Genomic DNA, 115,343 nt, shown 5'->3' on the forward strand with positions numbered 1-115,343 from the left:
CTGGGTAGCTACGTGTGGAAGGGATAAGTGCTGAAAGCATCTAAGCATGAAGCCCCCCTCAAGATGAGACTTCCCATCTATTCGATAGAGTAAGATCCCTCAGAGACGATGAGGTAGATAGGTTCGAGGTGGAAGCATGGTGACATGTGTAGCTGACGAATACTAATCGATCGAGGACTTAACTATATCTATTAAATGTTTGACTTGTTATAAAAATTCTTATCTAGTTTTGAAAGTATATTAAAAAAATACTTGACAATATAGAATATACATAGTATAATATTCCTTGTCACTGAAACAGTACAAGTCTGGTGGCGATAGCGGAAAGGTCACACCTGTTCCCATGCCGAACACAGTAGTTAAGCTTTCCAGCGCCCATGGTAGTTGGGGCTTACGCCCCTGCGAGAGTAGGACGTTGCCAGGCAATTTTCTTCCATTCCACAGTAGCTCAGTGGTAGAGCAATCGGCTGTTAACCGATCGGTCGTAGGTTCGAGTCCTACCTGTGGAGCCAAATGGAGAGCTGTCCGAGTGGTCGAAGGAGCACGATTGGAAATCGTGTGTGCGGCCAACGCCGTACCGAGGGTTCGAATCCCTCGCTCTCCGCCACTTTTAACAATATAGATTGGCCCGTTGGTCAAGCGGTTAAGACACCGCCCTTTCACGGCGGTAACACGGGTTCGAATCCCGTACGGGTCACCAATTCTAATAGGAAGGCATGTTAAGAACGCAACGTCCTGTTGCAACACATGCACTAGAACATCCTATGCGTCGGAGGATTAGCTCAGCTGGGAGAGCACTTGCCTTACAAGCAAGGGGTCGCAGGTTCGAGCCCTGCATCCTCCACCATTAACAAAAAAAGAATACATTCCTTATTATTATCGCGGGGTGGAGCAGTCTGGTAGCTCGTCGGGCTCATAACCCGAAGGTCACAAGTTCAAATCTTGTCCCCGCAACCAAATTTTCTTACTATGTTGAATAAAATTCTACATTAGAAAATCATTGTAGTACCCAATGGGTACAACTAAAAGGTCCGGTAGTTCAGTTGGTTAGAATGCCTGCCTGTCACGCAGGAGGTCGCGGGTTCGAGTCCCGTCCGGACCGCCACTTTAAAACTTATCAAATCATGGCTCGGTAGCTCAGTCGGTAGAGCAACGGACTGAAAATCCGTGTGTCGGCGGTTCGATTCCGTCCCGAGCCACCATTCATTAATAAGAATTCTCTTTATTATTTAATAAGATAAATTAATTATGGAGGGATAGCGAAGTTGGCCAAACGCGGCGGACTGTAAATCCGCTCCCATCGGGTTCGTAGGTTCGAGTCCTACTCCCTCCACCATTTATTCTTATTGATTCACCACAATTTTATTGTAGGGGTATAGTTTAACGGTAGAACAGAGGTCTCCAAAACCTCCAGTGTGGGTTCGATTCCTACTACCCCTGTATTATGGCGATCATGGCGAAGTGGTTAACGCACCGGATTGTGGTTCCGGCACGCGTGGGTTCGATCCCCACTGGTCGCCCCATTTTAGTTTAATGGGCTATAGCCAAGCGGTAAGGCAACGGTTTTTGGTACCGTCATGCGCTGGTTCGAATCCAGCTAGCCCAGCCATTTATATATGCGGAAGTAGTTCAGTGGTAGAACATCACCTTGCCAAGGTGGGGGTCGCGGGTTCGAATCCCGTCTTCCGCTCCATTATTTTATAACATTTTTAGTTTTAACTGCATATACTATTAATATCGAGGCGGTATAGCCAAGTGGTAAGGCAGAGGTCTGCAAAACCTTTATCACCGGTTCAAATCCGGTTACCGCCTCCATTTCTATTTAGCCGGTGTGGCGGAATTGGCAGACGCGCGGGACTCAAAAGCCTGTGATTGTAATTTCAGCTTCATATTGGTAGAAATTATTAATTTGCCGAAGTGGTGGAATTGGTATACACGCAGCACTCAAAATGCTGTGCTCTCTGAGCATGTGGGTTCGACTCCCACCTTCGGTATCTATCAAAAAAGACATTCAACGTTTATGTTGAATGTCTTTTTTTTATTGCCTTTTTACGGGACTGAATTAAGCTAAAATCGTGCGCTGTGAATCCCATTCATTGGAGGTAGTAAAATGCCTAGAAGAAGAAATGAATTGTTAGCAAATGAATTAAGTTTATTGAAGTCTAAAGTTACTGATGAGGAAGCATGGAAAGAATTTGAGAGAAATTGCAATCTAAGAAACCATAGACCAGATACTAAACTATTCTACAAAAATAAATTGTCTGCTACTAAAACCACGTTATCTGAAATGAACATTAATAAAGAAGTTGTGGAACTTACACAAAAGGACATTGAGAACATGATCCTATTCTTAAAAGGAAAGATTAAAATTGTAAGCATAAACAGTAGGATTAGAGGGTTAAAAACATTATTTAACTATTTATACAAGTCGAAGATGGTTGTTCCTAACCCTATGAGAAATATAAAACAACTAAGAGATCGAAGTTATTGCTAAATATATGAAAGAGCAGATCGCAAGTCCACTATTATAACTAGTAATTTATCTTTTGTGCAATGGCAGAAGATCTTTCATGACGCTGTTTTAACAGCTGCTTTAACGGATCGCTTAACACATAAGTCACACGTTTTAAACATGAACGGTGCTTCGTACCGAATGAGAGAGACAGAGGAATGGATTAAAAATAACGAAAAACAGGTGGTTCAAAATTAAATTGCGATGTGGTTCAATTTGCACTTGCGAAATACATACTTTATTTAAAACTCCAAGAACATATGTCTAACTATATAAATAAATAGTGCTTACTTTTTACCTTTTTTCTTTGAATGTTCGGCTTCAAATTCTGCACTCAATTCAGGAAGCTAATGTGGCACAAGGCGGGTCTGGTACAGCATATGAATTTATTATGGACATTTCTGGTGAAGACATGAATGAAGTTTCCTCTTTTTCTGAGGATATTTTAGAACCCAGGCTGGAAGATTTACCGCAAGTCAGTGATGTCATATTGGAAGGTATTACAAAGTATGAGGTAAATATTTTTTTTGATGAAAATGAAATGGAACAAAATAACTTAGATATTATAGAAACGGTTGATTTAATTGGGCAGATTAATGATGAAACAGTACTGGGAGAATTAACGGATGATGGGGAGAGTACACCTTTACTTTGGAACACGAATTTTAATAGTTTGGAAGATGTAGAAAATATACAAATTCCTTCAGAAACTGGAGAAATTTCATTACAGGATATTGCTGATATCTCATTAGAAACTTTGGAAACCACATCAAATAGTTGGAAGAACGGGGCGAAGGATTTTGTTTTAGTACAGATAGCACGATCATCGAGTGCCTCACAATTGGAGATGACCAATGCAGTCAGAGATGAATTAGCAGAAATACAAAAAGAAACTGCAGCTGAAGGAATTACACTAAATGAAATTGTGGCACATTCGGACTTTGTAGAAGATTCTATGGATGATGTTACCATCAACATTATAATTGGCGGTATTATTGCCATTGCTGTATTAGTGTTATTTTTACGCAATATTAGAGCTACAGTTATTGTTGGGTTATCAATACCTACATCCGTATTAATTACATTCACTGCAATATGGCTTTTTGATTATAGTCTTAATATGTTAACACTTATTGGTCTAGGGTTAGGAGTTGGAATGATGATTGATTCATCGATTGTGGTTTTTGAATCAATTTATAGTAAAAAAGAAAAAGGGTTATCTAATCTTCAAGCGGTTTTAGAGGGGACGAAGGAAGTTGCAGGAGCTATTATTGCTTCAATATTAACAACTATAGTTGTATTTTTACCAATTGGATTAGTTGGTGGAGATGAAGGTAGAATGATGATTATACTATCAGTTGTCGTATCAATTAGTCTCATTAGTTCACTATTAGTTGCATTCACATTAATTCCTGCACTAGCTGAGAAGTATATGACCTTACGAAAACCAAAGTATTCAAAAGAAAAATCTAATATTATTTATAACTGGTATCAAACAATTTTATCGTGGATATTAAGAAAAAAACGTCGTAGTTTCTTAGTAGTGATACTATACCTAGGATTATTTATTTCTTCATTTTTACTAGTTACAAAAATTCCAATGTCCATCATGCCTGACATGTTTAATCGTTATACAGAAATTGTAGTTGAGTTGGAAAATGGGATTTCCAATGAAGAAAAGGAGGATCTTGCTGATTCAATCAATGAACAACTTGAAACAATACACGATGTTGAAGCAAATTATGTGCTTGACCAAGGAGATACCTTTGTTACCGTCGTTAATATGACAAATGGAGATAAAATACAACAATCACAAGAAGAAGTATCAGAAGAAATATTAAGGTCATTACGTTCATTACGTTCATTAAGAGAACACGAACCAATTAGAAATGTACAATTAGCTCTAGAGGGTGGAAGTGGATATCCTATCCAAATAAATACAAATGGTGAGGAGTTTGAAGAGTTAGAAACGATTGCCAGTGAAATTTCTAACGAGCTTGAATCCGCAAGTGGAATTGTAGAAATAACAAATTCTATGGAGAATGTTTCTCATATAAAGGAGATAGCTTTAAATGAGGAACAATTAGATGATTCTACTGTTACGCAATTGCAAGTCAAGGAAGAAATAGAAAAGTCTTTACTCCAAATGCCAGTTGGAGAAATGCTAGTAGACGATGAAGAAGTTGAAATACATGCTTCCTTGAATCAGAATGAAAATTCGGAAGCTTACTTGCTGGATTTGGAAATACCAACTTTAGATGGAAAGGAAGAATTATCTAACTTTATTGAGTTAAAGAACAATAGTGTACCTGAAACCATAACACATAGCCAAGGAGAAAGATATATTTCTGTCTTAGCTGATATCGAAGGGAGAGACCTCGGAGCAATAAACAGGGAAGTGCAAGAGATACTAAGTAATTATGATGCTCCAGATGGTTATTCCGTTTCTGTAAAAGGCGAATTAGAGCAACAAGAGGATTTAATGAACGATATGATTTTTGTGTTAGTGATTTCTTTATTCTTAGTTTATTTTGTCATGGCTGTGCAGTTTAACCATCTTGGTCATCCGCTTATTGTTTTATTTATTATTCCAATAACATTTACTGGGGTTATCATTGGATTATTTATTACACAAAAGGAGCTTAATGTTATGTCTGGAATAGGAGTGATTATGCTTGTAGGTATTGTTTTAAATAATTCCATTTTACTCGTAGATCGTACCAATCAACTACGTAAAGCAGGTCATCCAATAAATGATGCACTTGTTGCTGCTGGTAAAAATCGTATGCGTCCTATATTTATGACGACGATAACAACAGTTGGTGGTATGTTGCCTTTAGCATTAGCTTCCGGAATGTCAGCAGATTATCAAGCTCCACTTGCAACAGTAATCATATCTGGGCTATTATTTGCAACATTAATAACATTGATATTAATACCATCCATCTATAAGTTAATATCAAAAGAAAAATAATTATGTAATATCTTTCACTAAAATAACTAAATGTTTAAAATTCTGGATATAAATTATTTTTGGTTTCTCGATATAATTGAAAGGATTATGGAACTTTCAATAAAATCATTGCCTATTTTGAATGATAAAATAATTAAATGAATGTTATCAACTAACAAGAAGAAAACGGGGCTGCGATAACTTAAAATATCTTGGTGCCCACTGTTTTAAAACATCACCGTGATAAAAAGGAGATTATTTTGTGAGAAAACATTATATAATTTTAATCCCTCTTATTCTTTTTATTTTCATGCAAGGATGTGGGCTTTCTGGTGAAAATCATTCGCAAACAGCGAATGTTGATAATATTAAAACAATAGTTATAAACCATGACAGCACTAATTTATTTTTAAGAAGTGCTGATCAACAGAATATGGAAGCTTCCTACAGTAAACAAGATATAACCATGGATGAAGAGGATGAACAAATAACTTTGGGTATCAAAAAGGATTTGATTAATATAGGTCCCAAGTTAAATATGAATGATAAATTTGAAGTGACAATCCCTGATGAATTTGAAGGGAATCTCGTTATCAATGGAAGTTCAGGAAATGTTTCTTCAGACCAACTTTCAACAAATAACCTGGATATAGAAACTAAAAGTGGAAATATTTCGATTAGTTTTGAAGATTTTCATAGTGACGTTCATGCGGTTACAACAAGTGGAAATATTGATTTACTTTTAAACGAAGAATACCCTGATATTCAATTGAAATCTAAAACTGTAAGTGGGGATGAAATGATCAATATCCCTATTTCAGCTGATGAATCACAAGATGAAAAAGAAATAGAGGATACTGCTGGTAAAGGAAGTAGTGAAATTAATGTTACAACAATATCAGGTAATATCACAGTCAGATAGAACAAAAATGGAATTCAACTAAGGGTGAATTTAGTGGAAAACGAATATTATAAAAGTGTTTCATAATAAAAATGGATTAGATTTGGGGTGTCTTTTCGAATTTTATTGCTTGTGAAATAGGCTTTTGGATAGTTATTATCTTAGGGTTATTCACAAGATATGTCCTCAAGAAAAATAAGCTTGGATTATTTTTCTTAGCCTTAACACCCGTAATTGATTTAATTTTATTAATTATTACCGGTGTTGATTTATACCGAGGGGCTACCGCAACTACTGCACATGCGATTGCTGCAGTTTATATAGGCGTTTCTATTGTATTTGGGAAAAGTATGATTAAATGGGCTGACGAGAGATTTCGCTACTACGTAACAAAAGAAGGTCCAAAACCAATTAAACTGTATGGAATAGAATATTCAAAGCATTATTTAAAGAGGTGGGGAAAACACGTTTTTTCCTATTTAATTGGTGCTGGTATTTTGGCAGGGGTCATTTTGTTAATAAATGACTCCTCTCGAACAGAAGCATTACTTAGGGTCTTACAAATATGGACACTTGCATTAGGTATTGACCTTGTTATCTCTGTTTCATACTTTAATTGGCCAAGAAAGAAGGACGACTAATTAATAAGGAAGGCAGCAACATTAAAAAGTACATTGTGATTCTTTTTCAAATATGATTCTATCATTGTATGTAGTAGAAGTGTGAAAAAATAACGTCATGAAAAGTCAATAATTAGCCAGAAGTTCGGCAATTTCTTGATAATAATCTACATACTCATGCAGTCAACTTTGAGTTTTAATATGGAAATAAGTTCGTAGAGATGGAGAAACAATTATTCCTTTATTTCATTTGATTTATTAATACCGTTTATCAACGATTCAATCAATATTAATTCTATTTTAGTAAGGTTATCCATTTGTTTTCCTATTCATCTACGTCTCGAACCTTTAACTGTATTCATATCAGGTAAGAAAAACTCATCTACAGATACATTTAATAACGATAAAAGGCTATAAAGTACCTGTATACTAGGGTGCTGTCCCTTATTCTCAATATTCGTTAAATAGCGTGGGTCAATCTCTATCAATGCTCCCACTTCTTCACGGGTTAATCCTTTCTAACAGAAAGCTTTGAAGCTCTAGGGGGTGTACCTAGAACATTAGTAACAGACAATATGAAAACAGTTATGGATGAACCAAGAACAAAATATAGCAAAGGAAAGATAAATGGACGATTTTATCAATTCGCAAAGGATATGGGGATGGAGATCAAACCTTGCCTAGCAGGTAGATCTAAGACGAAAGCCAAGGTAGAAGCTCCAATGAAAATCATTGATGAAATACATGCTTATCAAGGGAAGTTCAATTACGAGGAGCTCCATCAATTTGTGCAAAACCTATGTAATAGAATCAATAATAGCTATCATCAAGGAACAGGGAAAATACCGATACTAGTTTTAAAAACAGAATTAATTGTCCAGCATTCGATAAGTCTGACTAAATTCAATTATAAACCAGAGCATTATACCGAGACATTAGTCAGAGGACGCCGATACACAGAAACGATTGAAGAACTGGCTAAGAAAAATTTAGTGGCAATTAATGAGGTGTATAAAAATGAATAACAGCTACACGAAACTAGTAAATAATTTAGAGTACTTGAAGTTAAAACAAATGATTGTACATCTTGATGAAACGATTGATTTTATGACAAAGAATCAATTATCTTTTACGGAAACATTAATTAAGCTTACGGACTATGAAATTGATATGAAAGAAACAAATATGGTTAGATCAATGGTCAAGGTGGGGACTTTCCCACATTTAAAGGAAGTAAAAGATTTTGATTTTGAATTCCAACCATCTATAAACCAACAGCAAATATTAGACTTTACAACATTACGCTTCATTGAGTTACAAGAAAAGAACAAGTACTTACTTCATTAAATGTAATGATTTAATAATGAACCTCAAAAAAGCACACCTTGAAAACCGTCTAGAAACCAGATTGAAACATTATTCTAAGTATAAACAATTGATTATCGATGAAATTGGTTACTTACCTATTGATGCGGAAGACGCTAAGTTATTTTTTCAACTCATTGCCATTTATACATCAACATACTCACGGACGTAATCATATTTGGGAACGGAATATACATTCGTTCGACAACGTGTTTGAGGAAGCTGTTGAAGGTTGGATTTCTCTTCTTCCTCAAACACTCTTTTTTGATTTCGTTGTCCTCCATGAAACTTGAAAAGTAACTTTTAGTAATAGAAATAAATTTAATATTAATAATGATTTAAATTATAATTATTTTATCACTTAATAGGTGATGTTTTAAAACAGGAAGTATGTTGACAATAATGTATGATAGATATATCATGAGTATATGATATTTTTAATTATATATTCACAAGAATGAAATACTTGGGATTGTCTTTAGGAAAATGAGGCTATCTCCAAATGTAGAGGAAGGAAAATATATGGCAAGAGGTTTTACCCATCATGAGAAAGAAGTCATTAATGAGGCATTGTTAAAACAGGGAAAAGAGCATTTTATCCGTTATGGTTTTAAAAAGACAAATATAAGTGAACTGTCAAAGTTAGCTGGGATAGCTCAAGGTACTTTTTATAAATTTTATGATTCAAAAGAAGCCCTATTTTTTGATATATTAAATAAGGAAGAAGCTAAAGTTAAAGACTTATTACTGAATGAAAATATAACGAGAGGCGAAATAACTCGTGCGTCCTTTAAAAAGTTCTTGATGAAAGCGTTGGACCTAATTGATAATAATCCTTTCATTCAGATGATATTTATAGGTGGAGAATATGACAATATCTTCAAAAGACTGTCACCTGATCAGATGCAAAATCATATTGACCGGGATGAGAAACAATTTATTCCCCTTGTGGAAATGTGGCAAGAAAGTGGTAGGTTAGTGCAGGAGGAACCAGATGTTATCGTTGGGACTTTGCGTGCATTCTTTTTGTTATTATTACATAAGGAAGATATAGGTGAGGAGATTCATGATCAAACAATGGAATTTATGGCCACATGTCTATCTAATAGTTTAATAATTGAAGGTTGATAATACTCTAGCAACAGTTAACAATATGTATAATCAGGGGAATATAACCAATTAATGTGGTTATCAAATATAGTACTTCAGTTGGAATTACTTTTATTATATCGTGAAAAATTTGTTTTTTAATGAAAATAATATCATATTTTAACGCAGAAAAAATATAATTTATAAATTCTAGGTCTAACTCCACCGGTCTCAGCTTTTTATTACTGCCAGATCACCTAGTTTAGCGCTAGTTAAATATTGCAATAACTAAAAGGTTGATCATCAAGATAACTGAGAGATGAATTTCCAGAACTGAAGTAAAAATTGAGGACAACACCTATGAGTTCGAGATTACTTTTGTGCCAGTAGGAACTGTGACAGAAGAAACAATCCGTAACTACATTGCTAATCAGCTCCATGAACATAAAGATGAAATATTCTATATTGAAAAAAGAGTTCAGTCAATCTTAGAGTATATTTCAGCATAGGGACTATAAGTAGTCATCTACTTGTAGAACAACTAGTCGCCGGCACTTATGTCTAACTCCAGCTTCTTTAATAGGTGGACATTTAAATAGGATGGTGATTGGAAAAATAAAAAAGGTGTTGTATATGCTAAATACGTATAAATTAACGCAATTAAAATCAAAAACTTCACTCTTTAAAAACTATATGTATATTATTAGTGATAAAAAGACTAAAAATGCGGCTATCATTGATCCGGCATGGGAAGGGGAGGATATTTATGATGTCCTTGATGCTCTCGGTGTAAAATTAACAACTATTTTATTAACTCATTCCCATTATGATCATGTAAATATGGTTAACCCCATTCTTGAGAAATATTCACCTCAGGTATACATGTCTCAAAGAGAGATAGAATTTTATAATTTTAGATGTGATAATTTACATCCTCTTCAAGATATGCAAAATCTTAAACTAGGTGATACTGAAATATTATGTCTATTAACCCCTGGCCATACCGCTGGAGGAATGTGTTTCTTGTTATCGGATCATATTATAACAGGGGATACAGTTTTTATTGAAGGATGTGGCATATGTAATGCTGACGGTGGATCAGCAGAAGATATGTTTAATAGCTTCCAAAAGCTGCGAAATATGGTTCCTTTAGATGTCCGAGTATGTCCAGGTCATTCTTATGGAAAGGAACCCGGGTTAACGTTTAAGGAAGTCCTAAAATACAATCTTTATTTTCAGATTAGTAAGAAAGAACATTTTGTTCAGTTTAGGATGCGTAAGTATCAAACTGGATTGTTTGAGTTTAAGTAGGGGGGATAATATGGAACAACGTGTTGTTTTTATGTTCTCAGGTCAAGGTTCACATTACTACCATATGGGCGAACAAATGTTCAATCACGATAATACTTTTCGTGAAGTGATGATCGAGCTTGATGGAATTGTTAAGAAGCTGATTGGTGAATCTATTATAAAAAAAATATATCAGAACAATATGAGAATGATGGATTCGTTCGATCGTCTCATTTATACCCATCCAGCGATTTTTATGATTGAATATTCTTTAACTCAAATGTTGATAGAGAAAGGAATAAAGCCAGAATGTGTTTTGGGAGTTAGCTTGGGGGAATATTCCTCTGCTACCATAGCTGGAATATTAAACGTCGATGAAGCGTTAGAATCAATTATCGTACAAGCTAATGCGATTGAAAAAACTTGCCCTGCCGGCAAGATGTTGGCAGTGCTGGGTCCTTACAGTATTTTTGAAGACCCAATGGTGAATCAAAATAGTGAACTAGCTTCAATTAATTATGACTCTCATTTTGTCATTTCTGGTGAAAGTAGAAAGCTTGATAAAATCGAGCAGTATTTACAAAATAAAGGAATATATATTCATAGATTACCTGTTTTGTTCGGCTTCCATTCATCAGCTATTGATCCTATTTCTCAACAATACAGAAACTACTTAGACAACAAATCTATCCAATTACCACAGATTGATTTTATTTCGGGTTTATATGGCGAAAAAATGGAACAAATCAATACTGATTATTTGTGGGACGTCATTAGAAAACCAATGAAATTTTCCGAGGCTATTCGCCTTCTTGAAGATAAGGCCCACCATTTATATTTAGATGTCGGTCCCTCAGGTACGTTATCGAATTTTGCTAAACATCATATTAATAGCCATTCACACTCAAATACTTATAGTATTATGACTCCTTTCAAAAGAGAATTACATAATTTAGATTTTTTGGAAAATAAAATAAAACAAGAGAGGATGGGGAAGAGATGAAAGCACTTATTTTTCCGGGCCAAGGTTCGCAGAAAAAGGGCATGGGTGCCAGTTTGTTTGAACAGTTTAAAGGCAAGGTAACATTAGCTGATCGGATATTAGGTTATTCTATTGAAGAGCTTTGTATAGAGGATCCACAAAATGTACTAGGGCAAACTCAATATACACAACCTGCTCTTTACATTATAAATGCCTTTCATTATTTTAATAAAGTTGATGATTTAGGGCGATTACCTGATTTTGTCGCGGGTCATAGTTTAGGAGAATATAACGCTTTATTAGCCGCCGGAGCTTTTGATTTTGAAACAGGGTTAAAACTTGTGAGAAAAAGAGGCGAACTGATGAGTCGAATCTCTGGAGGAGGTATGGCTGCAATAGTAGGACTAAACGCGGAACGTGTGGAGCAACTTTTTCTAGAAAACTATATACAAAATATTGATATCGCTAACTATAATACTCCTTCTCAAACGGTTATTGCTGGACCACTTGAAGATATTGCTCGAGTAAAACCCATTTTTGAAGATGCTGGCGGAATATATATTACTTTAAAAGTAAGCGGTGCTTTTCATTCAAGATATATGAATAAAGTTAAAGAAGAATTTTCTGAATACTTGGATGATTTTGAATTCAACGATCTAAATATACCCGTCATTTCAAACATCTATGCTCAACCCTATCGTAAAAATGAAATCAAAGCAAACTTAATTGATCAAGTTGATCATCCTGTAAAATGGACGAACAGCATCCGATATCTTCTTGGACATGACAATATTGAGATTGAAGAGGTAGGGCCAGGTCAAGTGCTTTCTAATCTGGTTAAGGGAATCAAGAAGGAAGCAAAGCCGTTAATAATACCAGACAAAACAAAACCAAAGCTAGAAAGAGAATCACAAAAACAACAGGCTATTATTATCGCATCCTCCTTGGGAAGTGAAAGTTTTAAAAATGACTACAACATTAAGTATGCTTATGTTACGGGAGCAATGTACCGCGGTATAGCGTCTAAGGAATTAGTTGTCCAAATGGGTAAAACAGGGTTGATGGGATATTTTGGAGCCGGTGGATTGAAAAAGTCTGAGATAGAAGATGCTATTTTATATATAAAACATGAATTAAAGAATGGACAAGCTTATGGCATCAATCTTTTATCAACACCAGATAACCCCCAAAAAGAACAAGATATCGTGGATTTATTGCTTAAATATAACGTTAAAAATGTAGAGGCTGCAGCTTATATTAGTATCGGACTTCAACTAGTCAGATATAGAGCTCATGGATTAGTTAGAAATAGAGATGGAAAAGTTTTATCTACTAATAGGATATTAGCTAAGGTATCTCGTCCTGAAGTAGCAGAAGAATTTTTGAGTCCTGCCCCAGAGAGAATTGTAGAAAAATTACTTCAGCAAAATGCCATCACAAAGCATCAAGCTGCTATGTTGAAGGAAGTTCCTATGGCAGATGATATTTGTGCGGAAGCGGATTCAGGTGGGCATACAGACCATGGGGTGGCATTTGTTTTACTACCAGGTATGTTACGTTTACGAGATAAAATGATGGAAAAGTATCAATATACAAAGAAAGTAAGGGTCGGGGCTGCTGGAGGAATTGGAACAGCGGAAGCCGCCGCTGCAGCCTTTATATTAGGGGCGGACTTTATTGTAACAGGTTCGATTAACCAATGTACGGTGGAATCAGGTGCGAGTGACGAAGTAAAAGATATGCTAAATAGTATGGATATTCAAGATACGGCGTCTGCACCCGCAGGTGATATGTTTGAAATAGGTGCACGTATTCAAGTGTTAAGAAAGGGGCTATTTTTTCCAGCAAGAGCAAACAAACTGTATGACCTGTATCGTCGACATCAATCATTGGAGGAAATTGACGAAAATACGAAGATACAAATCCAAGAAAAATATTTTAAAAGAAGTTTTGAAAGTATATTTATAGAAGCTAAGAAAAAGATGCGTCCTGAGGTTATCGCCAAGGCAGAACATAATCCCAAAAGTAAAATGGCTCTGATTTTTAAATGGTATTTCAATCATACTTCACAACTTGCCTTAAATGGTGATCCAGACCAGAGAGTAGATTATCAAATACACACGGGGCCAGCGTTAGGTGATTTTAACAGATGGGTGAAAGGAACTCCATTGGAAGATTGGAAAAACCGTAATGTTGACATTATAGCCGAAAAAATTATGGAAGATACGGCGGACATACTGAATAAACGGTTTAAACTCTTGAACGAGACAGGTAAGAGAGGGGTTAGTCTTAATGCATAAAAATACAGGAGATATTGCAATAGTTGGTATGGCTTGTCATTTTCCTGATGCGATTAACTATAATCAATTTTGGAATAATATACAGAACGGGGTCCAGTCTGTAAAGGATATCCCTCAGAAAAAATGGGATAACGAGCAATTTTATTCAGATGATATAAATACTCCAAACAAGATGAATATTCGTAAAATGGCTACAATAGAAGGGGGTGATTTATTCGATCATAATTTCTTTAATATTTCCCCAAGAGAAGCCAAGAATATGGATCCGCAACAAAGAATATTATTGGAAGAATCGTGGCATTGCATAGAAGATTCAGGAATTTCACTAGAATTGTTGCAGAAAGCAGTTACTTCGGTGTTCGTTGGTGTCATTAATACTGAATATCGTCATATAGTTACCGAAAATGGGGCAGACATTGACAGTTACATGAATCTAGGGACGTTTGAATCTGTATTGGCCAATCGCATTTCTCACATATTCAATTTTAGTGGAGCAAGTATGCCAGTAAACTCAGCTTGTGCCGCTTCTCTAGTAGCTGTTCATGATGCAATGCGATCATTACGGTTAGGAGACAGTGATTATTCTTTAGTAGGAGGAGTTAATGTAGCATTAGATCCTGGTAGATATATTTCCTATAGTAAGGCTAGAATGTTAAGTCCAGATGGGAAATGCAAAACTTTTGATAAAGATGCTAATGGTTTTGTACCAGGTGAAGGTGTTGGGGTTCTTCTCTTGCAACGCTTAGAGGATGCGCAATCAGAAGGCAATTATATATATGGAGTTTTAAAAGGATCTAATGTAAATCATTCAGGAAAAACAGCATCAATCACAGCTCCAAGTGTTGCGGCTCAGAAAAAGCTAATATCGGGAGCATATGCAGATGCAAAGATCAGTCCTGATACCGTCTCATATATCGAAACACATGGAACAGGAACTACATTGGGAGACCCGATTGAGATGGAAGCACTGATCCAATTGTTCCAGCAATATACGAATCGAAAACAATATTGTAATGTAGGGTCAGTTAAAACAAACATTGGACACTTAGAGTCTGCATCAGGAATAGCAGGGCTTATCAAAGTATTAATGATGATGCGTTATAGAAAAATAGCTCCTACGTTAAATTGCAATCAATTAAATCCGATTATTAACTTTGAATCTTCGCCATTTTGTTTGGCAAATGAGCTAGTTGATTGGCAACCTACCCAAGAACAGCTCCCCCTTCGGGCAGGAGTGAGTTCGTTCGGTTTTTCAGGGGTCAATTGCCATGTGCTTGTTGAAGAATATACACATCATGAAACTCCTAAAGTTACAGAAAAAGACGATGAAATATTTATATTATCAGCTAAAACGGCTAAGAGCTTGGAAGGGCAAATCGAAGAATGGCAATCATTTGTTGAAGAAGATATCTTTAAAAATAATTATTTAAAAGATATTTGTGCTACCTTACAAACAGGAAGAGGTGCTTATCCATACCGATATGGGGTTCAAATTAGTAGCAAGGATGAGTTAAAGTCTTATTTAAAAAACGTGACCTTTTCGAATGTAGAAGATAAACCATGGAACTTGTGCATTGGGGAAGCAGACTTAACGGGGTATTCAGAAGAGATTGAAAAACTTATTAATGGTAACCATATGTTTAATAAACACTTGACCCATGTCTTATCACTGGTAGATAACAAAGAATTCTGGAATAAACATTGGGGTAATGAATATCGTTCACAATATTCGTTTGCAGTATATTATGCGTATGTACAAACGTTGATGGAACTCGGTTTTATACCTGATTTGATCTCATCGAAGCAAAGTGGTATATGGGTTAGTCTGGCCATAAGCAATATTTTGAAATTAGAGGATGTTTTGGATGTATTAAGCGGTAAAAAGGGAGAAGAAAAGGTGGCATTTTATCGGCCAACTATGCCTTTTTATGATTCGGTCCATAAGAAAGTTATTTTGCCATGGTATTTTAACGAGGATTACTTACTACAACTGCAATCAAGGCTATTTGAAGATGAAAACTTATATCTTAATTATGTACCAACATATATTGAAAAAGCACGGCTACTCTTAACAAGTCAGTTTACTTTCAAAAGATACATTGAAGAATGGAATGAATTAACGAAAAAAGAATTGGGACTAGATATTATCCTATTTTTATATGATGATTCGTTACTTGATGTTACATCTAAGGAAAAAGGTATTAAAAGATTATTGTTGATGATTATCATGAGTTCCTTAAATAAGTTGAATCTTAAATGGGGTTTATCAGAAAAAAAGCAATTTGAACATGATGCTTTTTATGAATTACTCCATTTGATTATTGATGGAGTGTTGACAAAACAGAGATTTCTTCAATTTCTTATGGGATCAAATACACATGACAAAGAGATTGCCGAATCACTAAACCAGCGCCAAAATAATCTGAATAGAGAACGTGAATACCCATTGGCTAAAGCATTAAATCAGAATATTACGGAAGTTGGTAATGTTTCTAAATGGTTATTAAGCGCAATTAATGAAACAAACATTCACGTTGTTAAAGAAGATATGAACAATATTGTACTGAAAAGCCATAATAATGATAGAACCTATGATTCGGTTAGCTATGGGATTAGCTTGGATATGAAATCTACATTGCTTCAACTTTGGCAGAAAGGGGTTAACATAGAATGGAATATACTCTATGAACAAGAGACTTTCCGTAAAGTACCATTACCTGTCTATAACTATACACGTCGATCATTCTGGCCATCTAATGAAAATAAATCTGTTCCTCAACCAATTAATACAGTTACTCCAAATGAGGAGCATTCAGTTATGACATATCATCAAACAGTATGGAAGGAAACTGATTTAAAGGCCGAGATGTCCCCTGACAAGTTTAAAGGCACGTTGCTTTTATTTGATGATCAGACTGAATTGTTTGATATGTTAGATAACCAACTAAAAAGCAATTCAGAAGCACAAACTATTCTTGTTCAACCAGGAACTAAATTTATGGATAAAGGAAGTAATAAATATGAAATAAACCCAATACAACAAGAAGATTACACGAAATTATTTAATCAACTAAAACAAAGGAATCTCATTCCTTTCACATTTGTTCACCATACGTCTCATACTAAATCCTTTGCTGAAGAAAATATATTACGCCAACAACTTTATTATGGATTTTATTCATTATATTACATGACACAAGCATTTATGAAGTGCAAACTAGATAAAATCACACTATTGACTTTGGCAGCAAAGAATACTTCTCATCCACAACCTCAGCATGAAGCTTTAAGCAGTTATATTAAAACAATTCAACAAGAAAATCCATCATATACATGTAAATATGTGCAGATTGATAGTTCATATGAACAACCAGATTGGAGTAAAGTTATTTGGAACGAATTATTCATTGCCGGAGATACGGCCAATGATATTCAATACACAAGCAATAAGCGGTATATAAAAAGGCTTGAAGAAGTGGAAGTTGACAATCAACGAACCTCACAAATTCAACTTCACACGGATGGAGCATATATCATTACAGGAGGTCTAGGTGGGCTGGGATTAATCATTGCCGAGCATTTGGCCAAACAGTCTAGTGTATCTTTAGTACTAACTGGACGCTCTCCTTTAGATAAAGCAAAGGAAAATCAGATTAATAAAATAAAAAAACTTTGTACTAATGTCACCTATATTCAGGTAGATGTTTCGGATAAATCCGATGTAAGTATGTTAATAAAACAAGTAAAAAAACAATTTAATTGTATTCGCGGTATCATACATTCTGCTGGTGTACATAAAAGTGGAATAATTATGCATAAGACTATTGATGAAATAGAAGAGGTACTTGCACCAAAAGTCTGGGGTACCTTTTACCTTGATGAATATACAAAAGATGAGCCATTAGATTTTTTTGTCATGTTTTCTTCTATAGTTAGTGTCGTAGGTGAGGTTGGTTTAAGTGATTATGCATATGCTAACAGCTTTATGGATCACTATACAAAATGGCGTGAAATGCACCGGCAAAAACAGCAACGATCAGGGAAAACACTATCAATTAGTTGGCCAATATGGGAGAAAGGTGGAATTCAATTATCAAAGGTTATAAATAAACAATTTTTCGAGCAAACAGGTCTTAACCCTCTCCCTGCACAAAAGGGCATTCAGTTTTTTAATAATCTAACATTTAACGTAGCAACTCTTTCTCATTGCTTAGTAGGCTATGGTGATAAAAATAAGGTTCAATATTTTTTAGATAAACATTTTGGTCAAGAAAAAGTACTCGTTCAAGAAGAACAACAAGAACAAAATGAACTGGTAGATTTAGAGTTGTTGTATGAAAAAACTGCATATTTATTCAAGACAATCATTGCGGAAGAATTGGGGGGAGCAGTCGAAGAAATAGATTTGGAAGTAACTTTTGAGGAATATGGCATCGACTCGATTATGATTCACCATTTTAATGCGAGATTAGAAAGTGAATTTGGTTCCATTTCAAAAACTCTGTTTTTTGAGTATCGATGCTTGAAAGATCTGATTGATTATTTTGTGCAAAATAATGTGCAATTACTCGTTACTCACTTTGGTTTAAACTTAGAAGATTCTTCAGTAAATATTGAACAACAACAGTTAGTAGTTAATTCTAAGCTTCAGAATGACAAGGCGTCTGAAGCGCAAATACAAAAAGCTGAGTATGATGAAAAAACAAATATACCTATTAAAAGGAAATATCAAATTGATGATATTGCAATTGTAGGTGTAGCTGGACGTTATCCAGGTGCTAATAACCTGGATGAATTTTGGGATAATCTTGTTACAGGGAAAGGCTGTGTTACTGAGATTCCTATTAGTCGTTGGGACTACCGAGACTATTATGATCCTAACCCTGATAAAGCAGATGAGGGGAAAATTTACTGTAAGTGGGGGGGATTCCTTGAAAACATTGATTTTTTTGATCCCTTGCTTTTTAATATTTCACCTCGTGAAGCAGAGAGTATGGATCCACAAGAGCGCTTATGGCTACAAACTGTATGGTCCACATTAGAGGATGCAGGATATACTCGGGATCAACTCCGAAAATATGTTGCCCACAAAGACCAAGCAGATATAGGTGTTTTCGTTGGTGTAACCACCAATTCTTATCAGTTGATTGGTCTAGAGTCATGGCGAGATGGAGATAATCGTCTTCCGCATTCCTTGCCATGGTCACTAGCAAATCGTGTGTCATATATTTTTAACTTCAATGGACCAAGCATGCCTGTTGATACTGCATGTTCATCGTCACTTACTGCCATTCATCTAGCATGTGAAAGTTTACGTAAAGGAGAAGCTTCAGTTGCAGTGGCTGGAGGAGTAAATTTATTGCTTCATCCTATGGAATATGCCTTTAGGTGCCAAAAGAGAATGCTTTCCCCAACAGGTAGATGTCATAGCTTTGGGGAAGAGGGAGACGGCTATGTGCCAGGTGAAGGGGTAGGTGCTATCTTGTTAAAACCACTTCATGATGCAGTTGCAGATGGTGATCAAATTTATGCAGTAATTAAGGGAACTGCGATTAATCATGGCGGTAGAACAAATGGGTATACTGTTCCAAACCCAAAGGCTCAAGCAGATGTTATTACTCAGGCATTAAAGAAATCGAATGTAGATCCACAGGAGATTAGTTATATAGAGGCACATGGGACAGGGACATCATTAGGTGATCCTATTGAAATCAATGGTTTAACACAGGCATTCAATTCTTATAGGGGGCTCAAACAATATTGTTCCGTGGGTTCGGTAAAATCCAATATTGGTCATTTGGAAGCAGCAGCAGGAATATCGGGTCTAACAAAAATTTTGCTACAAATGAAATATAAACAGTTAGTTCCATCTCTTCATGCAGAAAAAATTAATCCGAATATAAATTTACAAGATACGCCTTTTTATGTACAAAAACATTTCACCAAGTGGAAGCAACCTGTCATAACACAAGGCAATGAAAACAAAATTTGTCCACGTATAGCTGGAATCAGTTCTTTTGGAGCGGGAGGAGCCAATGCCCATGTTATTTTGGAAGAATATAGTGTGCCGGATTCAAACCTATTGAACAAGGATAATAAGCCTTCATCATACGTTATTGCTCTATCTTCTCAAAACGAGGATCGATTAAAGGAAAACGTGAAAAGTCTTTATCAATTTCTTGCTAGAGATTTAGAAAATGTCCCACATGCAATCGATAAGGAAAATTTGATTCATCGTATTGAGCAAGACTTATTAGATATTATTGCGGAAATACTTAAGATGAGCAAAGAATCTTTTCCTGAATCAGATTTTGGTGATTATTTTGTTGATCCTCTTCACTTAAAGCAATTGGCAGACCGTATAAATGAAGAATTTGAATTTGAAATATCACCGTCACTTTTTTCTGAATTTAATGTGCTGACGGATCTTGCGGAGTATTTATACAATGAGTATAAAAATAAGCTTCAATCATATTACAGAGATAGCTCTTTGCATAATAAAAAAGTAAAAATAGCAGATCGTTTAAGCTTATCTGATGTCGCTTACACATTACAGGTTGGCAGGGAAGAAATGGATGAACGCTTTGCTGTTGTTGTTTCCGATATGGAAGATTTAATGGGAACTTTATATGACTTTTATAATGGTCATACCCTGCCCAATGTATATACGGGGAATGTTCAGCGGGATAAAGACCGTTTTAGTCTTTTTACTAAAGGTAGAGCAGGACAAGAATTTTTAAAAATGCTTGTCCAAGATAATGAATGGGATCAATTGGCTCCGTTGTGGGCTTCTGGAGTTAATATCAACTGGAACCTACTTTATTCTAAACATCAACCAAAGCGAGTATCCTTACCAAGCTATCCTTTTGCGCAAGAGAGCTATTGGTTAAGAAACCAAAAGTCACACAGTCCTAATCAAGTACAAAAATTACACCCGTTATTGGATCAAAATTTGTCCAATTTTTATGAACAGAGATTTAGTACTCAATTGCAAAAAGATAAATTTTATGTTTCGGATCATTTAATTATGGGGGAAAATGTATTTCCTGCCGCTGCCATGTTGGAAATGGCTCGAGCAGCAGGAGAGTTTGCAGGAGATAGAAAAGTGCATAAGATTACAAAAGTTGTTTGGCCAGAGCGGATAACTGTCGGGCAAGAAGACCAAAACATTTATATAGGATTACGTACTAATGAAGGTGGTGCGGACTTTACAATTACTTCATCGGAGCGTAACAATTCGGATCACCTTCATTCAGAAGGAAGAGTAGAATTTTCAGAAGGAAACGGATTATCAACCGAAATTATTGACTTAAAAGCAATCAGCAACAGATGCACGCAAAAAATTTCTAAACAACTGTACTACAATCGTTTAAAAGAAATCGGACTACAGTATGGGCCGTGCTTCCAAGCGATTCAATCGGTATCTTATGGGAAAAACGAAGTCATTGCACACCTATTTTTACCAGAAGAACTCTCTAATAATCCCGAAACAAGTCTTGAAAGTTTCTTGTTGCATCCTTCTTTAGTGGATGGGGCTTTACAATCATCTTTAGTATTAATTAATGAAGCAATGATAGATCATACAGTACTGCCTTTTGCTATCGGTGAAATGACGATCATCCGACCATTAAAAGAGGAGTGTTTTGCTTATGCAACCCTGCATGAAAAACAGCCAGGAAATGGTATATACAGAATGAATGTAAATATTACTGATCAGCAGGGACAGATATTAGTAAAAGTAAAAGATTTTACACTTAGAATATCTCGTCAAGGTGTAAATAAACGTGAAGAAGTATTGAAATTGTTCCAAAGTCTAGAACGGAATGAAATAGATATCGCTGATGTTGAACGTTTAGTGGGGGGATACTATGAAAAATCATATACATTTGAATAGACGAGAGATATTAGAAAAAATAAAAAAACGTCAACTTACCCCAGAAGAGGGGATAGAGCTGTACGAATGGTTGCACGTTGACACTCAAAATCACGTCATCTCTAATAGTGATCAAACAATATATTATCGTACGGAATGGAAAAAGTCAGAAATTCAATTCTCAGTAAAAAAGAAACATACAGAGGAACTAACCCTCATTTTCGATAGAAACACTGATTTATTTGAACAATGGAAAAAAGAAAATGTGGTACGTGATAATCAGGTTATTCTAATTACTCCATCTGAAAGTTATAGGGCTGTAAATAGAACTCATTATCACATAAATCCGAATGATAAAAAGGATTATCATAAATTATTAGCAGAATTAAGTAGTAATAACAAACAGCCAACTCAAATTATTTATAATTGGTCTATACATGAACCGTTATTTGATAAGACTAAGGAATTTTATCCAGTCTTTTATCTATCACAAGTATTAATAGAACAGAAATTGAACAATGAAGTGATTTTACTTTATTTTTATTCAAATGAACAGGGGCAAAATCCTCAATGTGCAGCAATCAGTGGTTTTGCTCAAACAGTACGCCTAGAATATCCTCTACTTAAAATTAAAACGATTGAATTAAGTGAAAGTTCCTATGGGATGGCTACACAATTGTACACCAAGGCAAGCAACGAGCTTCGGGCCGAAGATGATTCCATAATCATCCGTTATAAAGGAAATTACCGTTATATAAGGATTCTAAAAGAATTTCAAATCGAGAAGGAACAATCCAATACTTCAGCATTAAAAGAAAATGGTGTTTATCTTATAACCGGTGGTGCCGGGGGATTGGGAATGACTTTTGCCAAGTATATAGCAAAGAAAATAAAAGGAAAGTTGGTTTTGGTAGGCCGTTCTTTACTGACTCAAGAATTAAAACAAAAAATTCAAGTTATAGAGTCTTTTGGTGCAGAAGTCATGTATATTCAGGCTGATATATCTAGGTCGGAAGATATGACGAAGGTCGTTCATCAAACAAATCTACGGTTTGGAAACATTAATGGTGTTATCCACAGTGCCGGTGTTATTCAGGATTCCTTTTTATTGAAAAAAGACGTTCAACAAGTCAAGGAAGTACTATCTCCAAAATTACAAGGAACATGGAATCTTGATGAAGCGACAAAGAATCATGAATTGGACTTTTTTGTTCTGTTTTCATCTATTACTGCTTTGATTGGTAACATAGGACAAAGCGATTACGCTTACGCAAACCATTTAATGGATCATTTTGTTTATATGCGTTCCCAGATGAAGAGGCCGGGTAAATCACTATCTATCAATTGGCCGTTTTGGAAAGAGGGTGGTATGAGTATCGATCAAGAATTAATAGAGGATATATACAACAGAATGGGAATCGCCCCTCTTAAGGAAGATTCTGGACTAAAAGCATTTGAATATGCTTTACAATCATCTGCAACACAAGTATTAGTTGTTGAGGGTGATAATCAAAAGATGAAAAAGTCTTTGGAAGTGAATTCTTTGCATACAAATACACGAGAAAGAGAACAGATGTCTATAGAAAACATCGTATCTAAAGATGAGTTTAAAGAGGATTTGATTCTCTACATTAAAAATCTACTATCAGAGGAAACAAAGTTTCCAGTAAGTAAAATAAACGCTCAAGCTCCATTGGAAGAATACGGGATTGATTCTGTTATGGTACTACGCTTAACAAGGGAATTAGAAGATCAATTTGGTGATTTATCAAAAACATTGTTTTTTGAATATCAAACCATCGAGGAATTAGCTACTTATTTTCAAAGCGATCATCACGAACAATTGGTTGAAATGTTCGGAGTTAGAACAAAGGAGTCTGAGCAATCTGAAAAAAGTCAGTCTCAGTATCAACTAGTGTCACAAAATCAGATAAGTAGCACAACAGATGAGATACCAAACAACAGCAACTTATTATATCAGCATCGTTCCACCCATCAGAATATGAGTCAAATTGATGATGAAATAGCTATAATTGGCGTAAGTGGACGTTACCCAATGGCAAATGACATAGAGGAATTATGGAGGAATTTAAAAAGTGGAAAGGACTGTATTTCAGAGATACCTAAGGAGCGGTGGGATTTTAGGAAGTACTACGATCCAGATAAACATAAAAAAGGAAAATCCTATTCGAAGTGGGGAGGCTTTATTGACAATGTAGACAAATTTGATCCATTGTTTTTCAATATATCTCCTCGCGAATCGGAATCGATGGATCCACAGGTACGTTTGTTTATGGAAACAGTTTGGAAAACAATAGAGGATGCTGGCTATACGAAGGATTCGTTACATAATGTGGGTGTTTATGTGGGTGTTTTGTACGGACACTATCAATTGTACGGAGTAGACGAGAGACGGAGTAATATGAACTTTGTTCCAGACTCATCGTTTTCCTCTATAGCCAATCGCATTTCCTATCATTTCAATTTTCATGGGCCAAGTATGGCAGTAGATACAATGTGCTCTTCTTCATTAACAGCTGTTCATCTTGCCTGTGAAAGTATTCTCAAAGGGGAATGTGAAACTGCAATCGCAGGTGGTGTCAATCTTACAATACATCCAAATAAGTATCTTCAGCTAAGTAATGGTAGCTTTGCTTCTACAGATGGACGTTGTCGTAGCTTTGGAGCAAACGGTGACGGATATGTACCGGGTGAAGGTGTTGGCTCAATCCTATTGAAACCAGTTAGCAAAGCTATAGAAGATGGGGATTATATATATGCCGTTATCAAAGGAACGACTGTAAACCATGGTGGGAAAACTAATGGCTATACCGTGCCTAACCCTAATGCTCAAGCACGTTTGATAGCGAATGCATTAGAAAAGTCTAACATTGATCCTAGAACAATAAGTTATATTGAGGCCCATGGTACAGGAACAGCATTAGGAGATCCAATTGAGATAACAGGATTAACAAAAGCTTTTGAAGAACAGACAATGGACAAAGGGTTTTGCTCAATAGGTTCTGCTAAATCTAATATCGGGCATTTAGAGGCGGCAGCTGGGATTGCTGGGATCACTAAAGTTCTATTGCAAATGAAATACAAGCAACTGGTACCTTCAATACATTCACAAGAACTAAATCCAAATATAGATCTGGATGCCTCTCCTTTTTATATACAGCATCAATTGGAAGAATGGAGACGTCCAACTATAGAAGAAAATGGCGTTTCAATAACTTTCCCAAGAAGATCTGGTATTAGTTCCTTTGGGGCTGGAGGATCTAATGCGCACATTATTATAGAGGCACACCAAAATCAACATCGTTTATTAACACAAGAAGCTGAGCAGGAACCATATCTAATGGTGTTATCAGCAAAAAATGAGGCTAGACTTCGTCAGTATTGCCAAATATATGCTGAATTTCTAAAAGAAACTTCTAGTTCCCTTCATGATATAGCTTACACTCTACAAGTAGGAAGAGAGGCTATGGAAGAAAGAGTGGCTATGGTTGTCTCTAGTAAGAAGGAATTTGCAGAAAAACTATCACGCTTTTCTCAAGGTCAAGAGGATATTGAACAAATGTATCGTGGGAATGTAAAGGATCAGTTAGAAAAGGAAAACCTCATTGACGGGGATGAGGGCGATGCATTTATCCGTTTGATTATAAAAAATCAAAATTTTGTTAAACTAGCACAGCTTTGGGTAACAGGTGAAGTGATTGATTGGGGACTGTTGTATTGGGGGAAAAATCCTTACCGTGTTTCTCTACCTACTTATCCTTTTGCTAGTGAGAGCTATTGGGTTCCTGAAGTAGAGGATGACGAGGAGAAACCTTTAACGGTGCAAGGAGAAGTAGCAAAATTACATGAATTGTTGGATGTAAACGAATCTACTTTATATGAACTACGCTTTAAAAAAGTTATGAAAAGAAAAGATTCACTAGTAACTGACAATCTCATCCATGGAAATCGAGTGGTTCCGAGTGTTGTCTTTCTGGAAATGGCCAAAGAGGCTGGTCAACTCGCAAATAGTAATAAACAGGTAACACAGATTCTTAATGTAGAGTTTTCCAGGCCTCTTGTTTTAAACAAAGAAAAACAAGATATATGGGTCAATTTATATACAGACGATCAGCAAGTTTATTTTGAGATTACGACTATGGATGATGACCAAAAAATCGTATGTGCTCAAGGGGAATTAATATACGAGAATACACTGGAAAATCAGAGCATTTCTATCATAAATAATAGTATTGAAGGTATAAAAGATAAGTTGATGAATCATTTAATAGATAAGGAATTTTACTCCTTATTGGACAATTACAATTTTCATTACGGACCAACCTTTCAGGTCATAAAGGAATATGGATATAACCAAAAGGAAGCATATGCTTATTTGGAGTTACCAGAGATAGTTGAAGAAAATATTTCAGCCTATACAATGTATCCGCCATTTATGGATGGGGCTTTACAAACATTATATGCATGGTTAACAAAGGAGATATCTTTCGCTAGTTATTCATACGAGTTGGATTCCTTAGGAAAAATTAACATTCTTGCTCCATTATCTAAAACATGTCACGTACACGCTGTTTTACTAGAAGAGGAAAGCGGTGAAAGCCTCAAAGTGTTTGATTTGTTTCTGTATAATAATACTGGTCAACTTGTAATCAGTATAGAGCATGTAAAATTAGTTGCTAATCAGGGAATCATTCATCAATCTCAAGACAAAGAAGGGTACATTGAAACAGGACAGCATATGTTAGTTAAACAATGGAGAGAAAGTAGCGAAAAGCAAAAACGAACGGAAAAGCATATAGAATCAGTACTAATCGTTGTTAACGAAAAGACACGGATGCTAGGGGAGCAGTTAATGGAGCAGTGGTCTGTCAACGGCACGATCTTAGATTATGCAGAATTAGACATTTGTGTTGAAGAGCCAGCAATATTGAAGCAAAACTTTCAAGCTGTTATTGATTTTTCTGATTTATATGGTTCTACTGGGAATTCAGATAAGAGAAGCACGGAAAAATTGGTACTATTACAAAATATTATAAAAAGCAATCAGCGACATCCACTTATCATTTTACATGTCACAGGGGGGTTACAAACCTTCCGTACCCAACATTCGACACTGGCTGGAGCGGAGTTAGCGGGAGTTGTTAAGATGTTAGGGGCTGAATATAGCAAATTACAAGCACGAACTATAGACGCTGATTTTTCCGTAACAGACATTGAATCCTGGTTAGAAATGCTTACTAATGAAATAACTATTGTGGATTCAGAAAGTGAAATCTGTTATCGTGACGGAAATAGATATATCCCTTACATGGCTATGGCCGGAACTGATCATCAAAAATTGAAAAAGACTAAAATAGACAAAAATAAAGTGTATGTGATTACAGGTGGTACACGTGGTATAGGGATGGAGATGGCAAAACACTTCGTCTCAAAAGGTGCACGCAAATTAGTATTAATGGGGATACAACAAATCCCGCCACGGAATGAATGGAAAAACATATTACAGAATCAACATGTTGATCAAAGTTTGAGCAATAAATTAAATACAATTTTGAATTTGGAAAGCCAAGGAGCGAATGTCTACTTATATTCCGGCTCGTTAACAGAGGAGAGCAAATTAAAAACATATTTCAATGAAATTAGGCAACATGGAGAGGAAATAGGTGGGGTTGTTCACTGTGCAGGAATCGCGATTAACAATGATCTAGCCTTTATTAATAAGAAAGTTGAAGACATTGATCAAGTTTTCGAACCTAAAGTAAGAGGATTACAAACATTGCATCGAATTTTTGTTGATGATCCACTTGATTTCTTTATTCTCTCTTCTTCTGTCTCAGCACTTATTCCTGTATTAGGTGTAGGAGTCAGTGATTATGCCGCTGCGAATTCATTTATGGACTATTTTGCGGCTTATCAGCATAGTCAAGGTCACAATTATTATTTATCGATTAATTGGCCAAGTTGGAAAGAAGTCGGTATGGGAGAAGTCACGGGTCCAGTGTATCAAAATATGGGATTGCTCGCTCATTCAACAGTAGATGGACTAACCATGTTAGACCATGCAATGGAATTAAACCAGGAAACATGTATGCCTTGCTTGGTTAATCAAAACCAATTCAAGATGCAAAATTTACTGTTTTTTCAAGGGATTAAGAATAATGACAATCCAGTCTATTCAGTACAAAAAAACAAAGAAGAGAATCATTCTATAAAATCGACAGATATTTCTACTTTTCAAAAATGGCTGACAGAACTTTTTTCTAAAGAATTGCGTATTCCTAAAGAAAAGTTAGAAGAAAATACAGACTTTGGTGAATTTGGGTTAGATTCTATACTACTGGTAGATATCATTAATACAGTTGAGAAGCGACTAGGTACAACTTTAGATCCCTCAGTGTTCTTAGAGTACCCAACGTTGAACAGACTGAGTACATTTTTAACAAGTAAATACTCAATTGAGATGGATGAAGAAAAGAGAAAACAGAGACCAGGAGATGAGGACCAAGCGAGTAAACACTTAATGGCTTCGAGCTCTCATCAAGATATTGAGCTAGATTTTAGCAATCAAGCTCGAAAAACGTTACCCCCCTATACTCAACGTTCAGATTCCCTTTTCAACCTGTCCAACGAAAAGAAATCTGTTCTTCCGAAAATAGCAGTTATCGGTATAGGTTGTCACTTCCCTGGAGCCAGTAATAAAGAAGCTTTTTGGGAAAATCTAGCATATGGCAAAAGCGGTATAGTAGAGGTACCATCAACACGTTGGGATGTTGAACAGTTCTATTCCCCACATCATGAAACAGGAAAAAGTATAAGTAAATGGGGTGGATTTATTGATGGGATAGAGCTTTTTGATCCAGAATTTTTTGGTATTAGTCAAGAAAATGCAGCTCAAATTGATCCTCTAGTTCGTCAGTTTTTAGAAGTAAGCACCGAGACAATAAGAGATGCCGGATATGAACAAAGTGAACTGTCCAATCGACGAATTGGTGTCTTTGTAGGATCAAGGGTAAGTGACTATTCATCCCGTATTACCCACTTAAAAAAGAATAGTATTATTGGGATGGGTCAGAACTTTATCGGGGCTTATGCTTCTCAATATTTCAATTTCAAAGGCCCGAATATGGTCATTGATACAGCCTGTTCTTCATCATTGGTCAGCATACATTTAGCTTGCCAAAGTTTGCTTTCTGGTGAATCAGAAATGGCTTTAGCAGGCGGAGTGGACATTTTACTCGATGAAAATCCTTATCTTGTTCTCAGTGAAGGTCGGGCTCTATCCCCCGATGGAAAATGTCATACTTTTGATGCCAAAGCTAATGGTTTTGTTCCAGGCGAGGGAAGTGGTGCTGTATTACTAAAGCCTTTTGAAAAGGCTTTAGAAGATGGTGATCAGATTTATGGTGTCATTGATTCAACAGCTGTTAACAATGATGGCCGTACAATGGGAGTCACAACACCAAGCGAAGAAGGGCAACGTGCAGTTATATTAGAAGCATTGCGTAAAGGAAAAATCAATCCCAACACTATTAGTTATATTGAAACACACGGTACTGGTACGATGATCGGCGATCCAATTGAACTAAAGGGTTTGACTAAAGTATTTCGTGAATTTACTGATGAAAGACAATTCTGTGGGGTGGGTAGTGTAAAAACAAATATTGGACATCTTTTAAGTGCAGCTGGTATTGCAAGTTTTATTAAAGTTATACTTTCACTGCATCATAAAAAGCTTCCACCAACCTTAAATTGTGAAACGCCTAATCCACGGTTTGAGTTTTCTGAATCACCCTTTTATCCCAATAATGAGTACAAAGATTGGGATGCACTCAACGGTATACGGCGTACAGGCATCAGTTCCTTTGGATTTGGCGGAACAAATGCGCATGTAATTGTTAGTGAACTAGGCCAACAGCTTGTAGAGCAGCATCAACAAAAAAGACAGCCGTTATTGCCCATACAATTTAAACGAAAGCGATATTGGTTGGATAAACAATCTGATATTAAGCAAGAAGAAGAGGGGCAGCTTCCTTCATTATTCGAATTTGATATTATTTAAAAAGGAAGTGATCACATGGAGCAATCTAATAAGATTCAATGTTATATTGATGTTAAAAATGAGAATTTTGTTCTACGGGATCATCGGGTTCATCAAGTCCGGATTATGCCCGGAGTAACATTTTTGGATCTCATATATAAGCTTTTACAGGCAAAAGGATTCAATCTTGAACAGGTCGAGTTACGACACATTCTCTTTAAAGAAGCGGTTGCAACTACCGAATTTTATGACAAAAAAGTATATATTAGCATTTATCATGATGAAACAACTCCTTTTTGGACAGTGGTTGCCAAAAGTAGAAAAGTAAAAAATGGCCGCGAGTTAGAGGATGAATGGGTAGAAAATCTTCAGTGTGAACTTCACTTGATAGAAGCTAAAAAAGAACAACCAATTGATATTGAAGAATTAAAACGGTCTGCCATTGAAGTGGCTGATTTAGATAGCGTGTACTCATTGGCTCGTCAATTGGATATCAATCATTATGAGTTTATGAAGGGGATAGGGACTTTATATAAGGGAGAACAATTTGTCCTTGCTGAAGTTTCTTTAAGTCCTTTGTCAATGAAGTATATGGAACAGTTTTATTTACATCCAGCTTTCCTAGATTGTTCAACTTTAATTCCTTTCTTTCATGATGATAACATTAAAATTTCAGAGCCATTTATACCTTTATTTATCAAGAAATTTCGGGCGGTCAATTCTTTAGGAGAAAGATGTTATATCTATATTAATGATCCGGCTAGAAGCCGTTTGTCGAATGACATGATGACTGCTCATTATGCGATATATAACGAAGAAGGGGATATGGTTGCTTTATTTGAAGGTTTTTCAGCAAAAAGAATTCGTTCAAAAGAATTTATAACCAAATATTTAGATCATAAGAGAGAAGGTCATATGATCTATAAAGATAAACGTGATGAGGTTGATGCAATTTCTACATCTCTCAAAGATAAAGATTCCGAGCAAGTGATGATTGAAAATGATTTGCGTAAAATGATCGCCACCGTTCGGGATTGCAGTATAGATGATGTTGATCCGAAAATAGCATTCTATGACCAAGGCTTGGATTCTACCGAACTATTAGATTTGGTTATGAAAATTGAAGAAAAAATAAATTGTCAACTATATCCTACCCTCCTTTTTGAATACACGAATATTAAAACATTATCAGATTATCTGATGGAGGAGTACGGAGAGCAATATAAGTCTTATTTAGAAAATAACTTTGAAAATGCAAGTGCTAAACAAGTACACGAAACACAAAGTATCAAGCAAAGGAAGAAACCATCACAAGGTCGAACCTTACAATCAAAAGGAAGTCCTACTCAGTATGAGCGCTCAACGGATATCGCAGTAATTGGTTTATCAGGTAGATATCCCCAATCCCCAGATCTGGGCTCTTTTTGGGACAATATTTCAACAGGACAGAACTGTATCACAGAAGTGCCTGCAGATCATTGGAATGTAGAACCGGACTTTGATCCTAATCCATCTAATAAAAATAAGAGTTATAGTAAGTGGGGCGGTTTTTTGTCTGATGTCGATAAATTTGACCCTGTCTTCTTTAGGATCGCTCCCAGTGAAGCAGAAAAGCTAGATCCCCAATTAAGGATTATGCTGGAGACTGCATGGCATACTGTGGAAGATGCAGGTTATACTCCTGATAAACTCTCCAAGAAAGATGTCGGGGTTTATGTAGGGGTCATGAATAATGACTTTACTTGGGTAGCCTCCGAGAACTATATCAAAACTGGAGAATTTAGCTCTCCAGGTAATTACAATCATGAAATAGCTAATCGTATTTCGTATTGCTTAAATTTTAGTGGGCCGAGTTTAACCCTTGAAACAGCCTGTTCTTCTTCCTTGACAGCTATTCATATGGCCAGACAAGCAATCATTAGTGGAGAATGTACAACAGCATTAGCTGGAGGTGTAAATTTAAGTTTGCATCAGAGTAAATATTTGATGCTAAGTGGACTTAAAATATTATCTCCTGACGGAATGGAAAGAACATTTGATGAGGAAGCGAATGGCTATGTGCCAGCTGAAGGAGTGGGTATGGTTTTATTAAAGTCGTTACCACAAGCCATTGCTGATGGTGATCATATATATGGTGTCATCAAGAGTTCATCTGTTAATCATTCTGGATCAGAAGCAGGGCAGCATGTTCCCAATGTAAAGTCTTTGGCACGTTTGGCACAAGGCTGTATTGAGAAATCGGGTGTGAACCCAGAACATATAGGATATATTGAATCACATGGGACAGGTACTTCAGTGGGTGATACATTGGAATTGAAAGCATTAGAGACTGCTATTCGGACTTTTACCAATAAAAAGAGTTTCTGTGCGCTAGGTTCTAAGGCTAACTTTGGTCACCTAGAATCTGCATCGGGAATTTGTTCCTTAACCAAGGTGCTACTCAGTTTGAAGCATGGCAAGATACCAAAGTGTGCCAACGTAAACCGTGTGAATTCTGCTATTTCATTAGATGACTTTCCTTTTTATATTCCTCAAGAGACTGAGGAATGGGAGAGTGATAACCACCCAAGAGTAGCAGCAATTAATTCCTTTGGTATCGGAGGGGCTAATTCTTTTATGGTAGTAGAGGAATTTGTGGGAGAAACAAATCATGTCGAACAAAATGATAACATGGAACAGCATTTGGTAGTTCTATCTGCACGTAAAGAAACTAATTTGAAGCAATATGCGCAATCGATTCTTGAATTTTTGGATCAAGAAAGAGAAAACTTGAGGGGAAGCAATGCTAACTACTTTTTGTCTAGCATGGCGTACACTTTGCAAACAGGACGCCAGCCTTTCCAAGAACGATTGGCTGTTGTTGTGTCCCATCCTGATGAGTTAAAGAACAAACTTGTCCGTTATGTTTCGGGGGAACAACAAATTAAAAATTTGTTCAGTGGAAATGTAAAAAAGGGATCTACAAAGCTTAAATCATCCCAATGGAGAGCAAACGTAGAAAAAACTGATAAGCTAAGCGACTGGGCTGAAAAATGGGTAGCAGGAGGGGAAGTGAATTGGGAGTCTTTGTATGAACATCCTCCGCAAAAAATGTCACTTCCAAACTATCCTTTTGATAAAAACTCGTTATGGATTGGACAGGTAACGGGGTTACAGAACGGTTCTGATAATTCAAAAGATGAAGCTTTGTTTCCACCTAGCGTGAATTCGGAGTATTTAGAAGAGGTGAATCGAGTATACCTCCATCATGTTTGGAATAAAAGGGACTCAATCCTAAGTAAGCATGAATCATGGCATGGAGAATCTATTCTCATATTCGATACAGACGAACAATTACGAGATGTTTTACTAGAAAAGATTGCTAGAGAAGGAAGTAAAGTAAAAGTGATCTTGGTAAAACCAGGCGATGCTTATCGGTACGTAAGTTCAGAGGTCTTTGAAATAAAACCAAATCAATTCAGTGATTATGAGCAGTTAATCACAACGCTTAAGCTTAAGAATGCTCTACCTTCTAAGGTTCTATATTTATGGTCAAAAGATAGGCTTAATGATAAAAATACAGAATTAGACAACTATCTGCAAAAGGGTTTATATTCAGTATTTCCATTGACACAAGCGCTAATGAAGATGAAATTAAAACATACCATTAAATTATTGTTTGTTCATGATGAACAACAAAAACAGATCGACCATGGGGCATTGGCTGGTTTATTTAAAACTATTCAAATTGAAAATCCACGTTTTGTATATAAGTCTGTAATGATCGATTTTCCTTTGACAGAATCGGAAGTACTTATCGACTTATTCCAACGTGAATATCAAATGAGTGATAACGCGGTCGAGGTTAGATATACCCAGGGGGAAAGACATGTAAGAATATTAATGCAGTTTGAACCGCCTGTTGATCAAATTCAGTTCAATATGCTCAAAGATCAGGGTGTTTATCTTATTACAGGAGGATTAGGTGGTTTAGGTTTCATCTTTGCACGTTATATTGCAGAGCAAGTTCACGCCAAGTTGGTGTTAGTGGGACGTTCAAGGCTTAATCCGGATAAAGAAGCCAAACTAGAACAATTGAGATCTCTAGGGACAGAGGCAGTGTATATCCAAGGAGATATTACTAGAAAAGAAAGTGTAAAAGAACTGATGAGAGAAGTGAAAGCTTTATATGGTGAATTGCATGGCATCATTCACAGTGCAGGCGTAACTCAAGATCGTTTGCTCATACAAAAAGAACAAGATGAAATAAAGAAAGTGATTGCTCCAAAAGTGTACGGCAGTGTTTATCTGGATGAAGCAACCAAAAATGAACCACTTGATTTCTTTGTGCTTTTTTCCTCCACAGCTGGTGTTATGGGGAATACCGGTCAAAGTGATTATGCTTTTGCAAACAGTTACTTGGATGGTTTTGCAGCGAATCGTGAAGAAAAACGCCATTTACGAAAGAGAAATGGAAAAACAGTCTCGATTAGTTGGCCCTTATGGAAAGAGGGTGGAATGAACGTTGACGAGCAAACTAAACAACATTTTCTAAGAAAGTTTGGTATGTCACCAATGAATACCAAGACGGGCTTGGAAGCCTTTCAGTATAGCTTGTCAAATTCCGAGAGCCATATCGTTGTAGCAGAGGGTAATCGTCAAAAAATCATAGAGGCAATAGGTGCTAGCGACGAAAAAACTACAGAAAGGTCAGAAGTAACAATTCAAACGAATGATAGAGAGGTTTTGAATTCAAAAGAACAACACGTACAGGCGAGTCAATTATATAAGTATCTTTATAAAGATGTTCTCTCGATTGTGGTTGACATTTTAAAAATAAATGAAGACGAGATTGATATGGATACTGAACTCAGTGATTTTGGATTTGATTCAATATTATTGACTAAATTTAGTGAACATTTAAGTGATTTATTTCATGAGAATATTTATCCTTTTATTTTCTTTGAATACCGAACCCTCGGTTCCTTGATAGACTATCTTGCAAATGAATACAGAGGAAAAATGGTAGAGCACTATCTGGTAAATTTAAAGGAAGTACAGAAAGATTCGGATCAACAAGTTCAATCTATTTCAACTGAAAAAATAGTAGAACAATCCCTAGCTGTTGATGAAAAGTCAGTGGAAAAGGATAAAAAATCCACATTTGAACCTGTAGCTATTATTGGAATGAACGGTACGATGCCACAGTCGGAAGATTTACATTGTTTTTGGGAAAATATTGAACAAGAAAAGGATTTGATTACAGAGGTACCAGAGGATCGTTGGCAACTTAAAAATATTGACGGTGAACAACATTCCTTTCCTAAATGGGGAGGGTTTATGAACGAGATAGATAAATTTGATCCACTGTTTTTTGGTATCTCTCCCTGGGAAGCAGAATTAATGGACCCACAGCAGCGTCTATTTATGGAAACAGTTTGGAAAACTATAGAAAATGCAGGGTATAAACCTTCAGATCTTTCGGGAACTAGAACGGCATTATTTGTTGGTGTAGCTACAACTGATTATCGTGAACTATATCAAAATAATCACACTGAAATAAATGCTCAGACTACCACAGGAACATCCCATTGTATCCTGGCAAATAGAATTTCGTTTTTGCTCAATATTCATGGTCCTAGTGAGCCAATTGATACAGCTTGCTCTAGTTCTCTTGTTGCAATCCATCGAGCTGTTGAAGCCATTCAATACGGCCAGTGTGAGATGGCTATTGCTGGAGGAGTTAATATAATCGCAAGCCCTAACCTTAATGTTTCATTTCATAAAGCTGGAATGTTAGCTACTGATGGTCGTTGTAAAACATTTGACAATAAAGCTAATGGGTATGTACGTGGAGAAGGTACGGGCGCACTACTTTTAAAACCATTAAGACAAGCTGAAGCTGATGGTGACCATATATATGGTGTGATAAGAGGAACAGAAGTGAATCATGGTGGACATGCAAATTCCCTAACTTCACCAAATCCAATTGCACAGAAGGACTTGTTAGTAGGAGCCTATCGGAAGGCAGGTGTGAACCCTGCTACAGTGGGGTATATTGAAGCACATGGAACTGGAACTTCTCTTGGAGATCCTATTGAAATTGAAGGCCTTAAAAAAGCTTTTGATCAGTTATATGAAGACTGGCGAATCTCACAACCCCCACAACAGTACTGCGGATTGGGTTCAGTGAAAACAAACATTGGTCATTTAGAGACCGCTGCTGGTATAGCGGGCGTATTTAAAGTTTTATTGGGAATGAAGCATAAACAAATACCGGGAACCCTTCACTTTAATGAGTTAAATCAATATATTGAGCTTGAAGGAAGCCCATTTTATATAGTCGATAAAACTCAGTCATGGGAACGCTTGAAGGATAAGTATGGTCGCCAAATTCCGAGAAGGGCGGGTGTGAGTTCTTTTGGATTTGGTGGGGTCAACGCCCATTTGATTCTTGAAGAATACGAACAACCGGAGCCCTCTGTAACACAAAATCAACAACCAGAGTTGATCGTGTTATCAGCTAAGAATAAGGAAAGACTTGCTGAATATGCAAATAAACTTAGACTTGATATCGAGCGGAAGAAAGAACAAAATATTAATTTAAGTGCCATGGCATATACTTTACAAATTGGACGAGAGCCAATGGATGAACGATTGGCTATGGTGGTCTCATCAGTACAAGAATTAAAAGCGATATTAACAGATTTTCAACAGGATAAAGAAAATGTGAACGCCCTTTATGAAGAGAACGCACCTGACAGTAAATTAAAGTACTTACTATCAGGTGGAGCTGGAAATGAATTTATTAGAAGACTAGTGAAGGAGAAGGAATACGAAAAACTGGCAAGACTGTGGTTGTCTGGTTTAGAAATTGATTGGAATTTGTTGCACACAGAAAACAACCGTAGACGGCTACCTTTACCGACGTATCCGTTTGCACGAGAAAGGTATTGGATTCCTAGTCCAGTTTTATCGAAAAAGAAAAAAGATAATACTGTTTTACATCCCTTACTTGACACTATCGATATGAAAAAAAGCCTTGGTAGTGGGATAGTTCTACGTAAACATTTCAAACGATTGGATCAAATTGTACAAGAACACAAAGTTAATAATAAACCAACATTGCCGGGAGTAGGGTATTTGGAGATGGTGTATGCAGCAGCTTCAGAAATTACCAGCGATTCGCCCCAGTCCATTTCGGACGTGTACTGGTTGCAGCCATTAATAGTTGAGGATGAAAAGGCAGTAAGTATTGTAATATCAAATGAAGAGGATCAACTTCATTATGAAGTTGTTAGTGAAGAACAGGGCGATACTATTATCCATGGAAAAGGCCGTATTGATTTAAGTGCTACTGCATCTAAAGAAGAGGAAATATCTATTACGAATATCAAAACTAGGTGTACAGAAAAAATATACCCAACTAAACTGTACAATGCCCTTGCTGAAGTTGGTTTGGTATATGGTTCCTCGTTCCAAGGTATTCAAGAAGTTTGGAAAGGTTCGGACGAAGCGCTTAGTTATATTGAGTTACCTGAGAGTTGCTTAAAAGAAAATTCATCGTATACAATGCATCCTATGCTGATGGACGCCGCTTTGCAAACATTGACCTGTTTAGATATGGCAAGTGTGGAAAAAGGGACGCTAAAAATTCCTTTTGCTACGTCGAGGATAGAGGTTTTACGACCTTTAGAATCTAAAGTTTATACTCATGTTCGTATGTTGGATGAGGATCGTTTTGACCTGACAATAACGGATGTTCAGGGAGTTGTTTGCATTAGGTTGTTTGATTTTATCGTCAAAGAGGTGAAGGAATCAGACAAAAACCTTTTGTATGCCACTGAATGGGAGGCAGAACCAGTTTTTTTTGAAAGGAACAAGCAAGACGCGGGATCAGCCTTGATTGTACATACAGATCAGGGGATGGGACTTGTCAATACATTATGCGATAAACATCAAGAAGTGTTTTGTATTCGGCTGGGGTCAGAGACTCGACAAGTGGACCCATACAATTGGGAAGTCCAATCAAATAAAGAGGATTCTTTTGATTCTATAATACAGAAATTACCAAAAATAGATGCATTATATTATCTAGGTGGGATACAGCATTCTATTGACAGTATGTACCATTTCAAAAAGGGAGACGGCGATCATGAACAGGTAGTGCTTTCTCTTTTTAGGCTGATTAAGACATTACAGCGAACAAAATATTTAGCAGATCCTCTGGAGATTAAAGTGATAACGAATAATGTACATCAGGTCATGAATGAGTATCTTGCTTATCCTCAAGCAGCAAGTTTGTTCGGCTTTGCAAAGTCTTTGGCTATAGAACACCAAAACTGGTCTATTAGTTGTATCGATGTGGACTTATACTCAGAGGAAGAACAAGCCATAGCCGAATCTATTATGGAAGAAAGCGGGAGCCTTGCAGGAAGTGCAGTTGCTATTCGCAACGGTGTGCGCTATGTACAAAGGATCAAACCACTTCAACTACCGAATGCGAAAGAAATACCTTTTAGACAAAATGGGGTCTATGTCATACTTGGTGGTACTGGGGGGATCGGTTTAGAGTTAAGTCGTTACCTGGCTAAGAGTGTTCAGGCGAAGTTGGTACTATTAGGACGAAAACCATTAACAGCAAAACAAAAAGAACAGATTATGCATATCGAATCAATGGGGGCAGAAGTTCTTCATATTGAGGCAGATGCTTCCGACTATTCAAGCATGGAACAGGCAATTAATCGAGTTAAAGAAACCTTTGGTATTATTCATGGAGCGTTTCATTCAGCTATGGTGTTAAATGATAAAATGCTAGTCAATATGAATGAAGATACACTTCTTTCAGTTCTTGCACCTAAGATATCAGGAAGTGTTAATTTCTATGAAGCTCTTAAAGATCAACCATTGGACTTTATGATGTTCTTCTCTTCAGCTATATCATTTTTGGATAGTGCAGGCCAAAGCAATTACGCTGCTGCATCTACATTTCAAGATGCTTGGGCTCGATACTTACACAAAAACGCACCCTTTCCCATAAAACTAATCAATTGGGGTTATTGGGGAGAGACAGGTGTTGTCGCTACAGAAGAATATAACAAACGTATGGCGACAAGAGGAATTAAATCGATTCAACCCGAAGAGGGAATAGAAGTCATTCAGCAAATTTTATTAAGCCAGGTTACACAGGTCATGCCGTTTAAAGCAAGTAATAATTTTCTTAGACAGATGGGAGTTCAATTGCAGAAGTGTGATCGTATTTACTCTAAAGAAATACCTTCGCTTATTGAAACAACTGTACAAGCAGTTGAAAAAGAGGGCCTGGATAGCTCAAATGCGACAAGCCATACTGAAGCCCTTAAAAAACTGAAACTTTTTGCTCGCTATTTATTGCTTTCGGCATTTCAACAAATGGGTGTATTTAAACGTAGCAAAGAATCGTATAACATAGAGGATCTTAAAGAGAAAATGCAAATTGTTCCGGCCTATTCAGGATTATTTGAAGCATTGGTAAATATTTTAGAAGAAAGTGGCTTTATTCAAACGAACTCACATCAAGTCACCACTACACAATATTTAGAAAGCAGGGAACTGCAACATCAAATGAAAGAAATTTCCCAATATAAAGATGATTTACTATATCACTATCCTAATCTCGAACCTTATGTGAAATTAATATGGGTATGTGTAAATTCCTATCCTTCAGTACTTACGGGAAAAAGATCTCATATGGAAGTATTGTTTCCATTAGGCTCAGCAGATCAGGTTAAAAACATATACGGAGGTAACGACAGTGCAGACTATCACAACTCGTTGGTAGCTCAGTTTATTAAAAACTATATCAAACAACGTCTTAAAAAAAGTACCAAGAAAAAACTTAATATACTTGAAGTCGGCGCGGGTACAGGGGCAACAAGCCATCTTGTATTAAAGGCCATAAAAGAATATGCCCCATATATCCATTACTTTTATACTGACATTTCACAAGGGTTTACTAAGCAAGCTGAAAAAGTATATGGGGAACACCACCCGTTTGTGGAATTTAAGGTACTTGATATTGAAAAAGATTTAGCACAACAGGGCTTTCAGATGAATAGCATTGATATTGTCCTAGGAAGTAATGTCTTACATGCAACCAAGAATATTAAAAATACTTTGGAACGAATCAAAATCCTTCTTAAGACAAATGGAATCACGGTAATTAATGAAGTAACACAGATTCAAGAATTTTTGACTTTAACTTTTGGACTAACAGAGGGTTGGTGGTTGTTCGAGGATCCAGAATACCGACTCCCACATTCTCCACTACTAAATACAGATAAATGGCAGTCATTACTTGCTCTGACAGGGTATAAGCGTACGAAGTTTTTGGATCTCCCTACCCAATCGGATCAAGACAAGAACCAGAGTATTATTATAGCAGAAAGTGACGGACGAGTATCGACAACCGTTACTATAGAACCAGATCCACCAAATGAAGACCAGGTTGATATGGAAAAAGAATCAACATTATCTTCTCCAAAAAAGAATATGGCCCAAGACCTTTCACACTTTGAATTGCAATCTAAGACGATTGATTATCTTAAAGAACAATTTGCTAATGTATTAAAAATTAATAAAGATAGAATAGATCACAAAGCAACATTTGAAATATATGGTGTGGACTCTCTTGTGATGGTGAGGCTAATTTCTCACCTAGAAAAAGAATTTGGTAAGCTTCCATCAACATTACTATTTGAACATATGACAATTGAAAAACTAAGCGAATATTTCATGGTAAAGCATCCAGACCATTTAAACAAACTCTTTACACCGCTATCAGTCGAATTAATGGAGGAACAATCTTACCAATCGCATTATGAGGACGTGGTCGCCGCTTCTAAAGAGACTCAACCATTTGCTACAGAACATTTACAAACGGAAGAAATGGAAAATATTGTTGACAGATTATCTGACGAAGAGGTCGATAAGTTGTTTAATAAAATAGCGGGTTTAATTTGATAATGTATGGGAGAGATCAATATGCATACTCTTAATCAACAGCAAAAAAGGGAAATATTGAAACGCCTATTAGATAAGTCAGAACAATTTCCTAAAGAAGATATTGCCATCATAGGTGTTAGTGGACAATATCCTATGGCCAAAAATCTTAATGATTTTTGGGAGAATATTAAGCAGGGAAAAAATTGTATTAGTGAAATTCCTAAAAGTCGCTGGGATTGGGAAAAGTACTACAATCCAGATAGCGATGAACAAGGTTTCAGCTATACTAAATGGGGCGGTTTTATAGAGGATATCGATAAGTTTGACCCAGCTTTTTTTAACATTACACCGAAAGAAGCAGAAGAAATCGACCCTCAGGAAAGGTTGTTTTTGCAAACAGCATGGGCAACATTAGAAGATGCAGGCATCACAAGATCTTCGCTTATTGAACAAAATTCAAGTGTTGGGGTTTTTGTAGGTATTATGAACAACTACTATGTACGCCAGGGAGGAACTTCTGCTTATTGGTCTCTTGCTAATCGTATTTCGTACTTTATGAACTTACAAGGTCCTAGCCTAGCTGTAGATACAGCCTGCTCTTCATCGCTGACTGCTATTCACTTGGCTTGTGAAAGCCTAAAAAAAGGAGAGTGTCATACAGCGATTGCTGGAGGAGTGAACCTAATTGTTCATCCTGAACATTATGAGAATTTGTCACGAATGAACATGCTCTCTAAGGATGATAAATGTAAAGCTTTTGGAGCGAATGCAGATGGATTTGTGGATGGTGAAGGCCTAGGTGCTGTTCTACTAAAACCATTGCATAGGGCAATAGCAGACAACAATCAGATATATGCGGTAATCAAAGGAACTTCTATTAATGCTGGAGGGAAAACCAGTGGATATACAGTTCCTAATCCAAATGCTCAAGCAGACCTAATTAAAGTAGCCCTTGAGGAAGCTCGTGTTTCCCCAGAAACCATTTCCTATGTAGAGGCCCATGGCACTGGAACATCTTTGGGTGATCCGATTGAAATAGCAGGTCTAACTACAGCGTTTAAGGGGGATGACAATTTCAATCAAAGTTGTCCAATTGGTTCTGTTAAGTCAAATATTGGTCATCTCGAATCAGCTGCGGGTATAGCAGGTTTAACCAAAGTGCTTTTACAAATGAAACATAGGCAGTTGGTACCTTCCTTGCATTCAGAACAGCTGAATCCGCGTATTGCTTTTGAGAATACACCTTTTTATGTGCAACAGCAGTTGGCAGAATGGAAGCAACCTGTAAAGTACGAAAATGGCGAAAGACAAACGTTTCCTCGAAGAGCTAGTATTAGCTCTTTCGGGGCAGGAGGCGCCAATGCCCATGTCATTGTGGAGGAGTATAATGAACCCTTAGTTCAAAATAATTATGTTAAGGAAAAAGAATACTTGTTTTTACTTTCGGGCAAAAATGAAGCGAGGTTGCGTGATTATGCTTTTGAATTTAGGTCTTTTTTAGTGGAAAACAGGTTGAAAATCAATATTGCTGATATCACCTATACACTTCAGATTGGTCGCGAAGCAATGGAGGAACGGTTAGCAATTGTAGCCTCTGATATAGAAACGCTAGTAAAGAAGTTAACACTTTATAACCAAGAACAAAGAAATATTGAAAATCTGTATTTTCAAAAAGAGCCCGAAGCCCACCAGGAACAGGAAATACATAATTGTCTTCAACAGAAGAATTTAAGTCGTCTGGCTAAATTATGGGTTTCTGGTATAGATATTGATTGGTTAGGGTTATATCAGGGGGAAAAACCCAAAGTGGTCTCACTGCCCACTTATCCATTTGCAAAGGAGTTATATTGGATATCAAGGAATAAAAGTATACTCAAAGAAAATAGAGAGAAATTGCATCCTTTGCTGGATTGTAATATATCATCTTTAAAAGAACAAAAATTTACTGTACGTTTGACAGGACATGAATTTTTCATGGCTGATCATAAGTTAGGTAATCAAATGGTCTTACCAGGATCAGCTATTTTAGAAATGGCTAGGGCTGCAGGTAGTTTTTCCACAGAGGATAAAATTTGCAGTATAAAGGATATCTTTTGGAATCAACCTATTGTTTTGAAACAAGTAGGTAAAGAATTCGCTGATAAGGATGTTTTTGTAAGTCTGTTTATGGTTAAAGACGGACTCGAATATGAAGTGTGGAGTATCACCCAAAAAGAGCAAAAAGTTATTCATGCCGAAGGGTTAATGACGTATGGTATATCGGAATTACCAAGAAATTTAGATATTAACAAAATTACTTCCCGATGTAGTCAAACTATGCCACGAGATGAATGTTATAACCATTTTCAAAAAGCAGGTCTTAATTACGGGACAAGCTTTCAAACCATACAAGGAATATCTTTCAATCGAAAAGAATCTTTAGTAGAGCTATACCTACCACCTCACTTAAAGGAAAGCCAATCGGAATTTGACTTGCATCCCTCCCTGTTGGATGGAGCTTTTCAAGCAGTGATAGGGCTATTGGTCGATAAAAACTCTAAAGCAACCTATTTACCTTTTTCACTAGGTGAAGCTATTCTCGTTCGGTCATTAACAGATAAGTGTTATGCTCACGTCACTTGGGCAGAGAAACAACCAACTGGGTCCGAAACAATGTATAGCTTTATGATTAAGATTGTGGACAAAGAAGGGCAAGTACTTGTTCAACTAAATAATTTCACTGTGAAGATGTCTTTAATAAAAAACACTTCGATTAAAGAGTCCGAGACTTTTTTATTGCAAAAGGTATGGTACGAAAAAGAGATTGAATCTTCGGAAAAGAGTAAAGGGTTATCGGGAAATATCTTATTATTTAGCTCCGATGATAACCTTCGGAATATATTGAATGAACATATGAGTGAGCAAGATAATAGAATCATCCAAGTAAAGAAGGGTGACCGATTCACATGTGTAGGACGTGACACATATGAAATTAATCCTTTACAACCGGATGATTATCAGAACTTGATGAACTCATTAAAAGAAGAACAGTTTATACCAAACTATATTATTCATTACTGGTCAAAAGAGGGAGACAACAAGTCAAAAGATTCATTAAGCGAACAATTGCAGCAAAGCATATATTCCATAGTGTACCTTAGCAAAGCACTAATAATTGCAAAATATCAAAAAAGCGTCTCTCTGCTATATGTATATCCGTTTGAAAAGGAAGCGCCCATACCACCATATGAAGCAGTTCATGCACTAGCTAAAACAATTGAATTAGAGAATCCTAGAATTGCGACCAAAACAATCGGAATCTCAAGTGATCAACAGAACACACGTATAAGTCATATCTTTTCCAAAGAATTGACAGTTGACACTGATTACCATTCAGATATTCAGTATATTTCTGGGCAGAGATATGTTTATTCATTTCAGGACAAGCAAACACAGAGGGAAGAATCTGTACCTTTACGGCAGAATGGGGTATATGTCATTACCGGGGGAACCGGTGGACTCGGTTTTCTCTTCGCAAAATACTTTGCTGAACAATTCCAACCTAAGCTAGTCCTTGTTGGGCGAAGGGAATGGAGTCTTGAAATAGAAAATCAGGTTAAAAGACTGGAGGACATGGGAGCTGAGGTCGAGTATATTTCAGCTGATATATCGGATCAAGATCAAGTAAAAGACATCATCAAACAAACAAAAAATAAATTTAAGGAAATTCACGGTATTATTCATAGTGCAGGGGTAATACGAGACTCTCTTCTCTATAAAAAGACGAAGCAAGATATACAGGACGTATTGGCACCAAAGGTTTTTGGTACAGTTTGGTTGGATAAATATACAAAGAATGAAAAGCTAGACTTTTTTTGCTTATTCTCTTCAATAGCCGGTCTGTTAGGTAATGTGGGGCAAGCAGATTACGCTTATGCTAATAGTTTTATGGACCATTTTGCTCACTTAAGAGAAAGGAAACAAGCACAAGAACAACGTTATGGGAGAACACTTTCAATTAATTGGCCCTACTGGGAACAAGGTGGGATGCAGTTAGCCACAGACGAGCAGAACAGGCTGAAACAAATGTACGGTCTTTTACCTTTACGTACAAAAAATGGGTTTAAGGCATTTGAAAAGGGTTTAGCAGCCTATCATACACAACTGGCAGTCATGGAAGGGAACAAAAACGAACTATTACAGGCAATAAACAATCCCCTCCCAAAAATTAACGAGAATTCTCATAAGTCATTAGTGGAAAGTGACATACAAAAACTACGTCAAAAAACGGAACACTATTTAAAAGTTGTACTTTCGGAAGAAACGAAGATACCTGTATCCAATATAGATGTCGAGAAGGAGTTTGAAGCATTCGGAATAGATTCAGTTATTATTATGCGTATGGTTCGTAAACTTGAAAAAGTTTTTGGTGAACTGCCTAAAACATTATATTTCGAATTTCAAACAATTGGAGAATTAACAACATATTTTATCGAAGACCATTACGATAAATTAATTCACATACTCGGGATATTTAAGAGGGAAGCAATGGAAACTTCCGAAGAGAATCATTTAGAAGAGCAATTTTCTAGAAGTAAGAAACAGCGTGTACGATTTGCAAAAACTGATCAGCGACAAGATGATGATGTTGCCATCATTGGTTTGAGTGGACGCTATCCTCAAGCTGATAATTTGGATGAATTTTGGGAAGTCCTCAAAAGCGGGCGTGATTGTATTACGGAAATTCCTGCAGAGCGATGGGATTATATGAAATATTATGATCCAGAGAAGAGAGTCGGAAAAACGTACAGTAAGTGGGGGGGGTTTATTAGCGATTTCGATAAATTTGATTCGTTATTTTTCAATATTTCCCCTAAGGAAGCAAGATATATTGATCCCCAAGAACGTCTGTTTTTGGAAACGGTATGGCATACAATAGAAGACGCAGGTTATAAAAAAATGGAGCTTGAGAAACGGAAAATAGGTGTTTTTGTTGGAGTGATGTATGGTCAATACCAATTATATGGGATAGAAGAGGAGGCCAAAGGAAATTTTGTTTTACCAAACTCTTCCTATGCATCTATTGCCAATCGTGTATCATATTTCTTTAATTTCCATGGTCCAAGTTTGGCTTTGGATACGATGTGTTCATCTTCATTAACTGCGATACATTTGGCAATTAACAGCCTCCATCAAGGAGAGAGTGAAATGGCGGTAGCAGGTGGTGTGAATTTAACTATTCATCCGAGCAAGTATTTACTATTAAGTGATTCAAACTTTGCTTCTAGTGATGGACGCTGTCGAAGCTTTGGAAATGGCGGCGATGGTTATGTACCTGGTGAAGGTGTGGGAGCTATCTTACTAAAGCCCCTTAACAAAGCGATTGCCGCGGGTGATCATATTTACGGTGTAATAAAAGCGAGTACCGTAAATCACGGCGGTAGAACCAATGGTTATACAGTGCCTAATCCAAATGCTCAAGGAAATCTCATCAAAGAAGCTATGAAAAAAGCAAATGTATCTCCACAAGATATTAGCTATGTGGAAGCCCATGGAACAGGAACATCATTAGGGGATCCAATTGAAATCAACGGATTAATACAAGCTTTTGGTAAACAGCATTCCAAGCAATCTTGCTCAATTGGTTCAGTCAAGTCTAATATCGGTCATTTGGAGTCAGCAGCTGGTATTGCAGCGCTTACTAAAGTGTTATTACAAATGAAACACAAGCAATTGGTTCCTTCTATTCATGCGTCTGAACCTAATCCAAACATCAATTTTAATCAGTCACCTTTTTACTTACAGCAATCATTGGAAGAATGGAGGCAACCAACTGTTTTGCAAGATGGAAAAGAGAAAAAAATCCCTAGGACCGCTGGGATTAGCTCTTTTGGTGCTGGGGGTTCCAATGCTCATCTCATCATTGAAGAGTACATCCAACAAAAATTACCGGTTGAAGTCAAGGAGGAGCCACAAATACTGATCTTATCAGCCCGTAATAAGAACAGACTACAAGTATATTCGAGAAAAATGATAGAATTTCTTGATAAGTCGATTGGCAACGGAAAAAGTCCAGTGTCACCGATTAGCTTGGCTGATATTGCCCATACTTTACGGTTTGGGAGAGAGGAATTAGACGAACGATTAGCTATTATTGCTTCTAACATAGAAGAATTTAAAGATAAATTGAGCCAATATATTCAAGATTACCATACTTCATCCGTTTATGCTGGGAATATAAATGAAGTTAAAGAAGTTACAAAGGTATCTGATCTACGGTCTCATGAAAGAGATATACTAAGTATTGTAAATAAGTGGAGGGAAAATGGAGAGTTAGGTAAAATAGCTGAGTTGTGGGTGGCAGGTGTAAAAATTCATTGGGACAAAATATCACTGAATGAAGGGACAAAGCAACCACTTCCTACCTATCCATTTCAGAGAGATAGGCATTGGATTTTACAAGATGATGCTAAGCCTAATAATACCGCAGTCAGTAATTTAGAAATTCATCCTTTGGTAGAATTCATTCATCCTGATTTGAGCTTAAAAAACAACGGTGTCGTCTATCAAAAAAAATTGAAGTACAATGATTTAATCGTCAAAGATCATCTTGTAGATAAAAAACGACTTTTTCCTGGTGTTGGCCAATTAGAAATGGCAATGGGTGCAATAACTCATTTAAAACAAAGCAACGGTTATAGTCTATCTAACGTAGTTTGGTTACAGCCAGTCCTCCTGAACCAAAAGGAGCTGGAATTGCATATCTTGATTAAAGAAAAGAATGAAATGCTTACTTTTGAAATTCAAAGTATTCCTGAAGATAAGATTGTTACTCATTCTAAAGGGATTATACGTAAGGAAAGTCAACCTAGGGTTGATCAGGAACTATATATTTCTGTGGAAGATGTGAAACTGAGAGCAGCATTCGAGTTGGAGAAGACGGAATTTTACGAAAGATTTTCTAAGGTGGGCATTGATTATGGGCCATACTTTCAATGTATACAGCACATCTGGGGCAACCAATTAGAAGCATTAAGTATGTTTCAAATTCCACAGGGACAGGAGGAAGAATTAGGACAATATACCTTACATCCATCTTTAGTAGATGGTGCACTACAAACAATTGCAGGTATCGAAGGCCATGATGATGATCTGAAATTACCTTATTCTGCAGAAAGTGTGGTGGTGAAGCGGCCTCTTTCATCTTCTGGTTATGCCTATGTCCATTCAACAGGGAAGGATATTTATCAGGTAGAGTTAATGGATAACGAAGGGCATGTATGTATCAGTCTTCATGATGTTAGTGTTCGTCCAGCACCAGTGAAAACGCAACCATCGACATCTATATATTATAAGCCTAGATGGAAGCTCGCACCCTTACCTCCCATTTCTCAACTAGATATTGCAGCAAATCAGAAAGTATTAATTATTGCTCATGATGATAGTGCGGGATTAGACGTTGGTTTAGCGGAAGCTTACGATAAATCACAAGTTTATTATATTCAATTAGGGGAGGAAAATATAAAATATTCAGACAAGTATTGGGAGATCGACTCAAGCGACCCGTACTCTTTCAAATCTTGTTTGCAAGAAATCCCAAGTGATATTCACGTGGTTTACTTCCTTGGGGGGATTCAAGGAGAGGTGACACAGCATACGGACATCGATCAGCTAAACAGTACACAAGAAATTGGAGTTATTAGTTTGTTTAGACTTGTACAAGCATTGAGTGAGAAAGGGTATGATGAACGTTTTCTTCGTTTACATGTCATTACAAACCATGTATATACGCTCTCAGAAGATGAGCTTCCAAATCCGGATGTAGCTGGTATACATGGACTAACAAAATCGATGATCAAAGAGTATCCTCACTGGGATATAAGTTATACAGATGTTGATCTTAGATCGTTTATTAATACATCTCAGGCATCTGTAAAGCAAGAAATAATCAAAACTCTTATAGCTGAATCTTTTGCTAAATCAAGTGAAGATATTTTAATTCATGCGGGACAGCGTTATGTCCGTTCACTTTCACAAATTTCACTCCCACCAGTAAAGGAAAGTGGTTTTAGAAAAAATGGCGTATATTTTATTCTTGGGGGTGCAGGAGGTATTGGATTAGAATTAAGCAAATATCTAGTCCAGCAATTTGACGCAAAAATTATCTTAATCGGTCGTAGCCCATTAAATGATGAGAAACAGCAAAAGATAGATGAAATAATGAGACATGATGGACAAATATTATATATTCAAGCAGATGGTACTGATCTAAAAAGTATGCAAGGTGCTGTTAATGAGGTAAAGTCCCAATTTGGCCAGATTCATGGTGTTATACATTCTGCTATCGTCCTCAAAGATAGTACGTTGAAAAATATGGATGAAGAGTCATTCCGAGCAGTCTTATCGCCTAAAGTCCAAGGAAGCTATATCCTCTATCAAGTGTTTAGAGACGAACCACTTGACTTCATGATGTTTTTCTCATCTGCCCAATCCTTTAGTGGAAATGCTGGGCAAGGAAATTACGCAGCTGCCTGTACGTTTAAAGATGCTTTTGCTCAATATCTTAAGCGGACTGCTTCCTTTCCGGTCAAAATCATTAATTGGGGATATTGGGGTGAGGTTGGTATAGTGGCCTCAGAACATTATCATAAACTTTTGACTGCTCAAGGCATTTATTCTATGGGTTTGAATGAAGGAATAGAAGCGTTAGAGAGAGTTCTTCATTATCCAATTGACCAAGTGATGGTCATGAAAGCGGAAAAAGAAGTATTAGAACATCTTAGTGTAGATAGGAATTCTTTGATGATTCAACATCGTGTTAATATGCCATCTATGTTGCATTCAACGATTGATAGGAACCGAAGACCAAGGCTTAATGAAGAAAGCTTACAAAAGTCAAGGAATGCATTTCTAGAGATTGAAAAACTTAGTGAACTATTGTTATTGAACATGTTCCAGAAGTTAGGGGTTTTTAAAAATAGCAATGAACAATACAAAAAAGAAGAATTGAAAAAGAAGCTAGGGATTATTGATCATTATAGTCAATTATTCGAAGCTCTATTAGATATTATGGCACAAAGTGAATTGATTCAAATAGAGGAGAAGTCTATACGAACCACTTCCCGAATTGATAATCCAAATTTACAGGAAGAGGTTAAGAATTTAAAGCATAGATTTAATCAGTCAGATAGTCTTCTAGACATGAAGGGCCATGTAGATTTACTAAGGACATGTTTTCAAAATTATGCTGATATTTTAAGAGGTAACGTTCTTGCCACTGACATCATTTTTCCTAACTCATCAATGACTAAGGTAGAAGACATTTATCAAAACAATGTCATAGCAGATTACTTTAATCAATTGATTGTCTGGGGACTTCGTTCTTTTATTCAGAAACGATTGCCAACATTACAGGAAGGAGAAAAAATAAAAATATTAGAAGTGGGCGCTGGAACCGGGGGAACAAGTGCCACGGTATTTGAAGGAATTCATGAATTTGCTGACCAAGTGGAGTATATATATACGGACATTTCCCTAGGTTTTATTAATTATGGTCGCAGCCGATATGGAGTTCAGAATCAATTTGTTAAGTTTTCTACATTAGATATTGAAAAGGATATTCAGTCACAGGGATTTGATTTTGGTGGATATGATGTAGTTATTGCTGCAAACGTGCTCCATGCGACCAAACATGTACAGGGGACATTGAATAACATTAAAAAACTACTAAAAACCAATGGATGGATTATTTTAAATGAAGCGACAATCGTTAATAACTTTACAACCCTTACCTTTGGATTACTTGAAGGATGGTGGCTGTACGAAGACTCAAAAGAGAGGTTACCGAACTCACCTTTACTCAGCACATCTATGTGGAAAGATCTATTGAAGCGAGTAGGATATGAACAAACAGTTGCCCTAGAGTCCATGTCTCAGGAGAATAGTGGCTTTGTCCAAAATATTATCTTTGGGGAAAGTAATGGACTTTCAGAAACTGTTCAAAACAGTAATTCCACCACAATTATGGATACAACGGAACTTTCTTTAGAAATAGCAGAAGATCAGGTGTCTCAAGAAATGGTAGCAGTGACACAAGAGCATACTGCACTGCCTCATACAGCTTCGATCCCAAAAAATAATAAACGGGAATATATTGAAGAGACATTGATTAACTGTATCGTTGAAGCACTTGAGGTGAATATTGAAGACATTTTTATAGAGAAACAGTTCTCTGAGTATGGTGTTGATTCTATCACTGGATTAGAACTAATTAAGACTATTAATGATACATTAGGCATCACTTTAAAGACGACAGTTTTATTTGATTATACTAATGTCAATGTTTTAACAGATTATATCCTGAACGAATATGGCGAAATTATTTTTCAGGCAATTTCTGATGGTGTAATAGAAGAGGAGGATGAAGATCTAGAGCTCCTGAATAAATTAGCCGACGGTGAATTAAATATTGATCAAGTTTATAAGTTAATGGGGTGGAAATATGGAGCGGAAGATTAAAAAAATACTTGACTTGATACAGAATGGGAAGTTGTCACCTTTAGATGGAAAAAAACTAATTGAAAAAATGGATCAATCTCGGGCTGATGAAACACCTCAGCCCGATCAAATGGAGGCAGATAATGTAACGGATAATGAGCAATATAAATCAGTTGTCATACAAAAACCTGGGACAATTTCAAGTATTCAGACGCAAACGATTAACCCGAAAGATCCCGGGAAAAGCGAAGTACAAATTCTTGTTCATGCTTTTTCATTAAATTTCGGTGATTTACTGTGCGTAAAGGGTCTATATCCGACAATGCCGCAATATCCTTTTTCACCCGGTTTTGAAGTCTCAGGGGTGGTTACCAAAACAGGGTCGGAAGTTTCGAGGGTTAAAGTAGGTGATGAGGTTATAGCATTAGCGGGCCCTCAACTTGGTGGGCAAAGCTTTGTTTTAAATACAGATGAAGCATTAGTCGTCAAAAAACCAAAAAATTTAAATCATCAAGAGGCTTGTTCATTACCCATTGTCTATTTGACGATGCATCATGTTTTTAATAAAGCGGATGTTAAACGTGGCGAAAAAATTCTGATTCAAACAGCAACAGGTGGAACAGGTTTGATTGCAGTACAAATGGCTCTTCAACTGGGTGCTGAAATCTATGCTACGGTAGGATCACCAGAGAAAATAGAATACTTGAAACAACTAGGGGTGCAACATTGTATTAATTATCGAAAAGAAGATTTTGAACAAAAAGTGTTGTCCTTGACTAAAGGTGAAGGTGTGGATGTAGTTATTAATACCTTGTCAGGTGAATCGATCCAAAAAGGGTTAAACATTCTTACCCCCAAAGGACGGTATCTTGAAATTGCTATGACCGGCTTAAAAACTGCTAAACAAATCGATTTATCATGTTTAGACAACAATCAAACCTTTTACAGCATTGACATGCGCAAAATGATGTTGTCCAACATAAAAAGTGTTACACAGTACCTTGATGAAATGTATGAAGTACTAGAAAAAGGGATGATCAAGCCGACTATAGGTAAAGTATTTTCTTTTTCAGATATCCATCAAGCCTATAAACATTTGGAACAGAGAGAAAATATTGGGAAAGTTGTGGTGACCACACCTTCTACGTTATGGGGCGATAAAGATTTAGTAAAGGTTGATGAACAGAATAAAACTTACGGTGCAAAGGTAACTGAAAATCCAAAGAGAAAAGACATTGCGGTTATCGGACTATCTTGCCAATTTCCAGGAGCTAAAAATAAAGAACAATTTTGGTCCAACCTATCTCAGGGTATCAGTTCTATTCGAGAAGTTCCAAAGGATAGATGGGATCCAGATAAATATTATGATAATGACCCGAAAAAATTAGATAAAACAAATTGTAAATGGGGAGGATTTTTGGATGACATTGATCAATTTGATGCATTATTCTTCAAAATCTCTGGAAAAGAAGCTGAATTAAGTGATCCACAACAACGGTTACTATTGGAAGAAAGTTGGAATGCATTAGAAGATGCAGGATATGCCAATGACCAAATTTCAAATAAGAATTGTTCTGTCTTTGTTGGTCTAAGTAATGGTGACTACGTGGAAAAAATGAATGAAATGGGCGTTCATAAAGAAGCGCAGTCTTTTTGGGGGAACCACAACTCGGTATCAGCTGCAAGAATATCATATTTTCTTAATTTGAAAGGGCCAAGCATAGCGGTAGATACAGCTTGTTCCTCTTCATTGGTCAGTATTCATTTGGGATGTCAAAGTATCATTTCTGGCGAAAGTGAAATGGCCTTAGCTGGCGGTGCTTTTATTAACGTTACCCCTCAGTTTCATATTGCTTCGAGCAATGCTGAGATGCTTTCTCCTGAAGGAAGAAGTGCAGCCTTTGATAACGATGCTGACGGATTTGTACCTGGCGAAGGCGTAGCCATGCTCGTCTTAAAATCTTTGGAAGCTGCCGAACAAGATGGTGATCATATTTACGGAGTGATCAAAGGTTCTGGAATAAATCAGGATGGAACGACGAATGGTATCATCGCTCCTAGTAGTCTATCGCAATCAGAACTTGAACAATCAGTATATGAAAAATCAAATATTAATCCAGAAACGATTACTTATGTTGAATCACACGGAACAGGGACAAAGTTGGGTGATCCCATTGAAATAGATGCGTTAACTAATGCATTTAGGAAATCAACCGCTAAAACTCAATACTGTGCGATAGGTTCTGTAAAAACGAATATAGGTCATGCAGCTACAGCAGCTGGGGTTGCTAGCATTATAAAGGTCTTGCTGTCAATGAAATATAAACAAATTCCGCCTTCACTCAATTTCGATAAGCCAAATGAACATATAGACTTTGAGAATAGTCCGTTCTATGTCAATACAGAATTAAAAGATTGGAAAGTGAAAAGTGGGGGAAAACGGCGGGCAGCAGTAAGCTCGTTTGGTTTTAGTGGAACCAATGCTCATTTGGTTATTGAGGAACCTCCTCCACGAGCCAATTTTTCACAAAAAAATCCCTTGTATTTGGTTCCTTTTTCTGCACGAAATGAGGAAGGGTTGTACCAACAAATCGCTAACCTAGAAAAATGGTTGCTAGAAGAAGATGAAAAATCCATCGCTGATATTTCCTATACGTTAATGGTGGGGAGAAAACACTTTGGCGTCCGTGGGGGATTAATTGTGAGGAATGTGGAAGAGCTGAAACAGAAATTGGATACGCTTCTAGAACATGGGAAAGTTGCAAATTATACTCATGTCAACAGCAGAACATCCTCACAAAAATATGATCAGGCTAAGGAAGACCGAGGTATGCATATTTTGAATGACACGCTACGAGGGGAATTGTCTGAAAGGCAGTATAAAGAAAAGTTGTTGTTTCTGCTAGATTTATATGTCCATGGGTATAACCTGGACTGGGGGAAAATATATGGAGATACCAGACATTACCGTCTATCAATGCCAACCTATCCCTTTCAGAAAAAACGTTTCTGGTTGCCTAGTAATGCTGTACCAAAGGCAAGAACAGTTGTTCAACAAGCAGATGGTGGAATTGAACGTATCCATCCATTGGTAGGACAAAATACCTCTGACTTAAACAGAATACAATTTACTACCCGAATGTATGGTAGCGAATTTTTTCTAAAGGATCATGTGATAGGTGATAAAAGTGTGTTGCCAGGTGTAGCTTTTATCGAAATGGGACGCGCTGCGGGGCAAATCGCTGGTAAAGCAAAAGTTGCGAAATTAAAAAAACTAGTATGGGTCCATCCTTTTAAAATGAATAATACATTCAAAGACATTCATATTAAATTGAATCCAAGACAGGAAGAAGTTTATTATGAAGTATTTTGTGAATCCAATAAAGAGGAATTACTTCATCATGGAAAAATAATATTTGAACATCATGAACAACAAGAGACACAGCCTAAGTTAATAGATCTCGATGAGGTGATGAGTAGATGCAATCATTTGTCAACAAGTAATGAATTCTACAAGGCTGTTACAAAGCGGAATATATTTTTGGGCCCGAGCTTTCAATCTATTCAGGAATTGTATGGAAATGAGCATGAGACTTTATCTAGAATTAAACTTCCAGAGGTTATTCAAAAGGAAAATCATGGGTTCGAACTTCATCCATCCATCATGGATGGTGCATTTCAAACAGCATTAGTAGGCACAAAATCTGAAAACCTGTATGTACCATTTTCCGTAGGTGAAATAGAAATTTTACACTCATTATCAAATGTCAGTTATGTATATTCAGTGCGTACAGGGCAACACGATCAATCCACGACCTTTGATGTTGACATTTTGGATGAAAGGGGTCAGGTGTTGGTTCGTGTGAAAAAGCTTACAGCAAGGAAATATGTCTTTGATGTAAAGGACAGTCAACCTTTATATTTTCGTAAAGTATGGGAACCTGCTCCGCTTAGTTTTGAAAAGAACCCTTTACTAGGTAATTTGTTAATCTTTGACCATAAAGAAGAGATTTGGCAAGCGGTAAAATCTCACCCAAGTTTATCACGGGCAATATTAGTTAGACCTGGCGTGGCATTTCGAGAGGTTGAAGATGATATATATGAGATTTGTCCAAATAAGTATAGTGATTATATTCAACTGTTAAGCATCCTTAAACAGAAAGGGATGTTTCCAACTCAGATGTTATTTCTCTGGGCTCACAGGGAGACTGCTGATACATGCGACGATGTGTACAAACAACTCAGCAATGGGATTTATTCCGTATTTTACTTGAGTCAGGCGTTCCAAAAACATACGACTACACATCCACTACAGCTACTGTATGTCTATCAGTTAAGTAATGGACTTTATGGGCAACCACTACATAAAGCGTTTGAGGCATTTGCTAAATCGGTTAGCCTTGAACAGAAAAAATACTTGTGTCGATCATTGGCTATGGAATCCATAACTCCTGAAACTGTTCTAGCAACAGCATTACCTGAACTGCAAAGCGCTTCAAATCAGTTAGATGTTCGATACATACAGGGACAACGCTTGGTAAAGCAAATGAGGGAGTTCGCTTTAAATACAGTTGAAGATGGAAGTTCTCCTTGGAGGAAACATGGTGTTTATCTAATTACTGGTGGGCTGGGAGGAATAGGGTTTATTTTTGCCAAGTATCTCGCAAAAGCATATAAGGCCAATCTTCTACTGACTGGGCGCTCACCTTTAACAGAAGAAAATAAATTAAAAATCGAAGAGATTCGTACTTTTGGGTCGGAGGTTACCTATTATCAATCTGATGTTTCTAATCGTCAACAGATAGAACAACTGATGGTAGATATTAAAGAAGAAAGGGATTCTATACATGGTATTTTACACTGTGCAGGTGTTATAAAAGACGACATATTAACGAACAAGACAAGTGATCAAATTGAACAAGTACTTGCACCTAAAATATATGGTACTGTATGGCTCGATAAATTAACCAAACAGGAAAACTTGGATATGTTTGTACTCTTTTCTTCAACTGCTTCTATAACAGGTAATATAGGGCAAAGTGATTATGCTTTTGGTAATTCTTTTATGGACCATTTTTCTGATCATCGTGAACAGTTACGTAAAGCTGGACAACGTAATGGAAAAACTTTGTCTATTAACTGGCCGTTATGGAAGGAAGGCGGTATGAAAGTAGAACAGCAAATTGAAACAATGATGACGCAGACATTAGGTATGGAGCCACTAGAAACGAAGACTGGTATCCAGACAATCGAAGCTGGTATTGGACAACAGAGTAACCATTTTGCCGTCCTTGTGGGAAAACGGGAAAAAATGAAAGCGTTAATCGGTGATATAAACGAAACTAAGCAAGCTGATGAAACTGTATCGACAAAAGGGGATATGGATATGGAGTTAGAATTGGATACAGATTCACTAAGGCAGTCCTTCGAGAATGATATATTAGAAATTGTTGCTAATCTATTAAAAATCGATAAGGAGCATATATTTCCAGAAGAAGATTTAAGTGAATTCGGATTTGATTCTTTAACATTAACAGAATTGAGTAATGAGTTAAATGATAGATTTCAACTAGAACTAATGCCCTCCATCTTTTTTGAACATCAAACGTTAAGTTCAGTTGTCGACTTTCTATTGGAACAACTTAATGATTCAGTATTAGAAATGTACCAGAAAAAAATAGATAAATCTACTTTGTCAATTGAAAGTGGACAAAATATCTCTGAAGCTCCGGATTCATTACAAGCTAATCAGTATGATGTTGATAGGTTACCGGAAAAAGCGAAACCCGAGATTGACCAAAGAAAAAGATACTCAATGACGAAAGAACCAGTTGCAATTATAGGTATGAGTGGAAAGATGCCCCAGTCGAATGATTTAGATACCTTTTGGCAACACATTGAAGAAGGGAAGGATCTTATTACTGAAATCCCTGCTAATCGATGGGATTGGAAAGAAATTTACGGTGATCCCGCTACCCAAGCGAATAAAACGAATATTAAGTGGGGGGGATTTATGAAAGACGTCGATAAATTTGATAGCTTATTTTTTGGTATTTCTCCAAAAGAGGCAGAATTGATGGATCCTCAGCAAAGAATTTTAATGGAAACAGTATGGGAAACAATTGAGGATGCGGGGTACAAGGCATCGGATTTATCTGGAACAAAGACAGGCATTTTTGTAGGAGTTGCAAGTACGGATTATGGATATTTACAGGAAAACAGTGAAATACAGGCTCAAACGTCAACAGGGATGTCCCATTGTATTTTAACAAATAGAATTTCTTACTTTCTTAACCTGCATGGACCAAGTGAACCAATTGATACAGCTTGTTCCAGTTCATTAGTAGCCATTCATCGAGCTGTTGAACAAATCCAGAGTGGACAATGTGATTTAGCTATCGCTGGTGGAATAAACGTAATGGTCAGTCCAACATTATATATATCCTTTAACAAAGCTGGTATGCTCTGCGAAGATGGAAAATGTAAAACTTTTGATAAAGATGCTAACGGTTATGTCAGAGGTGAAGGTGTAGCGACACTATTATTGAAACCTTTAAGCAAGGCTGAAATCGACGGAGATCATATATATGGTGTAATTAAAGGAAGCGCAGTGAATCACGGTGGCAGAGCCAATTCTTTAACTGCGCCGAATCCAAATGCACAATCCGATCTGATTGTTCGAGCATGGAGAGAAGCAAATTTGGATCCATCGACAGTGTCTTACATTGAAGCACATGGTACTGGAACACCATTAGGGGATCCAGTTGAAATAAATGGTCTAAAAAAAGCATTTGATCAATTATACAAGGACTGGGGAAAAAAGATACCTGAAAAACCATCTTGTGGTCTGGGTTCTGTCAAAACTAATGTCGGTCATCTAGAGTCAGCAGCTGGAATAGCAGGTGTTTGCAAGGTACTACTAGCCATGAAAAATAATATCTTACCTGCTTCCATAAATTTTAACCATTTAAATCCATACATTAAATTGGATGACAGTCCATTTTACATTACCGACCAAAAGTCTAATTGGAAAAGGATGAAAGACGAATATCAACAACCGATTCCTAGACGTGCGGGAATTAGTTCTTTTGGATTTGGGGGCGTAAACGCACATGTCGTCATTGAAGAATATCAACCGAGACCATCAAGACATTTAAACCCAGATAATGAAGGGCAAATCATTATTTTATCAGCTCATAATGAAGATTGTTTGAAAGAATATGCGGCTAATCTGGCGAATACATTAAACGAAAGTGCCAATTTGAGAGATATTGCTTATACGTTACAAATTGGGAGAGAAGAGATGGAAGTACGTCTAGCCTTAGTTGTCGATAGTATTGGAGAGCTAAAGGAGAGATTGAATCAATACTGTATGGAAAGAGAATCTGTTGACCAATTATATTGCGGAATTGTTACCGCTCAACATACCAAACGCTTATCAGCAGCAAAGGAAAATAAACAAGATGAATTAATAAGGTTGATGAAAGAAAAACAGTATGACAAACTTGCCAAACTTTGGATTACAGGGGAAAAGATCGATTGGGAACGATTGCATACAGGGCACCAATTATATCGTGTTTCATTACCTACTTATCCTTTTGAGAGAAAACGTCATTGGTTACCAAAAACGGCTTCCGAAAACTCTCAAAACATGGATCATCCGAACGATATAGCGAGTATCCATCCTCTTATTGATCGAAACGAATCGACGATGTCAGCAATTAAGTTTGTCAAGAGTTTAAGGGGAAGTGAGTTTGTACTCTCCGACCATGCACTCAATCAACAAAAGGTTCTTCCAGGTGTAGCAACTCTAGAAATGGCTTTAATTACAGGTAGCAAGGTCTTAGAGAATAAGATAGATAAGATAACCAATATTGTTTGGATACATCCAGTTACAGTATCTGAAAACCAAAATCAAGACATATTCGTATATATACACGGGGAAAAGGATAAGTGTGAATTTGAAGTATGTATGAAAGGTGAAGAAGGTCAAGAAATCCTCCATTCCCAAGGAGAGCTACACATGAAAACTGATTCTTCAGTTCCCTCTACTGAATGGATAGACTTGGATGATATTGAACAAAGGTTGTCCCATTCAATGACTCGTGAACAATGCTATGAAGCTTTTAAGGGAGCAGGATTAACCTATGGACCAAGTTTTAAAGGGATTCAAAAACTATCCTATAATGAGTCGGAATCTTTAGCTTTAATTGAATTACCAGACGTAATCCAAAGTAATTTTGGCAAGTTTGTTTTGCATCCTTCTCTTATGGATGCAGCTGTCCAATCCGTTATAGGGATTTTAGGGCTTGCCCAGACTCAAGCATTGTCTGTGCCGTATGCACTGGAAGAAGTGCAAATAATTAGTGAGCTAACTCAGAAGTGTTACGCTTACGTGACATATGCAAGAGAACAGTCGACCAAGAATCATCATAAGTTTGACATATTGATCCTTGATCGGAGCGGGAAGCTATTGGTTAAATTGGAAAACCTATCCGTACGTTCCTATCAACAAGAAATAATTGCTACGAATCGAGATCAAAGGGGCATTGATGACAATAATATTGTTATTAAAGAATTGCTAAAACAATTGGAACTTGGACAAATAGATGCTGATGAAGCCAATAAACTAATGGAGGAGATATCGTATGAGTAACCCTAAGGCGAATCGGAAAGAGATACTTAAAATGATACAGAATAAAGAATTGTCAGCTGATGAAGGCTTCAACCTATTGACTCAAAATAAGCAAAAACTCCAGCCCAATGATAATGTTTATTTCGAATCTGCTTGGAAAAAATCAACAGTTGAGTCAGATAAGGACATACTTCAATCAAGAGCGGAAAACATTTTAGTTTTTGATTCAATTGGTAACATATCAGAAATGATGATATCTCAATGCGCAAAGAACGATGTTAATGCATCTGTTATTGTAGTGAAACCCGGAAAGAGCTATCATCAGCAAGCAGAACATCTTTATTTCATTAATCCAGGAATAGAAGCAGATTATCACCAATTGTTTCGTGATCTAGTTAAACAAAAAATGATGCCAAGTACGATCTTTCATCATTGGTCCGATGAGAAAAATTTCACTGAGAAGACAGAGATTAGTAGACAGTTGGAGCAGAGCATTTATTCGTTGCTGTACCTAAGTAAAGCACTGATGAAACACTCACCCATGAGGAAGGTCAATGTATTGTATGCTTATACATTTAGCGAGGATTACTTGATGCCACAATATGCTGCAGTAAGTGGTTTCGCAAGAACAGTAAATAAGGAAAATCCCCATATCTTTATGAAATTAGTTGCTATAGATTCAACAGATAAGAAAGAATTTACGAATAACATTATTCAGGAACTTGGTCTGTCGGATCATTCTATAGATATTAAGTATGTAGAAAATCAAAGATTTGTTAGACATTTAATTGAGTATACACCTAAGCAAAAAGAGCGTGATCAATTGCCACTGCAAGAAAAAGGTGTATATGTCATAACTGGTGGCACAGGTGGACTTGGAATGTTGTTTGCTAAATATTTGGCACGGTTAGTGCAAGCAAGGCTTGTACTAACTGGTCGATCAGCATTAACCCCAGATAAGCAAGAGAAATTGGAGGAACTTAAAGAGTTAGGTGCAGAAGTAGTATATATTCAAGCTGATATCTCTAACAAATTAGAAGTCGAAGCATTGATCGAGAAAACTAAATCTTTATTTCATAGTCTTAATGGGATTATTCATTGCGCAGGGGTTACACGGGATTCTCTGATAATTAATAAGAGCAAAGAAGAGATGGATGAGGTTCTGGCAGCTAAGGTATATGGCGCGATTTGGTTAGATGAAGTGACTCAATTTCAAAACCTTGATCTATTTATCATGTTTTCTTCTATTACTGCTGAGTTTGGTAACGAAGGACAAGCTGATTACTCTTATGGAAATTGCTTTATGGATCGCTTTGCAGAAAGACGCCAAAAAATGGGGGCAGTGACGAAGCGCTCCGGTAAAACTATTTCAATAAATTGGCCTTATTGGAAAGAAGGTGGAATGAGAGCTAACGAACAATCACAAAAGTGGTTAGAGAAAGTGATGGGACTCGTTCCGTTGCAGACTAAACAAGGATATCAAGCATTTGAACACGCCATAGACAATGATGCAGCACAAGTGATGGTTTTAGTGGGTGAAAGGGAAAAAATTAACGAAACTATTAGTATGGCAGAAGGTCAACAGAATTCGGGGAGTCCATTGGCCTTTTTACAAAACAATGAGAGAGTGTCCTCGTTGGATAAAAAAGAATTACAACAGAAGACCGCAGTATACTTACGTGATATTCTTTCTAAAGAAACTAAGATACCATATCATAAGATTAAACCGGATGATCCACTTGAAAAATATGGAATAGACTCTATGATTATCATGAATTTGACTCGGACATTAGAGCAATATTTTGGACCATTATCCAAAACGTTATTTTTCGAATATCAAACACTGACAGAACTCTCAAATTATTTCGCTGATCATCATGCAAAAACCTTAATTGAAATGTTAGATATTAAGTTTCAAAATCAAAGAAAAGTTTTAAAAGAAGGTCCTGCGTTTTCCCAACCAGCTCTGAAGAGGCGAACTGAAAAAAAACAAAGTAAAAAAGTCGAAACTGCTCGAACAACGCATAAAAATAATGAGGAGATTGCCATTATTGGTATAAGCGGCCGTTATCCAAAAGCTAAAAATCTTAATGAGTTTTGGAGAATTTTGGAACAAGGAAGTGACTGTATTACAGAAATTCTGGAAGAACGATGGGACTATAGAAAATATTTTGTAGCGGGGAAAAAGAAAAAAGGTAAGACCTATAGTAAATGGGGTGGATTCATTGATGAAATAGATAAGTTTGATCCTTTATTTTTCAATATTTCACCCAAAGAGGCAGAACTAATGGATCCTCAAGAACGTCTGTTTTTAGAAACTGTTTTGCACACAATTGAGGATGCAGGTTACACAAAGCATCGTCTTCAGAGGAATAAGGTTGGGGTTTTTGTTGGTGTAATGTATGGGCAATACCAGTTATACGGTACGAGTGAGGCACAACAGCAGAATGGCTTTGTTCCTGCATCCTCCTATGCTTCAATTGCTAATCGAACGTCTTATTATTTTAACTTTCAGGGACCAAGTATTGCCTTGGATACAATGTGTTCATCTTCACTCACTGCTATTCATTTAGCGTGTATGAGCATACACAAAGGAGAAAGTAATGTTGCGGTAGCAGGTGGAGTTAATTTGACTGTACATCCTAATAAGTATTTGCAATTAAGTGAAGGTGATTTTACTGCTAGTGATGGACGTTGTCGAAGCTTTGGTGATGGTGGGGATGGTTATGTTCCAGGGGAAGGAGTTGGGGCAGTACTTTTAAAACCTCTGAACAAAGCAATAGAAGACAATGACTATATATACGGTGTCATTAAGGGAAGTTCTGTGAATCATGGTGGGAAAACAAATGGTTATACTGTTCCTAGTCCTAATGCACAAGGGAATTTAATTATGGAAGCATTACAAAAATCAAATGTATCTCCAGACGAGATTAGTTATCTAGAAGCCCATGGAACAGGCACTTCATTAGGAGATCCAATTGAAATATCCGGTTTGAGCAAGGCGTTTCAAAATTTATCGAAGAAAGACAAGTTACCAATAGGATCGGTTAAATCCAATATTGGTCATTTGGAATCAGCGGCAGGAATTGCTGCATTAACAAAAGTCTTATTACAGATGAAATATAAGAAGATTGTTCCCTCTATACATTCAGAACCACCTAACCCGAATATTGACTTTGAACACTCTCCATTTTATGTTGCTAAACATTTGGAAGAATGGGCTCAGCCAACTGTGGTGGAAGATGGAGAGAAGGTAACAATTCCTCGAATGGCAGGTATAAGTTCCTTTGGGGCAGGGGGCTCTAATGCACATTTGATATTACAAGAATATGAACAAGATATTCCAGCCAAACAGAAAGGTAATGATCCGCAGTTGATTCTCCTTTCTGCTAAAGATAAAGATAGGTTAAAGGCAAAAGCTCGCCAAATGATAGAATTTATAACTAGTGAAGAAATGCCTTCGTATACTAGAAACCATGCGGATAGAAAAGTTTCAATAAACAGATTGCAAACAGATATCGTGGATATTGTTTCAGAAGTAATGGGTGTGGTGAAAGAAGATATTGATATAAATGAAAATATTACAGATTATATTGAGGATCATATGAGCTTATCTGAGATTATCCACCAAATTAATCAAATTTATGGTATGGAAATAGACACTACCATTTTTTCCGAACCTTCTTCAATCCATGCGATGTCAGAATGGTTGTATAGTGAATTAAATATAAATTTTACCGATCAAAAAGATCAGAATGAGTTTGTGAATGTTAAAGATGGCAATAACCTTTTTCTCGGTGATATTGCCTACACGCTTCAAGCAGGACGGGAAAAAATGGATGAACGATTGGCTTTTGTTGTATCTGATATAGATGAATTAAAAGGTAAGCTTGAACTATTTTGTGCAGATCAGACTTATGGTGAGGATCTATATGTCGGAAATGTTCAGGATTCTTTTCGGTCTATTAGTGTGTTTGACGGAGAAGCAGGGGAAGCTTTTGTAAAGAATCTTACAGTTAACAAGGAGCTAAACAAACTTGCGGAATTATGGTTATCTGGTGTAGAGATTGATTGGGATTTATTACACCAAGGCACTGGAAGGCGAATTCCTCTGCCACATTATCCATTTAAAAAAGAACGCTACTGGATACCACCTGTTGAGAAGAAAGGAGCAGTGGAAAAACTTCATCCATTGATTGAACGCAATATTTCAACACTAAATGAAATGAAGTTCAGTTCACAACTCTATGCTCATGAGGGTTACCTTTTTGACCATACAATAAATAATCAACAAATATTCCCTAGTCTAGCAACTTTAGAAATCGCCTTTGCTGCAGGTAATCTGGCGAATCAACGAATGGTTTATCAATTGGAAGACGTAGTTTGGGATCAACCCTTAGCTTTTAAGGAAGGGTCACTAGACATGGAAGTTTCTCTATATTCGCTTGGAGAGACGGTAGAATTTGAGATAGCTGAAGTTAATGATGAAATCTTAAAAGTCTCTTTACAAGGAAAACTCACCTATGACGATCATCAGGAAACTGAGATAGAAATGGTAAATCTAAAAGCCATTGTAAATAGATGTCAAGAAATAAACACCCGAGAGTTATTCAAACGTTTGAAGGACCAAGGGGTAATGTATGGGTCTGGTTATCAATTAATTAAAAACTGTTATTTGGGAGAGAATGAGGCCATTGTACAACTAGATATTTCAGAGGAACAGACTGAAGAAACCCTTGAATACACGATACATCCAGCTTTACTAGAAGGAGCATGGCAAGCTGTTCAGGCGTTACTCATTCAAAACCAGTCAACAGATAACTATGTTCCATATAAGTTGAGCAAAGTAGTATCTACAAGGAAGCGCCTATCAAACAAATGTTACGTTCATGTGCAACAAGTAAATCAGGGAGATGATGTTGATAAAGTATTCAATATACAAATGATCAACGAGGCTGAACAAGTCATTGTTACGATAAGAGATCTTACTGCTAAATTATTTGTTACGGATGTGGTGAAGGAACAACATTCGTCTCAACTGTTAAAACCAGCAGTATCCAATTCTCTATCAATTGAAAAATTGCAAAAAATGGTAGCAAGTGATATTCAAAAGTATGCTGCCAATATTTTGAAAATGAAACCTGAACAACTTGATATAAACACTGAATTTGATCAATATGGCTTTGATTCAGTTGGATTGAAGGCTTACGCTGATCAGCTGAGTGATGCGTATAATGTGGAGATCTTACCTACTATTATTTTTTCAGCTGCTGATATTAAAGGTTTAAGTCAGCAATTGATTATAGAATTTGAAAGCGAAATCAGGGATCATTATGAACAAAAAGAAGTGCCTAAAGTACAAATGACTAATAAGTCAAAAGAATTGTTAGAGCCTTTATCTAAGCGTTATAAAGATGGTGTGCACATCACCACGGCCAAAAGCTCTAGGCAATCTGAAGCTATTGCTATTATTGGGATGAGTGGGATTTTTCCTGGATCGGAAAATCTGGACGAATTTTGGAAGCATCTTGAATCGGAAACCAATCTTATCACAGAAGTGCCGAAAGATCGCTGGGATTGGCGTGACTTCCATGAGGATTATACTAATGGCCATCTCACCACGAAGTCAAAATGGGGAGGGTTTATTCCAGATGTTGATAAATTCGACCCCCATTTTTTCAAAATATCTCCGCTGGAAGCAGAAATGATGGACCCACAACAACGATTATTTTTACAAGCTGTGTGGCATACCATTGAAGATAGTGGCTATAAGGCTTCAGTTTTATCTGGTAAAAACATCGGCCTGTTTGCAGGTGTTCAATTTAGTGATTATCAGAAGTTGCTTGCAAGCGAAGGAAAGTTAAATGCCCAAATGGGATTGGGAAATGAACACTCCATTTTAGTAAACAGAGTCTCTCATTTCCTTAACTTCCACGGACCTAGTGAGCCATCAAACACAGCTTGTGCTAGTGCTGGGACAGCGATACATCGTGCCGTAAATTCAATTCGTATGGGAGAAAGTGAACTTGCGATTGCAGGCGGGATATGTTTAAATCTAGCACCGCATACGATGATAAGTTCTGATCAACTTGGTATTTTATCACCAGATGGGAAGTGCAAAACGCTAGATAAAAATGCGGATGGCTACGTTAAAGGTGAAGGTGTAGCAGCTGTTATGTTGAAACCCTTAAATCAAGCGATTAAAGATCATGACAATATTCACGCTATCATTAAGGGTACAGCAGTAAATCACGGAGGAAAAGCAGCCTCCTTAACTGCTCCAAACCCTAAAGCGCAAACCGAAGTCCTTGTAAAAGCTTATGAGGAAGCTCAGATAGATCCTTCTACTATAAGTTATCTTGAACTTCATGGAACTGGAACAGAGTTGGGTGATCCAATCGAAATAGAGGGAATAAAAAATGCTTTTCAGCGTCTAACAGAAAATCAAAAACAACGAAATGACGAGAAATATTATTGTGGTCTTGGATCCGTAAAAACAAATATAGGTCATCTCGAACCAGCTTCAGGAATTGCCGGCTTACTGAAGTTAGTACTGTCCATGAAAAATAAAACATTACCAGGTATGCTGCATTTAGAAGAAGTGAATCCTTACGTAAATACTAAGAATACCCCTTTTTATATTGTGGATAAAACACAAGATTGGAAAAGAATGAATGACGGCAAAGGAAATGAGATTCCACGCCGTGCAGGAGTCAGTTCATTTGGTTTTGGAGGTGCTAATTCACATATTGTACTGGAAGAATATGAGAGACCAAAACAAAACTATGAAACTAAAAAACAGCACATCTTTATTTTATCTGCTAAGAACAGAAATCAGCTAAAGGAATATGCTAAAAACATTACTCAGTATCTTGAACATAAATTTAGCAAGCAAGAGGAGCATGAATTTACCGATTTTATCTATACCTTGCAAGTCGGACGGGAAGAAATGGAGGAGCGTTTGGCGTGTGTCGTTTCGGAAGCAAACGAGCTAGTTAACTTGTTACATGAGTTTGTTGCGGGAGGAACGGACGGAGGTAATCTTTATACGAGTCAGAAACAAATCAATTACAAAGTGTTAGAACAAGATAGTGATCAAGATGATCACCGTTTTATTCAAGGGTTGATCAATAAGCAAGATTGGGGTCAAGTTGCAGAACATTGGGTTTCAGGCAAGGAAGTAGATTGGCAGACTTTGTATACTGAAGAGAAGCCATTCCGTATATCATTGCCAACTTATCCATTCGCCAAGGAAAGATATTGGGCTGTTAGCAATAAAAAACCAGAAATAATTCCCCAAGGTAATAACATTATACAAAATGACCAAAAGATTGATCTGCATCAAAACAACTCCAAAAATGGGAGTAACTTCTTTGATGTTTTATCTACCTCTACCAACAATCATAAAAATGTACTAAATGATGATGGAGTAGCAGCTGCTAAAGAGGTACTAAAAAATGAAGATACAGCATCAGAAGAATTACGCATGGTCATTGTTGAACTGAAAAGTATATTTTCTAATGTATTAAAGTTAGAGGAACATGAAATTCAAGAAGACCTTAATTTGGGAGAGTATGGGGTAGACTCTATCGTTTCGTCTGTTATTGTACAGGATATACAACAAGTATACAATCTATCTCTTCCGCTATCTGTGATTGTAGAATATCCAACACTTTTTGAATTATCTAGACATGTAATGGACGAATTGAAGAGAGAAGGTTTACTTCAAGACTTAAATACAGTGCCACAAAATCAACATTCAGTTCAAACAAGAAATGTTGAACAGCACAGAGATATTCCAGTAAAAAGAGTGAAATTACCACCAGAACTCATCCCACTCAATGGCCGAGGGCATCATCAAAATGCATTTTTTGTCCATGGTGGCCCTGGTTTAGCTGCATTTTATAATAATTTGTCAGCTGCCTTAGGTAACCAATACCCTGTTTACGTGTTTCAAGCAAGGGGTGTTGATGGAAAAACGATGCCGAGAGATTTTGAAGAAATGGTTAATCATTACATGCAGTGTATTAGGATTGCCCAGCCTCAAGGACCATATATCATTGGGGGATATTCATTTGGAGGGATAATTGCTTATGAGATGGCACAGCGTTTTATGCAGCAAGGAGAGGAAGTACAGAAGTTGATCTTATTTGATACATTTCCTCCTCACCCAGAAGCGAATGAAATATTTTATTCAAATAGTGATCCCAATAATTCATTTTTTAAATTGATGATGGGGAACGAGTTTGCGAACGCACGAGAAAACAAAGCAGCACTTATCCTTTCCGAGGATTTGGAAGGTGTTCACCCAAATCTACACATCGCGCATATTGCGAAATTAGCAAAAGAAAGAGGAAATAGCCCTCTAACTGTTGAGGATATTTATAATTTTATTTCAGGTGCCTGCAGACTCAATGATTATGCAGGATCAACATATGATACCTACAGACCTAAACCTTATTACGGTAATGTTCTGTATTTAAAAGCAACAGATGGATTTCTTGGTGCGGATAATTGGATGGGATTAGACCCAGTTAATGTATATGGTGATTATGACTATACCAAACCTTGGCATCAATGGGTTAAAGGAAAATTAGATATTGTTGAAGTCCCTTGCGACCATTTTAACATTCTTGAAGAACCTTCTTTAACTATTGTAAAGCGGTCGATTAAAGCTATTATTAAAGTTAAGAATGAAGTCATGTCCTAAATATGACCCAGAAGAGTCTGCACTGACGCCTTAAAAAAGTTGAGAATGGTATGTAACGAACATGCTATTCTCAACTAATATAACTAAAGAGAACTTTTAGGTAACAATTGACAAATTAAATGAAGTAACCTAGAATAAACTTTATGTGAATAAATAATTTTTTTATTTTTATATTCACATAAAAATAAATAGATGTTAAATGAACCAGAACCAAGAGATTGGGCTGAAAATCAGATTGTTTTCGAAGAGGAAGAAGCGTAGATGATTATATTCTGATTACTAGATATATAAAATCATCAGTTGAAATAGTATATAAATGTAATGAACGATTGACCTTAATAACCATTATGAAAATGGCGTCAGCATACACGATAGAAACATGTACATAAATGAATTTATCGAAAACTATGGATTATGGAGGTGTTTCCTATGTAAATGGGATGGTTCCAATTGTGAAAGTAAGCTAAAGTTGAAAATACCCGTGTTGGGTTTACATTTTTCATACAGTTCAGTGTAGTACACCATTTATGATCATCTAATGACTATTATCTTACTTTTTTAGTTTTATAAAAACCATCATTAAAAAGGAGGGTATACATGATTAACGTAAACCAGTTGTATTTTACTTATCCGGCGAACAAGCATAAAACTATCAAGGGGATGAGTTTTAGAGTAGAAGAGGGAGAGATCTTCGGTTTTTTAGGTCCCTCAGGCGCAGGGAAAAGTACCGCACAAAAAATTTTAATCGGAATTCTTAAGGGCTATTCAGGAAGTGTAAGTGTTATGGGTAAAGAGATTAGTAATGTTGATAAGGATTACTATGAGAAAATTGGTGTGTCTTTTGAATTACCTAATCTGTACAATAAATTTACTGCATTAGAGAATTTAAATTTTTTCAGTTCTTTATATTCTGGATCTAAAGAGGACCCGAAACAACTACTAGAATCTGTTGGGCTTGAACAACATGCTCATAGTAGAGTCTCAAGTTTTTCAAAAGGCATGAAAATGAGATTGAATTTAGTACGCTCGCTTTTGAACAAGCCGGAACTTATCTTCTTAGACGAACCTACATCAGGACTAGATCCAGTAAATATGGAAAAGGTAAAAGATATTATTTTAAATAAGAAAGTGGAAGGAAAAACAATTTTTTTAACTACTCATAACATGAATGTTGCAGAAGAGATTTGTGACCGAGTTGCTTTTGTAATAGATGGCCAAATTAATGTAATTGATTCTCCACGTGAGTTGAAATTGCGTTACGGTCAGAAGAAACTGCAGATTGAATACAGGGAAAATCATCAAATGAAGTCATCCGTTTTTTCTATGGAAGGGCTAAGAGATAATGAAGAATTTATGAATATTATTAAATTCAAGGATATAGAGAGAATGCACACGCAGGAGGCCATGCTACAGGATATATTCATAAAGGTGACAGGAAGGGAAATTATATGAGACTTTTATCTGCTTTAAAATTTGATATTTTGTCTCTTTATAGGTATAGAATAATCCATTCTTACCTAATTATCGCGATTGCTTATATCTTTTTAATAAATATGGTGCCAGAATCAGTATCTATTACTACCAAAATTTTGGTGATATTTACAGACCCTGTTGTGCTTGGATTCTATTTTATAGGGGGAGTCATCCTTTTAGAAAAGTCACAGCATACTTTTGATAGTCTTTTTGTGACTCCTTTTCGTATAGAGGATTATATTATAACTAAAGTGTGTTCTTTCACTCTGCTAACAGTGGTAGTCTGTCTTATCATTATCTTTTTTACTACTGGATTTAAAATAAATATATGGCCCCTTTTATTAGGTGCCATTTTAAGCGCTATTTTTTTTACACTCGTCGGATTTATTTTGGCTGTTCGAACTAAAACTCTTAATGGCTATTTTATAATCTCGGCTCTTTATTCAGCAATCTTCTTTCTACCTTTACTAGATTATCTTAACATTTTTCATACAAGGCTATTTTATATTATACCTTCACATTTAACTCTTATTCTTATAGAAGGTGGATTTATAAATTTATCGGCATGGAAGATGTTATATGCAGTTGTCACGCTTATAATTTGGATTGGAATAGCTTATATTTTTGCGAGTCATTCCTTTTACAAATCAATCATCTTAAATATTGGGAGTGATAAAAATTGAAAACTTTTATAACCTTCCTTATTGGAGATATTAAAAATATTACACGTGACTCTATGTTATTAGGTTCTATGTTAGCACCTATTGCATTAGCTTTATTCATCAAACTATCCACTTCTCATTTCTCAGAATTTTTCAATGGGATTTTCCCATTTTCTATTGAACATCACTACATTTTTATAATGAGCTTTGTGATCTTATTATCACCATTTATGCTTGGGATAATGGCAGGTTTAATGATTTTAGAAGAAATGGACAATAACGTTTTGTCCTATATAGCTGTTACACCGGTGTCAAAGTCAGGCTATCTATTATATCGCTTAATTGTTCCTATGTTGATTAGTACAATTTTAACAATTTTTATTATTATATATACAGGACTTGTTGATTTTACAATTAGAATATTGCCTGTAGTGTTGATGGCAGCCATGATTACTCCAATAATGGCATTGTTTTTAGCAAAGGTTGCAAATAATAAAGTTGAAGGGCTAGCTATAGGGAAAGCGATGGGAGTAATTTTAATTGTTCCTGTTCTAACATACATTGTAGAGTCAAAATGGCTTTTATTATTGGGTGTTTTACCAACATTTTGGGTTTCAGAAGCGTTCATGAAAAGTTATGGAATGGCATTTTATAGTAATATCTATATATTAATAGGATTTTGTGTTCAGGTTATATATGTATATATATTATTTAAAATGTTTAATCGCAAGTCAACATAATTCCATTCTAGAATCCAAACGTTCTTGGATGGTGTACGAAGCGAATTTCACAAAGATAGATTAGCCATTAGTTCTACAATTCCTTTTCTTCCCGAATTAGAGCCGACATTATATATAGTTGTCAACACGAATAACTACAATAAAAGTTCGATTTTACTTTTAAATCATTATACCAAGTCCGACTTCAGTGCTTGTCGGGGGCTTGAAGCCTATGTGTAATTTACAAAATATTTGGGGAATATTAAGGGGGATAAGTGTGGTACAAGATATATACCACTTAATAAAATTGGATAGAGAGAATACAACTTTTAAGGCTTGCGTAGTTATAGGATATGCTGCACTTGATAGTTTAAATGATTTGATAAATATATTAACTCCTACTGAAATATTAGAATACAAGAAGTTACAAGTTAGTAAAAGAAGACTTGAATATTGTTTAGGAAGATATGTTGGGAAAAAAAGTGTCGCAAAATTAACAGGTTATAAAGAACTAAGAAACTTTACCATAACGAAAGGAGTGTTTAATCAACCAATACTTTATTCCGAGAATAACAACCTGAAGAGCACACAATTAAGCATAAGCCATGTTAATAATATTGCAGTTGCTATTTCTTTTCCTGAAGAGCATCCTATGGCTGTTGACATAGAGGAAATTTCTGGTAAAAACAGGTCGATTTTAATTTCTCAAATGCTTGTTCATGAGCATAAATTACTAGATTTAATCTCTTGTAGAAATTTAGTAGGTTTAACATTAATGTGGACTGTAAAAGAGGCATTGGCAAAAGTATTAAAAACGGGTTTAACTGCTCCTTTATCTATTTATTCCATTAGTCAAATAGAAAAAGTAGATGGTGGTTATATGAGCGAATTTACTAATTTCTCGCAATATAAGGTATTCAGTTGTATTTTAGGTGAATATATTATATCTATTTGTCTGCCTAGAAAAACTATTATGCATATTAATTTATCGAATGTCCCTTCTTTACTTCTAAATATTTAATGAAAATTGAGTTGTATTAAATTGTTTTTCTGCAATATTTACATACTGAAGGCATTGTACAGATTTACATAAAAGTACCAAACTCAATGTTAAAGGGTGATGTTTAATTTTAAAACTTTCTAGAATAGGAAAAGCGTTATCAATTTATTGTAAGTTACTTTACAATTCATAGGTTTTATCGCATCATTATGAATTAAAAATAAAATAATTCATAAAGTCACATAGGAGGGGTGTTTTTTATGTCAAATTATAAAAGTACAAAACATGAACAATCAAAATGGTGGGCACTTATTGCATTAACTTTAGCAGCGGTTATGGTTGGATTGGATATGACAATCCTTAATATTGCCTTACCTACTTTATCAGTTACTTTTGATGCTTCAACTAATCAATTGCAATGGTTTATTAATTCTTATACTTTAGCACTTGCTGTTTTTATGTTACCTGCTGGACTACTAGGTGATCGCTTTGGGCGTAAAAAAATGCTGATTTGTGTATTTATAATGTTTGCTGCAAGTTCATTGCTTTGCGCATTTGCCACAAATGCTGAACTATTTATTATCGGCAGAGTATTATTAGGAATTGCTGCAGCTTTTGTTATTACTTTGTCTACTGCCATTCTTCCGGTGATTTTTTCAGTTGGAGAAAGATCTAAAGCAGTTTCTATTCTTATGATTGGCACCATGTTATCATTACCAATTGGTCCACTTTTAGGAGGTTGGATCTTAGATTATCTATGGTGGGGATGGATTTTTTTATTAAATATTCCTATTATTATGTTAGCAAGCATAGCTGTGATCTTATTTTTGCCCGAATCTCGTGGTGAACAGAAATCTAGAGTTGACTTTGTTGGTATCTTGCTTTCTGGTATCGGATTATTTTGTGTTTCATATGGTACCATCGAGGCAGGAGCACGAGGATGGGACAATAGCTTAACATTACTAACATTAATAACCGGATTTTTCTTAGTAGGACTTTTTGCTCTATGGCAGTATAAAACTAGATATCCACTTATTGACATGACTATATTCCGCACACCAGTATTTCGGTGGTCGATGGTATTGTCTATACTTGTTAATATCTTGTTATTTGGTATGCTTTTCATCATTCCGCTATATTACCAAGTTGTAATAAAGACAGATGCTTTTGGAAGTGGTTTGCGTTTGCTATTCCTTGTTGCAGGGTTAGTTATAGGTGGAATTTTGACAGAAATAAGTGTGGCTAAATTTGGAGAAAAAAAGATTATTGTTTCTGGCTTTTTTCTGATTGCGTTAGCAACGATAGTAGGAGCAAATACAACGATAGATAGTACTGAATGGTTTGTAGGGACATGGTTAGCTGTTTTTGGATTAGGTATGGGTTTGGCTATGCCAACTGTGATGAATCTAGCTTTAGGGGCTCTATTAAGTAAGCAAAGTGGGATTGGTTCTTCTGTTATACAAACAGGTAGACAGGTTGGTGGTGCTCTAGGAGTTGCAATTTTTGGGTCAATTTTGAATTCTGGATATCGAAGTAATTTACAATTAGAACAATTCCCTAATGAAGTAAGAGGTGTTGTTCAGGAGAGCGTTGCGGCAGGAGCTGTAGTTGTGGAGAATTTAACGATCCCAGAGCTACTAGATAACCTTTATCAGTCATTTATTATGGGAATGAATAATGTACTATGGATATGTTTTGCTATAGCGATATTCGGTATAATGGTTTCATTCATATTTCTACCAGCTTCTATTGAGGAAGATGAGATATATGTGCATAAAGAAGGGGAAAGTATTGGCAGATAAACTTAACAAACAAAAAAGAATAATATCTTAATAGGTAGTTACGATGTGAAATGAAACCTTGCTAATAGGAAACCTGTCTATAATGGCCATAGTCTTAACAAAGTAAGTTTAACAGAGCTAACAAGTGTATTATAAAAGAATTCACATCAGCATTCCATCCAGTGCTTTGTAATCTGTTAGATATTCCGAGAAGGACGTTTTATGATTCGTTAAATAAAGAGAATCGAACCGTGATCGAGATAATAGAGAGTTAACCGAACGATTATAGAAATCCATGTAGATAGTAAGCAACGTTTTGGTACGCCTAGAATCCATTATATAAAAAGAAGGTTATCAGGTTAGTCTTAAATGTGTTCAGCGGCTAATGGAATAATCGGACATTTGCTCCATTATCACAACACCAAGCAAGGAAAAAATAGTAGTTGTGGAAATATCCAATTCCACAACTACTATTTATGAAGTGGGTTGGAGATATTGCCTTTATCGATACATTAAGCGTATTTTAAAAATACTGAAATTTTTTTCGGAAAAATAGAAGGAATTTACAAATGAATCTAGAAGATAATAATATAGATATAATTTTACACTATCGTTGCATAAGTGTAGTTTGAATAACCAGTAATTTTATCTATCTCAATTTCACCAAAAGACAAAGCCTAATCAAAAGGTATTCTGTTTATTTGGAAATAACTACCACGTAAATACTTGCGGATACGGACTGAGGCTTCCAACAAATCTTCGAATCTAGATATAAGCAGGCTTCCAAAGTATATCTTTTATCCCAAAATCTTGTCTCCTAAAAAGGGATGGAAGGTATAAATAAGAAAGTAGATAAAATCAGAGAAAGAATCAGAATACTTTTAAACTTTAAACTATGGAAGTTTGAATCGAAGTGCTCTCTAAAAAATACAAGGATATAATGAAATACTATTGAATTTTTTCTGCAAAGCTTAATTTATTTTTATACTAAAGTGATTAATATTTCCGCCGTTTTTATCATATTTAACTTATAATTAAAAAGGTGTGTCGATATGGGGAAAATAGAAAAACGACAAACATTATTAAAACAGATAATTTCAGAAACTCCGTTTATAAAAGATAAAGAGTTAGCAAGAATACTGAACGTAAGTATACAAACAATAAGGTTAGATCGACTTGAATTATCAATTCCTGAATATAGAGAAAGAATAAAAAATATTGCCTATGACAGTCAAAAGGAAGAGTTCCGTTTGTTACCGATTGACGAAGTGATTGGAGAACTTATTGATTTAGAACTTGATAATTCTGCGGTATCGATTCTAGAAATAGAAGGAAATGAACATGTGTTTAGTCGTAATCAGATTGTTAGGGGGCATTATTTATTTGCACAAGCTAATTCATTAGCGATAGCAGTTATAAATGATGAACTAGCGTTAACATCTCAAGCAAATATGCGTTTTCTAGAACAGGTTAAACAAAATGATAAGGTAATTGCAAAAGCTAAAGTAAAAGAAACCGATTTTGAAAATCGCCGCGCACTAGTAGAAGTTAAAAGCTTTGTAAACGGTAACATAGTATTTTTGTGTGACTTTGAATTTTATAGGTCTAATTGGGTTGATTTAAAGGCCAATGATAGAGATAGAAAGAGAACCTCCTTTAGTTTAATAAACACTTAATTTTGAAATAATCTTAAAAGAATTACTGTATATATTATAAGCTTATTAAAAGCAGATTTTCCATGTATACATGGAAAATCTGCTTTTTTATTTATAAAATAAAGTAGAAAAAGGAAGTTAGCCTCTGTCTATGCATAAATGGTATTATTTCCACTCCTTAATGACTAGAAATTGACGAGGAGTTTTATCCTCATTTTGACGGAAAACATGCCAAAAAGTGAAGGAAGCAGTAAATTCAATTGCACAAAATAGTGACAAATCTAACAAATTATCCATTAGACAAATATCTGTTGTTTGCTGATTCATTTAATCCGTGTTTTGTAAAATTTAAAATTGAACAGGATGAGAAAACATAAAAAATCAGTGGAGATAATTTTGGTTATTTTCTTTATGTATTTATTAGTAAGTTGACTAGAGAGTAAATTAATAAAAGTTTAAGTTCCTAAGTTCAATAACTAATAGATAAAAATACTACATTTCACTAACATTTACACAAATTTTACATATTCAAATTAGAAAACTGTAACCGACAAGTAGAATTAAACAATTTTTCACAAATAACATTCAACAGTTTTTCGCAATTAAGACTCAACACCTGATTCTGGAAATAATACTTGACGGTATTTCATTCTGATACTGTCTTGGGTTTCATCAAATGTAATGATTTCACTTCTATGGAGAAGGCGATCTAAGATCGCCGTTGTTAAAGTTGTATCTCCAAGAAATTTTCCCCATTCACTTGGACCTTTGTTTGAAGTCAAAATAAACGCTGTTTTATCGTACATTTCATATATAAATTGAAAGAATAGTTGGGCATCCTTTGCTTCATAAGCCATATACATTACATCATCAATTATGATTAAATCTGATGTAGTAATCCGTTTGTGACGTGTTCTTGATTTGCTAATATATTCTTTTGTTTTTAATACATAGAGTAAGCGTTCCATAGATACAAAAGAAACCTGATACCCCTGTTCAACCGCATGAATACCTAATCCTGTGGAGAGATGAGTTTTTCCCGCCCCAGGTGGGCCCATCATAATTAATGTGAAGTTCTCTTCAATCCAAGACAACTCTTTTAATACATTTAATTGCTTGTCTCCGATCGCAGATTGTTCCTCTAAGTGAAACTGCTTTAGTGTTAATTGCTGGGGAAACTCTGCCCATTTCATCAGCTTCGCACAGTTCTTCTGTTCACGACAAGCTAATTCATATCCAAATACATGATCTATAAACTCATGGTATGTCCATCCTTTTGACTCTGCTTCTCTAAGCATGGTTGGTAGTTCTTTAGCGGTTTCTGCTAACCTCAACGTTTTACACTTATCCTGAAGTACTTTATAAAAGTCTGTCATTTCAAACTACCTCCTTGAAGAACTTTGAGGTAGATATCTTGGTTACGCTCGGGTGCTTTAATGTCTTTATATTTTTCATTAATCACTTCTTTCGGTGGTAGTTGTTTATTGCTTTGCATCTCTAACGAGATCGCAATATCTCTTAAATCATTTGCACTTGTTAAACCAAGTTTTTTCATTTCTTTAACGGCATCATTTACATAACCAGGATATTTATTTGCGGTATTAAGTACTACCTTAAATTGATCATTAATATGACGAGGATAACGTTCTATTAATGTCTCGATGAGCCAGTTTGAATCCTCTGGATTATCTAATAGATTCAATATGTCTTGAGCTAGCTTATCTTTCTTTGTTTGCGTTCTTAGTCGATGATCAGGGGCCGTTATAACTGTTCCTTTTTCTTTTGACAATTTGTGTTTAGCAATTGGATTACTATTTAGGTGAAGATATATACTTAAATCTTCTTCAGTTACAGAGATATAAGCGATATTTTCTGCGCCACTTTGAAATGTTCCGAGAGGAACACTATATCGATTCCCCTCATAGCGAATAACATTGTCTTTATGAATCTTTCTTGTTATATTTATAGAGGACACATTTTCAAAAATGTAATTTCCATTGATCTTTTGAAGGTGCTGCTTTTCTAGGGCGTGCACTTCGAAAGGTCTTTTCTTTGTATTATGATGAATTTTATAATTCCCTGTTCTTTTAAGCCAGTTCAAACATGAATTCTGCCATAATTCCAGGTTCTCAAATAAACGATGCTTGGCAAAATTATTTTTAACTTATTTCACAACCTGTTCAATTTTTCCTGCACAAATAAATACTAAACTTTCTGGTTTCATGATACTTAGTAAATGATTCTGTCAATATTAAGTCTCCAGCATTTTCGCTAACTGCTAATAGTCGATCTTGATCATATACAATTTCACTAGTCATTCCCCAAAAATACCTAAAGGCATTTTCCTGCATTCTTATCAAATCACTTGTGCGAAGTGGTCGATCTATCCATTCTATATACTTGTATCTAGAATGAGATAAGAGGAACCCAGCTAAATAAAGTTTCTTTCTTTGCCCTGACTTCGTGTATATGAATATCTCCCCAAAATCAACTTGCATCTGTTGTCCCATAGGGAGTTCATCTACAGTACCATACATTCGCCCCGTAGATTGTCTAGGGATATGGTAGTTATCTCTTAAATCATTTACATAGTTTCTTACCGTATTCTCTGCTACCGATAGAACCTTTAGCCTTTCACGAAGCCAGTCATGTATTTGTGCACTTGTCATGTCAGGGTGCTCTCTTAGCCACATCAGTATTTGATCCTGATAAGGATCAAGTTTCTTAGTTCGGTTCTGCAATGAATAAATAAATTCAGTAAACTCTTCTGGTGTCATATTCAGATATTCAATGACTCGGTTTCTTGAAATGTTTAATTTCTTTGCAATCTTGATGTTTGAAAAACCATCTCTTTTTAATTGATGTACTTCTTGATAAACCATCCACTTTTCCACTCCTTGTTTCCTCCCCCTTCAATACATGCTGCTTCAAGTATATCGAAAGGGAATTAATATAAGTAAACTGTTTAGTCTTATTTGTAGAAAACTGTTTAGTCTAGTTTAGCAGTTACACCAGTCAGCTTCCATGATCTCACCCGGTTTTCTACGGATACGCAAAGTAGCTTTATACTTATCTGCATACTTACTGTAGTGGCGTGCAAAACTACGATAGGAATATGGGATTTTTGATTCGAACGGCATTCAGCTTCATATTCATGGTGAAGAAGCGAAAGCGTCACATTGGGCTTCGCTAACTCTTCATGAATATAATCCAAATTCAAAGGTTGCCTCCCAGACCCCTCCATGGTCTTTTCTGGAAAAGGAAATTCTTCAATCCACTGATCTGTCATTTCCTCCTCTAAGGCACACACTAACCCCTTCTTTTCGGCCGACTCAATGACCTCTGTTACTTTTTGTCAAGAGTTACCAGTAAATGCGGCAATGCCCCTGCGACTGATTCCTTCATGGTGTAACTCCAAAATCTTTCGGTATTGAATCAAACAAAAAACCTCCTATATAAAAAGTGTCACACAATAAGTGTGCTCACTAATTATATAGGAGGCTTGAACTGGCAAACAGTCAGGCACTAGGTGGTAAAGTTGATGGGGTTTTCTGGTAAATATTATGTCAGTGGCGGTAATCACCGTTAGCTCAATAATTGTACACTCCGGTTCATGCAGTTCCCACATTTCAGTAAAATATAGCCTACGTAGTACCAACTAATTGAAAGCAGGTAATTAAATTCAATGATTATTGCAAAAAATAAGATACCTATATGGTTCAAGATAGGTATCTATTAGTTTACAATTCTTATATACTTTTACTTGATTTACTTTTTAGAAGGATATCAATCATCTTAAACATGAGCATAATCCCTTTTCGATGGTATCGAAAATGATTTAAGCTACCTATGAAATAAGCGTTCAATTCAGGATGATAAAACATAAAAGAGCCATTTGATCCTGCATTTCCCCATAGACTATATCTCCGAGGCATTAATAAGGGGACATGTTTAAAATTTATGATTCCAAAACCGTAGTCAATACCTATAGAAAACTTAGCCCAATTCTTCATTTTTTCCATGGTCTCTTTGCGGAGAAGTTTATAATTTACCAAGGCTTTCATGAATTTCAATAAGTCCTCAGTTGTAGCAACTATTCTTCCACCAGCATCATCCATTCCAAGTCGAATGTTTTGTCCCATATTTTTATTTTGTAAAAAACAATCTGCAACAGGGTATTCTTTTGTAATGACTGGTTCAGTGAAATTGATTGTATAGGTTTGATTCATCTCAAGAGGTTGAAAAAGAGAGTCTTTAAGTACCTCATGATAAGGTTTTGATGTGATTCTCTCAATGATTAGAATCAAAAGATAATAACCAACATCGGAATAATAAAAACCTTCACCCGGCGGGAAATGACATGTTAAGTTTTCTTTGGTCCACTGAATGATATATTGTGGTGTCCAGGCTTGGGACTGCTCATCAAGAAAAAAATCCATCATTGATGAGCCCTGTTTGCCTCGATCCAAGGCATCACCAAATAAGCCAGAAGTGTGATTCAGCAAATGTTTTATTTTAATTTCGTTTGTGTAATCTTTTCCTTTATATAAATGTAAGTTGTGCAGTAGGTCTGGGTCAAGATAAGAAGCGATTGAATCTTCGTAGGATAGTTTTTCTTGTTCTTCCAAACTACCGATTATTACAGAGGTAAACATCTTATCGATACTTGCAATAAAGTAAGGTTGTTCAGGATGAGCTGGGAAACTGCCTGTTGATCCTTCAGCCATATTCACATGGATACCCTGCTTTTCAGAATGAATTAACATATAAGCGTTTTTTATATTTTTATCCTTTTGAATCATTTTTCTAAAGCGGTTTTCCAAAGCAATATGAGTTTTTCCATTTTTCATGTACTCATCTCCCACAGTTTTAATTTTTTATCCTTTCATAGACATTCAATTCACTCCAAGTCTCTACTAAAGCACCCGTTACTTCAATAAATATTACCTATTATTTAACTATATTATATCTTCTCGACTTTGTAACTTGCGATTCTATACTTCCAATATCTTTAATGTTACATAAAAAGTATATCCAATAGCATATTCAAAAGTAAATACAAAACCTTGTGTTCTATTAACTGTATTTAGAAACACTACAATTACTCCCCAAAATTAGACCTGCTAATGTATAGTTTGTTCATCGTATTCCTTTATAGATATATTCAATGGCTATTGAAGCAGGTACTGTAATGAAAAAATAGGCAAGTAAAGTATAAATATAAACAAATGCCATCTGGAGTATTTTTTAGTTAAAAAGGGGAGAAGTTTACGGTTTTTTGTGTTAAAAAAGTACTTTTGTCCCACCCTTTTTTGCGTTCTAATATAATGGTCCATTTTATTATTGACATATATACTCAGTAACTATATACTCGGTATGTATATATACTGAGTATATAAAAGGAGGTAAAAATGGATTTTATTTTGGAATACCAGTGGGAGATATTTATTTTAGCTGAAGTGTTATCTGCAGCTTCTTTATTGTTATTCGGTATTTTTCGTTATCTATATAACAGACAGAAATTCATCATTTCATTCCTGCTTTTATTTATTATCTTAATGGTTCTGGAAGCCGCTTTGGCAATCCTTATCTATAATGAAACAAGGAAAATTTCTACATTCCAAATCATTATTACGGTATTTGTTTTATATGCTTGTACGTTTGGTATAAGTGATTTCAAAAAGCTTGATCGTTGGATGCGGTTAAAAATTGGGAATTGGCGAGGTATCGAATTGCTGACAGAAAAAGAAAAATATGTAATGAAGAAACAAAAGGATTCGAAATACATTGCGAAGAAATATCGTTACAGTTCTATTCTTCATATGCTTATTTTTGGCAGTACACAATTAATATTCTGGTTTATCAGTTTAGATAGTATGGAACAAGCGTTACCTTATTTAACAGATTTATCTTGGGTAGGTACAGAATTTGTAGAAGTAACACCCTATTTCAATGAAACTTTATATGGGATCTCTATGGTTTGGGGATTAGTGTTTCTTATTGATTTTATTTATTCATGGTCATATACCATATTTCCATCAAAACAAAGAGGTGAATCGATTGATTAATGTTACAGAATTAAAGAAAGAATATAAAACAGGTAAACAAACTGTCGCTGTTTTAAAGGGAGTGGATTTTTCGGTTAAGAAGGGGGAATTTGTCTGTATTATTGGTCCGAGTGGTTCAGGAAAAACAACGTTGCTTCATTTGCTTGGTGGCCTTGACCAGCCTTCAGCAGGTTCTATTCAGTTAGATAGTACGAATATTACCTCAAAGTCAGAAAAAGCACGTACAATCATTCGCCGAAAAAAGATTGGCCTTATCTTTCAAAATTATCAATTACTACCAACATTAACAATCTACGAAAATATCGTATTTCCATTACATGCCGATGGTAAGAAGGTACCACCTGGAAAAGTGGAAGAATTATTAAAGACGGTAGATTTAACAGGCTTTGAAAAGCGATTTCCTAATGAGCTGAGTGGAGGACAGCAGCAACGAGTGGCAATTGCAAGATCATTGATTCATGAACCTGCTATTTTGTTAGCAGATGAACCAACAGGGAACCTAGACCGACAGCGTTCAAGTGATACGCTTGATCTATTAGCAAAGTTTCACCAGGAGAGAAAACAAACTATTGTCATGGTGACACATGATATGTTCGCAGCAGGATATGCTGATCGGATTGTGTTATTTAAAGATGGTGCGATTGAAGCGGAAGTGACAAGGGAGGACGAGGATTATGCTAAGTTCCTTTCACGTTTCATGGCGTAATATCACCCGGCATAAGAAGCGGTTTTTATTTACATTAATTGCGATTGTGTTAGGTGTTACGGTTATGACCAGTATGCTCATTGCAAAATCTACCTTCGCTAATATTATGGATGAGCAAGAACAATTAATTGCCGGGAATGCAGATTTTAGAATACAAGCAACCGATCGCTTTTTCTCTGCCAATGATTTAGCGGATAGACTAGACATGGATATGGTGGAAGAAGGAATAGCGACACTAACAAAGCAAGGTTTTGTTGATATGGATACAAAATCTCCTAATCAAGCAACAGTGAACTTTACTGGTTTATCTGAATTTGATAATGACATGATGCAATTACCGGTTAAAGAAGGAGATGTGACAAAAGAAGGCTTGATTATAACAGAGAATGCAGCAAAACTCTGGAACAAACAAGTTGGAGAAAAGGTTTCTTTTCAGAAAGTAGGTAGTATGGAAGTTACGGCCATTGTTTATGAAGGTGGAATTGTCAATAGCCCGAAAACAATGGAAGGGGCAAATTTCCGAGATTTTGAGGTGATTGTTCCGCTAGAAAGCCTTCAGGAATCGTTAGGGATGAATAGTCTGATCACAGAGTATCGCTATAAAGTTAAGGATGGATTGGACCTCCAAGAAGTATTGACTGATTATCAAAATGATTTAGCAGCATCTAATTTATATGTACAGCCAATTGTTGCAGATACGCAGCAATACAACAATATCGAAGGAATATATTTTGTGTTTGACATTATAGCCATATTGTCTATCTTTATCAGTGCTTTTATTGCGTTCAATATGATTAATACGAGCATTGTAGAGCGTCATAAAGAGATTGCTATCATGAAGAGCTTAGGTTATACAAGGCGAAAGGTAAGAGGGCTGATATTTAAGGAAATTGCCTATTTCGCAATCATTGGTACAGTGCTTGGTTTAGGAATAGGAGCTTGGCTTGGGATGGTTGTCCAAGACATTTTAATTTCAGCCATTGTAACACAAAATATAAACTATCAAGTAGAATTCGTGCCACCTCTTATTACTTCCGCTATCGTAGGCATTCTATATCCATTTATAGCAGCAGCCTTGCCATTATATCATGCTGGAAAGACACCGATATTAGTAGCAATGGCAGGTGAAAACAGAGAAATTAGCCGTTTAACTAAGTTTAAAATTGGAAGAGTTATACTTGGTGTTTTATGTACAATGCTTGGCTTGATTGATAATGTGTGGGCATTTTTGCTTTTATTCATCGGACTTGTTCTACTATTTCCACTATGGATGAGTCTCATTCAATTTATTCTCAGGCCAATATTTGCCTTGTTGTTTGGCTTCTTAGGAAAACAAGCGGACCGATCATTAAATCAATTTAAGAACCGAAATGCGAATACGGCAGCAATGTTAGCCGTTGGTGTAAGCTTAGCGTTATTTATGAGTGCGGCATTAGCATCACTGCCTGAAGGAATGGAAAACGATATTCGCGCAACCTTTGGTGGGGATATATTGGTAGAGAAGGAAACGGCTTGGACGGATAATGAGCGGCATGTAATCGAGGATATGGAAGGTATAGATGCTGTCCATTCTTATGCAGAAATACCGAATGTTACATGGTATTCACTAGCCAATGAGTTGAGAGAATTCTCACTTTTTTCTTTTGATAATGACAGTATGTTCGAAAGAGTAGAGACGACGGAGCAAATAAGTGATAATCCTTCCATTTACATCGGTGATCGTGCTTTAGCAGAAATGGGAGCAAAAGTAGGAGATGTTTTTACATTCCACACCCCTGCTGGTGAGACAGAATTTTTTATAAAAGGGGTTGTTAAAACTGCTCATTATTCAGGTTATGCAGGGTTTGTAGAGGAACCAACTGTTAGAGAGTTTGTGAACTGGCCTTTAGATTATCATGTAATGATTGAAGTAACTGATGAAAAGAGGATTCCAGTCGTATTAGCTAGTCTTTGGGCAAGTTTTGGAGCTGGGATTTCCAATGTAGATGTGATGGAAGTGAATATCGAGCAAGCAAAAAACGGGTTAACGGGTACGAACGATTTGTTTGTTGGCTTGCTTATATTAGTAATTGGGATTTCTGCAATTGGCATTACGAATACTTTATTTATGAATACTTTAGAGCGTACGAAAGAACTTGGGACAATGAGAGCACTTGGTTTTACAAAGTCACAAGTGAGGATTATGATTATAGCAGAAGGTTTGATTATCGGTGTTACTGGTGTTATAGTCGGGACGTTGTACGGGATATTAGTCATCTATTTAAATGCTGTATCAGCTCAAGCGCCAGCATTTCTTGATTTTTCTGTTCCATGGTCTAGTTTATTGTTAGCTGTTGCTGTAGGGATTCTATTTACACTTCTTGCTTCATGGATACCAAGTAACTCGGCATCAAGAATATCGATAAGAGAAGCGATAAATAATGAGTAAACGGGGATTAATAATATGTCAGTAAAACATTCACTCCTTGCCCTATTAAATGAAAAACCTAGACATGGCTATGAATTGAAGATTGGATTCGAGGAAATGGTGCAAGGAATGTGGCCATTAAATGCAGGACAGGTGTATACAACATTGGATCGATTAGAAAGGGATTCACTTGTAGAGACACCTGGACATGATAAAAAGGATCGTAAGCTCTACACAATTACAGTTGCTGGAAAAGAAGAACTCTGGAGTTGGTTGCAGGAGCCTGTTGGCAGATCTTTGTTTAAGGATGAATTTTATTTCAAATTTGTCTGTGCTAATCAAGTATCCTACGAAAATAGAGATACTATGATCAGAAATCAGAAGGAAACAATGATGAAGGAAGTGCTTCATCTTACCGATTTAAAGAAACAAATGATAAGTTCTGACAATGAAACAATGAGGCTGCTAGTTGAAGGTGCATTACTTCATCTGGAAGCTGATATTAAATGGTTAGACATGATTGCAGATTCCTTGAAATAGCAGAGCAATGATAATAAGTTGAATTTGTGGATCTTCCCTATAGGGTGGATCCTTTTTGATTTTGTCCTTCAAATCCTTTAACACATGATCGTACGTATCAATAATGTTTCTCGTATCTTTGGGCCAAGCGACTACAATTTAAGATGGAGTCACTTAAAGATTGTGAATTTATCCATTAAGAAAGCTTTATACAAAGAGGTGGGCGGTACCCTGTCAGATAGTGCGAAATCTTTATATACCGTATGCTTTCACAAAATATCCATGCCCGTAGAGGCTCTGTGTTAACCAAGGATCTATTCAAAAATTTCAGTTGAAGCTTGTGAAGAAAATCCATTTTACTTGCGAAATACAAACAATGAAATGACTAAAAGTTAAAAGCTCTTGTGATAGGAGAATATCTATTATATAATGCATAAATACATAGTGATTTACTGTGATTTAACGGACAAGCCAAATAGATTCCTTACATGAGGTGATTGTGCGGGATGCTGAATCACAGGTGAGGTACATAATATATTTTCTGAATTGACAGACATTTTTCGTCGGTTATAGGTTAATAATGGCGTTATATCACATAATTACATCACAAGACATTACTTAGGAGGTAGTTTGATGACATCACATGTAATAGATATGGCAATGCTGAAGAATGTGTTTGGTACACCGGAAATGCGTGATGTGTGGTCGGAAACAAACCGTATTCAGAAGCATTTGGATGTAGAGGCTGCATTAGCGCTAGCGGAAGCAGAACTTGGTTTGATACCAGAAAAGGCTGCTCAAGTAATAGCAGAAAATGCGAAGGCAGACCGATTAAATGAAGAAGATATGCAAGAAAACATGGCGAAGATGAAACATTCTTTAATGCCTACCATCAAAGCATTGCAGGATGCATGTGGGAAAGAAGCGGGAGAATTTGTCCATTATGGTGTAACAACACAAGATGTCGTTGACACTGGAACTATTCTTCAATTAAAAGAAGCACATACGATTATTGTTAAAGGTTTGAAGGCTGTGGCTGTTGAGCTTGCCAAGCTTTCTAGAAAATATCGGTCAACACCAATGGTTGGTCGCTCGCACGGGATGCAAGCACTCCCGACTACTTTCGGTTATAAGGTTGCCGTTGTACTTAATGAAGTCATTCGTCATCTTGATCGATTAAAGGAAGCGGAAGCAAGAGTTTTTACAGGTGTTTTAGGCGGCGCAGTTGGTACATACGCATCATTCGGCCCACAAGGGCATGAAGTAGAACGACGTACACTTGATAAACTGGAACTAAAAACACCAGATATCACCTGGCACTCTTCGCGTGATCGTATTGCTGAATATGTAGGAATTATTGGATTAATTAGTGCAACACTAGGCAAGCTTGGAAATGAATTTTATAACTTGATGCGAACAGAAATAGATGAGCTGGAGGAACCTTTTTCTCAAGGTAAAATTGGCTCGACAACAATGCCACATAAACGTAACCCTGCTGCATTAGAAGGTTTAGCTAGTTTGACTAAACCAATCCGCTATAATGTAGCAATAGTTCAAGAAGCAATGGTAGTGGAGCATGAACGGGATGCAATGTCATGGCGAGGAGAATGGATAGCACTTCCAGAATCATGTATTTATTTATCATCACAGCTTAATACTGCCCAAGCGGTATTGTCTGGTTTAATCGTGAAGCCTGACAATATGTTAAAAAACTTGAACAAATTAGGTGGCCTATTACTTTCAGAACGTGTGATGTTTGCAGCAGCAGAATCAATTGGTAAACAAACAGCACATGAACTAGTATACGAGCTGTCCATGAAGAGTGCGGAAGAAGGTATATCATTTAAAGAACTGTTGCTAGTAGATGAACGAATCACGAAAGCATTTAGCAAAGAAGAACTTGAAAGACTTTTAGATGTCACTACATATCTTGGTTCTGCTCCAGAGACAGTAGACCGTGTGTTAGAAGCAGCAGAGCTCTCCGGCTGGTTAACGAATGAGGAGGAAGAATCTAATGGTTGAATTTCGCCAAGCTACTTTAAATGATGCGGAAGCGTTACTCCATTTAACGCTTCGTGCCTATCAACCAATCCGTGAGTTAGGTATTAACTTTGCTGCAGCGAATGCTGATATGGAGCTTGTGAAAAAAAATATCCGTAACAATATGTGTTTTCTTATGGAAGAAGAAGGTAAGTTACTGTCAACGCTTAGTTTGCGGATGCCTTGGGGAGATCATCCTGGTCCATTCGGAGTCCCACATATCTGGTGGTTTGCAACAGATCCAGATTATGCAGGTCAAGGTATAGGAAATAAACTGATCACATGGTGTGAGGAAAAAATGGTTAGAGATACGCTTAAGTCTCCAGCCGTTTCACTGGGCACAGCTGATAAACATCCATGGTTAGTCGATATCTATAAACGCCGTGGCTATCAGGAAATGAGCAGAAAAGACCTAGGAAAAGGCCATATAACGGTATTCATGAAGAAGGAGCTAACTACTGATATCGGTTGATCAGGTGCATAAGTCCGTAACACGCCACTTGCTAGTATAAAGAGGAGCTTTCTAATAACAAAAGGGGTACACGAAAATGGTGGGCAATATAGCTGTTACAGAAAAATTATCAGAATTAATCGTTAATTCTAGGCCAGAAGCAGATCCGCAAGTGATGGCTGCGGCAAGGTCAGGAGTGTTAGATTATTTAACCTCAACAATTGCTGGTGGTAAGGATCAGGAAGGCAATTCATTACTAGAACTATTCAGTTCTGATACATATAACCCAAATCTAGTGAAAGTAATTGGGATTAATAGATATGCAGACTTCCAACATGCTGCACTTCTTAACGGTTATTTAGGTCATGTATTGGATTATGACGATGTTCATTCCAGTTCGAGAGGACATCCAAGTACCGTCATATTGCCAGCATTATTCGCTATATCCAAAACGAAAAATGTTTCGGCTTTAGACTTTTTAGCTGCCTATGTCATTGGAGTAGAAACGATGTGCAGACTAGGTCTCGCAATAGGTGCTAGCCATTATGAGTCCGGTTGGCATAATACGGCGACATTAGGGGCAATTGCAGCAACTGCTGCTTGCGTGCGTTTATTAAACCTTAATAGTGATGCTGTTAATTGTGCTCTTGGACTTGCTGCGGCGCAATCAAGCGGCCTCAGAGCTCAGTTTGGCAGTGATGGTAAACCATTACAAGCAGGCTTAGCTGCAAGAACTGCCGTATTTACCTCTATGCTTACAGCTAAAGGGTTTGAGGCAGCTAGTAATGGACTGGATGGAAAAACAGGTTTTTTTGCTGCATATGGCAGTGATAAAACAATAGTGAGCAACCTGACAAAAGACTGGGGCAATCCATGGCAAATTGTTGATCCTGGATTGTGGTTCAAGTCTTATCCATGTTGTTCTGCTTCCCATCATGCTATAGATGCTGTGTTTGCTCTTATATCCGAACATCAGCTACACGAGTTAGAGAATGATCAAATTGCGAATATCGAAGCTATCTTTCCACCTGGTGGTGATACGGCACTAGTAGTAACAAATCCTCAGAATGGGATAGAAGGGAAGTTTAGTCTCGAATATGTCATAGCAACGGCACTTATTGATGGAAAGGTTGGAATCAAGCAGTTCTCGAAGCAGAACATCGAACCAAGAGTTAAAACCTTAATGAACCGAATTAATCGAAGATATGATGAGAAGATAGAGCCACTGTCCATTGCGATTCCACCTGGCAGGTTCACGATTGTGACAATAACATTGAAAAATGGAGCGACTTATTCTAAGCGAGTGGATCGCCCACATGGTGCAGCAGGTGATCCATTAACCATAAAGGAATTGCACCGAAAATTTTTAGATGCAGATACAGATGGACATTTTGCCCATGTACCTGATTTAGTAAGTGAAATGGAAACACATGAAGATTTAGTGCGCTTAATAACATCTCTATAACACAAATAAAAGACAAACAAGGAGAATGAGAACATGAAAAAGATATTGATGACGACCATATTATTATTAACAATCGGCTTATTAGCTGCTTGTGGTGATGACAATACAGATGCACAAAATAACGGAGAAGAAGCTGCAGGCTTTCCTGAAGATAATATAACCATTGTCGTTCCTTACGCAGCAGGTGGGGCAGGTGACGTTACTATTCGTATGATAGCTGATGTAGCTTCTGAACATCTAGATGGACAAGAAATTGTTGTTCAGAATATGGAAGGTGGAGGTGGAGTCATTGGCCAATCATATGTAGCAGAGGCTGACCCGGATGGGTACACGTTACTGGAATATTCATCTTCTGCAGCAAGTAATTCATTAATTAAAGAAACTTCATTTACTGCTGAGTCATTTGAGCCAATTGCAACTTATTCATTTGAACCAGAACTATTAGTCGTTTCGGCTGAATCTGATATTGATGATCTGCATGAATTTATTGAGTATACAAAAGAAAATGTAATTTCCATGAATACTTCTGGCTTTGGGACTTCCCATCATATTGCTCCATTAGTATTAATGCAAGATTATGATTTGAATTTTGACTTTATTCACACTTCGGGTGGTGGAGAACAGGTACAGCAGCTACTAGGTAATCACGTAGAGTCAGGCTTTATGGGTTATGGGGAAGCACAGGATCTAATCGAATCAGGTGATATTAAACCGATTGGTGTAATGGCTGAAGAGCGTATGGAGCAGTTACCGGACGTTTCCACATTTAAAGAGGAAGGCATTGATCTTGTTTATGGACCTTTCCGCTCAATAGCTGCCCCTGCTGGTACACCGCAAGAGGTTGTAGATAGCTTGGCTGAGGCATTTGAGGAGATTATCAATGATGAAGCTTTTATCCAACAGATGAATGATGCTGGTTATGAAGTAACATATGGTGGTCCAGAAGAATTGCAAGCCCAAAGTGATACACAAGTAGAATTTGTTGAAAAAGTACTAGATGTTATAAAAGACGGTGCAGAAGAATAATAGCAAAGCATAAGCACTAGGTATACAAAAAAGTCCTTTTTGTATACCTTAGCTTTATTTAAAGGGAAGGTTGTGGGAGGTAGTATTAATGGATTGGAAAAAAGATAGTTATTTAGCTGTGTTTCTATTAATCCTTAGTGGTTTCATTTTTTATAGAACAATGGAAATGCCAAGTGCTTCCGCATTTTTTCCAGAGTTACTATCGATCTTATTAGCGGTGCTTTCTGTCTTATTATTAATTAGTTCGATTAGAAAAAGGGGGACAGAAGCTGACAATGAACAAGCAGCGAAGGAAGAAAAATTAGTCTTACCAGTAGTGCTAATTATTGCTTCCTTAATTCTTTATGGGATTTTACTCCAGTATTTCGGATTTATCATCGCTACATTAGTAGTTGTAAATTTTGTTATATTTGCAACGGGATACAAGAAATATATAAAAGGCTTTTTGATTGCATGTACAACAACAAGTGTCATTTTTGTAGTATTTCAACTATTACTAAATGTACGATTGCCAGCTGGAGTATTTTTTAGCTAAAAAGGGGAGAAGTTTATGGAAGGAGCATTAATAGGATTACAGCAAGTATTCGAATTAGGCAATTTACTTGCATTGTTTTTAGGTGTGTTGTGTGGATTAGTTGCTGGTACGCTGCCAGGAATTAATGCGAACATCACGATAGCTATTTTAATCCCCATTACATTTGGGATGGATCCACAAGTGGCAATTATGCTTTTAGTAGGTGTTTATTGTGCTTCTTGCTTTGGTGGTTCGTTTCCTGCCATTCTGTTAAGGATTCCAGGTACTGCCTCTTCTGTTGTAACGACATTTGACGGCTTCCCGATGACACAGAGGGGTGAAGGCGGGAAAGCCCTAGGTATTTCTACGGTCGCATCTGTAATGGGTGGAATCATAAGTGGGATTATTTTATTAACCTTGGCACCATTTTTAGCAGAGCAAGCGTTGAAGTTCGGTCCTGCTGAGTATTTCGCTCTTACGATTTTGGGACTAAGTACGGTTGTTGGTATGTCTAAAGAGGGTGGATTAGTTAAGAACTTAATATCAATGGTAATCGGCTTATTAATAGCTACAATTGGAATGGGGCCGCAAACTGGTTATCCGCGTTTCACATTCGGATCTACTAACTTATTAGATGGGATATCTCTTATTCCATTATTAATTGGACTGTTTGGTATCAGTGCAGTTTTAGAAATTGCTCAAACAGCCAAAAAAGATCAAGCATCAAGTAAAAAGGTTCCGAAAGTATCCAGGATATTACCAGAATTCAAATTATTTAAACGTTTGGTACCGACGATTTCTATCTCTGCATTAATCGGCTCATTTATCGGAGTAATACCTGGAGCTGGAATGATTATGGCTATATATATAGCTTATGATCAGGCGGTAAGACGATTCAAGGATAAAAAATTTGGGACAGGAGTACCGGAAGGTGTAGCTGCACCAGAAGCGGCAAACAATGCGGTAGTTGGTAGCTCAATGGTTCCGTTATTATCGTTAGGTATCCCAGGCAATTCTGCTTCGGCACTTTTCCTTGGAGCTCTTATGATTCAAGGTTTGCGTCCAGGGCCGGAATTGTTTACGGACCATCCAGATGTTGCTTATCCTTTAATCATTGGATTTTTAGTTGCTTATATTTTCGTTTTCCCGCTTGGTATTTTAGTAGCCAAGTTCTTATCTGGAACGATTCTGAAAATCCCTGCAAACATATTAAATGGGATTGTGATTGCTCTTTGTATGACAGGTGCATTTGCCATAAGAAACAATATCTTTGATGTTTGGGTAGCAATAGCGTTTGGTGTGCTTGGATTTATATTCCATAAGTTACAGCTATCTTATTCGCCGTTGATTTTGGCCATTGTACTCGGGTCAATGATTGAAGTGAATTTGCAGCAAAGCTTAGTATTATCAGATGGTAGTTGGTTAATCTTTCTACAAAAACCTATAAGTCTTGTTTTATTGATTGCATCACTATTTTTCTTAGTTACACCATTACTTACTAAAATTCGTCATACTCAGAAGATGCGGTCAAATTAAAGGGTTTATTCTTATACAATTATGAAGGGAAGGGATTATTCATGACAACCGAGTTATTTAGCAAACTAGAATCCTATTATGATGAGATGATTAGTCTGCGTCGTTATTTCCATGCTCATCCGGAATTATCTTTTGAGGAAGAAGAGACACCAAAGAAAATTGCAGCATATCATCGGGAGCTTGGACTAGAGGTGACTGAAAGAGTTGGTGGCAGAGGTGTTGTTTCCAAGTTGATCGGCGGTAAACCAGGAAAAACGGTAGCTTTACGAGCGGATTTTGATGCCCTGCCTATTCAGGAGGAGACGGATCTCCCTTTTAAATCGGAAGTTGATGGGGTGATGCATGCATGTGGACATGATGCTCATACTGCAAGCCTTCTTGTACTGGCAAAAGTACTTACTGAAATGAAAGAAGATCTGCCAGGTACGATAGTATTTATTCATCAGCATGCGGAAGAATCACCTCCAGGGGGAGCGATTGATATGATTAACGATGGTTGTCTGGGAGGTGTTGATGCCATTTTTGGAACACATATTTGGTCAGAATTCCCAATTGGAACGATTCGTTACCGTAAAGGAGCCGTAATGGCTGCGACAGATCGTTTTGATCTTGAAGTGATAGGGAAAGGCGGTCATGGCGGATTACCACATACAACTGTTGATGCGATTGTAACAGCAAGTCAATTAGTCGCCAATTTGCAACAAGTCATTAGCAGAAAGGTTGACCCTTTGAAGCCAGCTGTACTAACAGTCGGTTCTTTTCATTCCGGCAAGGCTTTTAATGCAGTTAGCGGAAAAGCAGAGATTACTGGTACTGTACGTACACTTGATGAGGAAACGAGAGATATCGTCGAACATGAATTAGAACAGATGGTTAAGAATACTTGTGCTGCTGCCGGTGCTGATTATCGCTTAGATTATCAACGTGGTTATCCAACACTAAATAATCATGAGAAGGAGACAGACCTGATAGTAGATGTAGCCAGTGAAGTGATTGGCGAAGAAAATATCAGTGAAATGGAACCAATTATGGGTGGCGAAGACTTTGCCCGGTATTTGGAACATGTACCAGGTACATTTTTCTTTACAGGAGCAAAAAACGCGGAGTTGAATGCAAACTATCCACACCATCATCCTAAGTTTGATATTGATGAGAAGTCAATGCTTATCGCCGCTAAAACAATGGGAAGTGCAACATTAACGTTTTTGAACAGCAAATAATGTAATAAATGAAATGGAAACGTCGAGTAATCGTGCCAATGATGGTTTAGATTTACTTGGCGTTTCTTTTGTTTATCCTGTTAAGGGTGTCAGAAGGATATAATCCTTTATCAAATTAATAATGAAAATAACATTAGTAGTTAAGTTGTAAAATATGTTAAAATATATGAAATTTATTCATCTTTTGTACAGTAAGTGCTAATAGGGTAGGAATGTTTAAGGGGGATTGTTCAAATTGGAAATTGAATTTCTTGGAACTGGTGGTGCCATAACGATACCAAGGCCACTTTGTGATTGTCGTGTTTGCTCAGAGGCGAGAGATAAAGGAGTACCATTTAGTAGAATGGGACCGAGCATATTTGTACATGGTCCTAATTTATTGATTGATACACCGGAAGATATTCACCATCAAATCAATCGTTCTACTATTGATGATGTCAAAGGGATTATCTATTCATACTGGCACCCCGACCATGTAATGGGAAGAAGAATTATTGAATCGTTAAGTGCGGATTGGATTAATCATCCTCCTCAAAATAAGAAAGTAGAAGTATATCTTCCGGAACAAGTTGAGGTAGATTTCAAAAGATTTCTTGGTAGTAGTGACCATTTAGCCTTTTTTGAATCACAAGGATTTGCTCATATCAATCGACTAAAGGATGGAGAGAGTGTATTTTTAAACAATACAAAAGTTGTTCCTTTTAGGTTGGCGGAGGATTATGTTTATGGATTCATTATCGAAAACGATAGTAAAAAAGTGCTTATTGCAATGGATGAATTGTATAATTGGAAGCCGCATAAGGAGGTAATCGGTGAGGACCTCGCTATACTGCCAGTAGGTATATTTGCATGTCATCCATTAAGCGGTGATAGATTATTTCCTGAAGACCATCCTGTTTTTGAGGAGGAAGCAACTTTTACGGAAACAATGGAAATCATCAAAACGCTTGATGCGAAAAAAGTAATTTTAACACACATTGAAGAACCGAACGGGCTAAGTTTTAGTGAATGTAAAGAGTTAGAAAAGAAGCTGAAAAATTCTGGCTTGAATGTAGAGTTTGCTTATGACACGCAAAAGGTAAAAGTGTGAAGCTAAATGGACGTTTACATCTTTTGGCTTTACTTGAGTAAGGTTTGACTGAGTTCTATAAAGGGTAATGTATAGTATAGTTGGCGAAAACTAATTAATTCCAGGGTAAGGATAATGAGTTGCTTGATAAAAGCAGCTTTTACTATGTATAATGTTTACAAGCTTTGACATATACTTTTACTAACTCTCCGTTTGGAAAGGTGGTAATCATATGTGTGAAGAGGAGGCAGAAACTATGGAAACAGAACAATTAAAAATAAAAAAACAATTATCTGATCAAGAAAAGAGAAAGAAATTTGAAGCTGCTTCTAATCATGTATTTAAGAAATACGATAAATCTTTAAAGGCTTTAAGTAAGAATTGAGCGAAATTCTTTATCTAGAAGGATTCGCTAGTAAACAGTATTTTTGTGACGGTAATAAAAGAACTGCTGCCGTTTCATGCTTAGTGTTTCTGAATATGAATGGATACGATTTGATGTTTGATGACAGTGAGCTTGAACTTTATCACGTAACCATGCAGGTTGCTGATGATGAGATTCCGATTGAAGATAGATGGAATATAAATCAAGTAAGTAAATGGTTAGAATGTAACTGTATAAAAACAGGTTAATGAATCATACATATAGACTTCTAGATAGATACTTTATCAATTCCAATAAACGAACGAAAAATATTCAGAGCTGAAAAAGCTCTTTTTTTATTTTACATGAACAAGTCGATCAAATAATTGAATTAGTAAGAGGGCGTATGTATACGGTAACTTAAAAGGGAACTATTATAACGATTGAAAATTGAACCACTAAGAGTTGGTGAATGTAAAAAGTATCTTATTATGGTGCAATGGATTATTAATTTGGATTTTTGATACATCATTATGCCCGTAGAGCAATATAGTGTTAAAACTAAAAATGTCATAACCAATCTTATATTCCTTTAAACATTCGTTCCGTTTAGTATCGATTTATCATAGAGAAATACTACATAGATTAACTAATAGAAAGGTGTCTTTTAAGTGGATATACAACAAGCATTATTTGAAAAAGGTTATACGTTAGCTGCTAAACTACTAGGAAATCTAACTGCAAGTGATCAGTTTATTGAAGAGCTGTCTTTGATTTTGAAAGAATGTGTTTCTTCGCAACATAACCTTCCTGATGATATTCATATTTTGTATACGCAGTTAGTGCATGTAACGACGTTTCAGGAAGAATATAGATTTATCTTATTACGTGATTTGGAAATTATCTTATCTGAAATAATAAACCCGACAAATGATCAAGCGGAGATTTATATTGATGAAAAGGAAGAAGAGGAAGTTATCTCACTGTATCAAAAAGCATTAGAAGGTGTCTCAGACAGCCAGCTCGAACTTAGTCATTTTTATAAGTCAATAGGCCATCATGAATGGGCGATTGACTGGTTCAAAGTAGTAGCCGAGGCAGGGAATGCAGATGCTCTTTATTGGCTCGGTAATGAGTATTTTGTAGGTAAAGTAGTGGAACATGATTTGGAAAAAACGTTTTTTTACTATAAGAAAGCTGCAGAAAAAGGTCATGGCGATGCCCTAAACAACTATGCGGATATGTACTTGCGTGGGGAGTATGTGGAGAAGAATGAAGGAAGAGCGCTAGAACTTTTCAAGGAAGCAGCCGATAAAGGCGTTCCAGAAGCAATGTACACACTTGGCTATATGCATGAAAAAGGTGTTGGGACAGAAGTAGATATGGGAGAATCCAAACGATGGTTCACGGAATCCGCACTCTATGGTGATGTGTTTGCAGCAAATCGCCTTGGACATGAGGCGGTTGAAAATGAGCGAGGGGATGAAGCAATATATTGGTATCAAATGGCTGCTGATAGAGGTGACTTTTACGGGGAATATAATCTTGGTCTTTGTTATGAGAAGGGGATTGGCACCCCAGTCAATCTAAAAAAAGCTAAGTTGTGGTATCAAAAAGCTGCTTTAAAAGGTGATGTTCAGGCAAAGCAGCGGCTAAAAGAGCTATAAATTAGTAAAATGGGGAATCTTCGTACTCCTAACCATGTGCGGAATTAAGGCGATACTCTTCTAACAATAGATTGTTTTTAAACTGTTAGAAGAGTAATCTGGTTATTAGGCGGTCAGGTTTGAATAATACACTAACAAGAATTTGATTGCGTCAAAATTGTCGAGAGAAATGCGGTGATAGTAAGCGTTTATTTGATAACATTTTGGCGTAAAAAAACAAAAAAGCATACTGCATTCGGTTTCAGTGTTGACAACTAAAATTAGATAGGCTAACTTGGAACTGTAGCAGTTATGACTCTTATAGATTATAATCACACTAATGAAATAGCCTTATCCCGCATCCTTTATATTAATGAATAAGTTGTAAGTCTTCTTCCTAATTAAATTCGTTACTATTCCCTTTTATACAATAAAAAGAAAGCGCTTTTTTAAGTTTGTAGGATCTCTGTCTTGGTTGCACATACAAGAAGTAAGGAGGTGATTAAAAAACAATTCGGAGCTTTTTCATAAGTAGTTTTGCTTCAAGACTAACAATCAAAAACTTATTAGGAGGAAACCGTATGAAACTTAATAAGGCACTAATCGGGTTATTGGTTTTAGCATTTATTACTTCATCATTATTAATAGTGAAAAACGAAGCAATACATGCAACTGAAATTGATTCTATACCAAACACGGAAAGGCATATAAAAGAATATGATAATAGTTTTCTGTCTGTAAGTGGTTATGCATCATTAGGTGTTAATGATAGAAGCGAGTACTTCAATACATCTTATTATCGTAAGGTTAAAACGGAAAGAGAATTTTTGCAGGCAATTATGGATGCAAGAAATGGAAATGTCAAAGTAATTGAAGTAGCAAAAGATCTGAATCTTGGATGGAAATCATTAAACTTAAGTTCAGAAGAGGCTAAAAAGTATCGTTTTGTAACAGAATATCAAGAACCAATGTATGGATTTACAAATCCGAAGATAGAAGCATCCGGCGCTTCACAAATAAATATTGAAAATATCGATGGCTTAACGATTTTCTCTAAAAAGGGGAAAACAATAAGAAGTGCAGAATTTAAATTACAAAGATCAACGAATGATCTTGTTATAAGGAACTTGAATTTTGATGGAATGTGGCAATGGGATGATACTGGAGAACATAAAGAAGTAGGTTGGGCTTTCATTAATGTTAACGGTGCAAATAATGTATGGATAGACCATTGTACATTTTCGATTGCAGCAGATGGATTAATTGATACGGGAAATGGTGGATCTAATATTACTATCTCTTGGTCCGAATTCGGATTACCTGCTAACGAGAATCCATCAGAAGATAGTGATATTTATCAATCGATTCAGTTTATGGAAGACAAATATGCTTCCAATGAATTAAATTCTGATAGTATGTACTATAACATGCGAAACGATGGTGCAACTAAAGAGCAGATAATGGCATATGCAGCTTACCACAGTAAAGTGCATTTAACTGGATCAGGAGATAAAGACTATGTGAACTATGTAAGTAGCAGTGGAGAGGATTATAAAGATGGCAATCAAAGAATTCGGTTAACCCTTGCCTATAACAGTTATACAAATATTGAGCAGAGAGTGCCGATGATACGACAAGGAACTGGTCATGCATACAATGTGTATCTTGACAACTCCACACGTCAAGATGTATTTGATCAGGTAAGTGCTATTGCTGAACATGGGAGATCTCCACTGGCACGAGCACTTAATGCACGGAATGGGGCTTCAATCGCGGCAGATACATCTGTATTTATTGACATTACTGAACCAATTATAGGTGCTGAGATTCAAGGATTAGATACTAAAAACATGAGTGAACAATGGGCTGAGCTATTCCATAGTGCTTATAATAGAAATTTAATAGTTAATTCCCACATATCAAATAAATATGGCACGTACACTGGAAGTAGTTGGGACAATAATGGTGAAAATCTTTTTACAAAAGGATTTACATGGCATGACAAGTCAACGATCGGAAATTGGGCGTGGTCTTCTCATATTATAGGCAGTGAAAATATGAGTAAAATGAATCCACCGACTGAACCATTTACTTTTGAATATAAGTATGATGAGGAACTTCCTTATACGTATAATGTGCTTCCTTTGGAAAGTGTGGTAGAGAAAGTATCAAACTATGCAGGAGCAGACAAAGTCAATCTAAATCCAAAAGATTGGTTAAGAACCTATTATAGTTCTAAGAAGACAAAGGGTAAATAACAAGAGACTTTGTCTGTACAATTTGTTCTATAAAAAAGCTGCTAGAATCATTTTCTTAGACAATGGACGTATTACAAGAGAAAGAGCGTCACTATGTTGACTTTCAAGTATTGTAATTAACGTTTATCTGTAACGATTGGAAATAATTATTCTCAGTATATAAAAAAGGAAACCTTTACTTTAAGAAGCGTTCGTTTATTGAAGGTTTAATTCATGTGAAGATACCTTATTAACAGGTTTCTTCACTTTTTTCTAGCTTATAAAAACAGGAGGTTTTCTCTATGATAACTCTACAACACCATCCAAAACTAACTGATGTTGCAGCCTTTATTGCTCGATTAAATGGAAATTCTGAAACTCATATTGGTTATTGTGGAAAAAAGTTTGATGAAGTCATCGATACGTTGAAAAAGGACTTTGGAGATCTACCTGCAAGAGATGCATTTTTAATTGCAACGAAAAGTGATCATATCATAGGTGTCTGCGGGTTTGATGCTGATATTGAGAGAGGGAAGGCAGAAATATGGGGACCTTTCGTAGACTATGAAGATGTATTGCAAGTATCTATTATGTTATGGGAAGCGATGATTAGGAAGATCCCTGATGTAATACACACAGTTTCTTTATTTCCAGAAGATAATAACAAAAAGGTGATGACGTTTGCTAATGAATTATCCTTTGATTCTATCAGTAAAGAATCGGTTTTAACTTGTTCCAAAGAAACTTTTAGGAGAATTACTAATGATAGTGTTATCAATCTATCTAGTGAACATTACAGTTCCTTTATGAAGTTACATGAACAGCTATTTCCGAATGCTTACATAAAAGGTAATGAAATTATTGAGGGGTTGAGTGAAAAATCAACTGTTTTTGGTGTAGTGGACCAACATAATAAATTACTAGGATATCTATATGCTGAAGCAGATCCGGAATTTGGAGAGGGAAGTATTGAGTTCTTTGGGGTGACTCCACTATCGCGTAACAAAGGAATTGGCGCTTCTCTTCTTTCTAAAGGATTAGAATGGCTATTTGCATTCCCATCAATAGAAGAAGTAACTCTTTGTGTACGAGCGGATAATAATAAAGCAATTCGCCTCTACAAAAGTTTGGGATTCACAATTGAGCACCAATTAACATTATTTGAAAAGAGACTAGATAAATCGAAATAAAAGGAAACAAAAAAATAAAAGAGTCTTCTATTATGTTGTAATTGAGCAAGGGGCTTCCTCTTTTTCTGAGGGCATATTGATGTTAGTCTAAAAACTGGACAAGTAAAAATGGCAGAAAGTGTTCAAATCTATCAAGTAGAATCTGTCTATTTTAGTCTAGCAATTACAATGGATATAAGGATAATAGGTGTATATTATTTGATACTTACGAAAAAATAAGCAAGCACAAGTAATTAAAAGGAAGGCGTTTAAATTTAAGAGATGTTAACGATTCTAATTAAAGGAATTATTATGTCATCGATATAAAAATGGTTAATACCTTATCATATAAATTCTCAAACATATACTATATTTGTTATAATCTAATTACTGATACCAATATATTTTTCGAAGGGGTGAGTATTAAGTGGCGCAATCAAAAAGAATACCGAAATACAAAATGATTGAAGATTATATCCTACAAAAAATCAAAGGCGGCCAATATGTAAAAGGCTCACCGATTGAAACAGAGCAAGAATTAATAAAGAAATTTAATGTTAGCAGAGTTACTGTACGTCAAGCGACTAATAATTTGGTGGCAAAAGGATACCTATCTCGAAGTCAAGGAAGCGGAACATATGTCACTAACCAAAAGGTGATTGAACGGTCCACACACGTAAAAAGTTTTACTGAAGAAATGCTGGAAACTGGAAAACAGCCGTCAACAGAAATAATAGAATTTAAAGTAATCCCTTCGGATGAGGAGATAGCAAATAAATTGGTCATTACAAAAGGAGAGCCAATTTATTATATAAAAAGGTTACGAAAAGCTGATAATATGCCAATGATGCTTGAGACTAATTACATGGAAGTTCAAAAATATCCTGATTTATCTTATGATCGTATTCGGAATTCTAAATATGAATACATTGAAGGATACACGGAAGAAACGATTGATCAATCTCACCATGTTGTTGTTCCGATCATGCCATCAGATGAAATAGTAAGGTATTTTAATTGTGATCCTTCAAACCCTTTATTGAAAGTACTAAACACTACTTATCTGTCTAACGGTCAAATATTAGATTATACAGAATTATTATTAAATGTAGAAGAATATCAATATCAATCGATACGTGGAAAATAGAGAAGAAGTAAGTCATGGATAATGGCTACTTCTTTTTTTTATTTATCTAAAAGATATAATCCTTTTAATATCCCTGTGTAATTATGAGGGAATTCTTCAACAGAATGAGATTTCAAAAAAGGTATTTACATATTTAAAAATAGGTGTTAATCTATTCAACAAGGAAGCGATATCATTTTATAAAATTAGGGGTTATTACGAATAGAAAGGGTGGAGAATGTTGAAAGATAAACTAATAGAGTTTGGCCAAAGACTTGGGAAAGCTATTTTATTACCTGTTGCAATTCTTCCTGTTGCAGGATTATTGCTAGGTATTTCAGCAGCTTTATCTGGAGAAGCAGTTATAGAGAGTTACCCATTTTTAGATAACACTATTTTACAAGCAATTTTGAGCTTAATGAATGCTGCTGGTTCTGGTGTATTTGATGCCTTACCATTAATTTTTGCAATTGGGATTGCCGTTGGTTTAGCTAGGAGGGAAAAAGGTTCTGCAGGATTAGCCAGTGTTGTTGGTTATTTTGTACTCATCATTACGATTAATTCCCTACTTGATATTACTGGCCAACTTGCCACAGGAGATATGGACCCACGTTTACTTGGACAAGGTACACAATTTGGTATTATGACATTACAAATGGGGGTATTCGGTGGTATTTTAGCAGGTATTATCACAGGGTTAGTCCATAACCGCTTTTATGATATAAAATTACCAGAGTTTCTTGCCTTTTTTGGTGGATCGCGTTTTGTTCCAATTGTTAATACCTTTGTATTCTTAATTGTTGGTTCGATTATGTTTATAGTATGGCCATTCATTGGAAACGCTATATCTGATTTTGGAGAATTTGCGACTGGTCTAGGAACATTAGGAGCATTCTTATACGGTCTCTTGTTAAGAACACTATATCTTTTTGGTTTACACCATGTGTTCTATCTACCTTTTTGGACAACTGCTGCTGGGGGAACTATGGAAGTTGATGGTCAAGTTTATGAAGGATTTCAAACTATTTTCTTAGCACAGTTATCTGATCCAAACACGACACAGTTCTTTGGTAATTTAGCTTTATTTAATAGTGGTCGTTATTTGCATATGATGTTTGGAATGATCGGGATTGTTTTGGCTATGTATAAAGCGATTCCAGCAGGACCAAAGAGAAAGGCAACATCTGGATTTTTACTATCTGTTGGATTGACAGCATTTATTACAGGGGTGACAGAACCAATTTCTTTTGCCTTACTTTTTGCATCACCATTATTATTTGTCGCTGAAGCCATTTTATTCGCTTGTAGTTTTGTCGTATCTAGCTTGTTTAATATTACGATTGGCTCTACCTTCTCAGCAGGTCTAGTAGAATTTCTATTATTTGGTGTGTTCCAAGGGAATGATAAGACAAATTACTTATGGGCAATCGTATTAGCTATTCCTATAATATTTGTGTATTACATTGTTTTTAAAACATTAATTGTAAAATTAAATGCTAAAACACCTGGTAGAGACGATGAAGAAATTACAGAAGAAGAGAAAAGTGCAAATAGTTCTTATGAAGGTGGACAAGCGCAACACATTATTGAAGGGTTAGGTGGCTTCGACAATATTACGGAGATCGATAATTGTGCAACACGCTTAAGGGTATCTGTAAAAAAACCTGATCAAATTGATTCTAGTGTGTTAAAACAAACTGGAGCAATGAATACGGTTGTTCGAGGTAAAGCGATACAAGTTATCTATGGACCAAAGGTTAATACGATTCGGGGAGAGATAGACGAATTTATTGATGAGAAAAATATCGAGCATTTAAAGCAAAAGTAGTATGTTGCTAAGCAGACATCATACTCGCTTATTTATCTATTATTTGAAACTGGAGGAAAGTTTACCTAAACTTTTCTCCTCTCGCTTGAAATATATGATACGAGGAGTGTAAAACATGAAACAAAATATTATTTATATACACACACATGATAGCGGAAAAATTCTGAGTCCTTATGGTTATAATGTACCGACACCTGCCTTAGCAGACTTTACAAAAGATGCCACTATCTTTCGTGAGGCATATTGTGTTGGTCCAACCTGCTCGCCTAGTAGAGCAGGTCTATTAACCGGGATGTATCCGCATAGTAACGGCATGTATGGTTTGTCGCAACGTGGTTTTAAGCTTCATGATTATAACCAGCATCTTGTTCATTTCCTGAACCAACATGACTATAATACAGTACTTTGTGGTATCCAGCATGAGGCGGGTAGTTATATTGATCATGAGCAAGGGGCGAAAACCATTGGCTACAAGCAAGATATCAGTACAGATAATGCAGGGTTATCTGAACCTGAACTCGCAGAATGGGATTATAAAAATGCTTGGAAGGTGAAGGAATGGATAGAATCCTATCGTGATGATAAACCATTCTTCTTATCATATGGTTTATTTTCTACCCATCGGAAGTTTCCGGAAAAAAGTCATGATAATAAGGAAGAAATTGATCCTAAATATGTGATGCCACCATCACCTTTGGCAGACGATGGGCCGATTCGCGAAGATTACGCTGGCTATTTACGATCAGCAACATGGATGGATGAATCTTTTAAAGTAGTGATTAATGCCATTAAGGATGCAGGCTTTTATGATAATTCGATCATTATTTTTACAACAGATCATGGGATTGCTTTTCCGTTTAATAAGTGCAATTTGTTTGATTCTGGTATTGCTGTATCGCTAATTATGCGTGTAGCTGGTAGTAAAATGAATGGAGAAGAGGTAAATGATTTAGTTTCGCAGGTGGATATTTTTCCGACGTTGTGTGATTTGTTGGATGTAGAAAAACCAGATTACCTACAAGGTGAATCATTTGCAAAACGCCTTGAAGAAGAAGCATTTCGTGGAAGAGAAGCGGTCTTTTCAGAAATAAATTATCATACGGCTTATGAACCAGCTCGAAGTGTACGGACGGAGCGTTATAAGTATATTAAATATTACGATACCTCCTATCTAAAGATCAACCGAACAAATATTGATAACTCTATAAGTAAAGCTTATTATCAGGAAAATGGTATAGAGCAAGTAGAGAAACCAGAAGAGGCACTTTATGATCTGTTGTTTGATCCAGGCGAAAAGAACAATGTTATTAATGATTCTGCATATCAAGGAATTGCGGATGAATTACGCGAAAAACTTGCCAGCCATCAGAAAGAAACGAATGATCCTATCTTAGAAGGACATTTTCGAGTGCAAGAAGGCTGGAAAATTAATAAAAAAGAAAACTATAATCCAAGTTCAAAAAATCCAGATGATTTTCTAAAAGTAGGGGAGTAATTGAATGTTTAAAAATATATTTAAAAAAACTACTTTCGTTAGTCCTGTTGCAGGAACAATTAAAAATATTAAGGACGTTGCAGACGATTCCTTCGCTCAAAAAATGCTCGGCGACGGATTTGCTATTACACCAGAGGGGAATCAGATTAAGTCTCCTGTCAATGGTGAGGTTGTTTTTGTGTTTGATACCAAGCACGCTATTGGTTTGAAGGCATCTGATGGCTTAGAAATATTGATTCATGTTGGCGTAGATACGGTTAGTTTGAAAGGTGAAGGGTTTAGCACTCATGTAAAAAACAATCAAAAAGTTAAGCAAGGAGATGTATTGTTAACTGTAGATTTCGACAAAATCCAGTCAAAAGTCCCATCGACCGATGTAATAGTTGTATTTAGTAATGGGGAAACATGCACGGTGCATGAACCTGGAAAAACAGTAACTGAACTAGAAAAAGATGTAATAACGGTAAAATAGGGAGATATAATGATTATATCTTCCCTTTATGTCTGTTAATAGTTGATTTGCCTAAGTGGTTTATTAACGAACTTTGTCAGGCGTTTCAGCTATTGCTTCATTAAGTGTGCAACGATAAAATTCTTCTGCTTTTGCTTTAGTGAAAATATGAATACATCCGTTCTATGTAATTGTTTTAGCAGGACTATTTTAGATCGTGTTATACTGATAGTATTTATAGGGAAAATGGAGGGATAGTGATGGAAAATAAGAAACCAAGCTGTTGTCAAGTAAGCAGGGCAGACTTTATGTCATTTAATAAAGCAGAGAATGAACAAACCATTCAAGAAAATAGCGTCAGTAAAGAAGGCATGGTGTTATTAGAGGGTGGTGAGTATTTAATGGGAACAGATGATGATGAAGGCTTTAAGACAGATGGAGAAGGTCCTGTTCAAAAAGTTAAGGTAGACTCATTTTATATAGATATACATACGGTGACAAATCAGCAATTTAAAGAATTTGTGGATGATACAGGGTATAAAACAGAGGCGGAGCAGTATGGTTGGTCATTTGTTTTTTATCAACTTCTTCCAAAGGATTTTCCGGGGAAACTCCAGCAAGTACCGCAAACACCGTGGTGGTTTGCAACAGAACAAGCATATTGGTATCAACCAGAAGGGATAGGCTCTACTATTGAAGAGCGTATGGATCATCCTGTGATACATGTTTCATGGAACGATGCAGTAGCTTATTGTAAGTGGGCAGGGAAAAGACTTCCAACAGAAAAAGAATGGGAGTATGCTGCAAGAGGCGGCTTGGAGCAAAAGAAATTTCCTTGGGGCGATGAATTGACACCAAATGGTGAACACTACTGTAATATTTGGCAAGGAGAATTTCCACGACATAATACGCAAGAAGACGGTTATGTCGGAACAGCACCTGCCCAATCTTTCCCTGCCAATGGTTATGGTCTTTATAATGTGGCAGGAAATGTATGGGAATGGTGTGCTGATACGTTTGAGATACATCGTAATGGGAAAATTGACCAAGAGAAAGTAAGTGCCAATATCTCGAAGGTTATGCGTGGTGGTTCTTACTTGTGTCACAAATCTTATTGTAATCGATACCGAGTAGCAGCAAGAAGTTCTAATACTGCTGATAGCTCTTCTGGTAATATTGGCTTTCGATGTGTGATGGATAGTTAAACTTTTTATATTGATTAATGTAAACCATTTCATAGGTAACTCTTTAGAAAAGCCACTCGTTGTAGCGGGTGGCTTTTCTTGCAACAATGAAAAGACAAGTACTAGTTAGTTAATTTTTCATTGCACACTTTGAAAGGGGTGAGTGCTAATGACCGAACAAGATTATCTTGATATTCAGTATATAAGTGACATAGTCCGTAACTCCTGCCAAGTTCCTGTTTATTTTATTGATGCCAATTTTGAATGTTTATTTTGTTCTTTCGCCCCTTATAACCCATTATATGCAAATGAAAAGGAGTGGAAAGCTGAATTAAATAGTTTTGAAGCGAAATTAAATAAACCCGTCGTTGTTCAGACAGAATTTCAGGAAAATTACTTGTTATTATCTATTGAATATAGGAAGAACATGATAGGAAAGTTTATTGTTGGCCCAGTTTTGCCTTATCAAATGACAGAAAATATGATTCAAACGATGTGTAACGATCGTTCTTTTATCGTAAATAAGCAAATCGTAAATAATTATTATCAAGAGATTCCAATTATGTCACCAGAAAGGTTTATCTTCATCGCAAAGCTATTATATTATGTCATATTCGGTAGGCCTTTATCTATTATGGAGCAAAATGTATCGATGTACGAGAATAATCAATACCCAGAATTAACAGATAGTCAATATGATTTTGTAACTGTTAGAAGACAGGAACAAGATTTTCACCCACCAATGGTTTCGGAAAAGGAATTAATGCAATGCATTAGAGATGGAAATAGAGAAGATATTAAACGAATTCTAAATGCAAGAAATCATTTGAAACTAGCAGAATTATCTACCAAAAGTTATTTGCGTAATGAAAAAAATCTTGGAATCAGCGGAATTGCCGTTGCAACCAGAGTCGCAATAGATAGTGGAGTAAATGCAGAATTAGCGCGAACTATTAGTGATCAATTTATCTTGCAAATTGAGGAAGCTAAACATGTTAACGAAGTACGGTTTCATATAACAAGCGCTTTTGAAGCCTTTGCCTCACATGTTAATAAGCAGAAACGAATCGTGTACTCTAAAGTGATCAAAAAAACATTAGAATATATTTATATGTATTTATATGATGAATTAAAAGTAGCAGAAATTGCAGAGTTTGTTGGGGTGACTGCTAGCTATATTTCCACACAATTCAAAAAAGAAGTAGGTATGACTATTAGTCAATATATCCAATTACAAAAAATTGAAGAAGCTAAAAAATTGATGATGATGACACCATATACAATGACCGAAATATCTAATCAATTACATTTCTCAGATCAAAGTTATTTCACTAAAGTGTTTAAGAAGGTAACCGGCATGAAGCCAAGTCAATACAAAGAAACAATTCATCATGATTTTTAATGGTGTAAACGGACGTTAACAATCAATAGGACACTTATTCATATAGGAGTAAGTGTCTTTTATCTTTTAGTACAAACACACTTAATAAAATTACCAAATACTGAATATATGTACCATTATACAACGTTGAAATTATGTAAGATATTAAATGTAATCGCTAACATTTATTAACCTGTACAGTACAGTGTGAAGGGAGAGGTATTTAAAGACGTGAGGTAATGGTCCTTTTTTTGATTACGACCAGTTTGAACGTATAAAATCATTTGACTATTCAAGCGCATTGATAGGCAAAGTAGTTAAACTAGAAAATGATGAAATGTTATTACCGTAGAGGGGAGATAACTTATGGAACAGGTACAACATAGTAGTGATCAAGATGAAGCAACTGTAGAAAAAGTAGGGTTGAGAGTAGCAGTAAATTATGGGATCGGAAACTTTGGTTTAAACTTATTTTTTACCATTATATCCTCCTATCTGTTATATTTTTATACAGATGTGTTTGGTATAACAGCAGCGGCAGCAGGTACACTTTTTTTAATCACAAGATTGTTGGATGGAGTTACTGATATTGGTGCTGGTGCATTAGTTGATATGACAAAAAGCAAATGGGGGAAATTCAGACCTTATATTCTATTTGGAACGATTCCATTAGCAATTACAGGTGTCCTTTGTTTTATTGTTCCCAATTTTGGGGATACGACAATGTTAATCTATGCGTATACAACGTATTTTCTATTTGGATTAATGTACACGGTTGTCAATATTCCGTATAGCTCGATGATGACGGTGATTTCTCAGGATTACCAAGAAAGATCAACCATATCTTCTATAAAGGTTATTTTTGGTACAGCAGCATCGTTGATTGCTACAAGTGCTACTTTGCCATTAGTGCAGATGTTTCCAACCGAACAGACAGGGTTTTTTATTGTCGCTCTTGCATTTGGAATTATCTGTGTCATAACGTTATTTATAACTTTCTTCAACACTAAAGGATTAGGAGATACAAATGTATCTGTTAATCAAAATAAAGAGCGTTACTCATTTAAACAAAAACTGAAAATGGTTGGAACGAATGGTCCATTAGCGCTTATTTTAATTTTAATTGTTGCGAATACGATTTCATTTACCGTACAGAATGGCGCAATGCTGTATTTTTTCAAATATAACTATGGCAATGCGGGTATGTTTGCGATTTATTCATTCGTTAATCTTTCTATTACTTCATTATTCGTTCTCATAAGTCCTATGTTTGTAAAGTGGATGGGAAAAAGAAACCTTGTCATACTAAGTCAATTTATTATCATCATTGGAATGTTAGCTCTTTATTTCTTCAATGGAAGCGCATTCTCTATCTTCGTGTTTGGTAGTATTTTTGCAATTGGTATGGGATTATCAAGGCCGTTATTGTGGGCAATGGTGCCAGATACGGTTGAATATGGTGAATGGAAAACAGGTATAAGAGCGGAAGGATTAGTTTATTCCACCTTTATTTTTACACAAAAATTAGGAATGGCATTAGGTGGTGCTTTATCAGGTATTATATTAAGTGCTTTTGGTTATGTAGCGAATGCAACGCAAACCGCAGAAGCGCTCCACGGAATTTTAATTTCGGTAACAATTGTGCCAGTTGCAACGTCTGTAATAGCTATCATTGCCATGTACTTCTATAAATTAGATGGCACGAGATATAAGCAAATAGTCAATGAAATTAAAGCGCGTCAAGCATAAACGTTCTTGAGGGGGATTTATTATGAAGAAAAAACAACCACACATTATTATTTTTAACCCAGATCAATGGCGTGGGGATGTGATGGGTCATTTAGGAAATGAGGCAGCAGTAACACCGAATTTAGATGAACTAGTAAAAAATGAAGCAGTGTCTTTTGAAAAAGCCTTTTGTCAAAATCCAGTGTGTACACCTAGTCGTTGTTCGTTTATGAGTGGCTGGTATCCTCATGTGAAGGGAAACCGAACGATTTTTCATATGATGCAAGAAGATGATCCGGTACTATTGAGAACATTAAAGCAGAATGGTTATTTTGTCTGGTGGGGCGGCAAAAATGATTTAATTCCGCAAGATGCGAATTTCGATGACTATTGTGATGTTAAATATACACCACCTCAAGATGGAAGTAAAAAAATGGGGGTATTTGATGACGAATGGCGAGGCGAACCAGAGCAGCCAGGCTATTATTCCTTTTATGCTGGGAAGGTAGAAGAATCTCACGGTCTTGAAGGGTACGTTAATCATGATTGGGATTTTATAAATGGTGCGATTGAGCAAATAAAAAATGCACCAGATGATAAGCCGATGTGTATTTATTTGCCATTAATGTATCCACATCCACCATATGCTGTAGAAGAGCCGTGGTTTAGTATGATTGATCGTGAAAAATTACCTGATCGTGTAAAACCACCAAAAGATTTTCAAGGAAAACCAAGCATGTTAAAAGGGATAGCGGAAATACAAAATTTAGAGAATTTATCAGAAGAACAGTGGGATGAATTGCGGGCAACATATTATGCAATGTGTGCTAGAGTAGATCATCAATTTGGATTGGTAATGGACGCTTTGAAAGATGCAGGTATTTATGATGATACAGCCGTCTTCTTCTTCTCTGATCATGGTGATTATACAGGCGATTTCAACATAGCAGAGAAAAATCAAAATACGTTTGAAGATTCCTTAACACGAGTACCATTTATTGTGAAGCCACCAAGTTATCTGGATATGAAACCTGGTAGAAGAGAGGCATTGGTCGAATTAATCGATTTTCCTGCAACAGTGGAAGATATGCTAAATATAGAGCCAGAACATACACATTTTGGCAGGTCATTACTTCCATTATTGGCCGAGGAGGATTTAGAACATCGTGAAGCTGTTTTTTCAGAGGGAGGCAGGCTTAAAGGGGAAACACATTGTATGGAATTAGAGGCGACGGATCAACAAAAGCCAGGAGCACTCTATTACCCTCGTTTAAAATTACAACGAAGCGAAGGGCCTGAACATACGAAAGCTATCATGTGTAGAACAAAGCGATATAAATATGTACGTCGTTTATATGAAGAAGATGAATTATACGACTTACAGGCAGATCCGAATGAAGTTCACAATCGAATAAATGATCCGGATGTTTCCGATATATTATTAGATTTGAAAGAAAGAATGTTGACATTTCAACTAGAAACCTCTGATGTCGTTCGTCACAAGCCTGATTTGAGGTTTTAATTAAAAATCAATTAGTGGTAATAATGTGGCCTTAGTCCTATATTTTATAGGATTGAGGCTGTTTTATTATGGTGTGGATAAATGCTTCATTCTATTGCGGACAACATCTCTCAGCAACAAAGCAGGCGGGAAGAAGCCTGCTCTTTGTTATTCACAAACAATCACCTGTCGTGAGAAAAGTGCTTTTTCCCCTTTATTAGCAACACCTCGATCGACTATCGTAAAACCAGCCTTTCCAATCATCTCATCCATGTCTTCGATAGTAAGGATTACCACTCTATTAGCTATCCTTCTAGCATGTTGGATGATTGTGTACTGTTCTTCTAGTGTTGACTGAGCAGCCAGATTGTACGGCATATCAATAATTGCCACGTCATAATGGGCTTCTTCATCGGCAATATCCTTTACTTCCACTATTCCATCATAGTGAAAATACGTGATATTTTCTCTCGCTCCTTTTACGGCAAGTGGATTGCGGTCAGAGCCAACAATCTGGATTCCCATAGAGAGTGCTTCGACAAGTACAGTCCCTATTCCACAGCACGGATCAATGATGCGGAGACATGCTGGATTGGGGATTGCTATATTTACAATGGTTCTGGCTAAACGTGTGCTTAGTGCTGTCGAGTATTCATAAGGCTTCTTCAAGTGATGGAGCCATACAGATTCGCTTTGCTGGTAAGTGCCAAAATACCAGCGACCCTCAAACGGTACAATACCGAAAAGGATATCAGGGTTTTTCATCTGCGCCTCTCCGATGATATTCCAGCCAATCTCTTTTTCAATAGTTCGTTGTTCTTCAAATTCTATTTTTTGTTCCTTCGAAAGGTCATTTATTTTTATGAAGAGCACCTTAAAGGTTTGGTCTCTAAGTTCGATTTGGTCTACTTGTTCCGCAATTGCTTGAACAGATTCACCAGAGAAAAGAATCGAGAGTTTTCCTTTTATAAACGGGCTCCTGCTCGGATTAATATTTGTGGTGCTTTTTATGAGGTTATCTGACTCTACCCCGAAGAGCGTTCTTTGCTCTAATGCACAGAGAGAGCTTTCTTCAGGAGGATGTGTGTAGGTGTATAGGTATTCTGATGATTGCAAGTAAGGTTTTGTCATATTTGGTATAATAGCCTTTCTTTGATTATTAATTAAATACTATAAAATCTATTATACCTTATAAAATCTTTTAATACGGAAAAAACAATAAAAAGTTTATAATGCAGCCATAGGATTACACACAAAAAGTAAAAAAATAAGAGTAACTAATACTGAGATGTATGATAAGATAGTGGAAGAATACTACTGTACAGAAAAGTCGCGAAAAAGGAGTTACAGGCAGTCTCTCGTTACCAACTGTTTATGTGGGAGGAACGATTTGGCATTTACTCATTTCCGATCAAATTAATAATTTAGATTGGAAAACCATAAATACCGAGGTAAAAGAAAAAGCTGATCAATCAGGTGGGAAATTGGCTGCAGAAGAAACGAATAACATGGCAACAGTCCATATAAACTCACTTAAACAGGTTATAAGCTAATGGAGTATTTAGCAGGTATCGAGCAAAATAAAATAGAGGGTGATTAAAAATGAAAAGGTTATCAGGTCTGTTTGTATTACTGCTTCTAATTTTTGGTGGGAGTTACTTTATAATGCGTCTAGAAACTAGCAATGCAATAACAAACATTACCCTGACATTGGCTATGATACTTATTGCACCGTTTCTCATTCACATTTTCTTAATCAGACCACGGTCATTACCTAAGTTATTATTCTATCTATCATTTCTTATTTCTATGGGACTAGCCTATATCATTATTCCATCTTCTCAAAGTGGATTCTTAGATGAGGTTTTGATTTGGTTTCTTCCCATTATAGAAATTGGTGTGATTTTGATTGTAGGATACGGGATAACGAAGAGTATTATCAACTATCGAAGAATAAATTCCAACGAAAATTATCATTTCCTTGAAGTAGTTGAAATAGCATTGAAACCGAAATTAGGAGAAGGGTTTATGTTGCATGCTGTTTTAACAGAACTTCGTGTTATTTATTACTCTCTATTTGTTTGGTTTAAAAGGCCGCAACTAAACTCAGGTAGAGGTTTTTCCTATCATAAGGATTCACAAATTAAAACGATTGTCATTTTGTTTTCGGTTTTGATTATAGTGGAAGGAATATTACTCCATTTTTTACTTGATATGTGGAGTAGCGTTGCCGCTTGGATTTTTACGATTTTAAATATTTATGCATTGCTGTATATGGTAGGATTATATAATTCTGTGAGGTTCTTACCGCATGTGATTGAACGGGATAGTTTAACCATTCGTTTAGGATATCAGAGTAGTATTCAAGTGGATATTGATAATGTGGAGAGTATTATAACCGCTAAGCAAAATGACTTATTTGAAAAGACAACTAAGAATACATACTATTCGTTATTAAAAATTGATTCTCCCCAATACGAGATAGTATTGAAAGAGCCAGTACATACAAAAGGTTCTTATGGAAAAACAAGTCTTATCCATTCAGTTGTTTTTAGAGCAGATCAACCGCAGGAATTTTTAGAAGAAATTAAAAGAAGACAAAAGTTTGATGCAAAGAGTTAAGATTAATGTGTACTTTCGTTTTATTTCGTCATAACATTTATACTTCTATAAATTAATGTACCAAGATGTTTTTAAATTTGTGAAATACCTCAGTCGCGGTATATGATGGGGCGATTTGCTGAGAAGATGGCTACACCGTCTATTGTTGAGCAGGTTTGAGACCAAATATGCAAGTAGTACTCTCCTAGTGAGCAACATATCCCGTGAAGGAGAAGTTTCAACCAATGAAACATTTAATAAATCTGTGTTTAAAAAGGATTAAAAGGAAATAGAATTATTCTGAATCAATTAAATCTCCTTTAAATAGGCTTTTCTTTGAAATTGTTAAATCTAATTGGCGACTATACTTCTGCAATTGTCGCTCCTCACTCTCTGTGACAATGGCTACAACGGTTCTTGATTCAGACCCTAATCGTCCAGTTCTTCCAAATCGATGAACAAACTGTGTCGTCTCTTTAGGCAAGTCCATATGAATAACATGAGTTAAATCAAGGATATCTAATCCTCTTGCAGCAACATCTGAAGCTAGTAATAGTTCAAATTTTCCATCGCGGAATTCTTTCATTAAGTGTTGTAATGTCTTTGACGAATACTAATGCTTTCAATTCGTGATTTCGTACGACTATCCCTCGCTTCACAAACAAGATACATATACGCCACATTTGGGCGATCATCATCTTCTGTACCTACTCGAATTACTTCTGGACTGTGCATCATTTCCTCTGCCTTTGCTTCTACTGTCTCAGGTAGAGTTGCCGAAAAGACGAGCACTTGTCGGTTACTCAAGGTACTTTTTACGATTTTTTCGATAGTAGCTATATGTTCGGATACTATTGGTTATATGTATAAAAATCTCTAAAAGAGAATAAATGTTCGTGTTTGTTGTGTTATACTAATACTGGATAATGTTCTTTTAGGGTAAGGTCGGCTAGTCCCCTAGGAAAGGGGGTGAAGCCTATGAGTATGTATGAGAGTTTTATCACGGTGTAAGTGTCCGTAAAACCCCCACTTCAAGGTTCGAGTTAAAACAAAGAAGCTAAGTGGGGGATAAACGGACGCTAACGCCCTGATAAGTTTCGCTAACAATCAGTGGGAGTCAAAAACTCCCACTGATTGAAGTCTCACTTTATGGTGTTATTTGGTTTTGGCACTTTCTTGATTGCATTGCTCGCTTTGATTGTATCACTGATCAAACGAAAATAGACCTCCCTATTTGCCCAACAAGTAACTAGGAGAGGTCTATCACCAATTGATAGCCGATTCCTCTGGGGGAACCGCTTATCCATAACCCGTAGTGACAGCTACGGGTTATTTAGTATATGCATTGCTCATCTTTAGTATAACATAACTTGTAATCTTTTGTGAATGGACCTGTATTCAACCACTAACGGCTATCTAGGCGTGCCAGGTCCCCGTTTGGGCAATCGCCCACATAGAGGGTAGGGCACCTCTTTCCCATCCAATATTTGGTGGTGGTCTTTTTGCATTAGTTAGTTTTACTACTGTCTTTGTATAGTATATAATGAGAAAACAAAGAACAATAGATAGGAAGTGCCTATGAATAAAAGTAAAA

At 36.3% G+C, this 115,343-nt stretch carries 53 protein-coding genes, 14 tRNA genes, 2 rRNA genes and 8 pseudogenes; 68 read left to right on the top strand and 9 right to left on the bottom strand.

What is annotated here, in order from left to right:
* The 21 genes and pseudogenes from SH601_RS14675 to SH601_RS14775 form a co-directional block, all read left to right on the top strand.
* Window positions 1-186: ribosomal RNA gene (locus SH601_RS14675) — 23S ribosomal RNA — on the top strand; the annotation flags it as partial.
* Window positions 187-307: 121 nt separating this feature from the next.
* Window positions 308-424, top strand: a 5S ribosomal RNA gene (gene rrf / locus SH601_RS14680).
* A gap of 13 nt (window positions 425-437) precedes the next feature.
* A tRNA-Asn gene (locus SH601_RS14685) sits at window positions 438-512 on the top strand.
* A 3-nt stretch (window positions 513-515) separates the two neighbouring features.
* A tRNA-Ser gene (locus SH601_RS14690) sits at window positions 516-607 on the top strand.
* 18 nt (window positions 608-625) lie between these two features.
* Window positions 626-700: transfer RNA gene (locus tag SH601_RS14695), tRNA-Glu, on the top strand.
* Window positions 701-771: 71 nt separating this feature from the next.
* Window positions 772-847, top strand: a tRNA-Val gene (locus tag SH601_RS14700).
* A gap of 33 nt (window positions 848-880) precedes the next feature.
* A tRNA-Met gene (locus SH601_RS14705) sits at window positions 881-957 on the top strand.
* 71 nt (window positions 958-1,028) lie between these two features.
* Window positions 1,029-1,105: transfer RNA gene (locus tag SH601_RS14710), tRNA-Asp, on the top strand.
* 21 nt (window positions 1,106-1,126) lie between these two features.
* Window positions 1,127-1,202, top strand: a tRNA-Phe gene (locus tag SH601_RS14715).
* Between the two features lie 48 nt (window positions 1,203-1,250).
* Window positions 1,251-1,336, top strand: a tRNA-Tyr gene (locus SH601_RS14720).
* Between the two features lie 33 nt (window positions 1,337-1,369).
* Window positions 1,370-1,440: transfer RNA gene (locus tag SH601_RS14725), tRNA-Trp, on the top strand.
* Between the two features lie 7 nt (window positions 1,441-1,447).
* Window positions 1,448-1,523, top strand: a tRNA-His gene (locus SH601_RS14730).
* 11 nt (window positions 1,524-1,534) lie between these two features.
* A tRNA-Gln gene (locus tag SH601_RS14735) sits at window positions 1,535-1,609 on the top strand.
* 9 nt (window positions 1,610-1,618) lie between these two features.
* A tRNA-Gly gene (locus tag SH601_RS14740) sits at window positions 1,619-1,693 on the top strand.
* A 48-nt stretch (window positions 1,694-1,741) separates the two neighbouring features.
* Window positions 1,742-1,815 (top strand) — tRNA-Cys (locus SH601_RS14745).
* A 96-nt stretch (window positions 1,816-1,911) separates the two neighbouring features.
* Window positions 1,912-1,994: transfer RNA gene (locus tag SH601_RS14750), tRNA-Leu, on the top strand.
* A 116-nt stretch (window positions 1,995-2,110) separates the two neighbouring features.
* A complete protein-coding gene (locus SH601_RS14755) occupies window positions 2,111-2,494 on the top strand; it encodes a hypothetical protein (RefSeq protein ID WP_319959096.1) in 384 nt (127 codons plus the stop codon).
* A gap of 9 nt (window positions 2,495-2,503) precedes the next feature.
* Window positions 2,504-2,710: pseudogene (locus tag SH601_RS14760) on the top strand (ATP-binding protein); the annotation flags it as partial.
* A 154-nt stretch (window positions 2,711-2,864) separates the two neighbouring features.
* Window positions 2,865-5,486 carry an efflux RND transporter permease subunit gene (locus tag SH601_RS14765; protein ID WP_319959097.1) on the top strand — a complete coding sequence of 874 codons (2,622 nt, stop codon included), beginning with the start codon at window positions 2,865-2,867 and terminating at the stop codon, window positions 5,484-5,486.
* 241 nt (window positions 5,487-5,727) lie between these two features.
* Entirely contained in the window at window positions 5,728-6,387 is a 660-nt protein-coding gene (locus SH601_RS14770) for a DUF4097 family beta strand repeat-containing protein (RefSeq protein WP_319959098.1), read from the top strand.
* Window positions 6,388-6,467: 80 nt separating this feature from the next.
* Entirely contained in the window at window positions 6,468-7,007 is a 540-nt protein-coding gene (locus tag SH601_RS14775; protein ID WP_319959177.1) for a hypothetical protein, read from the top strand.
* 212 nt (window positions 7,008-7,219) lie between these two features.
* Here the strand turns inward: SH601_RS14775 and SH601_RS14780 are convergent.
* Window positions 7,220-7,504, bottom strand: a pseudogene (locus tag SH601_RS14780) (helix-turn-helix domain-containing protein); the annotation flags it as partial.
* On the opposite strand from SH601_RS14780, the pseudogene SH601_RS14785 reads away from it, so the two are divergent.
* The 20 genes and pseudogenes from SH601_RS14785 to fapR form a co-directional block, all read left to right on the top strand.
* Window positions 7,499-8,011: pseudogene (locus SH601_RS14785) on the top strand (IS21 family transposase); the annotation flags it as partial. The pseudogenes SH601_RS14780 and SH601_RS14785 sit on opposite strands and share 6 nt — an antisense overlap.
* A pseudogene (locus SH601_RS14790) lies at window positions 8,004-8,490 on the top strand (ATP-binding protein); the annotation flags it as partial. The pseudogenes SH601_RS14785 and SH601_RS14790, both read left to right, overlap by 8 nt.
* Before the next feature lie 383 nt (window positions 8,491-8,873).
* Window positions 8,874-9,479, top strand: coding sequence for a TetR/AcrR family transcriptional regulator (locus SH601_RS14795; protein WP_319959099.1), 606 nt, complete (start codon window positions 8,874-8,876; stop codon window positions 9,477-9,479).
* 594 nt (window positions 9,480-10,073) lie between these two features.
* The gene (locus SH601_RS14800; RefSeq protein WP_319959178.1) at window positions 10,074-10,751 is read left to right on the top strand and encodes an MBL fold metallo-hydrolase; all 678 of its coding nucleotides are present in this window, start codon (window positions 10,074-10,076) and stop codon (window positions 10,749-10,751) included.
* 10 nt (window positions 10,752-10,761) lie between these two features.
* The gene (locus SH601_RS14805) at window positions 10,762-11,733 is read left to right on the top strand and encodes an acyltransferase domain-containing protein (protein WP_319959100.1); all 972 of its coding nucleotides are present in this window, start codon (window positions 10,762-10,764) and stop codon (window positions 11,731-11,733) included.
* The gene (gene fabD / locus SH601_RS14810; RefSeq protein ID WP_319959101.1) at window positions 11,730-14,012 is read left to right on the top strand and encodes an ACP S-malonyltransferase; all 2,283 of its coding nucleotides are present in this window, start codon (window positions 11,730-11,732) and stop codon (window positions 14,010-14,012) included. The genes SH601_RS14805 and fabD overlap by 4 nt, the downstream gene beginning before the upstream one ends.
* Window positions 14,005-18,543 (top strand): annotated as a pseudogene (locus tag SH601_RS17700) (type I polyketide synthase); the annotation flags it as partial. The gene fabD and the pseudogene SH601_RS17700, both read left to right, overlap by 8 nt.
* A 186-nt stretch (window positions 18,544-18,729) precedes the next feature.
* Window positions 18,730-20,181: pseudogene (locus SH601_RS17705) on the top strand (type I polyketide synthase); the annotation flags it as partial.
* 90 nt (window positions 20,182-20,271) lie between these two features.
* A pseudogene (locus tag SH601_RS17710) lies at window positions 20,272-21,906 on the top strand (polyketide synthase dehydratase domain-containing protein); the annotation flags it as partial.
* Window positions 21,881-29,965 carry an SDR family NAD(P)-dependent oxidoreductase gene (locus SH601_RS14820; RefSeq protein WP_319959103.1) on the top strand — a complete coding sequence of 2,695 codons (8,085 nt, stop codon included), beginning with the start codon at window positions 21,881-21,883 and terminating at the stop codon, window positions 29,963-29,965. The pseudogene SH601_RS17710 and the gene SH601_RS14820, both read left to right, overlap by 26 nt.
* 15 nt (window positions 29,966-29,980) lie before the next feature.
* Entirely contained in the window at window positions 29,981-40,924 is a 10,944-nt protein-coding gene (locus SH601_RS14825) for an SDR family NAD(P)-dependent oxidoreductase (protein WP_319959104.1), read from the top strand.
* Between the two features lie 21 nt (window positions 40,925-40,945).
* On the top strand, window positions 40,946-51,403 hold the full coding sequence (locus SH601_RS14830) for an SDR family NAD(P)-dependent oxidoreductase (RefSeq protein WP_319959105.1): 10,458 nt from the start codon (window positions 40,946-40,948) through the stop codon (window positions 51,401-51,403).
* A complete protein-coding gene (locus SH601_RS14835; protein WP_319959106.1) occupies window positions 51,387-60,038 on the top strand; it encodes an SDR family NAD(P)-dependent oxidoreductase in 8,652 nt (2,883 codons plus the stop codon). The genes SH601_RS14830 and SH601_RS14835 overlap by 17 nt, the downstream gene beginning before the upstream one ends.
* Complete coding sequence (locus SH601_RS14840) at window positions 60,031-68,727, top strand: SDR family NAD(P)-dependent oxidoreductase (protein WP_319959107.1); 8,697 nt, start codon at window positions 60,031-60,033, stop codon at window positions 68,725-68,727. The genes SH601_RS14835 and SH601_RS14840 overlap by 8 nt, the downstream gene beginning before the upstream one ends.
* Before the next feature lie 597 nt (window positions 68,728-69,324).
* Entirely contained in the window at window positions 69,325-70,179 is an 855-nt protein-coding gene (locus tag SH601_RS14845; RefSeq protein WP_319959108.1) for an ABC transporter ATP-binding protein, read from the top strand.
* The gene (locus tag SH601_RS14850; protein ID WP_319959109.1) at window positions 70,176-70,883 is read left to right on the top strand and encodes a fluoroquinolone export ABC transporter permease subunit; all 708 of its coding nucleotides are present in this window, start codon (window positions 70,176-70,178) and stop codon (window positions 70,881-70,883) included. The genes SH601_RS14845 and SH601_RS14850 overlap by 4 nt, the downstream gene beginning before the upstream one ends.
* On the top strand, window positions 70,880-71,602 hold the full coding sequence (locus tag SH601_RS14855) for a hypothetical protein (RefSeq protein WP_319959111.1): 723 nt from the start codon (window positions 70,880-70,882) through the stop codon (window positions 71,600-71,602). Before SH601_RS14850 ends, SH601_RS14855 begins: the two co-directional genes overlap by 4 nt.
* A gap of 256 nt (window positions 71,603-71,858) precedes the next feature.
* Window positions 71,859-72,602, top strand: coding sequence for a 4'-phosphopantetheinyl transferase family protein (locus SH601_RS14860; RefSeq protein WP_319959112.1), 744 nt, complete (start codon window positions 71,859-71,861; stop codon window positions 72,600-72,602).
* Between the two features lie 239 nt (window positions 72,603-72,841).
* Complete coding sequence (locus SH601_RS14865) at window positions 72,842-74,383, top strand: MFS transporter (RefSeq protein ID WP_319959113.1); 1,542 nt, start codon at window positions 72,842-72,844, stop codon at window positions 74,381-74,383.
* Between the two features lie 1,031 nt (window positions 74,384-75,414).
* Window positions 75,415-76,038 (top strand): transcription factor FapR, encoded by a 624-nt coding sequence (fapR, locus tag SH601_RS14870; RefSeq protein ID WP_319959114.1) that lies wholly within the window; start codon window positions 75,415-75,417, stop codon window positions 76,036-76,038.
* 581 nt (window positions 76,039-76,619) lie between these two features.
* Here the strand turns inward: fapR and istB are convergent.
* The 5 genes from istB to SH601_RS14895 form a co-directional block, all read right to left on the bottom strand.
* Window positions 76,620-77,393, bottom strand: a complete 774-nt coding sequence (gene istB, locus SH601_RS14875; protein ID WP_319959115.1) for an IS21-like element helper ATPase IstB — start codon at window positions 77,391-77,393, stop codon at window positions 76,620-76,622.
* Window positions 77,390-78,118, bottom strand: a complete 729-nt coding sequence (locus SH601_RS14880) for a Mu transposase domain-containing protein (protein ID WP_319959116.1) — start codon at window positions 78,116-78,118, stop codon at window positions 77,390-77,392. Before SH601_RS14880 ends, istB begins: the two co-directional genes overlap by 4 nt.
* 79 nt (window positions 78,119-78,197) lie before the next feature.
* Window positions 78,198-78,911: a hypothetical protein gene (locus SH601_RS14885; RefSeq protein ID WP_319959117.1), complete on the bottom strand. Its 714-nt coding sequence runs from the start codon at window positions 78,909-78,911 to the stop codon at window positions 78,198-78,200.
* Between the two features lie 95 nt (window positions 78,912-79,006).
* Window positions 79,007-79,306 (bottom strand): hypothetical protein, encoded by a 300-nt coding sequence (locus SH601_RS14890; RefSeq protein ID WP_319959119.1) that lies wholly within the window; start codon window positions 79,304-79,306, stop codon window positions 79,007-79,009.
* Window positions 79,307-79,766: 460 nt separating this feature from the next.
* A complete protein-coding gene (locus SH601_RS14895) occupies window positions 79,767-80,867 on the bottom strand; it encodes a serine hydrolase domain-containing protein (RefSeq protein ID WP_319959120.1) in 1,101 nt (366 codons plus the stop codon).
* 561 nt (window positions 80,868-81,428) lie between these two features.
* On the opposite strand from SH601_RS14895, the gene SH601_RS14900 reads away from it, so the two are divergent.
* The 25 genes from SH601_RS14900 to SH601_RS15020 all read left to right on the top strand — a co-directional run bounded on the left by SH601_RS14900 (window position 81,429) and on the right by SH601_RS15020 (window position 111,169).
* A complete protein-coding gene (locus SH601_RS14900; protein WP_319959121.1) occupies window positions 81,429-82,085 on the top strand; it encodes a hypothetical protein in 657 nt (218 codons plus the stop codon).
* A complete protein-coding gene (locus SH601_RS14905) occupies window positions 82,078-82,791 on the top strand; it encodes an ABC transporter ATP-binding protein (protein WP_319959122.1) in 714 nt (237 codons plus the stop codon). The genes SH601_RS14900 and SH601_RS14905 overlap by 8 nt, the downstream gene beginning before the upstream one ends.
* Window positions 82,760-85,219: an ABC transporter permease gene (locus SH601_RS14910; RefSeq protein WP_319959123.1), complete on the top strand. Its 2,460-nt coding sequence runs from the start codon at window positions 82,760-82,762 to the stop codon at window positions 85,217-85,219. Before SH601_RS14905 ends, SH601_RS14910 begins: the two co-directional genes overlap by 32 nt.
* Window positions 85,220-85,234: 15 nt before the next feature.
* Window positions 85,235-85,738, top strand: a complete 504-nt coding sequence (locus tag SH601_RS14915; RefSeq protein ID WP_319959124.1) for a PadR family transcriptional regulator — start codon at window positions 85,235-85,237, stop codon at window positions 85,736-85,738.
* Window positions 85,739-86,350: 612 nt separating this feature from the next.
* Window positions 86,351-87,739 carry an adenylosuccinate lyase gene (gene purB, locus SH601_RS14920; RefSeq protein WP_319959125.1) on the top strand — a complete coding sequence of 463 codons (1,389 nt, stop codon included), beginning with the start codon at window positions 86,351-86,353 and terminating at the stop codon, window positions 87,737-87,739.
* On the top strand, window positions 87,732-88,229 hold the full coding sequence (locus SH601_RS14925; protein WP_319959126.1) for a GNAT family N-acetyltransferase: 498 nt from the start codon (window positions 87,732-87,734) through the stop codon (window positions 88,227-88,229). Before purB ends, SH601_RS14925 begins: the two co-directional genes overlap by 8 nt.
* Before the next feature lie 76 nt (window positions 88,230-88,305).
* A complete protein-coding gene (locus SH601_RS14930; protein ID WP_319959127.1) occupies window positions 88,306-89,673 on the top strand; it encodes an MmgE/PrpD family protein in 1,368 nt (455 codons plus the stop codon).
* Between the two features lie 33 nt (window positions 89,674-89,706).
* Complete coding sequence (locus tag SH601_RS14935; RefSeq protein ID WP_319959128.1) at window positions 89,707-90,699, top strand: Bug family tripartite tricarboxylate transporter substrate binding protein; 993 nt, start codon at window positions 89,707-89,709, stop codon at window positions 90,697-90,699.
* Between the two features lie 88 nt (window positions 90,700-90,787).
* Window positions 90,788-91,234 carry a tripartite tricarboxylate transporter TctB family protein gene (locus SH601_RS14940; protein ID WP_319959129.1) on the top strand — a complete coding sequence of 149 codons (447 nt, stop codon included), beginning with the start codon at window positions 90,788-90,790 and terminating at the stop codon, window positions 91,232-91,234.
* A gap of 15 nt (window positions 91,235-91,249) precedes the next feature.
* Complete coding sequence (locus SH601_RS14945) at window positions 91,250-92,749, top strand: tripartite tricarboxylate transporter permease (protein ID WP_319959130.1); 1,500 nt, start codon at window positions 91,250-91,252, stop codon at window positions 92,747-92,749.
* A 41-nt stretch (window positions 92,750-92,790) separates the two neighbouring features.
* Window positions 92,791-93,969, top strand: a complete 1,179-nt coding sequence (locus SH601_RS14950) for a M20 family metallopeptidase (RefSeq protein ID WP_319959131.1) — start codon at window positions 92,791-92,793, stop codon at window positions 93,967-93,969.
* Between the two features lie 235 nt (window positions 93,970-94,204).
* Window positions 94,205-95,059 carry an MBL fold metallo-hydrolase gene (locus tag SH601_RS14955; protein ID WP_319959132.1) on the top strand — a complete coding sequence of 285 codons (855 nt, stop codon included), beginning with the start codon at window positions 94,205-94,207 and terminating at the stop codon, window positions 95,057-95,059.
* 235 nt (window positions 95,060-95,294) lie between these two features.
* A complete protein-coding gene (locus SH601_RS14960; RefSeq protein WP_319959133.1) occupies window positions 95,295-95,423 on the top strand; it encodes a hypothetical protein in 129 nt (42 codons plus the stop codon).
* Entirely contained in the window at window positions 95,420-95,671 is a 252-nt protein-coding gene (locus tag SH601_RS14965; RefSeq protein ID WP_319959134.1) for a type II toxin-antitoxin system death-on-curing family toxin, read from the top strand. Before SH601_RS14960 ends, SH601_RS14965 begins: the two co-directional genes overlap by 4 nt.
* 402 nt (window positions 95,672-96,073) lie before the next feature.
* Window positions 96,074-97,069, top strand: a complete 996-nt coding sequence (locus SH601_RS14970) for an SEL1-like repeat protein (protein ID WP_319959135.1) — start codon at window positions 96,074-96,076, stop codon at window positions 97,067-97,069.
* Between the two features lie 560 nt (window positions 97,070-97,629).
* The gene (locus tag SH601_RS14975) at window positions 97,630-99,306 is read left to right on the top strand and encodes a pectate lyase family protein (protein WP_319959136.1); all 1,677 of its coding nucleotides are present in this window, start codon (window positions 97,630-97,632) and stop codon (window positions 99,304-99,306) included.
* Between the two features lie 281 nt (window positions 99,307-99,587).
* Entirely contained in the window at window positions 99,588-100,475 is an 888-nt protein-coding gene (locus SH601_RS14980) for a GNAT family N-acetyltransferase (RefSeq protein ID WP_319959137.1), read from the top strand.
* A 406-nt stretch (window positions 100,476-100,881) separates the two neighbouring features.
* On the top strand, window positions 100,882-101,601 hold the full coding sequence (locus SH601_RS14985) for a GntR family transcriptional regulator (RefSeq protein WP_319959138.1): 720 nt from the start codon (window positions 100,882-100,884) through the stop codon (window positions 101,599-101,601).
* A gap of 220 nt (window positions 101,602-101,821) precedes the next feature.
* Window positions 101,822-103,408, top strand: a complete 1,587-nt coding sequence (locus tag SH601_RS14990; RefSeq protein ID WP_319959139.1) for a PTS transporter subunit EIIC — start codon at window positions 101,822-101,824, stop codon at window positions 103,406-103,408.
* Window positions 103,409-103,523: 115 nt separating this feature from the next.
* Window positions 103,524-104,903, top strand: a complete 1,380-nt coding sequence (locus SH601_RS14995; protein ID WP_319959140.1) for a sulfatase family protein — start codon at window positions 103,524-103,526, stop codon at window positions 104,901-104,903.
* Between the two features lie 4 nt (window positions 104,904-104,907).
* The gene (locus SH601_RS15000) at window positions 104,908-105,375 is read left to right on the top strand and encodes a PTS sugar transporter subunit IIA (protein ID WP_319959141.1); all 468 of its coding nucleotides are present in this window, start codon (window positions 104,908-104,910) and stop codon (window positions 105,373-105,375) included.
* A gap of 239 nt (window positions 105,376-105,614) precedes the next feature.
* Window positions 105,615-106,559: a formylglycine-generating enzyme family protein gene (locus tag SH601_RS15005; RefSeq protein ID WP_319959142.1), complete on the top strand. Its 945-nt coding sequence runs from the start codon at window positions 105,615-105,617 to the stop codon at window positions 106,557-106,559.
* A 148-nt stretch (window positions 106,560-106,707) separates the two neighbouring features.
* Window positions 106,708-107,940, top strand: a complete 1,233-nt coding sequence (locus tag SH601_RS15010; protein ID WP_319959143.1) for an AraC family transcriptional regulator — start codon at window positions 106,708-106,710, stop codon at window positions 107,938-107,940.
* 345 nt (window positions 107,941-108,285) lie between these two features.
* Window positions 108,286-109,668 (top strand): glycoside-pentoside-hexuronide (GPH):cation symporter, encoded by a 1,383-nt coding sequence (locus tag SH601_RS15015; RefSeq protein WP_319959144.1) that lies wholly within the window; start codon window positions 108,286-108,288, stop codon window positions 109,666-109,668.
* A gap of 22 nt (window positions 109,669-109,690) precedes the next feature.
* Window positions 109,691-111,169, top strand: coding sequence for a sulfatase family protein (locus SH601_RS15020; RefSeq protein ID WP_319959145.1), 1,479 nt, complete (start codon window positions 109,691-109,693; stop codon window positions 111,167-111,169).
* A gap of 147 nt (window positions 111,170-111,316) precedes the next feature.
* On the opposite strand, the gene SH601_RS15025 is transcribed toward SH601_RS15020, so the two are convergent.
* Window positions 111,317-112,279: a TRM11 family SAM-dependent methyltransferase gene (locus SH601_RS15025; RefSeq protein ID WP_319959146.1), complete on the bottom strand. Its 963-nt coding sequence runs from the start codon at window positions 112,277-112,279 to the stop codon at window positions 111,317-111,319.
* Window positions 112,280-112,750: 471 nt separating this feature from the next.
* On the opposite strand from SH601_RS15025, the gene SH601_RS15030 reads away from it, so the two are divergent.
* Window positions 112,751-113,770 (top strand): hypothetical protein, encoded by a 1,020-nt coding sequence (locus tag SH601_RS15030; RefSeq protein ID WP_319959147.1) that lies wholly within the window; start codon window positions 112,751-112,753, stop codon window positions 113,768-113,770.
* 351 nt (window positions 113,771-114,121) lie between these two features.
* On the opposite strand, the pseudogene SH601_RS15035 reads toward SH601_RS15030, so the two are convergent.
* Both SH601_RS15035 and SH601_RS15040 read right to left on the bottom strand, forming a co-directional pair.
* Window positions 114,122-114,335: pseudogene (locus tag SH601_RS15035) on the bottom strand (helicase-related protein); the annotation flags it as partial.
* On the bottom strand, window positions 114,335-114,541 hold the full coding sequence (locus tag SH601_RS15040) for a hypothetical protein (RefSeq protein ID WP_319959149.1): 207 nt from the start codon (window positions 114,539-114,541) through the stop codon (window positions 114,335-114,337). The gene SH601_RS15040 and the pseudogene SH601_RS15035, both read right to left, overlap by 1 nt.
* A gap of 357 nt (window positions 114,542-114,898) precedes the next feature.
* Here SH601_RS15040 and SH601_RS15045 point away from each other — a divergent pair, with 357 nt between their 5' ends.
* A complete protein-coding gene (locus SH601_RS15045; protein ID WP_319959179.1) occupies window positions 114,899-114,973 on the top strand; it encodes a putative holin-like toxin in 75 nt (24 codons plus the stop codon).
* Window positions 114,974-115,343: the final 370 nt, after the last annotated feature.

Origin of the sequence: Gracilibacillus pellucidus (assembly GCF_033949965.1) — a bacterium.
GTDB lineage: Bacteria > Bacillota > Bacilli > Bacillales > Amphibacillaceae > Gracilibacillus > Gracilibacillus pellucidus.

What these genes read in the sequence shown, in the direction of transcription:
- SH601_RS14825 (WP_319959104.1), top strand. Translation starts at nt 29,981, where the DNA reads ATGGAGCAATCTAATAAGATTCAATGTTATATTGATGTTAAAAATGAG.
- SH601_RS15000 (WP_319959141.1), top strand. Translation starts at nt 104,908, where the DNA reads ATGTTTAAAAATATATTTAAAAAAACTACTTTCGTTAGTCCTGTTGCA.
- SH601_RS15010 (WP_319959143.1), top strand. Translation starts at nt 106,708, where the DNA reads ATGACCGAACAAGATTATCTTGATATTCAGTATATAAGTGACATAGTC.
- SH601_RS15030 (WP_319959147.1), top strand. Translation starts at nt 112,751, where the DNA reads ATGAAAAGGTTATCAGGTCTGTTTGTATTACTGCTTCTAATTTTTGGT.
- SH601_RS15025 (WP_319959146.1), bottom strand. Translation starts at nt 112,279, where the DNA reads ATGACAAAACCTTACTTGCAATCATCAGAATACCTATACACCTACACA.
- SH601_RS14935 (WP_319959128.1), top strand. Translation starts at nt 89,707, where the DNA reads ATGAAAAAGATATTGATGACGACCATATTATTATTAACAATCGGCTTA.
- SH601_RS14840 (WP_319959107.1), top strand. Translation starts at nt 60,031, where the DNA reads ATGAGTAACCCTAAGGCGAATCGGAAAGAGATACTTAAAATGATACAG.
- istB (WP_319959115.1), bottom strand. Translation starts at nt 77,393, where the DNA reads ATGACAGACTTTTATAAAGTACTTCAGGATAAGTGTAAAACGTTGAGG.
- SH601_RS15005 (WP_319959142.1), top strand. Translation starts at nt 105,615, where the DNA reads ATGGAAAATAAGAAACCAAGCTGTTGTCAAGTAAGCAGGGCAGACTTT.
- SH601_RS15020 (WP_319959145.1), top strand. Translation starts at nt 109,691, where the DNA reads ATGAAGAAAAAACAACCACACATTATTATTTTTAACCCAGATCAATGG.
- SH601_RS14850 (WP_319959109.1), top strand. Translation starts at nt 70,176, where the DNA reads ATGAGACTTTTATCTGCTTTAAAATTTGATATTTTGTCTCTTTATAGG.
- SH601_RS14890 (WP_319959119.1), bottom strand. Translation starts at nt 79,306, where the DNA reads ATGACAGATCAGTGGATTGAAGAATTTCCTTTTCCAGAAAAGACCATG.
- fapR (WP_319959114.1), top strand. Translation starts at nt 75,415, where the DNA reads ATGGGGAAAATAGAAAAACGACAAACATTATTAAAACAGATAATTTCA.
- SH601_RS14940 (WP_319959129.1), top strand. Translation starts at nt 90,788, where the DNA reads ATGGATTGGAAAAAAGATAGTTATTTAGCTGTGTTTCTATTAATCCTT.
- SH601_RS14995 (WP_319959140.1), top strand. Translation starts at nt 103,524, where the DNA reads ATGAAACAAAATATTATTTATATACACACACATGATAGCGGAAAAATT.
- purB (WP_319959125.1), top strand. Translation starts at nt 86,351, where the DNA reads ATGACATCACATGTAATAGATATGGCAATGCTGAAGAATGTGTTTGGT.
- SH601_RS14820 (WP_319959103.1), top strand. Translation starts at nt 21,881, where the DNA reads ATGAAAAATCATATACATTTGAATAGACGAGAGATATTAGAAAAAATA.
- SH601_RS14900 (WP_319959121.1), top strand. Translation starts at nt 81,429, where the DNA reads ATGGATTTTATTTTGGAATACCAGTGGGAGATATTTATTTTAGCTGAA.
- SH601_RS14925 (WP_319959126.1), top strand. Translation starts at nt 87,732, where the DNA reads ATGGTTGAATTTCGCCAAGCTACTTTAAATGATGCGGAAGCGTTACTC.
- SH601_RS14865 (WP_319959113.1), top strand. Translation starts at nt 72,842, where the DNA reads ATGTCAAATTATAAAAGTACAAAACATGAACAATCAAAATGGTGGGCA.
- SH601_RS14910 (WP_319959123.1), top strand. Translation starts at nt 82,760, where the DNA reads ATGCTAAGTTCCTTTCACGTTTCATGGCGTAATATCACCCGGCATAAG.
- SH601_RS14945 (WP_319959130.1), top strand. Translation starts at nt 91,250, where the DNA reads ATGGAAGGAGCATTAATAGGATTACAGCAAGTATTCGAATTAGGCAAT.
- SH601_RS14795 (WP_319959099.1), top strand. Translation starts at nt 8,874, where the DNA reads ATGGCAAGAGGTTTTACCCATCATGAGAAAGAAGTCATTAATGAGGCA.
- SH601_RS14895 (WP_319959120.1), bottom strand. Translation starts at nt 80,867, where the DNA reads ATGAAAAATGGAAAAACTCATATTGCTTTGGAAAACCGCTTTAGAAAA.
- SH601_RS14930 (WP_319959127.1), top strand. Translation starts at nt 88,306, where the DNA reads ATGGTGGGCAATATAGCTGTTACAGAAAAATTATCAGAATTAATCGTT.
- SH601_RS14845 (WP_319959108.1), top strand. Translation starts at nt 69,325, where the DNA reads ATGATTAACGTAAACCAGTTGTATTTTACTTATCCGGCGAACAAGCAT.
- SH601_RS14975 (WP_319959136.1), top strand. Translation starts at nt 97,630, where the DNA reads ATGAAACTTAATAAGGCACTAATCGGGTTATTGGTTTTAGCATTTATT.
- SH601_RS14960 (WP_319959133.1), top strand. Translation starts at nt 95,295, where the DNA reads ATGGAAACAGAACAATTAAAAATAAAAAAACAATTATCTGATCAAGAA.
- SH601_RS14980 (WP_319959137.1), top strand. Translation starts at nt 99,588, where the DNA reads ATGATAACTCTACAACACCATCCAAAACTAACTGATGTTGCAGCCTTT.
- SH601_RS14830 (WP_319959105.1), top strand. Translation starts at nt 40,946, where the DNA reads ATGCATACTCTTAATCAACAGCAAAAAAGGGAAATATTGAAACGCCTA.
- SH601_RS14950 (WP_319959131.1), top strand. Translation starts at nt 92,791, where the DNA reads ATGACAACCGAGTTATTTAGCAAACTAGAATCCTATTATGATGAGATG.
- SH601_RS14835 (WP_319959106.1), top strand. Translation starts at nt 51,387, where the DNA reads ATGGAGCGGAAGATTAAAAAAATACTTGACTTGATACAGAATGGGAAG.
- fabD (WP_319959101.1), top strand. Translation starts at nt 11,730, where the DNA reads ATGAAAGCACTTATTTTTCCGGGCCAAGGTTCGCAGAAAAAGGGCATG.
- SH601_RS14800 (WP_319959178.1), top strand. Translation starts at nt 10,074, where the DNA reads ATGCTAAATACGTATAAATTAACGCAATTAAAATCAAAAACTTCACTC.
- SH601_RS14805 (WP_319959100.1), top strand. Translation starts at nt 10,762, where the DNA reads ATGGAACAACGTGTTGTTTTTATGTTCTCAGGTCAAGGTTCACATTAC.
- SH601_RS15015 (WP_319959144.1), top strand. Translation starts at nt 108,286, where the DNA reads ATGGAACAGGTACAACATAGTAGTGATCAAGATGAAGCAACTGTAGAA.
- SH601_RS14915 (WP_319959124.1), top strand. Translation starts at nt 85,235, where the DNA reads ATGTCAGTAAAACATTCACTCCTTGCCCTATTAAATGAAAAACCTAGA.
- SH601_RS14755 (WP_319959096.1), top strand. Translation starts at nt 2,111, where the DNA reads ATGCCTAGAAGAAGAAATGAATTGTTAGCAAATGAATTAAGTTTATTG.